Here is a 113,777-nt window from a genome sequence, read left to right as displayed (position 1 = left end):
CGCATCTCGCGGGAGATGTACGCGGGTGGCCCCGCCGAGGGCATCGCCCTGCAGTTCATGGCGCTCGGCGACCATTTCATCGTGGTGCAGCCCTACGAGGTCTGAGCGGCACGAACAGCGGCGCGCTCGCAGCGAGGATGACAGATATCCGACGCGCGATCCTGCCCGCTCGTCCCGCGCCGCACCGCTGGAGGCCGCGGCGCCGGGCTACCGTATGCGCACCCCCGACCACCCGACATCAGGTGATTCCCTATGCAGGAGCTCGTCGGTCGCGACGTCGAACTGGCCGCTGTGGCCGGTTTCCTCGATGGCGCGGCCCGCGTCCTGCTCGTCGAGGGCGAGGCCGGCGTCGGCAAGTCGGCCCTCGTGAACGCCGCGATGGGACCGGCGGCCGCGCGCGGCTGGCGCGTGCGGGTCAGCCGGCCGACCGAGAACGAGGCCCGCTTCGCCTACGCGGGGCTGGCCGACCTGCTCGGTCCCGACACCGACACCGACACCGCGCGCCTGCCGCCGCCGCAACGGCACGCGCTCGCGGTGGCGCTGCGCCGCGCGGACCCGGCCGCCGCTCTCGACCCGCACGCCGTCATGCTGGCGACGATCGGCGTGCTGACCGCCGGCCGCACCCCGGTCCTGCTGGTCGTAGACGACGTGCCGTGGCTCGACACCGCGACGTCGGCCGTGCTGGCGGCCGTCGTCCGCCGGGTGCCGGGTGATCGCGTCCGGTTGCTGCTCGCGCGCCGCACACCCGGCGCGGTGACCGGCACAGCCGCCGAAACCACGCCCCCGCACCCCGATCCGCACCTCGAACCGGAGCCCGACGGAATGCCGTGGCAGCTCGACCGGCACCTGCCATCCGGTGCGTGCCAACGGCTGCGGGTCACCGGCCTCGCCGAGGGCGACCTGCACGAGGTCCTGCGGCGGCGGTTGGGGCGCCGGCTGCCGCGGGCGGTGGTGCGGCGCGTCCACGCGGTCAGTCGCGGAAACCCGTTCTACGCCCTGCATCTGGCCCGCGCGCCGCACGGGGAGGAGTCGCTCACCGCGCTGATCGCCGCGGGCCTCGACGCCGTACCGGCGGCCGACCGCGACGTGCTGCTCCTCGCCGCCGCCCTCGCCGTCCCGCGGCTGGACCGCCTGCGCCGCGCGGTCCCCGGCGCCGACGCCGCGGTGGAGCGGGCCGAGGCGGCCGGGATCCTCACCGTCCACGCCGACGGCCGGTTCGGCTTCGACCACCCGCTCACCGCGTCGATGCTCCACCAGACCGCGACCGCGCCCGACCGGCGCGCGGCCCACCGCCGGCTCGCCGAGGTGGAACCCGAACCGGAGGCCCGGGCCCGGCACCTGGCGTTGGGGACGCTCGGCCCGGACGACCGGGTGGCCGCCCAGCTCGCCGAGGCGGCCCGGGACGCGCGGCTGCGCGGCGCGTCCGACGTCGCCGCCGAGCTGATGTCGATGGCTGTCGACCGCGGCACGCGGCCGTGTCCGGAGTGGACGGTCGCGCTCGGCGAGTACCTGCTCGACGCCGGCGATCCCGACGCCGCCTGCGAGGTGCTCGACCGGGTGCTGCCGACCCTGCCACCCGATGCGCTACGCGCCCGGGCCGGGTACGTGCGGGGAACGGCGTCCTGGTTCACCGGCCGGCCCGACGGCACCGCCCATCTGCGTGACGCCGTGGACGCCGCGGCCGACGACCCGCAGCTGCGCGGGCGGATCCTGTTCCGGCTCGCGATGTTCTCCGACGACGACCTCGTGAGCGCCGCCCGGTACGCCGGTGAGTCGGTGCGCGCGCTGGAGGACGCCGGCGCGACGGACCCCCTCGCCGGTGCGCTGTGTGCCCTGTTCTACAACGAGGTCCTGCTCGGCGGCGAGCCGCGCACCGACCTCCTCGACCGCGCGGTCGCCCTCGAGAGCCCCGACGGCGACCCCGACCACAGCAGCGTGCCCGGCATCTGGTTCCTGGCCCTGGACCGGTGGGCCGAGGCGGAGCAGCGCTTCCGTACGAACCTCGAACGCGACCGGTCCCGCGGCGAGCTGTTCAGCGAACCGGACCTGCTCCTGAAGCTCGCCGAGGTCGCCCTCTGGGCCGACGACTGGGCCGCGGCGCGGGAACGGGCCGACGCCGCGGTGCGCTCGGCCCGCCAGCTCGGCGACGCCGCCGCCGACCCGAGCGTGCGGCACCGGCTGTTCATCGACGCCCACGAGGGCGACGTCGTCGCGGCCGGCACCGCGGCGCGGAAGCGGGCGGAGGAGCTGACCACCGCCGGCGAACCGATGCTGGCCGTGGCGTACCTGGCGGTGGCCGGGTTCGCGGCGGCGTCGGCCGGCGACACCGGCTGCGTGCTCGACGTCACCGCGATGGCGGCGCGGCACCTGGCCGCGATCGGCATCGTGGAGCCGATCGGGAGGCTCGACGCCACGGCCGAGCGGATGGAGGCGCTGGTGCTCGCCGGTCGGCTCGACGAGGCGGAGCGGTTGCTGGGCGAGGTCCGGGTGCGGCTCGACCGCATCCCGCGTCCCTGGCTGGAGGCGGCCTGGCGACGGGCCGCGGCGGAGCTGGCCGCCGCGCGGGGCGACCTCGCCGGAGCCGTCGAGCGGGCCGTCCCACCGCCGGGCGCGCGGACGTTCGACCGCGCGCGCATGCTCCTGACGCGCGGGCGGCTGCTGCGCCGGGCCCGCCGCCCCGGCGCCGCCGGCGAGGCGCTGGCCGAGGCGGCGGAGATCTTCGAGCGGCTCGGCGCCAGGGCCTGGTCGGCGCGGGTGGAGGCCGAACGGTCCCGGCTCGGGCTGCGCCGCGCCGGCGGCGACGGCCTCACGCCGACCGAGCTGCGGATCGCCCGGCTGGCGGCGGCCGGCCGCACCAACCGGGCGGTGGCCGGGGAGCTGACGATCAGCCCGAAGACCGTGGAGGCGCACCTCGCCCGCATCTACCGCAAGCTCGGCATCCGGTCGCGCGCCGAGCTCGGTTCACTGCTCGGTTCCGGCCGCCTACCCGCCGGCGACCCGTAGCGCGTCGGCCACCCGGTTCAGCCCCTCGGCGAACTCGGCGAGGGGCAGGTGTCCGAACCCGATCCGCACCACGTCCTCGCTTTCGCCGAACCAGGACCCGCGCCCCACCCGGGTCTCCCGTTGCGCGAGCGCCGCGTGGAACCGGTCCGGATCAGCGACGCGCAACCGCATCGACGCCAACGCCCCACCGTCCGGGCGCAGGAGGTCGACGGGGTGGTCGGCGGCCCAGCGGGTCAACGTGTCCAGCGCGGTGGTGAGGAACTCGCGGCGGGGCGCGAGGAACTCCTCCTGCCGGCGCAGCACCTCCACGGCGAGCAGTTCGTCGATGGTCGAGCCGCACACCACCGTGTTGAACTTGGCCCGCCGCACCGCCTCGAACAGTTCCGGGTCGGTGCTGGTGAACCAGCCGACGCGCAGCCCGGCCGCGCCGTGCGACTTCGACAGCGACGACGTCGTCACCACCCGCGGGTGCAGCCCCGCCATCGACGCCGGGATCTTCGCGTCGCCGAACACCGTCTGCCGGTAGGTCTCGTCGAGCAGCAGCACCGCGTCGGGCGCGCGCTCGTCGACGAGCGCGAGCAGGTCGCGCACCTCGGTCTCGGTGAAGCGGACCCCCGACGGGTTCTGCGGCGAGGCCAGCGACACCAGGCGCGTGGAAGGGCGCAGGGCGTCGGCCATCGCGGTCAGGTCGAGGCGGTACCCGTCCACAAAGGACAGACCGACGTCGACGACCCGCAGCCCCACCGCGGCCGGAACCGTGCGCGCGGGCGGGAACACCGGCGTGGCCACGACGGCGTCGGATCCGGCGGGCAGGGCGAGCGCGGTGAGGAACATCGCCGACGCGCCGCCGGCCGTGACGAGCACCTGTTCCGGGTCGACGCCGACCTCGGCCGCGACCGCCGCGCGGAGGTCGGGGTCGCCGGTCGACGGCCGGTACCCGCCGTCGAGGGCGGCGAGCCGCTCGGGCACCGGCGCGGTCATCAGGTCGCCGAGGGCCAACGGCGGACCGGTGCTCTCGCCGAGGTCGAACCGCAACGGGACGTCGGTGAGGTCGCTCATCGGAGCCGGCGGGAATCTGGTCACCCTCCGATCCTGTGCCAGCCGGGAGTTGACCGACAGACCCAATGGGGGTTTATTGGTTTGCCAATGGATCCAATTCGAATGGACCGTCTGCTGGCGCTCACCGGTCGCTGGTCGGCCGGCCGCGGCCCGCTGTACCTGCTGCTCGCGGCCCGGCTCCGGCAGCTGATCGAGGCCGGCGAGCTGCCGCACGGCTGCCTGCTGCCACCCGACCGGCGGCTCGCGGCGGCGCTCGCCGTCGGTCGGAGCACGGTGGTCGCGGCGTACGAGGTCCTGCGGCAGGAGGGCCGTCTGGAGCGCGTCCAGGGCAGCGGGACCCGCGTGCGCGCGGAACCGGTCGCGGCAACCTCCGACGCGGGACGCAACCCGCTGTTCGCGCACCTGCTCGACCACCCCGACGACGGGGTGCTGCACCTCACCTGCGCGGCCCCCGACGACCTGCCGCCGGCGTTCGTCGCCGCGCACACGAGGGCCCTGACCGAGCTGTCCGGTGGCCTGGGCATCCACCCCGCCGGCGTGCCCTCGCTGCGCGCGGCGCTCGCCGACCGGTACACCGCCCGCGGCGTTCCCACCACCCCCGACCAGATCCTCGTGACCACCGGCGCCCAGCAGGCGCTCGCGTTGCTGACCCGGCTGCTCGTGGCGCCCGGCGACACCGTGGTCACCGAGACCCCGACGTACCCCGGCGCGATCGAGCTGTTCCGCGACGCCGGCGCGGTGCTGCGCACGGTCCCCGTCACCGGCGACGCCCTCGACGTCGACGCGTTCGTCGCGGCGCTGCGCCGGTACCGGCCGGCCCTCGCGTACCTCACGCCGAGCTTCCACAACCCGACCGGCGCGCTGCTTCCGGGTCTCGCGCGGCAGCGGCTGGCCCGCGTCGCCGCCGATCTGCGGGTGCCGCTGGTCGACGACGAGGTGCTCGTCGACCTCGGCTTCGACGAGCGGCCGGTGCCGGTCGCCGCGCACGCGCCCGACGTGCTGACCGTCGGGTCGCTGAGCAAGCTGGTCTGGGGCGGCCTGCGGGTCGGCTGGGTCCGCGCCGGCGCCGGGACCGTCGGCACATTGGCCCGGCTGCGGGCCATGACCGACCTCGGCGGCAACACGTTGTCGCAACTGGCCGCCGCCCACCTGGTCGCCGACCTCGACGCGCTGCGGCTGCACCGGGTGCGGCTGCTGCGCGAGCGGCACGACCACCTGGTCGCCGCGCTGCGCACGCACCTGCCCGACTGGCGCTTCGCGCCGGCGCTCGGTGGACAGACCCTGTGGGTGGAACTGCCCGGCACCGACGCCTCCGTCTACGCGCAGGCCGCGCTGCGGCTCGGCGTGGCGGTGCTACCCGGTTCGGCGTTCGACCCGGCCGGCGGCGGACGCTCGCATCTGCGCATGCCGTTCGTCGCCGATCCGGCGACACTCACGGAGATGGTGACGCGCCTGGCGGCCGCGTGGGAGCCGTCCCGCGCCGTCGCGGCCGCCGCTGTCGTATGACCTGGATGACGGAGTGACAGGCTGTCGCGGCGCACTGTCGGTGCGTTAAGGTTGCGGCTCCAACGAGGGGAGCTTCGATGGTCGACGCACGGGCGCTGCTGCTGGGCGAGGTACGGGCCGGCAAGGCACTGCAACTGGCCACGCTCGGTCCCGACGGCGCACCCGTGGTGTGCAACCTCTGGTTCGCATCGAGCTTCGAGCCCGACCGGCTCTTCTTCATCTCGCGGCCGTCGCGGGCGCACTGTGAGAACCTGCGTCGGGACCCGCGGGTCGCCGGTGCCGTGCTCGCGATCCAGCTCGACGACCCGGGAAGCACGGCCGCCCGCGGCGTGCAGTTCACCGGGAACGCGGCCGAGCTTCCCACGACGGGCATCGACGAGCAGATCGGCGTCTACGCGGGTCGCTGGCCGGCGACGGCGAACGCGATCGATCCCGGGCGCATGGAGCGCGGCGAGACGCACCACCGCGTCTACCAGATCGACGTCACCGACTGGGTCCTCTACGACGAGGCGAACTTCGGCAAGGACCCCCGGCAGTCCGTTCCCGTGTACGGAAACGGCGCCGGGGGCCCGTTCTGAGCTACCTGCCGTAGCGGCTCTTCAGGTGCCGCCACCAGTCGCGGAACATCCACGTGTCGAACTCGGTGATCTGCGACGCGCTGCCCGCCTTCATGAGGAAGCACTGGCCCGTCGGGGTCCAGTCGTAGAAGTCGTCGAGCCCGAACGTGTGCCCCACCTCGTGCAGGAAGATGTGCATGTTCGACGCGTTGACGTTGGTCACGAAGTACTCGCCGCCCACGCGCTGGCCCCAGTCACCGCCGGCACCGCCACCGAAGCCGGACGTCAGCCACAACGACATGTCGTAGTGGCGTGACGGCCCACCCGGACAGTTGGGGTACTGGCCGTTCTGGTTGAAGAAGCGGCCGCAGGGCTCCGCGCACTGCGGCGCGTTCTCCCGGATGTTGTTCACGTAGATGTCGACCGAGTTGTCCGTCCATTGGAGAGTGTTGCGGTCGCGGACGGCCCAGCCGACGATGGTGACGGGAACCTCGGTGTACGGCCAGTTGTCGTGGCCGACCATCACATCCATCCACTTCTTGAACTGGCGCTTGAGCGCCGCGTGGACGGCGTCGCGTTGGGCGGCGCTCACCGGCGCGCTAGAGTCCCAGCGCACGCAGTAGTTGATGTAGCCGCCGTTGGCGAACACCTGGTCCCAGCCGTAGTTGCGGAACCCGTACAGGTTGCCGTTGTTGTAGGTCTGCTCCTGGTGGCTCCAGACCTCGTTCAGCGGCTGCACCAGGTTCGCCGGCGGGTTCCAGGCGCCGGGGTTACCCGGGTTGCCGGGGTCGGTGCCGATCGCCGACGAGTACGAGCGCAGCTCGAGCAGGCCCACCGAGGCTGCACCTGGGGTAGAACCGCTCTGCATCACCATGCGCAGCCGCGTCGTGCTCACCTGGGTGAAGTTCACCGCGTTGTACCGGTTGACGGCCGTCGGGAAGCCGGTGGCACCGGCCACGTCGGCGTACGCCGACCCGGTCCAGTACTGCAGCCGCCACGACGCCGGCAGCCGCACGCCGCCGTTGTCGTCGAAGAAGTACACGTCGGCCGAGCGCAGGGTCTGCGCCGACGGCCAGGTGAGGAGCACCCACTGCTCGCCGGTGTTGGGCAAGGTGCCCCAGCGCCGGTTGACGGTGTCGTTCGACATGCCCGGGTCGATGCCGTCGTTGACGGCGGCGACCGCCTCCCAGGGGGAGGTGTAGGAGGCCGTCGCGGTGGCGGACCGCGACAGGTTGTCGCTCTGGCCGGGTGCCGCCCGTGCGGCGTTCGCCGGCAGGAGGGTGACCACCGGCACGCCGAACACGAGAACGAGTGGCCCGATCAGGGCTTCATGAACAGGCCGCGACCGCGGGTCATGAGCCACGTTCCGGCGGGGTCGTTGCCGGGACGCGCGAGCAGCCGGTCCATCCAGTAGTCGGTGCCACCGCTCTCCGCGTCGAAGATGGCCTGCATCGTGTTGCCGGTGACCGACGTGACGGGCGGCGCCGGCACGGCCGGGCCGGTGAACGACGGGTACCCGATGGTCTGTGCGGCCCGGGCGGGGAGGGCGGGCACGGTGGACAGTGCGGCGACGAGGACGGTTGTCAACGCGAATGCCAGGTGGCGTCGTGGCATCGCGTCACCTCCATTCAGAGGGGCGGGGTGGTGGGAAGCCAGACCCGCATGGTGGTCGGGCCGCGGCGGGCCCAGCGGTGGTAGGGGATGAGGGGGACCACGCGTGGCGACCGCGGTCCGTCGACGGTGACCTGCTCGCCGTACGGCCAGGGGCGGTCGTCCGGCGGGACGAGCCAGCCCTTCACCGCGCCGTCCTCGGGGGCGACCGAGGTGTCGACGGCGAGCGCGTCGAGGTCGGTGGAGGCCGGGTCGGGACCGGTCTCCAGGTCGATCGACTCCGCGCACATGACGAGCGGACCGGCTTCCACGGCGACGCAGCCGCGCACCGCGTCGATGCGCGGGTCCGGGACCGTCCACCGTGGACGGACCGGCAGGTCGAGGGTCAGGACCTCGCCGGGGGTGAACCGCCGGGCGACGCGCACCAGGCCGGGAGAGACGGGCCGGGTGGCGCCGTTCTCGGTGAGCGTCGCGCCGGCGGCCCGGGCCGGCACGCGCAGCGACAGCTCGCGTTCGGCCGGGACGGTGTCGGTCACCGTGACGGCCACGGCGCCGTCGTCGGGGTAGTAGGTGCGCACCCGCAGCCCGAGACCGCCGGCGGTGACGTCGAGGTCGGCGTACTGGTGCAGCTGCGTCCTCGCGGCAGTCTCGGTGACGAGGTACGTCTCCAGCGCCGCCAGCAGCCGGCCCACGTTGGGCAGTGCCGAACCTCAACTGTGGACGGTCGGGCGGCACGACCGCCGTCGGCGTGCGCTGGTGCAGCGTGTTGGCGTAGAAGAAGCTGCGGCCGTCGTCAGCGACCGCGGTGGCGATCACGTTGTACAGCACGCGTTCCACGATGTCGCCGTAGCGCGTCTCGCCGGTGGCGAGCAGCAGCCGGTGCGCGAGCATCACGGTGGCGACGCCCGCGCAGGTCTTCACATAGGACCGGTCGGCCGGCAGCACGAAGTCGTCGCCGAAGGACTCGTCGAGGTGCCGCGACCCCATGCCGCCGGTCAGGTAGGTGCGGCGCGCGATGGTTCTGTCGAACTGGTCGCGGACGGCGTTGAGCAGATCGCGGTCGCCACTCTCGACCGCGACGTCGACCGCGCCCGCCGCCAGGTACAGCGCGCGCACGGCGTGACCGCGGAACACCTCGGCCCCGCGCACGGGCGCGTCGTCCTGGAAGTAGGCCCAGCCGAACTCGTGCTCGGGCAGGCTGCGGTACCCGCGCCGCCCGACGAAGCGGCGGGCCTGGTCGAGGTAGCGCTCCTCGCCGGTGGCCCGGTACAGCTCAACGAGCCCGGTCTCGATCTCCGGATGGCCGCAGATGCCGGGGTTGGCGCCCTCGGCGAACTCCGCGCAGACCTGGTCGGCGGCGCGCCGGCCGACCTCCACCAGCCCGGTCAGGTAGGCGAGCCGCTCGCCGTGGTCGTTGCGGACGGAGTCCCAGCACATCGCCTCGGCGAGCTTGTAGATCTCGGAGTCGGCGAACTCCCGGCCGCGGCGTCCGGCCGGCGCGGCGGTGAAGTTGCCGGTCCAGCCCTCCTTCTCCTGCCAGGCGAGGCAGTGGGCGAGGGTCTCGGTGCTGTTGACGGACTGCCGCCGTCCCCAGAACCCACCGGTCAGGCGGGCACCGGTCAGGGTGACGGGTCGGAGGGTGCCACTGCTCGGGACCACGGGCCCGACGGAATCGGTCATACGGTGCCTCCGGCGTGCGGTCGGCTCCGGGTCTCCGAAAGGCTCCGAAAACCTTTTCGGAATGCTTGCATCGATGGGCTTCAGTGTCAGCGGCTGCCCGGCGGAGACGGCCGCCGGAATTGTTTGATCGGAAGCCGTGCATGCGCCGCTATGCTGGCAGCCGCTGGTTTGTCGCCCGGAGGGCGACGGGCCGAAACGTTTTCGGGCCGGGGAGCGTGGATGGGTCGGCAGTGGTCCGGGGTGACGTTGTCCGACGTCGCCAAGCGCGCGGGCGTGTCGGTGGCGACGGCGTCCAAGGCGCTCAACGCGCGTGACGAGGTGGCGCCGGCCACGCGGCAGCGGGTGCTGCAGGCCGCCGACGAGCTGTCGTTCCAGCCCAACGTCCTGGCCCGGGGGCTGATCTCCGGCAACACCCGCACGATCGGCCTGCTCACCGACGAGCTGTCGGCGGCCCGGTTCACCATCCCGGTGCTGCTCGGCGCGGAGAACGCGCTGGGCAACGAGCAGATGAGCGTGCTGCTGTGCGACGCCCGCGGCGACGCGATCCGCCGCCGCCACTACATCCGGACCCTGCTGGCCCGGCAGGTCGACGGGTTCATCGTGGTCGGCGACCGCAACGACGTGCGGCCGTCGCTGACCCGCGACATCCCGGTTCCGGTGGTCTACGTCTACTGCGAGTCCGACGACCCCGACGACCTGTCGATCGTCGCCGACGACCTGGGTGGGGCGCGGCTGGCGGCCGAGCACCTGGTGTCACTGGGCCGGCGCCGGATCGCCCACATCACGGGCGACCCGGCCTACCGGGCCGCCCGCGACCGGGCGTCGGCGCTGCGTGACGTGCTCGACGCCGCCGGGCTCGAGCCGGCCGGCGAGCCGCTGTACGGCCAGTGGTCGCAGCGCTGGGGCCGGCACGCGCTCGGCGCCCTGCTCACGGCGCAGCCCGACGTCGACGCGATCTTCTGCGGCAGCGACCAGGTCGCCTACGGCGTGCTCGAAGGGCTGCGCGACTTCGGCCGGGCGGTGCCCGACGACGTGGCCGTGGTCGGCTACGACAACTGGGAGCTGCTGGCCACCGAGTCCCGCCCGCCGCTCACCACGGTCGACGTGAACCTGGAGCAGCTGGGCGCCGCCGCCGTGCGTCACCTCTTCGCCGCCCTCGACGGCCAGGCCGCCACCGGTGTGGTCCGCCACCCCGGCCGGCTGATCGTCCGCGAGTCGACGGGGGTCGCGCGCCGCCGGTAGGCATCGTCGAATCGCATCGAAAAGCATTTCGACGGGACGGGCGTCAGCGCGCCGGGCCGTCCTCGAGCACCCCGACGACCCGGTCGAGCGTGAGCTCGGCGGGGTCGACGTCGGTGAGCCACCAGGTGGCGCCGGCCTCCGCGTACGGCGCCGGATCGGTGCCCGGCGCGATCGCCACGACGAGGTCGAACGGGCGGGTGTCGCCGCCGCGGAGGCCGGCGACGGTGGCCGCGATCTCCGCGACCCGGCCCGGGCTCCCGAGGTTGACCGGGAAGAACCCGTCGTACCGGACGGCCCGCCGGATCGGCCGGGGGTTACCGGGGAAGCCGGCGACCCACACCGGTACGCCGGGCTCCTGCGCCGGCCGGGGCAGGAACCGGACGCCGTCGACCGTGTAGTGGTCGCCGTGGTGGTGCACCGGTTCGCCGGACCACGCGGCGGTCAGGATGCCCAGCGCCTCGTCGAGCATCCGGGCCCGCCGCCGGTCGTCGACCTCCTCGCCGGTCGCGGACAGCTCGGCGCCGAAGCGGTCGCTGCCGAGGCCGGCGCCGAGCACGAGGCGGCCGCCGCTGAGCCGGTCGAGCGTGGCGGTCTCGCGGGCGAGCTTCGCCGGCCGGCGTCGCGCCAGCGGGGTGACCATCGGACCCAGCCGCAGCCGCTCGGTGGCGGTGGCCATCGCGGTCAGCGTGATCCACGGGTCGGCGACCTGCCGCACCGGCGCCCGCCAACGCAGGTGGTCCCAGACGAAGAACCCGTTCCAGCCGGCCTCCTCGGCCCGCGCGGCGAGCCGCGCCAGCAGCGCCGGGTCGGCGAGCTCGTCGAACAGCGGCAGCCACATCGCCGCCTTCACCGGTCGCCACCCGCGGTGTGCCGGACGAGCTCGGGCACGAACACGTCCCACGTCGGTGCCGGGAGGTCGTGTCCGGTGTCCTTCAGGGTCAGCAGCCGGGCGCCCGGGATGGCGTCGCGCAGCGCGATTCCGTGCTCGACCGGGTAGATGGGGTCGAGCTCGCCGTGGACCACCAGCGTCGGCGCCTGGATGTCGCCGAAGCCGCCGTTCACCGGACCGTCGAAGTCCATCGCGAAGTGGTTGGTCAGCGCCGAGGCGAGGTTGGCGGTCCGGGCGACGTCGCGCTCGGCGCGGGCCCGCGTGGCGGCCTCGTCGAAGTGCGGCGAGTCGCCCGCGTACGCCTTCAGCACCGCGACGATGTTCCCGACCACCGCGCGGTCGTCGGTGGGGTCGGGGTCCGCCGGCATCTGCGCGTCACCGAACGGGAGGTCGCCGGTGGTCGCGGCGACGAACGTCAGCGAGGCGACCCGGTCGGGATGGTCGACGCCCGCGATCAGCCCGACCGCGCCGGACATCGACCGGCACACCAGGTGCGCCCTCGCGATCCCGTGGGCGTCGAGGATCCCGACCGCGTCGGCGGCGAAGTCGCCGATCGAGTAGCCGGGCCGGCCGGGCGGGTACCAGGTCGAGCGGCCGGTGTCGCGGTTGTCGTACCGGATCACGAAGCGACCCGCCGCCGCGATCCGCTCGCAGAGCTCCTCCTCCCACCACAGCATCGAGGCGCACGCGCCGTGGACCAGGAGCACCGCCGGATCGTCGGGGGAGCCGAACGTCTGCGTGCAGAGGCGGACGCCGTCGATGTCGAGAACCTGCTCGTCGGAAGCCATGGAACAGACGCTAGATCGCGAACAGCATCACGAAAAGCGATTCTCTGTGCTTGTGTTGATCGTATCTGCCGATAGACTCCGGCCATGACCGACATCGAGCTGCGCCACCTCGCCGCGTTCGCCGCGGTCGCCGACGAGGGCTCGTTCGGACGGGCCGCGCTCCGCCTCGGCTACACCCAGTCGACGATCAGCCAGCAGGTCGCCGCGCTGGAGAAGGCCGTCGGCGGCGCCGTCTTCGACCGGCCCGGTGGGCCGAAACGGGTGCGCATCACGCCCCTCGGCGCGGTGGTGCTCGCGCACGGGCGCGACCTGCTGGCGAAGGCGGCCGGCCTGGCCACCGCCGTCGACCGGTTCCGGGCCGGCGACGGGCGCATCGACCTCGGCACGTTCCAGAGCGTGTCGAACGTGCTCCTCCCGCAGGTCGTGCAGCGGCTGCGCGAGGGCAACCCCGGGTGCGAGATCCGGCTGTTCGAGGAGGAGACCGACCCGCCCCGCCTCGACGACCTCGACCTTGTCTTCTTCGACGGGCGCGTCGACGGCGACGTCACCCACCACAAGCTCCTCGACGACCCGTACCGGCTGGTCGCCCGGCCGGGCACGTTCCCGCCCGGTCCCGTACGCCTGGCCGACCTCGACGGCGCCCCGCTGGTCACCTACCCGCCGCTGTGCGACCAGGCCCGGGTCGAGCGGGAGCTCGCCCGGGCCGGCGTGCGGCCGCGCGTGGTGTTCCGCACCGTCGGCAACGAGGCCATCATGTCGATGGTGCGGGCCGGGATCGGCTGGGCCCTGCTGCCGCGGCTCGCGGTCCACCACGAGACCACGCTGAGCGTGCACCCGCTGGAGCCGGCGCTGGCGCCCCGCGAGATCTTCCTGCTGTGGCAGGCGGGGCGCACCCACTCGCCGCTGGCGGCGCGGGCGATCGACATCGCCGTCGAGGTCGCGCGGGAGCTGGAGGACGCCGCGCGCTGATCAGCCCGGCACCTTGTCGAGGAAGCCGAGCACGGTGGCGATCCGCCCGTCCGGGGCGAACTCCACGACGTCGAACCCGATCGCCAGCGGCTCCCCGCCGGGCTGGCCCAGGTGCCAGGTGAAGCGGGCCTGCTGGTGGTGGGCGTCGGCCGCGCCGCCCGGGGTGAACGTCAGCCCCGGGAACTGCTGCTGAGCCGCGCCGATCAGGCCGTTCAGCCCGTCGTGGCCGGTGACCGCGGCCAGCGGGTCCACGTAGCGCACGTCGGGCGTGCACACCTCCTCGACCACGGCCCGCCTCTTGGCCGCGTCGGTCTCGTTCCACATGTCCAGGTACCGCGTCACGGCGGTCTGTGCGTCAGTCATGCCGGTAACCCTCGCGTCCACCGTGGACGGTGTCGATTACGTGGCGGGTAAAGAGGACCGGTGATGGTGGACGACCACCGCGACCGCGTTGACGGTGACCACCATCGCGATGCCGAGCCACTCGTGGAGCCCGAGCACCTGGCCGAGCAGCACCAGCCCGGCGAGCGCCGCCATCACCGGGTGGACGCTCATCACCACCCCGAACACGTGGGTCGGCACGCGCCGCAGCGCGACGAGGTCGGCGGCGTACGGCACCACCGACGCCAGCACGCCGGCGGCCGCCCCGTACAGCAGCGCGGTTCCGGTGAACCGGCCCTGCGCGACGAGCAGCACCACGACCGGCACCGACAGCAGCGCCGCCACCGTGGTGGCGGCCGCGGTCGCCTGCAGGCCGGGCAGCCGGGCGCCGAGCAGGCGGTTGAGCAGGATGTACGAGGCCCAGCAGCCGGCCGCGAGCAGCGCGCAGCCGATCCCGACGAAGTCGCTGCTCGGGTCCGGCAGCACCAGCACGTACACGCCGAGGCCGGCGCCGGCCGCGCAGGCGAGGTCGACGCGGGTGCGTGACCCGGCCAGGGCCACGGCGAGCGGCCCGAGGAACTCCAGCGTGACGGCGAGGCCGAGGCCGATGCGGTCGACGGCGGTGTAGAGGCTGAGGTTCATCGTCGCGAACACCGCGCCGAGGAGCAGCGTCGGCCACCACTGCGCCCACGTGAACCGGCGGAGGTCGGGACGCACCGCCGGCAGCAGCACCGCGGCCGCGACGAACTGGCGCACCGCCACGACGCCGGCCGGTCCGATGGTGGTGAACGCGTGCGCACCGACGGCGGCGCCGACCTGGTTGCTGGCCGCGCTCGCGGTCACCGTCGCGAGGCCGGCGAGCGACGCCGCGCGCCGGGTCCGCGCGGCGGGTACCGGTGGGGCCGCGGTGAGGGTCATGGTCCGAGTGTCGGCGCCGGTACGGCCGGACCGGAAATACGCGACGCGCAGGACTCATACGCTGGACGCATGGATCTGGAACTGCGCCACCTGCGTACGCTCGTCGCGGTCGTGGACGAGGGGACGTTCACCGACGCGGCCGACCGGCTGCGCGTGTCGCAGGCGACGGTGTCGCGGACCATCGCGACGCTGGAGGCGGCCCTCGGCGTCCGGCTGCTCCAGCGGACCACCCGGCACGTGAGCCTCACCGGCACGGGCGCGCAGGTGCTCGCCCACGCCCGGCGGGTGCTCGATGAGGTGGCGCTGCTGCGACGCATCGCCGACCGCGCCGAGTTGCGGGTCGGGTACGCGTGGGCGGCGCTCGGCCGGCACACCCGCCGGGTGCAGAAGCGGTGGGCCGCCGCGCATCCACGGACGCCGCTGGTGTTCGTCCAGTCGGGCACGCCGACCGCCGGCCTCGCGGAGGGGGCGGCGGACGTCGCCGTGGTACGCCGTCCCCTCGACGACGTCCGCTTCGACACCGCGCTGGTCGGCGCCGAGCGGCGCATGGCCGCGGTGGCGACCGACGGACCGCTCGGCCGACGCCGGACGCTGCGCCTGGCCGACCTGGCCCCGTACACGATCGCGATCGACGAGCGCACCGGAACGACCACGCTGGACCTGTGGCACCCGGGCCCGACGCCGACGACCGTGCGCACCACGCGGGGTGTCGACGAGTGGCTGACGCTGATCGCGGCGGGCCAGGCGGTGGGGGTCACCCCGGAAGCGACCGCCCACCAGAACCCGCGGCCCGGGGTGGCGTACCGCCCGTTACGCGGAGCACCGGCGGTCCCGGTGCGCCTCGCGTGGTGGCGCGACGACGTTCCCCACCACCTGGCCGACCTGCTGACGATGGCCGGCGAGGCCTACCGGTCCGCCAAGGGGGAAAACCGCGTCCTGGGAAGCCGGTAACCATGGTTGACGATGGCACAGTACCGATATATCGTTACTGCCATGAGAGATATCTTCATGGACGCGCATCTGCGCGAAGCGAGGGCGCGGTTCCCGCGCCGCCACCACCACGACGAGTTCCCCGAGCACCCCGGCCACCGGCTGCGGGAGGCCCGCCGGGAGTTGTTCCGCGGCCACCGCGGCCGGGGCCGGGTGCCCCGCGGCGACGTCCGCTCCGCCGTGCTGCTGCTGCTCAACGACGAGCCGATGCACGGGTACCAGCTCATGCAGGCGATCGCCGACCGTACCGGTGGGCGCTGGCAGCCCAGCCCGGGCGCGATCTACCCGACGATCAGCCAGCTCGAGGACGAGGGCCTGCTCACGCTCACCGCGAGCGCCGGGCGCAAGCTCGCGACGCTCACCGACGTCGGCCGCGAGCACGTCGCCGCCAACCCGGGCGACCCGTTCGGACCCTTCGAGGGCGAAGGAGCCGGGATCGACCTGCGCGACGCGCTCGAACAGGTACACGCCGCCGCGCGCCAGGTGGCCCGTACCGGCACGGCGGCCCAGGTCGAGGCCGCGGGCACGCTGCTGGCCGAGACCCGCCGCAAGCTGTACCTGCTCCTCGCCGACGCGGAAGAGAGCTAGACGAGATGCGCCTGCTTCTGGGGTACGACGGGGGACGGCCGCTCCAGGGCGGCCCCCTCCACGTCCAGGACGGGTAGCCACCGCAGCCACGACGGCAGCCACCATGCCGCGCCGCCGAGCAGGCTCAACGCCGCCGGCACCGCGATCATCCGGACCACGACGGCGTCGAACAGGATGCCGACGGCCAGCGCGAACGCGATCGGCTTGATCGTGTCGTTGCCCTCGGGCACGAAGCCCGCGAACACCGAGAACATGATCGTCGCCGCCGCGAGCACCACCGGTGCCGCCTGCTGGAAGCCGGTCACCACCGCCTGTTTCGGCGCGGCGCCGTGCGCGTGCGCCTCGTGCATCCGCGAGACCAGGAACACCTGGTAGTCCATCGCGAGCCCGAACAGGATGCCGATCACGATGATCGGCGCCAGGCTCAGCAGCGGCCCGGTCGTCTCGGCGTTGACCACCGCCTTCAGCCAGCCCCACTGGAACACCGCCGTGGTCGCTCCGAGCGCGGCGCCGATCGTGAGCAGGAAGCCGAGCACGCCCGTCACGGGCACGAGGATCGAGCGGAACACCAGCACCAGCAGGATCAGCGCCAGCCCGACCACCAGCACCAGGTAGCGGGGGAGGGCCCGGTCGAGCGTCTGCGCCACGTCGACGCTCACGGCCGTCTGCCCGGTGACGTAGACGCCGTCGGCCCCCTCGAACGCGTCCCGCAGGCGGTGCACGAGGTCGACGGTCGCCTCGCTGTCGGCGCCCGACGCCGGGATCACGGTCACCAGCGCCGCCGTGCCGTCGCCGTTCGGGCGGGGCTGGGCCACCACCGCGACGTCGTCGAGGTCACGGGCCCGCGCCGCGACGGTCGCGGCCCGTCCGGCCGCGTCGGTGCCGTCGACCAGGATCAACAGGGGACCGGAGAAGCCCGGCCCGAAGTTGTCCGAGATGATCCGCTCGGCCCTGGCCTGGGTGCTGTCCTCGGGGGTCGGCTGGATCAGCGAGGTGCGCATGTCGAGCACCGGGACCGCCACGACGGCCAGCGCCGCCACCGCGCCGAGCAGCGTCACCCAGCGCCAGCGGGTCACGAGGCCGGCCCAGCGGGAGTAGATCCCGCGCTGGGTGTCCTCCTCGGAGAACGCCGCCGGGTTCGCGCGCATGCGGCGCGGCAGTGCGCGGGTCCCGATGAACGCGAGCATCGCCGGCACCAGCGTGACCGCGACGAGCACCGCGACCACGATGGTGGCCGCCGCCGCCAGACCCATCTCGGCCAGGAACGGGATGCCCGCCACCGCGAGCCCGGCGAGCGCGATCACCACGGTGAGCCCGGCCGTGACCACGGCCGACCCCGCGGTGCCGACGGCCATCGCCGCGGCCTCCTCACCCGGCCGGCCGCGGAGCAGTTCGTGCCGGTACCGCGTGACGATGAACAACGCGTAGTCGATGCCGACCGCGAGGCCCAGCATGACCGCGAGGATCGGGGTGGTCGACTGCAGGTCGACGAACCCGGTGAGCGTGGTGATGCCGAGCGCGCCGATCGCGACCCCGGCGAGCGCGGTGAGCAGGTTCATGCCGGCGGCGACCAGGCTGCCGTAGGTGACGGCGAGCACGAGCAGCGCCACCACGACGCCGATGGCCTCGGCGGGACCGCCGATGTCGGCGCCGCTCTCCAGCGAGGCCTCGCCGGTGACCTCGGCACCCGCCTCCCGTACGGTCGCGAGCAGCGCGTCACGCTGCTCGGCCGTGATGTCCGGCGGCTGCACCGCGTAGGTCACCGTGCTGAATGCGGCCCGCTGGTCCCGCGACACCGTGGGCGCGGCCGGGTCGAGCGGGTTCGTCGCCTCCACGACCCCGGGCAGCGCCTTCAGCTTCTCCACCAGCGCCGTGACCCGAGCCGCCTCGTCGGTGATCGTGCGGCCCTCGGGCGCCAGCAGCACCACGCGGGCCGTGGCGCCGCTGCTGCCCGCCCCGAACCGCTCCTCGATCAGGTCCAGGGCCGTGGTCGACTCCTGGCCCGGGATGCTGAAGCTGTTGACGGTCTTACCGGCGAGCGCCACCGCACCGGTGCCGAGACCGACCAGCGCGAGCAGCCAGACCGCCAGCACGATCGCGCGGTGCCGGAACGCGACCCGGCCGAGGCGGTGGAGAACGGTAGCCACGAGCGTTTCCTCTCAGTCCTTCACTGGTGCCGGCGCTCGTCGGGCCGCCGGGATCTGCGGGTGCGGCGCGTGGCCGAGCGTGTCGAAGGCGGCGGCGACCAGGTGTTCCCGCACGTCGTCGTGCGTCGCGCCGCTGTCGCGCAGGGCGATGCCGGCGACGGCCACGGCACCGAGGGCCCCCAGCACCCGGACGTGCCGCTCCGTGGTTCTCTCCGCAGCTCTCTCCGTGGCCCTCTCCCTGGCTCTCTCCAGGCGGGCGTCTCCTCCGAACGCGCCCAGGATGGTGTCGCCGATCTCGCGCAGATCCACCCGGTCGGTCGCGCTGACAACGCTCAGCACCAGCGACGCCGCGCCGGGGTGGCCGAAGGTCAGGTCGACGAGGCCGGTGAGCACCGCCCGGTCACGCTCGGGCCCGACCGGCAGGTCGGCGACGCTGTCGGCGACCTGCCGGCACAGGCGGACGCACCGCTCGACCACGGCCGCCCACAGCGCTTCCTTGCTGGGGAACCGGTGCAGGAGACCGGTCTTGGAGTAGCCGGCGGCGTCGGCGACGCTCTGCAGCGACGTGTCCTTGAAGCCGTGGCGGGCGAAGAGGGCCGACGCCTGTTCGACGATCTCGTCGTCGATCTGCTGCCTGGTGGGCCTGGGCACCGGACCAGTTTAGTCCATGTTGGACCAAGGTGGTCCGTTACCCGTCGAAGCGGACGAACGCGCGCAGGGTTCCCGGGCCGAAGTCGCGGATCTCGGCGTAGCCGAGGCTCTCGTAGAACGCCCGCTGGCCGGGCTCGTCGTCGGTGAGCAGCACCTTCTGGCGCACCGCGGCGTACCGGTCGAGCACCGCGGTGAGGAGGGCCCGTCCGACCCCGGTGCGCTGCTCGTCGGGCCGGACCAGCACGTCCTGCAGGTAGCAGATCGTGGCGTCGTCGGACAGCGCGCGCGCCAGCCCGACGAGGCGCCCCCCGCGCCGGGCCACGACCACGAACGAGGAGCCCGCGACCGCGGCGCGGAGCACGTCGGGTGCCCCGGTGTAGGCGGTCCAGCCGACCGAGGCGTAGAGGTCGGTCAGGTCGTCGAGCGCGATGTCGGTCGCCGGCTCCACGGTGAGGTCGTCCATCGGGCGATCCTAATGATCCATCTACCGCGTGCCGGACCACGACAGGCCCGCGTTGATTGCGGGTGCCGCGCTCACGCGGTCCCATCGGATCGTCGACGTGCGGCGTTCGGCCGGTGTTCGCCCGGCATTCAAAGGGAGTTTTGAGCTTCGACTGTTTTCATCGGGCATGCCCGACGAGCTTGGCCACGCGCTGCGCGCGCCCAGCCGGCTGCACGCGTTCAACCGCTACGAGATCAAGTACCTGCTGCCGGTCACGGCGGTGCCGGACCTGCGCGCGGAGCTGTCCGCGCGCATGGACCACGACGCGCACGGCGCCACCTACGGCGTCTGGAGCGTGTACTACGACACCACCGACCTGCGGTTCTACTGGGAGAAGATCGAGGGGCTCCGCTTCCGTCGCAAGCTGCGCGTGCGCCACTACGGCGACCGGTCGGGCGTCGACGGCGACACCACGGTGTTCGTGGAGATCAAACAGCGGGTCAACCGGGTGACGCAGAAGCGGCGGGTGTCGCTGCCGTACCGGTCCGCGCTCGCGCTGTGCGACCGGCGCGTCCCGGTGGGCCGTTCGGCGTTCCTCGACGAGGTCCTCGGGCTCGTGTCGCGCCTCGACCTGCGTCCGGTCGCGATGACCGGCTACCAGCGCGAGGCGTTCCTCGGCCGCGGTGCCGAGGTGGGCCTGCGGGTGACCGTCGACCGGCGCGTGCGCGGCCGCGACCGCGACTTCCACCTGGGCTCACCGGCGGAGAACCGGCTGATCGTGCCGGCGCGGCTCGCCGTCGTGGAGTTCAAGGCCAACGAGCGGGTGCCGTACTGGCTCACCGACCTCGCGGCGCGGATGAACCTGTCGGTGGTGCGCATGTCGAAGTACTGCCAGAGCGTCGAGGCGTTCGGTCGGGCGCCCCGTTCCGTCTTCCACGTCCCAGGAGTGCTGGATGCCGTTTGAGGTGCAGGATCTGTCCGGGACGTTCAGCGTCGGCGACATCGCCATCTCGTTGACCCTGTCGTTCGCGCTGAGCGTGATGATCGGCTACGTGTACCGGTTCACGCACCGGAACATCTCGTACAGCCAGTCCTACGTGCAGACGCTGGTGATCCTGGGCATGCTCATCGCGCTGATCATGCTCGTGGTCGGTTCGAACATCGCGCGGGCGTTCGCGCTGGTCGGCGCGCTGTCGGTGGTGCGGTTCCGCAACGCCATCAAGGAGACCCGCGACGTCGGGTTCATCTTCCTGGTGATGGGCGTCGGCATGGCCGCGGGCACCCGGTTCTACACGCTGGCGGTGGTGGCGTCGATCGCGATCTGTCTCGTGATCCTCGTGATGTACCGCTTCAACTGGTTCGCGGCGAACGTGCAACGGCAGGTGGTGAAGGTGCAGATTCCCCCGGACGGCGACCACCTCGAACCGGTGCAGGACGTGCTGATCGCGCACACGAGCGAGTTCGAGCTGGTCAGCATGGAGTCGATCCGGGGCGGTGCGTTGACCGAGGTGATGTACACGGTCCGCCTGCGCAAGGGTCACGACGCGGCCGGGTTGGTCGCGGCACTGGGCGAGCGGACGGGCGGCCAGCGGGTCACGGTGCTGACCGGGTACGACCAGACGGACCTGTGATGTCTCTCCGAACGCGGTGGCTGCGTCGTCGTGTGCCGGTGCGGGTGCGCCACTACTGGAAGCTGCTCGCGGTGTGCGCGACGTTCCTGGTGACGTGCGCGGTGGTGTTCAGCAACGTGCGGGTGACCCCGCTGGTCACGTCTCCGGGCCCGACGTCCGGCGACCCGGGCGAGGTGACCTGGAACGTGGGCGGGTCCGCGAGCGACCTCTTCGACCCGACGATGGCGCACAGCGTGTCCCTGCGCTTCCGCGACGACGACTACCAGCGGCTGCTCGACTCCTTCTGGACGGAGGGCGAGAAGGAGTGGCTGGCGGCCGACCTGACGATCGACGGCGTCCCGGTGCCGGACGTGGGAATCCGCCTGAAGGGCAACTCGACACTGGGCGGGCTGACGCGCAACGGTGCGGCGAGGCCGGGCGGCTTCCGGGGAGGGGGCGGGGTGCGGGGTGGCTTCGACCCGGGTGGTGGACAGCCCGGCGCCCCACCTGGTGCCCAGCCTGGTGGTGCCCAGCCTGGTGGTGCCCAGCCTGGTGGCGGCCAGCCCGGTGTTGGCCAGCCCGGTGGCGGGCAGCCTGGCGGGCCCGGGGGTGCTCAACCCGGTGCTCAACCCGGTGGCCAGCCCGGTGGCCCGGCCGGGGGGTTTGCCGGTGGCGGGTTCGGCCGGGTGACGCTGCGGGCCGAGGAGCCGGAGACCCTTCCCTGGCTGATCCGCTTCGACGAGTTCGTCGACGGGCGGCGTTACCAGGGACTGCGCGACCTCGCCGTCCGGGTGGCGGGGATGGGCGGCGCGCCGACCGTGCTCAACGAGGCCCTGTCGCTGGGTGTGCTCGCCGAGGCGGGCGAGGTGACGCAGCGCTACAGCTACACCAGCTTCACGGTCAACGACCGCCCGACGAAGGCGCGCCTGCTCGTGGAGCCGCCCGGAGAGGAGTTCGCCGCCCGGCTCGGCCCTCAGGGCGTCCTCTACAAGAGCCTCTCCACGGGGCAGTTCACCTACCGGGGCGACGACCCGACCAGCTACACCGACGACTTCGACCAGGTCACCATGAAGGGCAGCCGGGACCTCCGGCCACTGATCGACCTGATCCGATGGGTAACCACCAGCACCGACGCCGACTTCGACCGCCATCTCGCCGACCACGTCGACGTCGAATCGTTCGCCCGCTACGTCGCGGTGCAGAACCTGCTGCTCAACTTCGACGACATGGCCGGACCGGGTCGCAACTACTACCTCTGGTACGACCTGCGCGAGCGCCGCTTCACCGTGGTCGGCTGGGACTACAACCTGACCTTCACCGGCAGCACCGACCAGGGCCCGCACGACGCAGCGGCCCGACGGGGCGGGTTCGGCGGCCACCGGCTCAAGGAGCGCTTCCTCGCCAGCGCCGCGTTCCGTCCGGTCTACGAGGCGGCCTACCGCGACCTGTACCGGCGCATCTTCGCCGGCGGCGCGGCCCTACGCACCCTCGACGCGCTCGCGGCGGTACTGCCCACTGTGGACGGTCACGACGCGTCCACCTCCGACACCGACCGCCTACGCGCCCTGGTACGCCAGCGCACCGAGTTCCTGGCAACGGTCCTGTAGCACCGCCTCCTCCCGGGTGCGTTCACTGTGCCTCTCCCGGTTCCAGCCGGGGTGGCACGGGCGAACGGCACGCGGTCGCGTCGGTGACGGGCGCCGCGTCGGCCACGAACCTGTCGAGCGCGGCACCGTGCACCACGCGTGCGGGAAAGATGTCGCGGGCGGCGAGCACCCCGAGGTCGACCGCCGGCAACGACGGACCGGCGAGCAGCACCACGTTGCCGAACCGCCGGCCCCGGAGCACGCCGGGCTCGGCGATCAGCAGCACGTCGGGGAACACGGCGCGCAGCGTCGCCACCTGGTCGCGCACGTAGGTCAGCTGTCCGCCGTCGGACAGGTTGGTCGCGTACCAGCCGCCCGGGCGCAGTACGCGGGCGAATGCCTCGGCGGCCGACACCGGGCTGAGGCTCGCCGGCACGCTCGCCCCGTCGTAGACGTCGGCCACGAGCAGGTCGAACGCGCCGGCCGGCAGGTCGTCGAGCGCGGCGCGGGCGTCGGCGGCGTGTACCCGGATGTCGGCGTCGGCCGGTAACGGCAGCACCCGCCGCACGAGGCCGGTGAGCTGCGCGTCGTGTTCGATCACGACCTGCGTGGAGCCGGGCCGGGTGGCGGCCACGTACCGCGGCAACGTGAAGGCGCCGCCGCCGAGGTGAAGAGCGTCGATGGGACGCGCATGCGGCGCGACGGCGTCGACCACGTCGCCCAGCCGGCGCATGTACTCGAACTCCAGCCGCGTCGGGTCGGCGGTGTCGACGTGGGACTGCTGCGTGCCGTCGATGAACAGCGTCCACCCGGTGGAGTCGTGGGCGTCGGGGATCAGCGCGGCCAGCCCGAACCCGACGCGCTCGGCCCGTCCCCCGGAGTCGGCGCCCTCACCCGTGCCGTCGACGGCCTCCTCCGCCGGGTGCTCGGCGCGGTTCTCGATCACTGCGGTGCCCGACCGCTCAGCGTGCCGCGAGCTCGACGGCGGCGGCGACCATGGCGGCGGTCGCCTCGTCGTCGCGCATCCAGAGGGGCATGGCGCGGACGGGCAACCCCTCGACCGTGGTGCCGGCGTCGACCGTGTCGACGAGCCAGCCGTCCAGCAGTCCACCCGACGACCGTGCCCCGTAGAGACCGCCGACGCCGGCGGCACTGCACGCGACGCCGACCGCGCGCAGGCAGCGGTCGGCCATTCCCAGCACGGGCGCGTCGCCGATGATGCCCGACACGCCGACCACGCGCGCCGGTGACTTGGTGATCGCGTCGCGCACGCCCGGCACCGCCAGGATCGGACCGATGCTGACCACCGGGTTGCTCGGCCCGACGAGGACCAGGTCGGCGTCGGCGATGGCCGCCAGCACACCCGGCGCGGCGGTCGCGGTGGCGGCGCCGTCGAACTCGAAGCGGACCACCTCCGGCACGCCCCGGTGCCGGACCCACCACTCCTGGAAGTGCATCGTGCCCTCGGGCGTGACCACGTGCGTCTCGAAGTGGTCGTCGCTGGCCGGGAGCATCTCGATGCCCGGTCGCCAGCGGCGGCACAGCTCCGCGGTGGCCTCGGACAGAGTGCGCCCCTCGGCCAGCATCCGCGTGCGGACGAGGTGGGTGGCCAGGTCGCGGTCGCCGAGCCCGAACCAGCTGTGCGTACCGCCATAGGCGGCCAGCTCGTCCTTGACCACCCAGCTCTCGCCGGCCCGGCCCCAGCCGCGCTCGCGGTCGTTGCCCCCGCCGAGCGTGTACATGACGGTGTCGAGGTCGGGGCAGATCCGCAGCCCGTGCATGGTGACGTTGTCGCCGACGTTGACGATCGCGGTGACCACGGTCCGCGGCGTCGGGGCCTGTTGGGTGGCGGCCTGTTGGGTGGCGGCCTGTTGTGTGGCGGCCTGGTGTGTGGAGGCCCAGGCCCGGACGCCGGACAGGAACCGGGCACCCCCGACACCACCGGCCAGCACGACTATCCGCATGACGACCATCCTCGCGGATGGATCGGACGATCGGTGGGGAAGAGCGGCGTGGTGCTCGTCTCAAAACTTTTTGAGACCGGAGCCTGCCCTCAATCGAACATGTGTGCGAGGATCCATCCGGGGCGTGTGGCGGGGTGGATCGGGTTCGGGATCGGGTTTGGGATCGGGTTCGGTTTCGGGATCGCGGAGTGGGGCGGCGGCCGGTGTGAACGGGGGCGGCCGCCGGTCCATAATGGACAGACGCCGACAGGTCCGGATCGAATTCGTCCGGGTCGAGATCGTTACCACAAGCCACGAAGGGAATCGAGGGGGATCACCCGTGCGTGACCTTGCGGGCTCGGATTGTAACCGGTTGGCATCATTGTTGATGTCCCGCAACCGGGGGTGGTTCTCCGGGCGTCTGGCGGGTAGATGTGGATACACCGTGACGAGCCGCCCATGCCCCGGGCGCGCTCGTCAACCGTCGTGACACGAGGCGGTGGGCCGGGGGATGCGTAAGCGCAGTCGCAGAAGTCGTGACCGGAACGTCTTCGTCAACCTACTTGCCCTGCTGCTGTGCAGCGGGCTGGCCGGCGTGATCGTCGCCGCGCTGGTGTTTCCCGTCGTGGCGATGGGAGGCCTCACCGCGCGCGGTGGCGCCGACACCTTCGAGGGTCTGCCGACCGACATCAGCGTGCTGCCCTCGCCACAGGTCAGCTACGCGTACGCCAGCGACGGCGTCACGCCGCTGGCCCAGTTCTACGACGAGAACCGGCACGACGTGCCGATCACCGACGTCGCCGACGTGATGCGGCAGGCGGTGGTGGCGGCCGAGGACGCCCGCTTCTTCCAGCACAACGGCGTCGACCTGAAGGGCATCGCGCGCGCGTTCGTGAACAACCAGCGCGGCGGCGACACCCAGGGCGCCTCGACGTTGACGATGCAGCTGGTCCGGCAGATCTTCTCGTACTCGGCGAAGACGCCGCAGGAGGTCATCGCGGCCACGGAGGACACGCCCGAGCGCAAGCTCGCCGAGATCAAGCGGGCGCTGGCCCTGGAGAAGACGCTCACCAAGGAGCAGATCCTCGAGCGGTACATGAACATCGCCGCGTTCGGCAAGGGCGCGTACGGCATCTACGCCGCGGGCATGGTCTACTACGGCAAGAAGCCGGCGGACCTGACGCTCGGTGAGGCGGCTCTGCTCGCCGCGCTGCCGAAGGCGCCAGGCACCTACGACCTCACCACGAAGACGGGCCTGCCGGCGGCGCTCGCCCGGCGCGACAACTACGTGCTGCCGCAGATGGTGGAGCTGGGCTACATCACGCAGTTGCAGGCCGACGAGGCGATCGCCGCGGGTGCGCCGAAGATCGTCGGGCAGCGCACGCCCGAGGGCTGCACCGAGGTGCAGCCGCCGCAGCTGAACGGCGGGTTCTTCTGCGACTACCTGAAGCGCTGGTGGGCCGAGCAGACGGCGTTCGGCGCCGACAGCTACGAGCGGCTGAACCGGCTGCACTCGGCCGGCTACCGCATCGTGACGTCGCTCGACCTGCAGGCGCAGAACGCCGCGATGAACAACATCCGCAAGATCATGGACCGCAAGCGCGACCAGCACCAGGCGATGATGCTCGCCGCGGTGGAGCCGGCGACGGGGCGCGTCCGCGCGCTGGCGGTCAACCGGGTGTTCAGCAACGACCAGCGGGGGAACGGCCCGAACACCAACCCCGAGAAGCGCGGGCTGAAGGGCAACTACCCCAACACGACGGTGCCGCTGCTGAGCGCCGGCGGCGAGGTGCAGGGCTTCCAGGTCGGGTCGGCGATGAAGGTCTTCACGATCGTCGCGGCGCTGGAGCAGGGCCTGCCGCTGTCGACCGCGATCGACACGGTGTCGCCGTACAAGACGTCGTACCCGGTGGCGTGGAACAGCCCGGCGAGGTGCCCCGACGGTCCGTACTACTGTCCGCAGAACTCGGGCAACGCGCAGATGGGCCGGCGCGACATGTGGACCGGTCTCGGCTCCTCGGTGAACACGTACTTCGTGCCGCTGCAGGAGAGGATCGGCACGGAGAAGGTCGTCGAGGTGGCCCAGCGGATGGGCCTGCAGTTCCACAACGACGAAGACCGCAAGCTCGCGGCCGACGCGCACGAGTGGGGCGCGTTCACGCTCGGCGTCACCGACCAGACGCCGCTGGAGATGGCCAACGCGTTCGCCACGCTGGCCGCCGACGGCAAGTACTGCAAACCGATTCCGGTCGTGGAGGTCAAGGACGACAAGGGCAACGTGATCCCGGGTGCCGAGACCCAGTGCAAGCAGGTGATCGACCCCGACGTCGCGCGTGCCGCGATCGACGCCGCCCGCTGCCCGGTGGGCGACCAGTCGCAGTTCGGCAAGTGCAACGGCGCCACGGCCGGCGACAGCCGGAGGATCATCGGCTACCCGATCTTCGGCAAGACCGGCACCACCGACGACGAGCGCTCCGCGACGCTGGTCATCTCGACGAAGCAGCTGAGCATCGCCGGCTTCTACACCGACCCCGACTTCCCCCTGACCCGCGAGCGGTTCAAGCACGCCAACGGCGTCAACCCGGTCGTGCAGGGCGCCCTCCGGGACGCGATGGCGGGCAAGCCACCCCAGGGCTTCGCCCGCCCGAGCAACCGGCTCGCCCTGGGCACCTGACCGGCCGGGTCGGCCCGGTCACCTGACCGGCCGGGTCACCTGAGGGGCCGGCTCGCCCGCGCTCCGCGCAGGACGCCGGGCACGCGGCAGGCCGGCTCGGGCCGGGGCCACCGTCCCGGGCCGGCCACGGCGCGAAGCGGAACGGTCAGCGGCGGGTGTCGAGGCGGCGCATCCGGTCGAGCACCGTGTCCGCCGTCGGCTCGGGAAGGTCGTCGACCAGGGTGCCGTCGGCGAGGAAGACCACGCGGTCGGCGTACGCGGCGGCCGTCGGGTCGTGGGTGACCATCACGACGGTCTGGCCGAACTCGCTCACCGAGCGTCGCAGGAAGCCCAGGACCTCGGCGCTCGAGCGCGAGTCTAGGTTGCCGGTCGGCTCGTCGGCGAACACCACGTCGGGACGCGGCACCAGCGCCCTCGCGCACGCGACCCGCTGCTGCTGACCACCGGACAGCTGTGACGGCCGGTGACCGAGCCGGTCGCGGAGGCCGACGGCGTCGACGACCGTGTCCAACCACGCCGGGTCGGGCCGGCGGCCGGCGATCGACAGGGGCAGCAGGATGTTCTCCCGCGCGGTCAGCGTGGGCAGCAGGTTGAACTGCTGGAACACGAAACCCACCCGCTCGCGGCGCAGCCGGGTCAGGGCGGTGTCGCGCCGGCCGGTCACCTGGGTCCGTCCGATGTGGACACTCCCGCGGGTCACCGTGTCGAGGCCGGCCAGGCAGTGCATCAGGGTCGACTTGCCGGACCCCGACGGTCCCATCACCGCGGTGAACTGACCGCGGGTCAGCGCGACGCTGACGCCGCTGAGGGCGGTGACCTCGGTGGCGCCCGCGCCGTAGACCTTCCACACGTCGTCGGCCCGCGCGGCCGCGTCCTCGTCAATGGCCATCCCGGAAGCGTTGCGCGCGGTGCGGGGACGGGCATTGGCCCGAGGGGGAGGTCCGGGGGTATATCCAGCACTACCGCCGCGCCCGCGGCGGGCCGGTAGCGTCGACGGTCATGCCGGTCCGCACCGCGCTCGACGCGCTCACGTTGCGGCCCACCCGGTTCCTGCGCACCCGGTGGCCCTGGCGGTCGATGCTGTACCTGGTCACCGGCGCGATCCTCGGCAGCCCGCTGATGATCCTGCTCACCGCGTACGACTCGAGCCCGGCGCTGCTGGCCGTCGGACTGGTCGCGGCCGTCGTGATGCCGGTGTGCGGGGTCTGGGTCGCGCGGCTCGAACGGTGGCGGCTGCGGCTGGTGGACGACGACCGGCTGCCGGACCCCCACCGGCCGCTCCACCGGCGGGAGCGGTGGCTACGGGTACGGCTGCGCGAGCAGGCCACCTGGCGCGAGATCGGCTACACGACAGTCTCCGTGCTGGTGCTGGGCTTCCTCGACGGGATCCTCGTGCTGTGCATCGTCTTCTTTCCGCTGGTCTTCCTGTGGACGCCGGCCCACGACCCGATCACGCCGACGATCCCCACCATCACCACGATGGTCCTCGGCGTCGCGCTCATCGGGGTGCTCCCGTTCGTGGTGACCGCGTGGGCCGGCGCCCGCGGCGCGATCGCCCGCGTGCTGCTCGCCCCACGCGGCACCGACCTCGGCGCGCGGTTGGTCGAGGTGACCCGCTCGCGCGCGCGGCTCGTCGACGCGTTCGAGCTGGAGCGCCGGCGCATCGAGCGGGACCTCCACGACGGCGCCCAGCAACGGCTCGTGGCCCTCAACGTGCAGCTCGGCCTGGCCAGGCTGGAGACGCCGACCGACTCCGCGGCCGCCGAGCCGCTGGCCCGGGCACACGAGCTGGCCAAGGAGGCGCTGACCGAGCTGCGCGAGCTGATCCGCGGCGTCCACCCGCAGGTGCTCACCGACCGGGGACTCGGTGCCGCGGTGCACGACGTCGCCGGCCGCTCGCCGGTGCCCGTCGACGTCGACGTGCGGCTGCCCGGCCGGCTGCCGCCGTCGATCGAGGTCGCCGCGTTCTTCGTCGTGGGGGAGGCGCTCACCAACGTGGCCCGGCACAGCGGCGCGAACCGGGCGGCGGTCACCGCGTCGGTCGACGGCGACCGGGTGCTGCTGCGCGTGCGCGACGACGGGGTCGGGGGAGCCGACCCGGCCGGCGGCACCGGCCTCGTCGGGCTGGCCGACCGGGTGGCGGCGGTCGGCGGGACCGTCGCCCTGTCGAGCCCACCGGGCGGCCCGACGGTGCTCCAGGTCGACTTCCCCGGCGCACCGTGACCGTGACCCGCGACGCCACGACGCACGGCGGCGCGACGCTGCGGGTGGTCGTCGCCGAGGACGGGCTGCTCACCCGGGAGGGCATCACCGCGCTGATCCGCCGGTTCGGGCACGAGGTGGTCGCCGCTGTCGGTGACGCCGACACGCTCGTCGACGCCGTCGGCGCGCACCGGCCCGACGTCGTGGTCACCGACGTGCGCATGCCGCCGTCGTTCACCGACGAGGGCCTGCAGGCCGCGTTGCGGCTGCGACGCGACGACCCCGACCTGCCGATCCTGGTGGTCAGCCAGTACGTGGAGCAGACGTACGCGGCCGAACTGCTGGAGTCGGCCCGGCCCGGCACGGCCGGCATCGGCTACCTCCTCAAGGACCGCATCGGCGACATCGTCGAGTTCGTCGAGGCGCTCGGCCGCGTCGCCGCCGGTCACACCGTGGTGGACCCCGAGGTGGTGCGGCAGCTGCTGAGCCGCCGCCGCGACCCGCTGACCCGGCTCTCCCCGCGCGAGCGGGAGGTGCTCGCGCTGATGGCGGAGGGCCGGTCGAACGCCGCGATCGCGCGCGCGTTGTTCGTCAGCGAGGCCGCCGTGGCCAAGCACATCGGCAGCCTCCTGGCCAAGCTCGACATCTATCCGGACGGGGACGATCACCGCCGGGTCCGTGCGGTTCTCGCCTATCTGCGTGGCTGATTCTGTGGGTCTGCACCCGGTTGCGCCCGCTTCGGCGATACCCGCGTGGCTCCGGTTCGTGATCGTCCGGTGTGGGTACCGTGATGGTCATGTCTGGCGGCGCCGAAGTGATGGTGCTCGATGCGGGCGATCCGGTCGCGGTCGCGGCGGTGGACGCGATCCACGCCGGTGACGTCGTGCGGTTGCGGCAACTGCTCGCCGACCACCCGGGACTCGCCACGGCCCGGCTGGGTGACTACGACGGCCGGCCCGACGGCGGCGTGTCCCGCACCCTGCTGCACGTGGTGGCCGACTGGCCCGGCCACTATCCGAACGGCGCGCAGAGCGTCGCGGCCCTGGTCGACGCCGGCGCGGACGTCGACGCCCGGTTCACCGGTCCACATCAGGAGACGCCGCTGCACTGGGCGGCCAGCAACGACGACGTCGCCGTCCTCGACGCGCTGCTCGACGCCGGCGCCGACATCGACGCGCCGGGCGCCGTGATCGGCGGCGGCACGCCGCTGGCCGACGCTCGCGGCTTCGGGCAGTGGCGGGCCGCGCGGCGGCTGGTGGAGCGCGGCGCCCGCGTCACCTGCCAGGACGCGGCGACGCTCGGCATGATCGACCGGCTGAAGGCGTTCTTCGCCGATGCCGGTGCGGAGCCGCCCGAGCCGGCCGAGGTGAACCGGGCGTTCTGGGGTGCCTGCCACGGCGGGCGGCAGGACTGCGCGGCGTACCTGCTCGGCCGGGGCGCCGAGATCAACTGGGTGCCGCCCTGGGAGGACCACACCCCGCTCGACGTGGCCGTCCGCAGCGGCTCCGACGGCGTGGTCGCATGGCTTCGCGACCGCGGCGGCCGGCACTTCGCGGAGTTGAAGGCGGGCTAGCCTGGCCCGGTGCGGTTCGGCGTGCTCGGTCCGCTCGCCGTCTGGACCGACCTCGGCGAGCCCGTCGCCGTACCCGGTCGCAAGGTGCGGGCGCTGCTCGCCGACCTGCTGGTGCACGAGGGCCGCGCGGTGTCCGCCGACCGGCTCGTCGCCGACCTGTGGGCCACCGACGCCGCCCCGGCCGACCCCACCGCCGCGCTGCACGTGCGGGTCTCGCAGCTGCGCCGGGCGCTGGCGCCCGCCGGCGGCAGGGAACTGGTCGTCTCGCAGCCGCCGGGGTACGCCCTGCACGCCGACGCCCGGGTCGACGCCGTCCGGTTCGCCGCGCTGGTCGCCGACGCACAGCGGGCCGGCGACCCGGCGACCCGCGCACGGCTGCTCGGCGAGGCGCTGGGCCTGTGGCGCGGTCCGGCGCTGGCCGACTTCGCCGACGAGGAGTTCGCGCGGCCGGCGGTCGCCCGGTGGGAGGAGCGGAAGGTCGCCGCGGTCGAGGCGTGGGCGCAGGCGCGGCTGGAGCTGGGCGAGCACGCCGCGCTCGCCGGCGACCTGGCCGCGTACGTGGCGGAGCACCCGTTCCGGGAACGGCTGCGGGCCGCCCACCTGCGGGCGCTGTACCGGTCGGGACGGGGCACCGAGGCCCTCGACGGCTTCCACGACCTGCGCACCCGCCTCGCCGACGAGCTCGGGCTCGATCCGGGCCCCGAGCTGGTGGCGCTGCACCGCGCGATGCTGTCGGGCGACCCGGCCGAGGACGCGCCGGCCCCGCACAGGGCGCGGTCGGTGGTCGCGCTTCCGGCGCCGGTCACGCGGCTCATTGGACGCGAGGAGCACGTCGCACGCGTACGCGAGCTGCTCAGTACGAGCCGGCTGGTCACGGTCACGGGGCCGGGCGGGGTGGGCAAGACGAGCGTGGCGCTGGCGGTGGGCTGGTCGGTGGCCGACGCCTACCCCGACGGCGTGTGGCTGGTCGACCTGACCACGTGGGACGGGCGCGGGGACCCCGCCGACCCGGTGCTGTCGGTGCTGTCGGTCCCGGAGGCGCCGGGCGGGGCGCAGCCGCCGGGGGAGCGGCTGGCCGCGGCACTACGGGAACGGCGGACGCTGCTCGTGCTCGACAACTGCGAGCACGTCGTCGAGCCGGTCGCCGCCCTGGTCGGCGGGCTCCTGGCCGCCGCGCCGGGCCTGCGGGTGCTGGCGACCAGCCGGGAGCCGGTGCGGGTCCGCGGGGAGGCGCGGATCGACCTGCCGCCGCTGGAGGTCCCCGACACCGACGACCCCGCGCGGCTGGCCGGGTCGGCCGCGGTGACGCTGTTCCTCGACCGGGCCGACCTGGGCCGTGCCGCCGACCCGGAGACCGTGGCGGGGGTCGCCGAGCTGTGCCGTCGGCTCGACGGGCTTCCGCTGGCCCTGGAACTGGCCGCCACCCGGGTCGCCGGCCTCGGCGTTCCGGAACTGGTGGCCCGGCTGAGCGTCCCGCACGACCGGTTCGGGCTGCTGGCCTCCGGTCCCCGCGACGCTCCCGCCCGGCAACGGACGCTGGCCGCGGTGATCGACTGGAGCTGGCGCCTGCTCTCCGGGCCCGAGCAGACGGCGCTGCGCCGGCTCGCGGTCTTCGCCGGCGGCTGCACGCTGGAGGCCGCCGGGGCGGTGTGCGCCGCCGGCCCCGTGCTCGACGTGCTCACCGGGCTGGTCGACCGGTCGCTGGTGGTGCGCCGCGACGGCCGCTACCGGCTGCTGGAGTCGGTGGCGGCGTTCTGCCTCGACCGGCTGCGCGAGGCCGGCGAGGAGGACGAGGTGAGGCTGCGGCACGCCGACCACGTCCTCGCCCTGGTCGAGCGGGCCGACCCGCACCTGCGCGGCCGCGACCAGCGCACCTGGCTCGACCGCCTGGCGGCGGAGGCGGCCAACGCGCGCGTCGCGGAGGACACCTACCGGCGGCACCGGCTCGGTGACCGGGCGGTACGGCTGGCGACGGCGCTGGTCTGGTACCGGTTCCTGCGCGGGCGGCTCACCGAGGCACGGCTGTCCCTGGAGGCGGCGCTCGAGCTGGCCGACCCGGGAACCGCCGGGCTGGCCCGCGCCTGGCACGCCGGGCTCGCGCTGCGCCAGGGTCTCGCCAAGCCCGACGCCGCCGAGGCAGCGCTCCACGCCGACGACGCGCAGCGCGCCGACGGGGGCCTCGACAGGACCGCCGACCCGGTCGGCCGGGCCCGCGCCGAGTGGTTCGTCGCCGGTGGGCTCGTCGACCTCGGCGACCAGCCCGCCACCGGCGCGCTGCTCACGTCGTCCCTGAACGCCTTTCAGAACGCCGGCGACCGCTGGGGCGAGGCGGCCGTGCTGAGCACTCGGGCCATGCTCGCCCACATGCGCGACGACGCCGACGCGGTCGAGCACGACGCGCGCCGCGCCGCCGACCTGTTCCGCGCGCTGGGCGACGAGTGGGGCGTGCTCCAGGCCACCGACTGGCTGATCGGGCTGGCCGACATGACCGGCGACCCCGCCGAGGCGGCCCGGCTGGCCCGCGTCGGGCTGACATCGGCGCGGGACCTGGGCCTGTCGACCGACGTGGCCGGCCGCCTCGGCTGGCTGGCCTGGACGGCCCTGCAGACCGGCGACCACGCCGCCGCCCGCGAGCACGGCGAGCGCTCCCGGCGACTGTCGGCCGAGCAGGGCCACCGGGCCGGCGAGGTGTTCGCGACGCTCAGTGTGGCGTTCGCCGCCCGCCGCGGCGGCGACCTCGACACGGCCGCCGAGCTGCTCGACCGGCTGCTGGAGTCGGCGGGCGACCAGGGCGGCAGCCCGCCGTACGTGCCGATGGTGCTCACCGAACGGGGGCTGCTGCTGGCTCAGCGCGGCGCCGCCGCACCGGCGCTGCGGGCCCTGCGGGAGGCGTTCGAGCTGTCGAAAGCCCAGGGCTCGTCGCGCGGAATGGCGTGGGCGCTGCACGGGATGGCCGCCGCGGCGCTGGTCGACGGCCGGGCCGACGTGGCGGCCGGCCTGCTCGGCACCGCCGACGCGGTGTGGCGCCACGCAGGGCAGCCGATGCCCGGCTCCGACGCCTCCGAGGTGGCCCGCACCACGGAGGCGGTGCGGGCCGCCGAGCCGAACTTCGCGGTCCTGTTCGCGGAGGGCGCCGGGCGGTCGCCCGAGGAGGCTCAGCGCGGCGTGTAGACGTGCACGACGATCCCGGAGTCGAACCGGTTGACGTCGGCGAGCTTCAGGTGGGTGGTGTCGAAGCCGGCGCCGTCGAACAGGTGCTGGCCGGCGCCGACGATCACCGGGAAGTACCAGAAGTGGAACTCGTCGACCAGGCCGTGCTCGACCAGCGTCCGGTCGAGCTGGCCGGTGCCCCACTTCAGGATGTTGGCGCCCGGCTGCTCCTTGATCTTCGCGACCTCCTCGGCCACGTCGCCGCGCAGGACGGTGCCGCCCCAGGGCGCTTCCGTCAGGGTGCGGGACGCCACGTACTTGGTCATCGCGTTGACCTTGTCGGCGAACGGGTTGGACTGGCCAGCCCAGGCCTCGGCCATCCCCTCGAACGTCACCCGGCCCATGAGCAGGGTGTCGGCATTCTCGACGGTCTTGGCGGCGTAGCCGTTGTGCTGCTCGTCCCAGTACTTGTTGCCCCAGATGTGTGGTTCCGCGCGGGAGGTGGTGGACGGGCGGGTGTCGGAGATGACCCCGTCCAGGGACACGAACGTCGACTCGACAAGTTTTCTCATGCCCCCGACCCTGCCCGGACGCCCTTACGGTTTTCTTCAGATCCGGGTCCTGGATCTTTCGATGGCGTCGCCATAAGGTTAGGCAAGCCTTTCTTGAGACGTGGGGGATGCGAGTGACGAACCGGCTCTCGAGGCAGCTGCGCGCCTCCGGCCGCGACGACCATCGCCGGGCGGAACGGTCGCCGTACCTGGCCGCCCTGGTCGAGGGCTCGCTCGACCGCGACGGGTACGCGGCGATGGTCGCGCAGCACTACTTCATCTACGAGGTGCTCGAACAGGCGGCGGCGGTGATGCGTGCCGACCCGGTGGTCGGTCCGTTCGTCACCGACCGGCTCACCCGGCTGCCGGCGCTCGAACGCGACCTGCGCTTCCTCCTCGGGCCCGGCTGGCGCTCGGCGATCGGGCCGGGCCCGGCGACCGACCGGTACACCGCGCGGATGCGTGAGGTCTGCTTCGACTGGAACGGCGGCTTCCTCGCCCACCACTACACCCGCTACCTCGGCGACCTGTCCGGCGGCCGGTACATCGCGGAGGCCGTGCGGCGGGCGTACACGCTGACCGGCAGCGACGGCACCGAGTTCTACGTGTTCGACGGCATCCCCGACCCGGCCGGGTTCAAGGAGACGTACCGCGCCCTGCTCGACGCCACCGACTGGCCCGACGACGAACGCGACCGCATCATGGCCGAGCTCCGGATCGCCTACCAGCTGAACATCGACGTCCTCGACGACCTCGAGTCCGCAGTGAGGGAACGCGCCGCGTGACCGTCGGAGCGAAGCGGAGACGGTTACGCGGCGGGTTTGTGCGGGATTTCGGGGGCAGAGCGTGACGTTCGGTCCCGAGGTCGTGGCCGCGGTGTGCCGGCACATGAACGACGACCACCCCGACGACAGCCTCCTCATCTGCCGCACGCTCGGCGGCCGCCCCGACGCCACCGCCGCCCGGATGACCGGCCTCGACGCCGTGGGTGCCGACTTCGAGGTGACCGGCGACAGCGGCGTCGGGCACGTGCGCCTGCCCTGGAGCACGACGCTCACCGAGCGCCCCCAGATCCGGCGCGAGGTGGTGCGCATGTACGAGGAGGCCTGCGCGGTGTCGGGTCAGCGGCCCCGCAGCCACTAATGCGGTAGCCGCCTCCGGGCCCGGCTTGTACCGTCCGCGGCATGGACGCCATCCCGGTTCCCGCGGACTTCAGCGGCGTGGTCTCGATCGACAGAGCCGACGACAGCGCCGGCGAGCCGTCGGTGCGGCAGGCCCACGGCCTCGCCAACCGCGCGGCCGGCATCCCGAACCGGGTCGACACCCGCTTCGGTATCGCCAGCGGCTCCAAGGGTTTCGTCGCGGTGGCGGCCGCGAGCCTGGTGGAGTCCGGTGAGCTGCGGCTCGACACCACCGCCCGGTCGGTGCTCGGCGACGACCTGCCGCTGATCGCCGACGACGTCACCGTCGAGCACCTGCTGGCCCACCGGTCGGGCATCGGCGACTACCTCGCCGAGGGCGACGACGACGATCTCACGCAGTACGTGATGAAGCAGCCGGTGCACGTCCTCGACCGCACCGAGGCGTTCCTCGCCGAGCTCGACGGATACCCGACAGTGTTCGCGGCCGGCGAGCGGTTCGCCTACAACAACGGCGGTTTCGTGGTGCTGGCCCTCATCCTCGAGCGGGTGAGCGGCGTACCGTTCCACGACCTGGTCCACGCGCGGGTGTTCGCACCGGCGGGCATGGCCGACACGGCCTACCTCCGCTCCGACGAGCTTCCCCCGAACACGGCCCTCGGCTACCTGCACGCCGACGGGCTGCGCACCAACGTGCTGCACCTGCCGGTGCGGGGCAACGGCGACGGCGGCGCGTACAGCACGGCGGCCGACCTGAGCACGTTCTGGCGGGCGCTGTTCGCCGGCAAGCTGGTGTCGCCGGAGCTCGTGGAGAACCTGGTGCGCCGGCACAGCGACAAGGCGTGGCTCGACATGGCGTACGGGCTCGGCTTCTGGCTGCGGCCCGATGGCAAGGTACAGCTGGAAGGCTCCGACGCCGGTGTGTCGTTCCGCTCGGTGCACGACCGGGAGACGGCCACCACGTGGACGTTCATGTCCAACTGGACCGACGGCGCCTGGCCGGTCGCGCGTCAGGTCATCCCGGTGACGCCCCCACAGTCGGCTTGACCGTCGACAGGTGCGTCGACGCGTCCGGGTCGGCGCGCACGACCACGGTCGAGCCCAGCTCCACGCCGAGTGCCAGGAACGCGTTCCGGGTCGTGGTGACCACCACCGGCGTCCCGTCGACCTCGACCTCCAGCCGCATCTCGAACCCGATGCGCGTGATGCGCGTGACCGTGCCGGTGACGTCGTCGGGCGCCGCCGGACCGGGGTGCAGGTGCAGGTCGTGCGGGCGCACGAGCCGGCCGCCCAGCGTGGTCACCGGGCCGAGGAAGCGCATGACGAAGTCGTTGGCCGGCCGGTCGTAGAGGTCGTCCGGGGTGCCGATCTGCTCGACGCGCCCGTCGTTGATGACGACGATCCCGTCGGAGACCTCCAGCGCCTCCTCCTGGTCGTGGGTCACGAACACCGTGGTGACGTGCACCTCGTCGTGCAGCCTGCGCAGCCAGTCCCGCAGCTCCTTGCGCACCTTGGCGTCGAGCGCGCCGAACGGCTCGTCGAGGAGGAGGACCGTCGGTTGCACAGCGAGAGCGCGCGCCAGCGCCATCCGCTGCCGCTGCCCGCCCGACAGCTGCGACGGCAACCGGTCGGCGAACTGCTCCAGGTGCACCAGCTTCAACAATTCGTCGACGCGCGAGCGGATCTCGTCCCTGGGCCGCTTGCGGATCTCCAGGCCGAACGCGACGTTGCGCCGCACCGACAGGTGCTTGAACGCGGCGTAGTGCTGGAACACGAAGCCGACGTTGCGCTTCTGCGGCGGCAGCTTCGTCGCGTCGACGCCCTCGATCTCCACCGAGCCGCTGTCGGCGGTCTCCAGGCCCGCGATGATGCGCAGCAGCGTCGACTTGCCGCCGCCGGACGGTCCGAGCAACGCGGTCAGCTTGCCCGACGGGATGCTCACCGACACGTCGTCGAGCGCCACGAAGTCGCCGAACCGCTTGTTCACACCAGAGATCTCGATACTCACGGCTTTTCCTTCGGCCTGAGGATGGACACGACGACGATCGCGGCGACGGCGACCAGGGCGAGCAGGAACGCGGTCGCGTAGGCACCGCCGCGGTCGAAGTTGAGGTACTTCTCCTCGACCACGAGCGTGGCGGTGCGGGTCTCGCCGAGCACGTTGCCCGACACCACCTTCACCGCGCCGAACTCCCCCAGCGACCGGGCCAGGCTCAGCACCACGCCGTAGATGACGCCCCACCGGATCGCCGGCAACGTGATGCGCAGGAACGTCTGCGCCGGGCTGGCACCGAGGCTGCGCGCGGCCTGCTCCTGCTCGTCGCCGACCTCTTCGAGCACCGGTACCACCTCCCGGATCACCAGCGGCAGCGCCACGAACGTGGTCGCCATGACCATGCCCGGCGTGGAGAAGATGATCTGCAGACCGGCCGACTCCAGCGGCGGGCCGAACCAGCCGGAGCGTCCGCCGTAGACGAGCACCAGCGCGAGCCCCACGACGATCGGCGACACCGACACCGGCAGGTCGAGCAGCGCGCTCAGCAACCGCTTGCCCCGGAAGTCGTAGCGCACCAGCAGCAGCGAGACGCCGACGCCGAAGACGGTGTTGATCAGCACCGCGCTGAGGGCCACCTGGATGGTCAGGCGGATCGCGTGTGTGGTGTCGGGGTCGCTCAGGATGGCCTGCAGGTCGGTCAGGCCGTCGGCGAAGGCGTTGCGTACCACCAGATACAGCGGCCAGGCGACCAGCAGCACGAGGTACCCGACCACGACCGACCGCCGTACGTACCTACCCACGGCGCACCACCCTCCGCTGGATCACGTCGAGGAGCACGATGACCGCGAACGAGATCGCCAGCAGCACGGTCGCCACGGCGGCGGCGCTCTCGAGGTTGTCGTTCTCGATGCTGCTGAGGATGCGCACCGACGTCACCTCGGTGCGCATCGGCAGGTTGCCCGACAGCAGCACCAGCGAGCCGTACTCGCTGACGCCACGGGCGAACGACAGCGCGGCGCCGGCCGCGATCGCCGGCGTCAGCGACGGCAGGATGATGCGGCGGAACGTGGTGAACCGGCTCGCGCCGAGCGAGGCGGCCGCCTCCTCGACCTCGCGGTCGAGTTCGGACAGCACGGGCTGCACGGTGCGCACGACGAACGGCAGCGTGACGAACAGGAACGCGAGGAACACCGCGACGCGCGTGTTGGCGATGTCGACCCCGAGCGGGCTGTCGGGTCCGTAGAGCGACAGCAGCACCAGACCGGCGACGATCGTGGGGAGCGCGAACGGGATGTCGATGAGGACCTCCAGCGCCCGCTGGCCGAAGAACCGGTCGCGTACGAGGACCCACGCGATGAGCGTACCCATGACGACGTTCACGACCGTCACCAGCAGTGCCGTCCCGACCGTGAGCCGGATCGCGGCGGCGGTCTGTTCGGAGGTCACCGAGTCCCAGAAGGCGGCCCAGCCGCCCTCGCTCGCGGTGACCACGACCGCGAGCAACGGGATGAGAACGAGCAGGCTGAACCAGATCATCGCGATACCGAGGCCGATGGCCGGTCCGCGGGTGAGCCGCCGCCCGCCCCGGAGCGTCCGGCGGGCGACCGCCGGACGCTCCTGGAGAGCGACCGTCACTTCGACTTCCCGGACGCTGCGATGATCTTGACGATGACGCCTTCCTTCTCGTCGAAGAACTTCTTCGACAGCGCCGACCAGCTCTCGAAGTCCTTCTGGACGGTGAGCAGCTTCTCCGGTGTCGGGAAGGGGTTGTTCGGGTCCTTGGCGCCCTTGACTCCCTTGGTGTCGACGCCGTCGACGATCGGGCGGAAGCCCTTGAGCGCGAACTGCCGCTGGCCCTTGTCGCTCAGCACGAAGTCGAGCCACGACTTCGCCTTCGCGTGCGAGTTCTTCGTGATGGCGCCCGGGTTCTCGATGAGGATCGTGGTCTTCGGCACCACCCACTCGAGGTCCTCACCGTTCTGGGTGGCGAGGATGGCCTCGTTCTCGTAGGCGAGCAGCACGTCGCCGGTGCCGCCGAGGAAGCTCGTCGTGGCGTCGCGGCCGCTGCCGGGCAGGGCGACCACGTTGTCGAAGAGCCGGGTGAGGTACTCGGTCGCCTGGGCGTCGGTGCCGCCGTTGGCGGAGATGTGGCCCCAGGCCGCGAGCGCGTTCCACCGGGCGGCACCCGAGGAGGCCGGGTTCGGCGTGACGATCTTCACGTCGGGCCTGATCAGGTCGTCCCAGTCCCTGATGTTCTTCGGGTTCCCCTTGCGGACGGCCAGGACCACGATCGACGACGAGACGATGCCCTTGTTCGGACCGTCGTCCCAGGACGCGTCGACCAGGCCGGCGTCGACGAGCCGGGTGACGTCGCTCGACACGGAGAAGTGCACGTAGTCGGCCTTGAGGCCGGAGACGACCGCGCGGCTCTGGTCGCCGGAGGCGCCGTACGAGGTCTTGAACCGTACGCCCTTGCCGTCGGAGGTCTTGTTCCACTCGGCCTGGATCGCCTTGTTGGCGGCTTCCGGCACCGCGAAGCCGACGATGTTCAGTTCGCCCGCGTCACCCGATCCGCCGTCGCCGCCACCCCCGCAGGCCGCGAGGGCCAGCGCGGCGGCGAGTGTGACAGCGATGGTCGCCCGTCTCATTCTTTCCCTCTATTCCTATCGAAGAGACTATTCCTATGGAACCGGTAGACTTGATGGGCAGCGTAGGTTTATCGGCGACCCTCGGTCAATGGGACGTTCGTCCTACCCCGGTGGTGGCTCGATGAGGTGGGTCAGCGTGACCCGGTCGACCACCTCGGTGATCGCCGTGTCCAGCGACCGCCACATGTCGCTGAGGCCGGGCGTTGCGGGATGGTCGGCGCGCCCGCCGACGGTGGTCAGCGCCCCGTCGGCGATCCGGAGGATGTCGCCGACGCTGATCTGCTCCGCCGGCCGGGCCAGCCCGTGGCCGCCGTTGCTGCCCCGCAGGCTGGTGACGAGGCCGCCGCGGCGCAGGTCGACCAGGATCGTGGTGAGGAACTTGACCGGGATCCGTTGGGCCTTCGCGATCTCGGCCGCCTTCACCAGGCGCGGGTGCGCGTGGGCGATGACCAGCATGGCCCGCACCGCGTAGTCGGTACGGGCGGAGATGTGCACGACGGCGCTACCCCGATCACTCGGTACGGTGGACCATCATTCCTATAGAATAAGTCGAGATAGTAGGTATAACGGGCAGCGCCCGTCAACGGTCGCGGGACACGGTCACCCGCGCGCCGGCGGCCTCCGGCCGGCCGGCGAGCAGGCGCAGTTCCGCCCCGGTGCCGGTGGGCCCGTCGCCGGTGAGCCGGGCGGCCGCGTCGAGGGTCCGGCCGTCGAACACGTCGATGCCGGGGTCGGCGACCGCGGTGCCGCCGCAGCTGCCGCAGGGCCGGTCGAGGTCGGTCACGCGGGCTACCGGGCCGGGCTCACCGGTGCGGTAGCGCCGGGCAGCGGCTCCACGTCGTCGGGACCCACGGGAACCGTCGACCCGCCGGCGACGCGGACCTCGTACCCGGTCGGCGGGCCCGACACGGTCCACCGGACACCGACCACGACGGCGTCGCCGCCGCCGGCGAGCCGCACGCGCGTTCCCGGCGCCGTGCCGTGCTCCGCCGGGGCCAGCACCGCGTCGAGGATCTGCCGCGCGCCCGCGACCGAGTGGCGCAGCACCACCGTGCGGAACTCGCCGTCGAGCGTGCGCGCCGCGTCGCGCAGCCGTCGGTCGGTGCCGGCGACCGCCGCGGCGAGGGCGGCCTCCACGCGGGTCCAGAGGCGCCAGCGGTCGCCGTCGAGGAGGAGCCGCGCGGCGCGGTCGGGCCCGGCGCACGCGACGTCGACGGCGTCCTCCTCGCCGAGCTCGGCGACCCACGCCAGTTCGGCCGGGCTCGGCAGGACATCCGGCGACTCGACCGCGAGCACCGTGTACAGCAGGCCGAGCACGGTCGCCCGGTCGGCGCCGTCGAACACCGTCGCGCGGTCGGCGCCGTCGAACACGGCCGCGCGGTCGGCGCTCTCGACCGCGGCGCGGACCGGCGGGAACCGTTCGGTGAGGTGCCCGGCGCGGCCCAGCGGAAGGTCGGCCGCGCGCCGCGTGTCGGTTACGCGTACAGCGAACCGGCGCCGTTCGCGCGCGGCGGACAGCCACGCGCGGTGGTCGTCGGCCGGGTCCGTGGAAAAGCCGGGTGGACGCGTCCTGAGCAGGCGCGCGGCAACCGAGTAGGAGACGCCCAGCCGGGCGGCGTGTGCCCGGATCGCGCGCCGGCGGGCCCGGTCGGGGACCGGCGAACGGTGCTTGTCACGGGTCATGGCGTCCTCCTCCGGCACATCGTAAGGGGTACTCTGATGGGCAGCCGAGCGCCGGCACGAGCGTAGCGAGGCCCCCCACGCGGGCCACGCCACACGCCAAGAGGCTCAGACTCAGCGCACACACCACGATCCGATGCCGCGCGCCTTCGTTTCCGTCGAAGCGCAGCACGTGCGTCTTTCCGGGCGGGGTGCGTGGGGCCCCGCCGTGTGAGGACGTGAGTGCAGTGTTCGAACGGTTCACCGACCGGGCCCGTCGGGTGGTCGTCCTGGCGCAGGAGGAGGCCCGGATGCTCAACCACGGCTACATCGGCACCGAGCACCTCCTGCTCGGGCTGGCGCACGAGGGCGAGGGGATCGCGGCGAAGGCCCTGGAGAGCCTCGGCGTCACGCTGGAGGACGTACGGCTGCGGGTCGAGCAGATCATCGGCCAGGGGCAGCAGGCGCCCACCGGTCACATTCCCTTTACGCCACGAGCGAAGAAGGTCCTGGAGCTGTCGCTGCGCGAGGCGCTGCAGCTGGGCCACGGCTACATCGGTACCGAGCACCTCCTGCTCGGGCTGGTCCGCGAGGGCGAGGGCACGGCCACGCAGGTGCTGGCGAAGCTCGGCGCCGAGCGGAACAGCGTGCGGGAAACCGTGGTGCGGCTCCTGTCGGGCGCCGAACCGTCCACTGTGGCCGGTGCGCCGGCGACCGGCGCCGCCGTGCCCACGCCGTCACCGACGCTGGACCAGTACGGCCGCAACCTCACGGCGGCCGCGACCGCCGGCGAGCTCGACCCGATGATCGGGCGCGGGCGCGAGATCGAGCGCATGGTGACGATCCTGTCGTGCCGGCGGAAGAACAACCCGGTGCTCGTCGGCGAGCCGGGCGTCGGCAAGACCGCGCTCGTCGAGGGGCTCTGCCACCGCATCGCGGGCGGCGACGTGCCGTCGTCGCTGCTCGGCAAGCAGGTGTACACGGTCGACCTCGGCGCGATGGTGGCCGGTTCCCGCTACCGCGGCGACTTCGAGGAGCGGCTGAAGAAGGTCGTGAAGGAGTGCCGCGCGCGCGGCGACGTCATCCTGTTCATCGACGAGATTCACACGATGATCGGCGCGGGCGCCGCGGAGGGTGCGATCGACGCGGCGTCGATCCTCAAGCCGATGCTCGCGCGCGGCGAGCTGCAGACGATCGGCGCCACCACGCTCGACGAGTACCGGAAGCACTTCGAGAAGGACGCCGCGCTGGCGCGCCGGTTCCAGCCGGTCACCGTCGACGAGCCCACCCACGCGCAGGCGATCGAGATCCTCAAGGGACTGCGCGACAGCTTCGAGTCCTTCCACCGCGTCACCATCACCGACGCGGCGATCGTCGCGGCGGTGACGCTCGCCGACCGCTACGTCACCGACCGGTTCCTGCCCGACAAGGCGATCGACCTGGTCGACGAGGCGGGTGCGCGCACGCGGGTCCGCCGGCTGACCTCACGGCCCGACCTGCGCGAGCTCGACGAGCACATCGCGCGGGTGCGCCGCGACAAGGAGGGCGCGATCGACGCGCAGGACTTCGAGCTGGCGGCGCGGCTGCGCGACGACGAGCGGCGGCTGAAGGACCGCCGGACGGCGCGCGAGAAGGGCCACGACGACCAGGTGTCCGAAGTGGACGACGAGCAGGTGGCCGAGGTGCTGGCGAACTGGACCGGCATCCCGGTCTACAAGCTCACCGAGGAGGAGACCTCCCGGCTGGTGCACATGGAACGGGAGGTGCACCGGCGGATCATCGGCCAGGACGACGCGGTCTCCGCCGTGTCGAAGGCGATCCGGCGCACGCGTGCCGGGCTGAAGGACCCGAAGCGCCCGTCGGGCTCGTTCATCTTCGCCGGCTCCTCGGGCGTCGGGAAGTCGGAGCTGGCGAAGGCGTTGGCCGAGTTCCTGTTCGGCTCCGAAGACTCGTTGATCCAGCTCGACATGTCGGAGTTCCACGACCGGTACACGGTGTCGCGGCTCGTCGGTGCCCCGCCCGGGTACGTCGGCTACGACGAGGGTGGTCAGCTGACGGAGAAGGTGCGCCGGCGTCCGTTCTCGGTGGTGCTCTTCGACGAGATCGAGAAGGCGCACCCGGACGTGTTCAACACGCTGCTGCAGATCCTGGAGGACGGTCGCCTGACCGACGGCCAGGGCCGCGTCGTCGACTTCAAGAACACGGTCATCATCCTCACCACCAACCTCGGCACCCGCGACCTCGCCAAGGGCCTCACGATGGGCTTCCAGGACGCGGGCGCCGACGGCGCGCCGTACGAGGCGATGAAGCGGAAGGTCGACGACGCGCTGAAGCAGAACTTCCGGCCCGAGTTCCTCAACCGGATCGACGACACGATCGTGTTCCGGCAGCTGGAGGAGGACCAGATCCTGGCGATCGTCGACCTGATGGTCGCCCGCGTCGAGGGCCAGCTCCGCAACCGGGACATGGGCCTGGAGCTGACCCCCGCGGCGAAGCTGTTCCTGGCGCGGAAGGGCTACGACCCGGTGCTGGGCGCACGTCCGCTGCGGCGCGCGATCCAGCGCGAGATCGAGGACGCGTTGTCGGAGCGGATCCTCTTCAACGAGGTGCGGCCGGGGCAGCTCGTGGTCGTCGACGCCGACGGTGACGGTCTCGTCTTCCGGTCCGCCGACCGACGGGTCGACGTGACGGCCTGACCGCGGTTCGTGACGGGCGGCGGCACCCGGCCGCCGCCCCACCGGCCCCGCTAGGGTTGCGGCGTCACGGACCAACGGGGAGGTCGAACGGTGTCGATGAGCAAGGGCGCGAACCTGGCGGTCGCCGCCGGTTCGGTACGGGTGGTCGTGGGCTGGCAGGCCGGTGCGGGCGTCCCCGACGCCGACTGCTCCGCGCTGCTGCTGGCCGGCGGCGCGGGTGGCGCCGGCGGCTCCGGTGGCTCCGGCTTCACGGTGCGCGGTGACCACGACTTCGTGTTCTACAACCAGCCGACGCACCCGAGCGGCGCCGTGCGGCACGAGGGCAAGCGGCGCGCCGGTGCGGGCGTCACCGACACGCTGCTGGTGAACCTGTCGGCGGTCGAGCCGGCGGTCGGGAAGGTGGCGATCGTCGCGTCGAGCGACGGTGGAACGTTCGGCCGAGTGCCGGGCCTGCACGTGCGGGTGCTCGACAGCGGCTCCGGCGCCGAGCTGGCCCGGTTCGACAGCGGCGACGCCACCACCGAGACCGCGTTCGTGCTGGGCGAGCTCTACCGCCGCGACGGCGGGTGGAAGTTCCGCGCGGTGGGCCAGGGCTTCGACAACGGCCTCGCCGGCCTGGCCACCACCTTCGGCGTCTCGGTCGACGACGCCCCGCCACCGCCGACGCCTGCCCCGCCGCCTGCCCCGCCCGCCGCGCCGCCATCGCCTGCCCCGCCGCAGCAGCCGCAGCCGCCCGCCCCGCAGCCCGCGCCGCCGGTTGCCCCGCGGGACGCGCCCGCACGCCGGTCCAACGGCTATGTTCCCGGCCCGGGCCAGCCGTTCGCCTACTTCGACACGGCCGGCATGGAGAACGTCGCCGAGCTCACCTGGCGTGACGGCAACGGCGACGTCATGCAGATCGTCCCGGTGACGCAGGTGCCCGACCTGCCGGCACCCCTGCACGACCTCGCCGCGATGGGCCGCGGCCTGGCCCTCACCTACGCCCGGTCGGGCGGAGCGCTCGTCGAGTGCCGACCCGCGCAGCTCGACGGGCTGCCCGCGGTGCGCCAGATCCTCAAGATGAAGTTCCCCGGACAGGCGCACGGCCTCGTGTTCTCCGGGGTCCTGATCGCGCCGAAGGCGACCGGCGCCGTCATCTTCAAGGCGCAGTGCCCCGAGTACGGCACCACGGGCATGCGCGAGTCGATGGTGATGGTCCAGGTCGGTCCGGAGTCGTTCTTCGTTCCGAGCCCGTTCGCGCCCGACGTCGACCTGCAGGCGATGGGCGCACTGCCGTCGAACGTGGCCGACCGGCCCGAGTACGACCAGCGGTTCCCGCAGCATCCGCTGTCGCGGCTGCGGCGCCTGCTCGCGCACATCGAGGCGACGGCCCGCATCAGCGACGCCTTCTGGCACCTGCCGCCGTTCGCGGGACGGTAGCCGCACCGTGACCGCGCGTCAGCCGTTCCCGAGCATCGGCGTGTGATCCAGGTCACGTCCGGCTTGTCCAAAGGCGGTGCGATCCGTAGCCGATGGCCCATTACGGGTCCCGATGCGGTGGACCGGATGGGGATGGGCTGATGCGGAACCTGGGTGTTGGTCGGCGGTTGACCCTGCTCGTCGCGGTCGGGGCGGTGACGCTGGGCGTGGTGGTGCTCGTCGGGATGCTGTCCCAGGGCCGGGTGGCCGACGAGGGCGTGGAGCTCGCCCGGCTCGAGGCCGGCAAGGCCGCCCTCAACCACCTGGACACGCGGGGGAGCGAGCTGAAGGTCGACGCGTACCGCTCCGCCCTCGGCCAGGACGTGACCGCCGACGTCGTCGACGACATCCAGTCCATGAAGGACGCGGTGGCCGGCGTCGACGAGGCGGGCCTGCCCGCCGACCTGGGTGGCAAGTTCGACCAGGTCCGCGACGACGTCGACTCCTTCAACACGTTCATCGACGACTTCGTGAAGGCCGCCGTGGTGAACCCGGCCTCCGTGACCGGCCGCCTGGACGAGATCGCCGAGCGCAACAACGTCGTCGACGACCAGCTCGACGCCCTCCACGAGGAGATCGACGCCGACATCGTCGCGGCCCGCGAGCAGATGGACCGGACCGTCGCCACCGGCGAGCTGACCGCGGTCGGTGTGGGCATCCTCGGCCTGGTGCTGCTGATCGGGTTCGCGATCCCGCTGGTCCGGTCGATCCTGCGCCCGGTGCGCGAGGTGGGCCGGGTGGTCGAGGCGCTCGCGAGCGGCGACCTCACCCAGCGGGCGAAGATCGACAGCAGGGACGAGATCGGGCGGATGGCCACCGGCCTCGACCGGGCGATCGAGAACATCACCTCGTCGATGCGCAGCATCACCGCGCACGCCGAGCAGCTCGCCAGCGCCGCGACCGAGCTGTCGGCGGTCTCCTCCGAGATCGCCTCGACGGCCGACTCGTCGAGCACCCAGACCTCGCAGGCCTCCGCCGAGGCGGCCGAGATCTCCCGCAACGTGGCGACCGTGGCCACCGGCGCCGACGAGATGGGCGTGTCGATCCGCGAGATCTCGACGAACACCAGCCAGGCGGCCGGCGTCGCGTCGTCGGCGGTCCACGAGGCCAGCCAGGCCACCCAGACGGTGGAGAAGCTCGGCCAGTCGAGCGCCGAGATCGGCAACGTCATCAAGCTGATCACCTCGATCGCGGAGCAGACCAACCTCCTGGCGCTGAACGCCACCATCGAGGCCGCGCGCGCCGGCGACGCCGGCAAGGGCTTCGCGGTGGTCGCGTCGGAGGTGAAGGACCTGGCCCAGGAGACGGCCCGGGCCACCGACGACATCGCCGCCCGCGTCGCCGCGATCCAGGACGACACCGAGAGCGCCGTCGGCGCGATCCGCCGGATCAGCGACGTCATCTCCGACATCAACAACTACCAGGCGACGATCGCCGCGGCCGTCGAGGAGCAGACCGCGACGACCGCGGAGATGGGCCGCAGCATCGCCGAGGTCACCGGCGGCAGCTCCCGCATCGCGAGCCACATCGCCGACGTGGCCGACGCGACCGCCATGTCGGTGCAGAGCGTCAGCCAGGCCAAGGACGCCAGCGCCGACGTGGCCCGCACCGCGGAGGAGCTGCGCGGCCTGGTCAAGCAGTTCCGGCTGGTGTAGGTCAGTCCTGCCAGTAGAAGAGCAACGCGCCCACGTCCTCGCCGCGCGCCGACGGGATCAGCCGCCGACGACGTCCACTCAGGACACCCGCCGGTTGCCCGTCACCGCCGGGTGGTCGGGCAGGTCGGCCAGGCGTCCGAGGATCTGGTCGTCGGTCGGGTGGCCGGGCCGGTACCACAGCGCGCCCAGGCCGGCGCCCGCCGCACCGGCGACGTCGGCCCACTCGTTGTCTCCAATGTGGACGATGCCGGCCGGCCCGCACGCGGCGGCCGTGGTGAGCCGGGCGAACAGGCGTGGCGACGGCTTCGCGGAGCCCACCTCGTCGGAGAAGATCTGGTGGTCGACGCGCAGCCCGAGGCGCACCAGCGCCCGGTGCACCTCGCGGCCGGGCACGAACCCGGTGTTGCTGGCCACCGCGAGCCGCAGCCCGGCCGCGCGCAGCCGGGCCAGCGTCGCGAGCAGGTCCGGTTCGGTCGGTGTCGGCGGGTGGCGGCGGAACTCGTCGGCCAGTCGCGCGTCGAGCGCGGCGAGCGCCGCGTCGTCGGGCATCGGGACCCCGAGCGCACCGGCCGCGTGTGCCAGCCGTTCGGCGACGCCGTACTGGTTGCCGGTGCGCAGCGTCTGCTCGTCGAGCGCGTCGTCGGCGTCGTCGAGGGCGGTGCGGGTCGGGTCGGGCGCGGTGCCGAGGGCGGCGGCGACGGTGGCGACGCGGCGGTGCTTGTAGTCGGGGTTGCCGCGCAGCAGCGTGCCCCACACGTCGAAGCTGACCATCCGTAGCCCGTTCATCCGCCGACGCTCCAGCCGTGGGTCGCCGCCCGCGCGTCGAGGTCGTGCCCGTCGGCGTGGTCGACGACGGCCCGGGCCGTGCCGGCGAAGGCGGGTTCGAGGAGGAAGCCCTCGGCGAGGACGGCGGCGTACAGGTGCCACGCCACGCGCTCCGGAACCTCGCGTAGCCACCGCGCGACCGCGTCAGGCTCCTGCCGCAGCACGAACTTGCACATGCGCTGGTTCACCGTGACCGCGCCGCGGCACAGGTCGGCGAGCGCCGCGAGACCGTCGACGGCCGCGTGGTTGAGGTCGTACTCCACCTCGGGCCGCCGTGCGGCGTAGCCCGGTTCGACGGTGGCGATCACCAGGTAGGTGACCGAGCGGGGCGCGTACCGGGCGACCGCGTCGACCGTCACCTCGGCCGACGCGCCGGTGACCCAGAGGTCGTCGACGATCACCACGTCGCGCCCGGCGAACAGGGCGGGGATCCCGCTGATCCGCTCGCGGGACAGCAGTTCCCGGCGTGCGGCCGCGCTCTTCGCGCCGTAGTCCTCGGCCGGCACGGCGCCCCGGTGCAGCTTCGCCCGGACGGCCGGCGCGACACCCTGCCGCGCCCGGTCGTGGTTGACCGCGCGGAGCACGCCGTCGGCGAGGAGGTCGGCACCGATCGGCACGGCGCGGCCCGCCGGCGCGGTGACGGTGAGGGCGTCGGCCGGCAGCCCGGTCGCCAGCTTGGTCGCCAGCTCCGCGAGCATCTCGGCGAACCCGTCGACGTCGGCGCGCGAGCCGTACTTGTACCGGCTGTAGGCGGCGGCGTCCAGCGCCGTGCCGCTCTCACCGACCTCGTAGACGGCGAGCACGTCGGGCCTCATGCGGCCACCAGCGTCTCGTACGCCCTGCGGTACCGGTTCATCACCGCGTAGCCGTTGCACTCCCACGCGGTCACCAGAGCTCTTCTCAGGTCCTCGGGAACGACCCGGAGAAACTCGGCGAACTCGGCCGCCGGCGCGCCGAGGATCAGCTTGCACGCGCGCGAGTTCAGGATGAACCCGTCGCCGTTCGCCAGGCGCGCCAACGCGTCCAGGCTGCCGACCGACGCGGTGTTCATGCGCCGCTCGACCGTCGGGTCGCCGGTGCCGTCGATCACCGCGCAGTACGCGAACGTGGCCGCCGGCACGCCCACCGCCTCCAGCACCGAGGCGAGCCGCCCCTCGTGGAAGCCGGTGACCCGCAGGTCGTCGACGACGAGCACCGCCGCGCCGGCCAGCGGTTCGGGGTCCACCCGGATGACATCGCCCGCGATGAACGCCTCGCGTTCCGCGAGCGTCATCGTGGAGTAGTCACCCTCGATGAGCCGCTCCCGGTAGAACTGCGTCGGGGTGACCGGCGGCAGCCCCGCCTCCGCGCGCGTCCGGTTGAGCCGGTGCCCCACGACGCGGGCGAGCGCCACCGACGCCAACGGCACGAACTTGAAACAGGACGCCGTGAGCACCAGCCGCTCCGCCGTCGCGACGCCCTCGGGCACCCGGTCGGCGAGGTGCCGGCCGAGCCGCCAGGTGGCGTCGGCGGCGCCGTGCTTGAACCTGCTGAAGTCGGTCGGGTCGAGCGCGGGAAGGTCCGGCCGGGACCCGTCCGCGTCGAACACGGCCACGATGTCACGCCGCAACCGCCGTCACCCCCCTCCGTGCCGTCGGCGCCGATGGTACGGGCCGAACCTGCGAGCTACCCGGCAACGGGATCAAGCATGCGCTGTGCGGATGTCCAGGAGGGATCGCGCGTGTTACGGCCGGCCATCCGGACGCGTCCGGGGAGCGCGCGTCGTCCGAGCGCCCCGTCCGGGTCCGTCCGGGGCCTTCCGAGGCGCTCGACGGCGCTCACGCCGGTCCACACGATGGGTCTCGACCTCACGACCAGCCCGACCCTGGAGACGCACCGTGACCCCGAACCAAGCCGTTGTCCTGACCACGGTCGCGGACGAGTGCCACGCCGTTCTCGACCTTCTCGGAGGTCCTCCGCCCGGACTCGTCCGGCGCCGCGAAAAGCGCGAAACCCTTTACGAGACCGGCGTCTTCACCGGCGAGCGCAGCACCTGGCTCGTGCGGGTCGCGGAGACCGGTCCGGGGAACACCACCGCGGCGGTCGCGGTCGAGCGCGCCCGGGCGGTGTTCCGTCCCGACGTGATCCTCCTGGTCGGCGTCGCCGGTGGGCTGCGCGGCGTCGACCGCGGTGACGTCGTGGTCGCCGACCCGGTGTACGAGGCCGGACCGGGCACCCTGACGCGCACCCATCGGCCGTCGGAACGACTGCTGCAGCACGGACGCGGGGTGGCCCGGAACGCTTTGTGGCGCAACCGGATCCAGCCGACGACGTCGGCGCGGGCGGTCGTAGGGCCTGTAGTCGCCGCACACCCGGAAACCCCGTGCGGCGACGCGGTCGCCGTGGAGCCGGAGGGCAGCGGGTTCCTCCACGCCGCGAGCCTCAACCGGTCGGTGGAGGCGCTCGTGGTGCGGGGGATCTGCGACCTCTCCGGAGACCGGTCGTGGCGGCGGGTGGCCGCACGCAGCGCGGCGGCGTTCGCTGTGGCGGTCCTTGACGCCGCGGGACGACCCGGACCGCGCCCCTACTGTGTCGGCCGCGCCCGGGCCATGACCTCCTCGGTGGTCAGCGGGCTCGGCGGGTGATGGCTCAGGCACAGCGGGGTGCGCAGCTTGCGCGGCGCCTCGCCCTCGAGCGCGACGTAGAACTCGCCGGTGCGCAGCCGTGAGATGTCCGGCACGTCGCCGCCCTTGACCCGGGCCATCTCGCGGGCGGCGTCGATCTGCACGTTGGCCTGCAGCGCGCCGAAGAACTGGGTGGTGGCGTTGCCCGGGATCCGGTTGTGCAGGCTCTTGGGCGCCTGGGTCGCGAACACCAGTCCCAGGCCGTACTTGCGGGCCTGCGAGGCGAGCGCGAGCGTGCTCTGGGTGCACGCGGTCATCGCGCCCGACGGGGCCAGCGTCGCGGCCTCGTCCATCACGAACAGGCCGAGCAGCGGACGGTCGCGCGCCGGGTTCTTCCTTATCCAGGCGAACAGCGCCATCTGCAGCTGGTTGACGAAGCTCTGCCGCGCCTCGTCGCCCAGCAGGCCGATCAGGCTGATCACCGAGATCCGGGCCCGCTTCCCCCCCGACGGCGTGAGCAGCATCCCGGGGTCGGCGGGCGTGCCGGTGCCGCCGAACAGCGGGTCGTTGTCCATCGAGGCGGTGAGCGTCTGCGCGAGGTCGGCGGCGATGCGGTCGGCGTCGTTCAGTCCGCTGACGCCGTCGGGCAGGTCGGCCAGCGTGGCGATCAGCCCCTCGACGGAGTGGCCGCCCTGCCGCCCGTAGTGCTCCACGGTGCGCCGGAGCACGGCGAGCCCGAGGTGCGCCTTCTGCGTGCGTCCGACCAACTTGGCGCGCGGTGCGAGCGCCGCGACCGCGGCCTCCACCGCCTCCCCGAACTCGTCCGGATCGTCGCGGACGCTGGTGAAGTCTGGCAGCGGCTGGAAGCTGAGCGGGCGGCCGGTCTCCCGGCGCGGCGTCCACACGATGACCTCGGTGTCGGCCAGATACCGCGCGGCCCGCTCCGCGTCGCCGGCCCGCCACCCCGTCGGTGGTTGCGGCCACGCGTCACCCAGGCGCGCGAGGTCGTTGTTCGGGTCCAGGACGATCGCGGAGACGCCTTGCAGTGCGCACTCCTCCACTAGCCGCCGCAGGAGCACGGTCTTGCCCGAGCCCGACCCGGCGAAGATCGCCACGTGCTTGCGCAACGCCTCCAGCGGCAGCGGCACCGGCTCCCCGTTCTCGGCCCCGTACCCGATGACCAGTTCGGGCGGGGTCTCGATGCGTTCCGCCCGCTCGCGCGGCGGCGGGGCGCTGGTGGGGGTCCAGTCGTCGGCGTCGGCCAGGGCCTCCTTGAAGAGAGAGACCTGCGCGGCGGGGCGGCGCCGCACCAGCCAGGCCTGCACCTCGGTGGGCTTCTCATCGCGCAACCCGTGGAGCGCCGCGAGAATCCTCAGGTCGGCGTCGTCGATGGACAGCGTCAGGCCACCGTCGCGCCGGAGCTCCCGGATCGCCTCCTGCGTCTTCGTCGACGACGACCACGGACGGTTCCGGATCAGGATCAGCCGCCGCTTCGTCACGTCGGCCGTCAACCCCGACGCGGTCCGCGCCCGACGGAGCCGGTTCAGGGCGCCGACGCCGTGGTGGGTGTCGCTGATCGCGCGGAAGCACCAGTGCACCTGGTCCTCGGCCCGGTCGTCGTCCGGATCTCCCGGTCGCCCGTCGAGCGCGCGGCGGAGGCGGGCGTGCAGGTCGGGCCTGGCGCTCGGGGGCGGGTCGAGGGCGAACCCGCGGCCGTGGTCGCCGCGTTCGATGATCCACGCCGTGAGCCCGGCCGAGAGCAGGGCCGGGAACGTCGCGTCCTCGGTGTCGTGTTCGAGCGGCGAGGTGACGTCGGCGTCGCGCTTGAGGTCCTCGAACCGCGCGTCGATGCGGGCCAGCACGTCCTCCGACACGACCGGCGCGGTCCTCTCGGCCGGCCGGGGCCGCTCGTCGGCGGCCCGCCCGCCGAGATGGTGGAGCTCGCGCACCACGTCGTCGAGCAGGCACGCCCGCACATGGCTGTCGATCTCCTGGAGCAGCCGCCGCGGTGTGTAGTCGACGGCCTCCAGGAACACCGAGTCGCGCACCGGCCAGGTCGGGTATCTCGGCGTGAACCCCACGGACCGGTAGCGGGCACCGAGCCGCTTCTCGACGAGCTGCCGGGCCATCGCGGGTGTGGCGATTCCCTGCAACGAGGGGGAGCGACGGAACCGGTCGGGGACCGAGATGATGGTGTTCTTCGCCAGCTGTGACCAGGTGGTGGCCAAGGTGGCCACCACGGTGAGGGTCCGGCGGGTGTGGTCCCGCAGGTTCATCAGCCCGTTGGCGACGGTCGAGAGCACCATGCCCTGCCGAAGCGCGGCGGTCCCTTCCAACCGGGCCAGGTCCTCGGCGAACGCCGACTGGGCGACCAGGGTGTCGAGCTGGTCGAACGCGACGACCGACGGGCCGGTGAGGCTCAACAGATACGAGATCTGGCGGACCAGTTCCTGCGGCGTGTACTGCCGACGGCCGATGCCCCACCGTTGCCGTTCCCCCGGGACCACCTCCTCGGCGCCGAGAAAGTAGCCGTCGGCCACGTCCTGGTGCTCCTCGTTGTCGGAGGCCCGCAACGCCAGCGCCCGCGCGGTGTCCCGACACTGCCGCGCCACGTAGGGATCGAACCGGGTGAGACCGTCGATGAACTGCCCCAGGGCATCCGGACCCAGGTCGGTCTCGCCCATCACGGCGCGTCGGGCGCCCCGCGGCGCGCCGATGTTCGCCGAGAGCCGGCGCAGCAGTAGCTTCAGCTGCGTCTCGCTTCCGGGCACCTGGCGGGCGAGGCCGTCGAGCATGTGCATCAGCACGGTGTCCCAGAAGCGTTCCCCGTCGACCAGGCTGATCAGGAAGAAGTATCCATCGCGCTCCTGGATCTGCTCGCGTACCCACCCGAGCAGGTGGGTCTTGCCCGAACCGTTCCGGCCCTCCAGGACGAGACCGATCGGGCTGGGACCGGGGCTGGCCGACGCCTCCCCGATCCCCGCCCGCACGTCCTGAACCGTCGCGGGATGCAGCCCGTCAACGTGGAACTGCGACGGCCGCCACACGTCGTCGGGCACCTGGGCCCAGTTGAACCGGAGTGCCGCGAGCGCGGCGCGTTCCTCTTCGGTCATGGCATTCCGATCGCCAGCTTGTGTCGGTCCTCGCCGCCGATCCTCAGTGCGGCACTCCGGTCGGCCGGCGTGATCTTCTGCCCGTTCACCTCCGGCTCGAGGCGGACGTCGGGCTCCTTGTGCAGCGCCGACAGCGCGCGGTCGAGGTCGTCGCGGGACACGTCCGCCAGTGCCGTGCGGAGGTCGGCGAGCCGCACCCACTCACCGGTGCCGGCGAGGCCCGGGTAGGCGGCTCGGACCCGGTCGTGCAACGGGCGGTCGTCAGGGGCCGCGGGTGGTGCCTCGCGGAAAAGGTCGTGCAGCATGGGCAGCACCCGGGCGAGCGGGTCGAACTTCGTACTCTTGATCTCCAGCTTGCCGTCGAGCAGCTTCTCGCCCTGCCGGGTGATGCGGTGCCGGTACGAGCGTCCCCGCGGTGTCTGCGACTCGACGAGCCCGGAGTTGTTCAGAGTGATGTAGTCCGGGCTGACCAGCCTGATGCCGAAGCGCCGCTCCATCTCCTTGTTGTCGATCTCGCCACCCGCCAGCTTCAGCAGGAACAGGTACGCGTAGTCCTTGGGGCTCAGGTCGGTCATCAAGGGTCCCTTCACACAGGTGGGGTGCGGCGGTTGGGGGTTCCGTCGGCGTTGAGGCCGAAGGCGCGGAGGTCGGCCAGCCACTGCGGGTTGGTGCTCTCCTCCGCGGTGAGGAGGGCGAGAATCTGGTCGGCCGCGCCGTTCGTTCCGGCCTCCAGCTCCGCCCAGAGCTCGTCCTCGGCGCGCAGTTCGAAAAGCCGCCGGCACAGTTGCCGGGCCGCCTCCGCGCTGCCGGCCTCGGCGGCTTCGCGGAGTGCGGCCAGTTCCTCCGGCTGGCCGCTGCGCGCCGCGTCCAGGTCCCGCAGCGCCTCGGCCGCGAACCGGTCGCCGGCGTCGGCGCGTTCATGCAGTTCACGAACGTGGCCGCGCTCCAGGAGGAGTTCGGAGAGCTGTTCGGCCGCCACCGAGTCGCCGGCGTCGGCGCGCCTGCGCAGGTCCGCGCGGGTACCGCCGTCGACGAGAAGCTCGGCCACCCGCGCCGAGTCCCCGGCCGGCCGGATCGCCTCGACGAGCTCCCACAGCTCCTGCACCTGTGTCAGGCGTCGCCCGATGGCGACGTTGCGGGGGTCGGTCGCCAGCGTCCGCTGCAGAACGTCGATGGCCGCGTCGAACCGGTTCTGGCGGATCAGCAGGTCGGCCAGCTGGATGGCGGCCGCGCCGTCGCCGAACTCGGTGACCAGTCGTTCCAGTGCAGGCTCGGCGTAGCGGTACCGCAGCCGGGTGAGCGCGCTCTCGGCCAACCGGCGAAGGTCGTCCGACCGGTCGACGCGGGTGACGAGCGCCTGCCAGGCGGAGTCGGGTACCACCTCGGTGCGGCGGGCCAGCCGCAGGTGCTGGGCGAGGTAGTCGGCGATCGTGTAGCCGGCCAGCACACCGGGTCTCCTCGATCGTGGCGTCAACGCCGACACGTTGCCGTTGCGCGGGACGGTGACGTGCGGGAACGCCTGCTCCCACCATCCGGTGGGCGAGGTGACCTGTTCCCGGGGTGGGAGGTAGCCGAACATCGCCTCGACCAGCAGGTTCTCGCTGAGCGGCGACTGCACGCCGAGGCGGTGCGCGTCGGCGGCCGCGGCCATGATCGCCTTGGCGTAGGGGTTCGGTGGCTGCTCCCAGCAGAGCACGAGGTCGGGTCCGCCCGCCAGGGCCTGGGTGAGGCCGCTGTCCCGGGTGTGCAGGGCGATCCGGATCCGGCTGTCGCGGGCGGCGATCTCCTGCGCGTCCTTCAGCTCCTGACGGCTGAAGCTGTCGCCGACGCTGATCTTCGTGGCGCTCCTCAGCAGCCGGCGGATGTCGTCGGTCGCCGCGTTGCCGCCGGGCTGCCGGTCGACGGCCCGCGCGGCGTACTGGTCGGGCCACAGGGTTCCCACGACGACGTTGCCGTTGCGGATCAACGCCCGGACGCATTCGGCCGACAGCGGCGGGTGGCTGTCGAGGTACAGCTGCAGCTCGTCGAGCCAGAAGACGGTCTGGCGCGGTGGGTGGTTCTTGATGGTCAGCAGGTGCGCGGCGTCCTCGGGCTGGACGAGCGACCACGAACCCCACAACAGGTACACGGCCTCGTACAACGCGCGGGTCTTCCCCGAGGACGAACCTCCGATGAGGACGACGAAGCAGCCCCGGTCGGGTCCGGTCATGGTCATGCTCAACGCGTTGCGGAGCTCGAAGTCGAAGTCGCGTGGCACGTAGGTGGGGAGCTCGTCGGTGGTGTCCGGTGTCGTGATCGCGCTGTGGATCCCGAGTTGCTGGGGTGGCACCTCGTCGAAGCGGATCCGCTCTGTCGGGCGGTTGAGCCGGTCCCACGTGAACAGCCACGGTTGCTGGGCGACCTCGGACAGTCCCAACGCCGACAGCAGGCTCACAACGGTTCTGCGCGTGAGCTGGGTCTGTCCCAGAAGGGCATTGTTCAGCGTCGAGGTCTTCAGCTCACGGAGGTCGGGCTGGCCCGGCCCGCCCCAGCCCCGGGTGGTGCGTTCGATCTCCGCGTACGACACCCCGATCCGCTCGCGTAACGCACCGAGTGCGGCCGCGAGGTCCGTCATGGTGTGTATCCGTGACAGGTCGGTGTCGGGGGTGGACGTCAGCGCCTTCACCCCCTACCCGTCGGTCCGTCGCGGAGCGGCCCGGTGCGTGGGCGGCAGGCCCATCGACCGCTCTCCACCTGACGGACAGCCCGGTGCGCGGCTGCCGTTCGCGGTCGCCAGGCGGAGCTAGAGACCGGACGATACCCAGCGCCCCGGACCATCACCAGCGCCGTCGATCTCCACGGAACGTTGCTGGTGGTTTCGCGGAAGGTTGCCCCCGGACGCGTCACAGGGCACGTACGTCGGTACGTGCCCTGTGGGTGTGGGGATCAGGCGAGCGGCTGGACGACCTCCGTCTCCCAGGTCGCGGGGTCGGGGTGTTCGCCCGGGTCGGTCACGTAGATCTCGCGCGGTGGGCCGCTGGCCGACCGGCCCTCGCGCTCCAGCCACGCCTCCAGTTCCCGGTACGTCTCCGGCAGCGTGTCGTACGGTCCACGATGGACGGTCACCGCCGCGGGGCCGGCCGGGATCGTCAACGCCTCGATGCCGCCCTCCGGAGACGCCGGTGGGGGCGCCACCAACGGCACGCCGGCCTCCAGGACGAGCGATCCCATGCCGACCTCCGGGTAGCGCGTGAACGGCGGCCCGGCCATCGCCAGCCCGTGCCGCTGCGCGTATCCGAACACCGTGGGCAGGAACTCCGACAGCGTCGCGGCTATCTCGTCGCGGCTGATCCGGCGTCTCATGATGAGCGCGTACATCTCGGGCTGGTCCTTCACGACGATGTCCACGGGCATCGACGGGCTCCTCTCGGTGGTGGTCATGCGGTAGAGGCCGATGCACGGCGCCACCGTGGTCACGGTCGCGGCGTGGGTCGCGGCCGCCGCCGGTCCCGAAGCGGTGGGACCGGTGTGCAGCCCGCGGACGCGGTAGGTCCGTGGGGTGACGCCGAAGTAGCGGGCGAACGCGCGGGTGAAGACCTCGTGGCTGCCGAAGCCGTGGTCGAACGCGATCTCGGCCACCGGCCTGCGGGTGGTCAGCAGGTCGGCGGCGGCACGGGCGAGGCGCACGCGGGCCGTGTACGTCTTCGGGGTCTCGCCGGTCACCCGGCGGAACGCGCGGTGCAGGGGGAACGGCGAGCGGTGGGCGAGCGCGGCCAGCGCCGCCAGCGACACGTCGCCGCTGCGGCGGTCGTTGACCGCCGCCAGCAGGCGCAGGATGTCGGAGGCGGGGGCCACACGGGGAACCTAGCGGGGCCGCGGGTCGCGTGCTTGATGAATCTTGCCCGCTCCCGCCTGCGGATCTGCACAAATCTGGCGGAACGTGACTGGATCCGACCGCCCATCACTGGCATGCTCAGGGACCGGGGGTGATCCCGGAGGTGCCGGTGGGTCGAACACCACGGCCGTCCGCCGCTGGCGACGGTCCGGCGGCTGCGCGCATCCAGGTGGGCGCGCGCCTCCGTGTGCTGCGTGAACAGCGGGGGGTCACCCGGGCGCGGGCGGCAGACCTGATCCGCGCGTCCGAGTCCAAGATCAGCAGGATGGAGCTGGGCCGGGTCGGCTTCAAGGAGCGCGACCTGCTCGACCTGCTGACGCTGTACGGCGTGCACGACGAGGTCGAGCGGGCGGTGCTGGTCGACCGGCTCCGCGAGGCGAACTCGCCCGTCTGGTGGCAGGCGCACGCCGACGTGGTGCCCGGCTGGTTCCAGCGCTACCTGAACCTGGAGCCCACCGCCGCGCTGATCCGGGCGTTCGAGGTGCAGTTCGTGCCGGGGCTGCTGCAGACCGAGGACTACGCCCGCGCGGTCGTGCGCCTCGGGCACCCGTTCGCCTCCGCCGAGGAGGTGGAGAAGCGGGTGCGGCTGCGGCTCGACCGGCAGCAGATCCTGCACCGGCCCGACCCGCCGCGGCTGTGGGCGGTGGTCGACGAGGCGGTGCTGCGCCGGGCCGTCGGCGGTGGCGCGGTGATGCGTGACCAGCTGGAGGCGCTGATCGTCGCGGTCACGAAGCTGCGTCACGTGCGGCTGCAGGTGCTGCCGCTGGCGAGCGGCGGGCACGCGGCCGCCGGCGGCTCGTTCACGATCCTGCGTTTCCCGCACCACAGCATGCCCGACGTGGTCTACATCGAGCAGCTCACCAGCTCGATCTACCTGGAGCGCCCCGACGACGTCGACCGGTACTTCGACGCGGTGAGCCAGCTGTTCATGGAGGCCGCGCCGATCACCGGAACCCTGGCGATCCTCGAGCGCATCATCGACGAGCTCCGGAGCTAGTGCGCTACCGTCCCGGTCATGCGCGTGTGTGTAACCGGCGCGGCCGGCATGACGGGAAGCGTCACCGTGAACCATCTGCTCGACCACGGGTACGAGGTGGTCGGCACCGATGTCGTCGCCCATCCGGGCACCCTGCCGGCGCCGTGGTCACGGCCCGACTTCACCTACCTGCGGGCCGATCTCACCGACTTCGGCGACACCGTGGACCTGCTCGGCGGCTGCGACGCGGTGGTGCACCTGGCGAACGTGCCGGCGCCGGGGCTGGTGCCGCCGGCGCGGACGTTCGCCGCCAACACGGCGATGAACTCCAACGTGTTCCTGGCCGCGGCCCAGCTGAAGCTGCGGCGGGTCGTGTGGTCGTCGAGCGAGACGACGCTCGGGCTCGACTTCGCGGTCCCGCCGCGGTTCGCCCCGCTGACCGAGGAGCACTACCCGTACCCGACCACCACGTACGCACTGTCCAAAGTGGTCGGTGAGACCACCGCGACGCACGTGGCGGAATGGACCGGTATCCCGTTCGTGGCGCTGCGCTTCTCCAACGTGATCCCGCCGGACCGGTACGCGGCCTTCCCGACCTTCTGGGACGACCCTGCCAAGCGCCGCTTCAACCTGTGGAGCTACGTCGACGTGCGCGACTGCGCCCTGTCCTGCCGGCTGGGCCTGGAGGCCGACGTGGAGGGCGCCGGCAGCTACCTCATCGCGGCCGCCGACACGGTGATGACCACCCCGTCGGCACGGCTGATGGAGGAGACGTTCCCGGGCGTCCCGCTGACGAAGGACCTCGGCGAGTTCGAGACGTTGCAGAGCATCGACAAGGCCCGCGCGGCGCTCGGGTACGAGCCGGCGTACCGCTGGCGCGACCACGTCAGCGCGTGAGGTGGAACGTGCGGCGGTAGGCCTCCGGCGGCAGGCCGAGCACGCGGTTGACGTGGCGGCGCAGCGTCGTCGCCGTGCCCATCCCGGTGCGGGCGGCGATCTGTTCGACGCTCGCGTCGGTGGTCTCCAGCAGTTCCTGGGCGCGGTGCACCCGCTGCGCCAGCAGCCATCGCAGCGGGCTGGTGCCGGCGACGGCGGCGAAGTGCCGGGCGAGCGTGCGGGTGCTGAGGTTGGCGCGCCGGGCCAGGTCGGTGACGGTCAACGGCTGGTCTAGCCGCTCGCCGGCCCACGCCATCAGGTCGGCGAGCACGTGGTCGTCGGTGGCGGGCACCGGCGCGGGCACGAACTGGGCCTGCCCGCCGCTGCGGTGCGGCGGCACGACGAGGGTGCGCGCGATCGCGTTGGCCACGGCCGCACCGTGGTCGACGCGGACGACGTGCAGGCACAGGTCGATCCCCGCGGCCTTGCCGGCCGAGGTGAGCACCGTGCCGTCGTCGACGTAGAGCACGTCGGGACGTACACGCACGCGCGGGTGCCGCTCGGCCAGCAGGTCGGTGTGCGCCCAGTGGGTGGTGGCCGGGCGGTCGTCGAGCAGCCCGGCCGCGGCGAGCACGAACGCGCCGGTGCACAGCGACACGATGCGGGCTCCGGCGGCGTGCGCGGCGCGCAGCGCCGCGATCAGCGCACCCGGTGGCTCCTCCTCGAGGTCGCGCCACGCGGGCACGACCACCGTGGACGCGGTGGCGAGCCGGTCGAGCCCGTGCTCGGGCCGGGCCCGGAGCCAGCCGCCGACGCCGGCGGTGCGCGGCCCGCAGACCTCCAGGGTGTACCACGGCGACGCGAGCCCGCGGTCGACCCCGAAGATCTCGTGGGCGCCGGCGAGCTCGAACAGCGGCGTGCCGTCGGTGACGGCCAGCGCCACCCGGTGCGGTTTCCTGGGCATGTCGCAAACTGTACGCGTGGTGTCGTTCCGGCCACTTGTCCCGCGCCCTCGTGGGGCCGAGGCTGGTCCGCGTGACGATCTCTGTCTTCGGCGCCTCCGGTCACACCGGACAGTTCGTGGTCGCGGAACTGCGCCGCCGCGCGGTCCCCTCGATCCTGTCCGGACGCGACCCCGACCGGCTCGCGCGGCTGTACCCCGACGATGACCGCCGACCCGCGTCGGTCGACGATCCCGCGTCCCTCGACGCGGCTCTCGCCGGCGCGGACGCGGTGGTCAACTGCGCCGGTCCGTTCGCCGACACGCACGCGCCGGTGCTGGATGCCGCGCTGCGCAACGGGATCCCGTACCTCGACGTCACCGCCGAGCTGGAGGTGGTGGCCGAGATCCTGGCCCGGTACGACGGCCCGGCGCGCGCCGCCGGGGTCACCGTGGTGCCGGCGATGGCGTTCTTCGGCGCGGTCGGCGACCTGCTCGCCACCGCGGCGACGGCGGGCTGGCCGGCCGCCGACCGCATCGACCTCGCCTACGCGCTCAGCGACTGGCGGCCCACCGACGGCACCCGCGCCACCGGACGCGTGTCCGCGGGCCGCCGCGACGGCCGCCGGCTGCGCTACGCGGACGGCCGGTTGGGGTTCGGTACCGGTGCGGCGCCGACGGGCGAGTGGGCGTTCCCGGGGCCCGTCGGCACGCTGCCGGTGGTCGGCGAGTTCGCGACGGCCGACAGCGTCACCATCCCGCACCATCTGTCCACGAAGGACATCGGCAGCTGGATGCACACCCGGGCCGCCGAGGACCTCCGCTCGCCCGACCCGACCCCGCCGACGGCGGTCGACTCCGAAGGCCGGTCGGCGCAGACGTTCCTCGTCGAGGTCGTCGCGCGGCGGGGTGACGAGGAGCGGCGGGCCGCGGTGAGCGGGCGCGACATCTACGCCGTCACCGCGCCGCTGGTCGTGGAGGCGGCCCTGCGGGTGGTGAAGGACCCGGTGCCCGGCGCGCACACCGCCGGCGCGTTGTTCGACCCCGGTGACTTCCTCGGCGCGACCCTGACGGGGTCGGGCTAGCCGTACCGCCACGACGCCGGGCAGCGGGAGTGAGTCCGGCCCGCGCGACCGGGACGCTGGTCACCGTGGATACGACAGTCGCTCTCCGCTCGGTGCGGAAGATCTACGGGACCCGCGCGGCGGCCGTCACGGCCCTCGACGGCGTGACGCTCGACTTCGCCGCCGGCACGTTCACGGCCGTGATGGGCCCGTCCGGTTCCGGCAAGTCGACGCTGCTGCAGTGCGCGGCCGGGCTCGACCGGCCGACGTCGGGGGAGGTGTTCGTCGCCGGTGAGGACCTGAGCCGGCTCAGCGAGACGAAGCTGACGATCCTGCGCCGCGACCGGATCGGGTTCGTCTTCCAGTCGTTCAACCTGCTGCCGTCGCTCACGGCCGAGCTGAACGTGGCGCTGCCGCTGCGGTTGGCCGGCCGGCGCCCGTCGCGCCGCGACGTGCGGGCGGTGCTCGAGGCGGTCGGGCTCGGCGACCGGGGCCGGCACCGGCCGGCGGAGCTGTCCGGCGGCCAGCAGCAGCGGGTGGCGATCGCGCGGGCGCTGGTGACCCGTCCGGCGGTGCTGTTCGCCGATGAGCCGACCGGCGCGCTCGACTCGACCACCGGCCGCGAGGTGCTGACGATGCTGCGCGGGCTGGTCGACCACAATGGACAGACGATCGTGATGGTGACCCACGACCCGGTCGCCGCGTCCTACGCCGACCGCGTCGTCTTCCTCGCCGACGGCCGCGTGGCCGGCGAGCTCGTCGGACCCACCCCGGAGTCGGTCGCCGCCCGGATGACCCACCTGGAGGTGGCGCGATGATCGCCGGAGCGAAGCGTAGGCGGTCATCGCGCGGTCTTCATCTTCAGGTTGGAGGAGTACAGTGATCGGCCTTGCCTGGCACACGATCCGGGCCCGCCGCAGCAGCCTCGTCGGGTCGTTCGTCGCGCTCGCGCTCGGCGTGGGCCTGCTCGCCGGGATGGCCCTCACGCTCGCCAGCACGATCGGCGCCGGCGACCGCGGCCCGACCTGGTACGTCACGCCGCAGGTCGTGGTGTCCGGGGTGGACACCGTCAGCGTCACCACGGGCTCGGGCGAGGACCGTGAGACCGAGTCACTGCGGACCGACCAGCGCCTGCTCCCCGCCGACCTCGTCGCGAAGCTGTCCACAGTGGACGCCGCCGTCGTCGTGGACCACGCCGTGCCCGCCGCCGCGGCCGGCGCTCCCGGCGACACCCTGCACCCGTGGTCGGCCTCGACCCTGCACCCGTTCGGCTGGGTCGCCGGCGGCCCGCCCACCGCCGCCGGCGACATCGTGCTCACCGCGCCCACCCGGCACCGCCCCGGCGACGAGGTGACCGTCCACAGTGTCCGCGGCGCGCAGCGGTTCACGGTCAGCGGTGTGCTCGACGGCGCGCCGCCCGCGCTCTACACCACCGACGCCGTCGCCGCAGACCTCGCCGGCGGCACGGCCCGCGCGGTCGCGTTCGCGGCGCCGGACGGCGGGTCCGGGTCCGCGCTGGCCCGGCGGGTCCGGGAGGCGGTGGCCGGCGACACTGACCCGGCCCGGAAGGTGCGCGTGCTCACCGGGAACGACCGGCGGCGGGCCGAACCCGACCCCGACGGCGACAAGCGTGAGGTGGCGATCTCCCTGCTCGCCACGACGTGCGGGCTCGCCGGGTTCGTGTCGGTATTCGTGGTCGCCGGCACGTTCAGCTACGCCGTCGCCGCGCGCCGCCGCGAGTTCGGTCTGCTGCGCACGGCCGGTGCCACCCCGCGGCAGGTGCGCCGGCTGGTGCTGGGGGAGGCGCTCGCGGTCGGGGTGCTGGCCTCGGCGGCGGGCGGCGCTCTCGGGACCGCGATAGCCCCACCGTTCGCGGCGTGGCTGGCCCGCAGCGGCTTCGCGCCCGACGACTTCACCGCGCACTTCATCTTCTGGCCGGTGGCCGCGGCGTTCGGCACCGGCCTGCTGGTGGCGCTGACCGGTGCGTGGCTCGCGGCCCGGCGGGCCGGGCGGGTGCGGCCGGTGGAGGCGCTGCGCGAGGCGGCGGTCGACGGCCGCGCGATGCCGGTGGTCCGCTGGGTCGTCGGGCTGGCGTGCGTCGCCGCCGCGGTGCCGATGATCGCGGTGTTCTCGAGCATCCGGTCGGCCGACGCCACCGCGCTGGTGATGCTCGTGGCGATGCTGCTGATCGTCGCCTGCGCGATGTTCGCCCCGCTGGTGATCCCGCCCCTGGTGTGGCTGCTGACCGCACCGCTGGCCGCCGCCCGCGGCGCGACCGGCATGCTGGCCCGCAACGGTGCCCGCACCGCGGTACGGCGCACCGCCGCCACGGCGGCGCCGATCCTCGTCACCGTCGGGATCGCCGCCGCGACGTTGATCTCGCTCGGAACGCTGTTCAGCGCGGTCGAGAGCGCCACGCGCGACCGGATCACGGCCGACGCGGTCGCCGTGCCCGCCGGCAGCCCCGGCATCGCCGACGCGACGGTCGAGGCGCTGCGGGCGGGCCCGGGCGTCACGGCCGCGGTGCCGGCCACCGACACCCGGGTGTTCGTCCGCGACGGCGACAGCCCCGCGGACTGGCTGGGCCGCTACATCCACGGTCCCGACGCGGCGCGGGTGCTCAACGTCCCGCTCGACGCCGGGTCGCTCGCCGACCTCACCGGCACCGGCACGGTCGCGGTGCCGGCCGGCCGGTGGAAGCTCGGCGAGACGGCGAGCCTGTGGCTCGGCGACGCGACCCCGGTGACGCTGCGGGTGGTCGCGGTCCTGACCCCGCAGGTCGACCTGACCGACACCGTCCTCCTGCCGTGGGACCTGCGGGCCGGGCACGCCCGGCCGCTGGCCGACGTGGTCTACCTCCGCGGCGACCCGCCGTCCACTGTGGACGGTGTGGCGGTCGTCCCGGTGGGCGACTTCGTCTCGGTGGCCGACCGGGAGCAGCGCGACACCAACCGGCTCGCCGCGATCGCGGTGCTCGGGATGGCCCTGGTGTACACCGGGATCGCGATCGCCAACACGCTCGTGATGGCCACCGCCGACCGGTCGCGGGAGCTCGCGACGCTGCGGCTCAGCGGAGCCACGCCGCGGCAGCTGGTCCGCATGGTCGGCGTGGAGGCGGTGCTGGTGACCTGCGTCGGCGTACTCCTCGCCGGCGTGGTGACGGCGGTGGTCGTGGCGGGCATGCGGTCGGCCCTCGACGGGCTGGCGCCCTCGGTGCCGATCGACGCGCCCTGGCGCGTTCTGGGTGGGATCACCGCGGCCTGCCTGGTGACGGCCGTGGCGGCGAGCGTGGTCCCGGCGGCGCTGCTCCTGCGCCGCCGCCCGGTGGAGCTGGCCGGGATCCGCGAATAGGCTGCACTTTCCCGCAATCCGCTGTCGATGACTTGCCGTCTCCCGCGCCGGGTGCTGGGCTCGGTGCGGGAGACGATCGAGGGAACGGCATGTCACACATGGAGTTGACCGCGCGCGAGCGGGCGATCCTCCGGCTGCTCGGCGAGGGCCACACCGACGGGGTCGTGGCCGAGCGGTTGGGGATCAGCCTCCGCACGATCGCGTACACGATGCGGTCGCTGATGGACCGGCTCGGCGTGGAGAACCGGTTCCAGCTGGGCCTGGTCCTCGGTGCGGCCGAGGCGGGCGAGCCCGCCGGGTCGGAGCCACCGGAGTAGGGTCGGCGCATGACGCTCGACGACCGTCTGTCCACACTGGACGAGCTGTGGGCGGTCTGGGCCGCGCACGGCACGTCGATGACCGACGAACAGTGGAGCCGGCCCACGCGGCTCGGCGACTGGGACGTGCTCAGCCTCTTCGCCCACCACGGCGCCTGGCCCTTCATGCTGGGCGGCCTGCTCACGCGGGTCCAGGAGCGGGAGCCGACACATGCGACGGCGGCCGCGCTCCTGCGCGACTTCAACGCCCCCGACGGCGTGGCCAACACGCGGCGGCGCGATGCCGCCGAGAGCGCTCCCGCCGACGCCGAGCGGTACGGGCGGGCCGCGATCGTGGAGCAGTTCACCACCGCCGGCCCCCGTGCGCTGGAGGCCGCCCGCGCGTTGGGACCGGTGGTCGTCGACTACTTCGGCCACGCGGCGCTGCGCCTGGAGGAGGCGATCAGCATCGGCATCATGGAAGCGACCGTGCACCTGCTCGACCTGCGGCGGGCGCTCGGGCAGGAGCCCGACGTGCCGGCGGCGGGCCTCGCGCACACGGCGGCGCTGCTGGCGCAGATGGCCCCGCCGGTCGACCTCATCGAGGCGGCCACAGGCCGGAGCCGCGTGGACGTGTTCCCCGTGCTGACCTGAGGCGATGCCTGTCCCGGGGTGGGTGCCGTCCCGGGCGGGGACGACCGGGCGGTGGCCGCCGGGGGGAGGTCGCCACCGCCCGGGGTCACGACCCGCTGTCGTGCCGAGCAGTCCGGCGGTGGCCACCCCCCATGTGTGACCACCGCCACCCCCGTCGGCCCCACGGTACGGGGACGCGCCGGCCGGCCCGCTACCACGCTCAACCGGCGGTAGTGGGTGGCATCGACGCAGGTCGTATGGGGTAGGTGGCGGGAACGGGCGCCGTTCTGCCGCTTCCGACCGGCAGAATGGGACCGTCGGACAGTTCGATAGTTGGATGCGTCGATGAAGGGGCGGGCCGAGCAGGTGAGCGACACCGGGGCAGCCATCCGGCGCCGCCGGTTGGCGGCCGGGCTGACCCAGCAGGAGCTGGCGGACGCCAGCGGCGTCAGCGTCCGCACGGTGCGCGACATCGAGCAGGGCCGGGTCGACCGGCCCCGCGCCGCGTCGGTGCGGCGGCTGGTCGAGGCGCTCGTCCCCGGCCCCGGGTCGGCGGGCGTGAGCGTCGACGTGCTGGGCCCGCTGTCGGTCACCCGCGACGGCCGCCCGGTGGAGCTGCGCGGCACGCTCACCCGCGGCCTGCTCGGACTGCTGGCGCTGCAGGCCGGCGAGACGGTCGCGACGGCGTCGATCGTGGCCGCGCTGTGGGGCGAACGGCCACCGCGCACCTGTCGCACCCAGATCCACCGCGCGGTGAACCAGATCCGCGACGCGCTCGAGCCCGACCGCCAGCCGCGTGAGCCCGGCGACCTGATCCGGTTGGAGCCCGGCGGGTACGTGCTCGCGCTCGACGCGGAGCGCGTCGACGCGTCGCGGTTCCGGTCCCTTGTGGAACGCGCGAGGGACGGCGGTGTCGACGCGCTCGCGCTGCTCGACGAGGCGTTGCGGTGCTGGCGCGGCCCCGTGCTCGCCGACGCGCCGGCCACGCTGCACGCCCAGCCGGTGGTCGCCGCGGTGGAGCGGCAACGGCTGTCGGCGGTGCTGGCACTCGCCGACCTGGCCCTCGACGCGGGGCGGCCCGACGTCGCCGCGGCGCACGTGCGCGACCTGGCCGCCGTGGAGCCGTTGCACGAGGGCCTGCACGCGCGGCAGATGCTGCTGCTCGCGGCCGGCGGCGAGCAGGCCGCCGCGCTGCGGTTGTACACCGAGCTGCGCGACCGGCTGGTCGGGGAGCTGGGTGTGGAGCCGGGCCCCGAGCTGCGCGCCGCGCAGCTGCGCGTCCTGCGTTCCGACGCCGCACCGGCGGCCGCCGGGTCGGCGGTGCCGGTGCTGCCGTCGACGGCGGAACCCGTGCGCCCGGTGCCGGGCCAGCTTCCGGCGGGCGTCCGCGCGTTCGCGGGCCGGCAGCGCCAGCTCGCCGCGCTCGACGCCCACCTCGCCGCCGCGGCACCCGACCGGCCGCCCGCGCCGGTCGTCGTCGTCGGACCGGCGGGCGTCGGGAAGTCCGCGCTCGCCACGCACTGGGCGCACCGCGTACGCGGCCGGTTCCCCGACGGTCAGCTGCACATCGACCTCCAGGGGTTCCACCCGAGCGGCGCCGCGCTCGACCCCGGCGCCGTGCTGCGCGGGTTCCTGCAGGCGCTCGGCGTGCCGCCGCACCGGGTCCCACCGGACCTGTCGGGCCAGGTCGGGCTCTACCGCACCGTGACCGCCGGCCGGCGCCTGCTCGTGGTGCTCGACAACGCGCGCGACGCCGACCACGTGCGGACCCTGCTGCCGGCCGAGCCGGGCTGCCTCGCGGTGGTCACCAGCCGGTCGCCGATGCTCGGCCTGGTCGCGAGCGACGAGGCGCATCTCGTGGAGCTGGACCCGTTGCCCGCCGGTGAGGCGACCGACCTGCTCGCCGGCCGGCTCGGTCGCGACCGGTTGGCCGCCGAGCCGTCGGCCGCCGCCGACATCGTGCGGCGGTGCGGCGGGCTGCCGGTCGCGCTCGCGGTCGCCGCCGCCCGCGCCGCCGGGCAGCCGGCCCTTCCGCTCGCCGCGCTCGCCGACGAGCTGCGCCGCGAACGCGACTCGCTGCAACCGTTCGACCTGGGCGACACGACCACCGACGTGCGCGCGGTGTTCTCGTGGTCGTACCGCACACTCGGGCCCGCCGCCGCGCGCACGTTCCGGCACCTCGGGCTGCATCCCGGTCCGAGCGTCGGCGCGGCCGCCGTCGCGAGCATGGTCGGCGCGGCGCCCGCCGAGGTCGGCGCCGCGCTCACCGAACTCGTCGGCGCCCATCTGGTGACCCGCGTGCGCGCCGGCCGGTACGGCCTGCACGACCTGTTCCGCGCGTACGCGGCGGAGGTCGGCCGGCGCACCGACAGCGCGGCGGGCACCGCGGCCGCGCGGCGGCGCCTGTACGACCACCACCTGGCGACCGCGTACCGCGCGGCCCTGCGGCTGAACCCGCACCGCCGCCCGTTCCCGTCGGTCGACCCCGGGCCGTCCGTCGTTCCCGAGAGCGTCGACGGCTACGCCGACGCGGTCGCCTGGTTCACCGCCGAACTGCCGACGGTGCTCACGCTCGTCGACGAGGCGGTGGCGGCGGGCCTACCGGTGCACGGGTGGCGGCTCGGGTGGACCGTGCTCACGTTCCTGCGCCGCGACGGCCGCTGGCACGACCTGGCCCGGGTCACCACCGCGGCCCTCGCCTGTGCCGAGGACGCCGACGACGTGCTGGGCCGGGCGCACGCCGAGCGTGGCCGGGCCCTCGCCTGGGCGGGCATGGGCGGCGGCGCGCACCCGGCCGCCGACGCGCACGCGGCGCTGGAGCGCGCGCTGACGCACTTCACCACGGCCGGAGACCGGGTCGGGCAGGGCGAGACGCACCTCGACCTCGCGTCGGCGCTGCAGCACCTCGGCGAGCGGGCGACCGCGCTGGCGCACGCCGAACGCGCGCTGGAGCTGTTCCGGGCGGCCGGCTACGAGTACGGCGAGGCGAACGCCCGCAACTCGATCGGCTGGCACCACGCCGACCTCGGCCGGTACGACCTCGCGCTCGCCCACTGCCTGGCGGCGCTGTCGCGGCTGGAGGAGCTGGGCGACCGCTACGGCCAGGCGGCGACGTCGCACAGCGTCGGCTACGCCTACCAGCGGCTGGGCCGGCACACCGAGGCGATCGTCCACTACCGGCGTGCGGCGCGGCTGTCGGAGGAGGCCGGCGACCGCTACCACCGGGCGATGACCCTGGCGAACCTCGGCGAGACCTACCAGGCGACCGGTGACCGGGACGCGGCGCGGGCGGCGTACGCCGAGGCGCTGCGGGTGCTGACCGACCTCGACCATCCCGACGCGGAACCCGTGCGGAAAGCGCTTGCCGCGCTCTGACCGTTCGACGCTCTGCCGATTCGACAACGGGTTCGACAATCGATCGATGGGTGTGAGTGTTACGGTGCGGGAGATCGGGCCTCCCCGCTCATCCACCGTCCGAGGTAGGTCATGAAGAGACGTCTCAGGATCCTCGCCGTTGCCGTGCTCGCCGTCGTGGCGTCGGTGGCGGTCTACGTGCAGCCGGCGTCTGCCGCCGTCGGCCTGCACATCAGCGGCCGCACCATCGTCGAGGCCAACGGCCAGAACTTCGTCATGCGCGGGATCAACCACCCGCACGTCTGGTACACCGGCCAGACCCGCGCGTTCGCCGACATCAAGGCGACCGGCGCCAACACCGTGCGCGTGGTGCTCGGCACCGGCAAGCGGTGGGGCCCGTCGAACGACGTGCCGCAGGTCATCCAGCTGTGCAAGCAGAACCGGCTGATCTGCGTGCTCGAGGTGCACGACACCACCGGGTACGGCGAGGAGGGCGCCGCCGCGAGCCTCGACGAGGCCGCCAACTACTGGATCAGCCAGAAGGCGAACCTGGTCGGCCAGGAGAACTACGTCGTCATCAACATCGGCAACGAGCCGATCGGCAACACCAACGCGGGCCAGTGGACCGCCGCGACCGTGGCCGCGATCCAGAAGCTGCGCAGCAACGGTTTCCAGCACCTGCTGATGGTCGACGCGCCGAACTGGGGCCAGGACTGGCAGTACACGATGCGCGACAACGCGCAGACGGTCCTCGACGCCGACACCCTGAGGAACACGGTGCTGTCGATCCACATGTACGCGGTCTTCAACACCGCCGCGAGCATCACCGCCTACCTCGACACCTTCCAGCGCAACAACTGGCCGCTGGTGATCGGCGAGTTCGGGTGGCAGTTCAACTCGGGCGAGGTCGACCACAACACGATCCTGGCCGAGGCGCAGGCCCGCGGCATCGGGTACCTCGGCTGGTCGTGGAGCGGCAACACCGACCCGATCCTCGACATGGTGCTGAACTTCGACCCGGCCCAGATCACCACGTGGGGAACCCGGATCATCAACGGCGCCAACGGGATCCGGGCCACGTCCCGGGAGGCGTCGGTGTTCGGCGGCGGTCCCGGCAACCCGCCGTCGTCGTCCCAGCCGTCGCAGCAGCCGTCGTCGCAGCCGCCGTCGAGCCAGCCGCCCTCGCGGGGCTGCAGCGCGACGTACTCGGTCACCGGCCAGTGGCCGGGCGGGTTCCAGGGCGAGGTCCGGGTCACCGCGGGCAGCGCGGCGATCACCGGCTGGACGGTCACCTGGACGTTCGCCAACGGGCAGCGGGTCAACAGCCACTGGAGCGCCACGATCACCAGCAGCGGTGCCGCCGTCACCGCCCGGAACGTGGGCTACAACGGCAGCGTCGGCGCCGGCGTGAGCACGACGTTCGGGTTCCTCGGTTCCTGGACCGGCACGAACAGCGTTCCGACGCTGTCCTGCACCGCGACCTGACGGTCAGCTTCCGGCGGGGACGGGCGCGCCGGCCCGTCCCCGCCGGATCACGTGTGCCAGGCGCGCCGCCACGACCGTCACCGCCGCGAGCGCGGTGACCAGGAGCAGCAGCATGAACGCCGGGTACAGGTAGACGGTCTGCGTCCAGGAGACGTCGCGGCCGCGGTAGAGGAAGCCCGCGACTCGGTGCATCGTCACGAACACCGCGAGCGGGGCGAGGTACGGCAGCAGCCGCATGACCGTCCACACGGGACGGTGACGCCACCTGCCGGCGCGCCGCACCCCGCGCACGGCGAGCGGGACGGGGACGGCGAGCAGCGCCAGCAGCACCACGTCGATCCACGTCGCCGACGTGTCCGGCGGCGCCGGCCGCCGGCCCTCGACGAGGTCGACCAGGGCGTCGCCGAGCACGCCGGCGTCGGCGTAGCCGGTCCGCGCGTTGACCATCACCGCCACGCCGTACCCGCTGTCGGGCAGCAGGGCCTGGTAGGCCGTGAACGTGAGCATCGTGCCGTCGTGGCTGACGATCGGGGCGCCGCCCCTCGTGGTACCGACGAACCAGCCCAGCCCGTAGTCGCCGGCCGACCGGCGGTGCGTCCCGGCGAGCCCGGCCGCCGACAGCACCGGCGCACCGTCGCCGTTCTGCGTGACCAGCCAGCGCGCCATGTCCCGCGCCGTGCTGAGAACGCCGCCCGAGCCGGCGCCGAACGCGGGCGGCTCCGGCAGCGCCAGCGGGAACCCGGCGACCAGGATGTGCCCGCGGGCGTCCGGCGGAAGTTCGTCGGCGGTGGAGGCGGTGCGGCTGTCGGTCATGCCGAGCGGTTCGAACACGTGCCGGCGCAGGTACACGTCGAACGGTTCGCCGCCGACCACCTCGACCAGCCGGGCGGCGACCTGGAAGTTGGGGTTGTGGTACTCGAACCGCTCGCCGGGGTCGGCGGCGAGCCGGGCCGTGCGCATCGCCGCCACCGCCTCCCGCAGGGTGCGGACCCGGGGACCGCTGAACGAGCGGAACGTCGTGTCGGACATTCCGGAGCTCTGGTCGAGCAGGTGCCGCACGGTGATCCGGGCCGCCCGGTCGTCGGCCATCGTGAACTCGGGCAGATAGGTGCGCACCGGCTCGTCGAGCCGCACCCGGCCGGCGTCGACGAGCTGCATCACGGCCAGCGCGGTCATCGACTTGCTCACCGACGCGACCGCCAGCACGGTCCGGTCTGTCACGGCGTCGCCGCGCGCCGTGCGTCCGTACCCCGCCGTACGGACGACGGTGCGGCCGTGCGTGACGGCCACCGCGGCACCGGGCACGCCGGTGGCGTCGAGGTACTCGCGCACCACGGCGTCGATGGAGGCGGCGGTGTCCACTGTGGCGGGTGCGTACACGGGTGTCGTGGCGAGCACCGCGGTGGTGAGGAGTCGGATCAGCACCCTGCCGACGGTGCCGCGCCGACCCCGGGCGTCACATCGGACCGGGGTCCGATCCGTCGGGTGCATCGGACCCCGGTCCGATGGCCCGCCCCGCCCGCGCCGTTACCGTGGATCCCGTGCCGCCGCCCCCGATCGCCCGTCGCGCGCTCGCCGCGGCCCAGCCGCTCGCGCTCGCCGCGGTCGACGTGCTCGTGGCGGCGGCGGTCGTGGCCGCCGCGGTGCTGATGCGTCCACCGGGAGCGGGGGTCGCGGTGTGGGTCCCGGCCGCGCTGGTCGGCACGCCGCTCGCGGTGCGGCGGCGGTGGCCGGTGCCGGTGCTCGGCGCGGTGCTCGCCGCGGGCGCGGTCGGGCTGTTCGGCGGTGTCCGTCCGGAGCCCGTCGTGTACGCGGTGGCGTACGCGCTGTACCCGGTCGCGCTCCGGTCGGCCCGGGCGGGCGCCTGGGCGCTGGCCGTGGCCGTCGCCGGGGTGGTGGGTCCGGGGCTGGTCGACGCGGCGGTGGCCGACCTGCCCGTCCACCCCGTCGACGACCCGCACAGCGAGTCGTTCTCGGCGACACCGGCGTCGGCGACCGCGTTCTGCGTCGTCGTGCTCGGCGGATCGTGGGCCCTGGCACGGGTCCTGGCCGCCCGGCGCCGGCACGCCGACCAGTTCGCCCGCTCGCTCACGGCGCGGGCGGTGGCCGAGGAGCGGCTGCGCATCGCCCGCGACGTGCACGACGTGGTCGGCCACAACCTGAGCCTGATCGCCACGAGGGCCGCCGTGGCCACCCATCTCGGCACCGGACGCGACGACGCGTTGCGGACCATCGAGGAGGTGAGCCGGACGGCGCTCGCCGACGTCCGCCTCGTGCTCGACGGGGTCCGTGACGACGACCCGCCCTCCATCACGAACCTCGACCGGCTCGTCGAGCAGACCCGCGCCGCCGGTGTCGAGGTCACCGTCGAGCGCGGGGACCTGTCCGCGGTGCCGGCCGCGGTCGTCGCGTCGGCCTACCGCATCGTGCAGGAGGCGCTGACCAACGTGCGTCGGCACGCACCCTCCAGCCGGTGCCGGGTCACCGTCGCCGTGGCCGGCGGCGCGCTGGCGGTCGCCGTCGTCGACGACGGCGCCGGGTGCGCGCCGCGGCCCGCCGGTCGACCCGGGCACGGCCTGCTCGGCATGCGCGAACGGGTCGCGCTGCACGGCGGCACGCTGTCCGCCGGTCCGCTCGCCGACGGCGGCTTCGCCGTCCGCGCCACGCTCCCGGTCCCGGCATGATCCGGGTTCTCCTCGCCGACGACGAGCCCCGCTACCGCGGGACGGTACGTACGCTGGTCGATGGCACGCCGGGTCTCGTCGTGGTCGGTGAGGCGGCGACGGGACGCGCGGCGGTGGCGGAAGCCGCGCGGCAGCGGCCCGACGTCGTGCTGATGGACGTGCGCATGCCCGACCTCGACGGCATCGGGGCCACCGCGCTCATCACCGCCGGGGCGAACGCCCCGCGCGTCCTGGTGCTGACCACGTTCGACCTCGACGACCTCGTCTACCGCGCCCTGCACGCCGGCGCGAGCGGCTTCCTCCTGAAGGACACCACCCCGCCGCGCCTGGTCGACGCCATCCACACGGTCGCCGCCGGCGAGGCGCTGCTGGCACCGACCGTCACCCGCCGCCTCATCGACGCGTTCACGGGCCGCGCCCGGCGCGTCCTTCCCGACCTGACGGCCCGCGAGACCGAGGTCCTCACGCTCGTCACGCGCGGCCTGTCGAACGCGGAGATCGAGGCGGCGCTGCACATCAGCCGCGGCACCCTGAAGACCCACGTCGGCCGCCTACTGTCCAAACTGGACGCCCGCGACCGCGCGCAGCTGGTGATCGCCGGATACGAGGCGGGCCTGGGTCAGCCGAGAACCGGGTAGATGGCCGATCCCGCGTTGGGGGTGCCCGGCCACGGGCCGATCGCCATCGACGCGTTGACCACCGAGGGCGACGTGCCCGGGTTCGCCTCCCGGTCGGCGCCGGTCCGCGCGTCGAGCACCACCGGTTTCGGGCCGTCGACCCAGCCGTAGACGGCCCCGTGCCACGCACCGGTGGGGTGGAGCAGCAGCCGCTGGCCGCCATCGACGATCGACCACAGCTCGGCACCGCTGGTCGCGTCGATTCCCATGATCCAGTCGGTGCCGTCGCAGACGACGACCGACCGCTCGTCGTACACGCAGCGGCCGGTGACGAGGAGACCGCGCTCACCGGACTTCTGCGACCGGCTCCGCACGACCTTCCCGGAGGCGATGTCGACGACATCGAGGTAGTCCTGGTTCCCGCCGAGGGCGCCGCCGACGATCGCCAGCGTCGGCCCGGCCGGGTGGACGTCGCGCAGCGAGTCCGTCGGGCGGGCCGAGGCCCACTTCTGCCGACCGGTACGCACGTCGAGCCCGAGCACCTGGACCGGTGGCGACTGCCCGGTGCCCGGCCGGCGACCGACGACCACACCACCGGCCACGGCCCGCGACTCGAACCCGGTCTGGTGCCACAGGACCTTGCGGGTCGCCAGGTCGACCGCGTAGGTGTCGCCGCGCATCCGCGTCCGGTTGTTCTCCTCGAGCCGGATCACGGCCACGCCGTCGTCGACGCCGGCGATCCGCACCTCGGCGACGTTGTTCCCGGTGGGCGCCGTCCATCCGTCGAGCGGGATCTCGAAGCGCCAGTCGACCTCACCGTTGTTCGGGTCGATCGACGTCACCTCGAGCATGGGCCGGCCCGGGGTGGTGCCCTGCGCCGGCGCCTCGGCGAGGAACGGCATGAGCACGGTCGCCCGCCCGTTCACGGTCGTGAGCGTGGGAAGCGCGAGGACCTCGCCCTTGGGCAGCGGGTGGGTCGGCTTGACCGACTGCCGGACCGTGGCGGTGCGGGTGTCGACCAGCCGGATCTCGTCGCCCGTTCCGGCCGAGAGAACGGCACTGCCGTGTACGGGCACGACCGCGGTGAGCCCGTGCAGCAGCACCTCCTCGGCGTCGGTGCTGATCTCGAGCTCCTTGTAGGGCTTGTCGGGGAAGCGCGTGGGCGGGTCGGCCGTCTTCACGTCGACCGGCGGCGTCGCCGACGGACCGGCGATCCCCTCGATGGGTTCGAACGGCTCGGTACACCCGGTGAGTGCCACCAGGAGCAGCACGGTCCCCACGATCCGACGCATCGACAGCCCCCCGTCGTCAGGCATCCAGCGACGCCAATCGAGGAGACTACCCGGCCGGGTCCACCCGGACGACCGTGCCCGGTGCGAGCGCACCGCCGATGACCTCGATCGACGCGGTTCCGTCGGTCCGCACGGTCACCGCGCCCCACGCGGTGCCGGCCACGAACGGGAACCGTCCGGGGCGCCGGCCCACGCGCAGCACGCCGGCCGGCGCGTCGTAACGCACGCCGGTCCACGTGTCGAGCAGCGACCAGCCGGCCATCGCGCGCACGTAGTGGTCGCCGCACTCGATCTCGTTGAACGGGTTGCGCCGCGTGCCGTCGTGCCGCTCGCGGATCGCGTCGACGACGCGCGTCGCCTCGTCGACGAGCCCTTCCGCGAGGCAGTGCGCGGCGACCTGGTACTCCACGCCGGTCCACACCTCGTCGCAGTAGCGCAGGGGAACGGCCGGCCGGCCACCGTCGGGCCAGGTGCACACGACCAGCCCGGTCTCGTCGCCGTCGGCGAAGACGCGGTACCCGTGGTCGGTGAACCCGGTGCGCAGGTTGTGCCGCACGATCGCGCGCAGGGCCGAGCGGACCCGGTCGGCCGGCAGCAGGTGCCCGAGGCCGAGCTGGTGCGCCCACCACTGGCCGAGCAGCTGGTCGCTGAGGCACCCCTGGCCGAAGTCGTACTCCTCGCCGGTCACCGGCTGCGTGTAGTACTCGCCGTTCCACAGCAGCGTGTCGTAGGCCTTCGAGGCGAGCAGGAACCGGTCCCCGTAGGACGATGGCTCGTCCACGAGGGACGCCATCCGGCCCATCGCGCGCAGCGCGGCCAGCCACAGCCCGCCGACGAACATGTTAGGCCCGTGGAGGCTGATGTCGTAGGTCACCGGCTGGTCGCCGCGCAGCACGCCGTCGCCGCTGCCGTCCCAGGTGGACGACACGTGGTCCATCAACCGGACCAGCGACGGCCACACCGACCGCAGCCACGGCAGGCCCGCGCCGTCGAGCACCGACCGGTACGTCTTGAGCACCGCGCCGAGCATGCCGTCGAGGGCCGGCCGCACCGGCCCGCCGATCGGTACCCCGTGCAGCTGCGGGAGGTAGCGCGGCAGCACCACCCGGTGCGGGAGGTAGCCCTCCGGCGCCTGCACGGCGAACTCGGTCTCGCGCATGTCGCGGCCGAGGTCGGGGAACAGCCGGGCCAGCGCCTGCTCGTAGTTGAAGACGTGGTTGCAGTTGAGCGGGCACGAGCCGCCGGCGTCGCCGTTCCAGTTGCGGGTCGACGCGCCGAGGGCGCCCTCGAAGCCGTACACGTGACCGTCGGCGGTGCGGAACAGGGTGGGGGAGCGCACCAGGCTGCCCTGCGCCGACACCACGTCCTTGAGCGCCGGCGGCAGGTCGCTCGACGAGACCAGCGTTGCCCAGTCGCGCGAGCCGGTGTCGAGCCGCTCGCGGTCGGTGAGGTAGGCGTCGAGCACGTCGACCGCGCCGCCGAACCTCGTGGCGTAGTGGTTGCCGACCCGGAACCTGCTGCGGCCGTAGGGATGCGCCGGCCCGAACCGGTCGAAGTCGGCGTAGCGGTTGGGGAACCACCACGCGTGCACGACGTCCACCGTGGTGGTCTGGCCGGGCCGGAGCGCGAACGCGACCGCCAGTGCCGCGTTCCACGTGTGCCCGGCGGGGCTGGGTCCGCTCGGTACCCGCATCGGCGAGACGCCGTCGGCCACCGCCGCGCGCAGGGCCGCGTCACCGAAGTCGCCCAGCTGCGTCGGGGTCACCAGGCGGGCGGTCTCGACGAACCGCAGCATCGACGCGGCATCGGCGGCGCGCGGCAGCACAGCGGCGGGCGCGTCGGTCCACAGGAGAAGCTCGCCGTGCGCCGCGTCGTCGTCGGCCAGCGTGGGGTTGTCCATCAGCACGCCGGTCTGCCCGGGCCGGCGCAGCACGCGGTTGACGTTGCCGCCGTAGCCCGCGCCGCGCGTGCCGGACAGCGGGGTGACCCCGTCCCAGCCGGCCGCGTTCTGCAGCGTCGACAGCAGGAAGCCGTGACGGAAGAGGCTGCCGGTGTTGGTGATGGTGAAGCGGTAGCGCACGAGCGGCAGCGAGCTCGCGTCGGAGTCGAGCGGTACGAACGGCGTGCAGGCCTCCAGCGACACCGCCACCGGCAGCGCGTCGTCGAGGTAGTCCACGGAGGCGAACGGGTACGCCGCGCGGAACTCGGTGCCGGCGACGGTCGGCCAGGGCGGCAGGTCGCCCGCGTCGGGCACGTCGGCGTCGCTCACGTTGGGCGCCGGGCGAACGTGTCGGGCGATCGGCGACGCGCGCAGCAGCCGCACGACGTCGTCCGGCGGCTCCAGCGAGGAGACCCGGATCGCGAAGAAGCTGTCGGGCAGGTGCGCGCCGTGGTTCGGGACCCCGGACAGCTGCCACTGGCGCAGCGCCCCGTCGCCGCACAGGGCGACGTGGCCGGTGCCGAAGCCGCCCAGCGGGAACGCGACCGCGCGCCGGGCGTCGCCGGTGAACCGACGCATGGTCGCCTCCTTGCACGAAATGAGACAGCGGGACAGGGGCGGTGCCGCAAGGAGGTTCCGGCGGTGAAATCGATTTCTCATATCGATTTCGCAAAGCTAGAGGAGCCGCGCCACGGGTGTCAAGCGGCAACTACAGTGGGGCCCCATGGCCACGATCTACGAGGTGGCGGCGCTTGCCGGGGTGTCGCCCGCGACGGTGTCGCGGGTGTTGAACGGGCAGACCGTCTCGCCGGAGAAGCAGCGCCTCGTCCGCGACGCGGCCGCGCAGCTCAGCTTCACGCCCAACAAGACCGCCCGCCGGCTGCGCAAGCGCAGTTCGGAGATCATCACGCTGCTGGTCCCGGACATCGAGAACCCGTTCTACACCGCCCTCGCGCGCGGCGTGGAGGACCGGGCGTGGGAGGCCGGCTACTCGGTGATGCTCTGCAACACCGACGACGACCCGGCGAAGGAGCGGCGGTACCTGCAGGTCGCGGCGTCGGAGGAGGTCGCGGGCGTCATCCTGTCGCCGGCGTCCGACGAGGCCGATCTGGGATCGATCGCCTCCCTCGGTCGGCCCGTCGTGGCCGTCGACCGGACGACCCCGTACCCGGTCGACGCGGTGAAGATCGACAACCGGGCGGCCGGGATCGCGGCCACCGTGGCGCTGTTCGACGCCGGGTACCGCCGGGTGGCCTGCATCGCCGGTCCGGCCGGCATCGAGGACACCGAGGACCGCTTCCTGGGCTGGCGCCAGGTGGTCACGGCCCGCGGCGCCGGTCCGGCCGAGCACTACCTCCAGCACGCGAACTTCCGGGTGGACGGGGGACAGCAGGCGATGTCCGCGCTGCTCGCCCTGCCCGAGCCGCCCGACGCGGTGGTCACCACGAACAACCTCATGGCGGTCGGCGCGCTGCACGCGTTGCAGGGCGCCGGGATCACGTCCGAGCGCTTCGGCCTGGCGGTCCTCGGCGAGCTTCCCTACCTGGTCGTGCCCCCCGCGAACGTCATACAGGTCCGGCTGCCGGCCCGCCATCTCGGGCTCACCGCGGCCACGATGCTGCTCGACCGCATCGGCGGCGACACCCAGCCGGCCCGCACGGTGATCCTGCGGGCGGAAGTCGCCACCGCCGGCGTGTAATCGATATCCCCGCGCAGCGTCCCAGGTGGTGACGTATGCGCGCGATCTCGCAACACGACCTTGACGAAATCGATTTCTTGGGTTTGGCTGTGCCCACCCACCACACCCGCTTCCCACGGAGAGGGACACCCGGATCATGAAATTCCCGTTCCGCAGGGTCGCGATGTTCGCGACCGCCGCGCTGACGGCGACCACCCTTGCGGCCTGCTCCGGCGACGACTCCGGCTCGGGCGACGACAAGTCGCTCGACATCGTCTACTGGAACTACGGCCCCGCCGCCGAGACCGGAAACAAGGCCACCGCCGACGCCTTCGCGGCGAAGAACCCCGGCGTCACGGTCACGCTCACCCCGGTGACGGGGGAGAACTGGGGCACCTACTACGCCAACGTCGCCACGCTCATCGCGTCGGGCAAGCGTCCCGACCTGATGGTGATCTCGGGCGAGGGCGCGCAGTTCGTGCACTCGAACAACCTCGTGCGCCCGATCAACGAGTACCTCGACAAGGACGACGAGGCGAAGACCCTCGTCGACGACATCGCACCCGGCCTCATCGACGGCTTCAAGGTCAAGGGCGACATCGTCACCCTGACGTGGGGCTGGAACGACATGGTCGTCTACTACAACACCGACGTGTTCAAGAAGGCCGGGATCGAGCCGCCGAAGGCCGACTGGACCTGGGACCAGTTCAAGGAGACCGCGAAGAAGCTGTCCGTCGACACCAACGGCGACGGCCGCAACGACCAGTACGGCTTCACCTGGGCCAGCAACGAGATCTTCCCGGGCATCATGCCGTGGGTGGCCAACGCCAACGGCAACCTCACCAGCGACGACGTCTGCAAGGCGACGGCCGACTCGGCGCCGGTGAACAAGGCCGTCACGTTCCTGCGCGGGCTCATCACCGAGAACATCGCACCCGCGCCGATGCCGATGAGCGACGTGTTCACCCGGTTCCAGAACGGACAGGTCGCGATGTTCGGCGCCGGCCGCTGGCCGATCGGCACGTTCCTGCCGGCCGGGTTCAAGGCGTTCGACATCCAGCTGTACCCGAAGGGTGATACGTACAAGACGGTGTTCGGCGGCGCCGGGTACCCGATCCTCAAGTCGTCGAAGAACCCCGACCTGGCGTGGGAGTTCCAGAAGTTCACCGTGAGCACCGAGATCCAGAAGCAGTACGTGGGAACACCGGACAAGCCCGGTGACTCCATCCCGTCGCGCCGCTCGGTGGCGAAGACCATCACCGAGGTGGGCGTGCTGCCGGCGAACTCGAGCCTCTACTACGACAGCATCGACAAGCACCCGACCCTGGTGCCGTACCCCGCCCCGGCGAAGTACAGCACGTTCGAGGCGACCGTGCTGCGGCACCTGCAGCTCATCTTCGGCGGCGAGGCGACCGTCGACGCCGGGCTCAAGAACATGCAGGGCGAACTGAGCAGCATCGTCTCCTGCTGAGGACTCTCATGACACTGCAAACCACGGAGCCCGGGGTCGCCACGGCGGCTGATCCCGGGCCTCCGGGCCCACGCCGCGGGCGCCGTGGCGACGGCCTGGCCGCGCTCGGCTTCCTGTCGCCGTCGATCGTCACGTTCCTCGTGTTCGTGCTCGCGCCGACCCTGGGCGTGCTGTACCTCAGCTTCTACGACTGGAACCTGCTGAGCGACGGCACCTACGTCGGCTTCGACAACTTCGAGCGGCTCGCGGAGGACGAGCGGCTGCTCAAGGTCTACGGGTCGACCACGTACATGGCGCTGGTGATCCTGGCCATCAACGTGGTGCTCGGCCTGTTGCTGGCGGTGCTGCTGGAGACCCGGATGCCGCGCTGGCTGCGCGCGACGTTCCGGCTGTCGTTCCTGTTCCCGTTCGTGGTGTCGGCCTCGGCGGTGGCGCTGATCTGGCGGTTCCTGCTCAACAAGGACCTCGGCCTGGTGAACTGGGCGCTGGGAACCGTGGGGGTCGACCGCGTCGACTGGCTCGGCTCGTCGACGTGGGCGCCGATCTCGGTGATCATCGTGAACTCGTGGAAGACGATCGGGTTCTCGATCCTCGTCTACATCGCCGGCCTGCAGGCGATACCCGGCGAACTGCGCGAGGCGTCCATCATGGACGGTGCCAATGCGTGGACCCGGTTCTGGCGCATCACGTTCCCGCTCCTGTCGCCGACCATCTTCTTCCTCGTGGTCATCAACACGATCAACTCGTTCCAGATCTTCGCCGAGCCAAGGGTGCTGACCCAGGGCGGGCCGGGCGACTCGAGCCGCACGATCGTCGAGTACCTGTACGACCGCGCCTTCGGCGACTTCGACCTCGGCTACGCCTCGGCAATCGGCATCACGTTCATGCTCGTGCTGATCGTGCTCACCGCCATCCAGTTCCGCCTGTCGCGCAGATGGACGTTCTACGAATGAAACGGATCCCCACGTTCGTCATCCTGGCGGTCGCCGCGTTCGCGATCGCCGCGCCGTTCCTCTGGATCTTCCGGGGCGCGCTGTCGGCGTCGGACGCCGAGCTGTACCGGCTCCCGCCGACGTTCACCGCCGGCAACCTCACCGCCGGGAACTTCGGCAAGGTGACCGACCAGGTGCCGTACTTCCGGTTCTTCGCCAACTCCATCATCGTGTCGACCACCGTCACCGTCGCGCAGATCGTCACGTGCGCCACGGCCGGATACGCGTTCGCCCGCCTGAAGTTCCGGGGTAAGGGAGTGCTGTTCGCGGTCGTCATCGGGTCGCTGATGATCCCGATCCAGGTGACGATCGTGCCGCTGTTCCTGGTGATGTCGAAGCTCAGCCTCACCAACACGCTGTGGTCGCTGATCCTGCCGGGCATCTTCAGCGCGTTCGGCATCTTCCTGCTGCGCCAGCACTTCCTCACGCTGCCCGCACAGCTGGAGGAGGCGGCGCGCATCGACGGCGCCGGTCACTTCCGCACGTTCACCCGGATCATCCTGCCGTTGAGCGGACCGTCGGTCGCGACGCTCGGCATCCTGTGCTTCACCTACTGGTGGAACGACCTCCTGCTGCCGTTGGTGATGATCAACGACACCGGGAAGCAGACGCTGCCGGTGGGCCTGGTCCTGCTGGCCGGCCGCTTCTCCACCGGCTCGCTGGGCACGATCGCGGCCGGCATCACGATGGCGATCGTGCCGGTGCTCGTCGTGTTCCTCATGGCGCAGCGGTACATCGTCCAGTCGATCGCGTCGAGCGGACTGAAACTGTGAACTCTCTCCCGTGGTTGGCCCGGCGCGGCGCCGAGCTGTGCTGGCACGAGCTGCCGCGCACGCTCGCGGCGGGGCTGCTCGTCGCGCTCTCCGCGCTGCCGCTCGCCGTGGCCGCCTCCGCCGGCGCGCCGGCGTGGATGGTCGCGCTCACGCTGGTCCCGTTGGCCCTTGCCCTGACCGGGCTCGCGCGGTTCGCGGCGGTCGTGGCCCGCGGTGACGCGGCCCGGCTGTCGCTGCTGTGGCGGGTGGACCCGGTGCTGGCGGCCGTGACCGCGGCCGGCGTGGCACTGTGCGCCGCACTGTTCACTGTGGACGGTCTGCGGTACGCGGGCGCCGTCGGCGCGGCGGCGCTGCTGTTCGTGCTGCCGTCGGCGTTCGCGTACGGCGCGGTGCGCGACCGGACGGGGCTGGAAGCGTTGCGGGGCGGGCTGATCCTCGCCGCGGTGCGCCCCGCGTGGGCGCTGACGCTGGCCGCCCTCGGATGCCTCGGCGGCTTCGCGGTGGCGGCGTCCGGTGGCGTACTGCTGCCGGTGGTTCCCGCGCTGCTGCTGACGATCGCCGCCACGCAGACCGCGGAGCTCCTCGACCGGGTCGACGAGATGCAGAACAGTTCGTGACAGAGGTACCCACGCAGGCGGTGACCATCTACGAGGTCGCGGCCCGGGCCGGCGTCTCTCCCGCGACCGTGAGCCGGGTCCTCAACGGGGCGCGCGTCTCGGCGGAGTCGACGAGGCTCGTGCGGACGGCCGCCGCCGAGCTGGGCTTCACGCCGAACCGCACGGCCCGGCGACTGCGCGGCCGCACCTCGGCGGTGATCGCGTTGCTGATCCCCGACATCGAGAACCCGTTCTTCACCGCCCTCGCCCGCGGGGTCGAGGACCGCGCCCGCGCCGCCGGCTACTCGGTGGTGCTGTGCAACACCGACGAGGACCCCGCCCGCGAGTCGACGTACCTGGCGATCGCGCTCGCCGAGCACATGGCCGGCGTGATCCTCGCGCCGGCCGGCGACGTCAGCGACATCGGGGCGCTCGTCGCCAGCCGCCGGCCGGTCGTCGCGGTCGACCGCGGGCTGGCGCGGCTCGACATCGACGCGGTGACCGTCGACAACCGGGCCGGCGGACGCACCGCGGCCGAGCTGCTGCTGGCGGCCGGGCACACGCGGGTCGCGTGCATCACCGGTCCGCGCGGCGTCGAGACGGCGCAGCAGCGGCTGGAGGGCTGGCGCAAGGCCACCGGCGCCGCCGACGATCTGGTCCGGTACGCCGACTACCGCGTGTCCGGCGGTCGCGCGGCGATGGCCGACCTGCTGGGCCTGGCCGAACCGCCGGACGCCGCGGTCGTGACCAACAACCTGATGGCCGCCGGAGCCCTGGAGGCGTTGCACGAGGCCGGGTTGCGGACACCGGACTTCGGGCTCGCGGTGCTCGGCGACCTGCCGTTCGGGTCGTTCGGGCAGCGCGGCGTGCAGGTGGTGGACCTGCCGGCCCGCGAGCTCGGCGCGGCCGCCGCCGGTCTGCTGCTCGCGCGGCTGGACGGCGACGACGGTCCGGCCCGCACGGTGGTCCTGCACACGGGAACTCTGCGCCCGGGAACTCTGCACCCGGGAGCTGGGAGGATGGCGCGGTGACCGCGTTTGTCGGGGTCGACATCGGCACGTCCAGCGGCAAGGGCGTGCTCGTCGACGGCGACGGGCGGCTGCTCGCCACCGCCGTCCGCGAGCACGAGGTGCGACGGCCCTACCCCGGACACGTCGAGATGGACGGCGAGCTGTGGTGGACGGAGTTCCGCGACCTCGCCGCGGAGCTGACGGCGGCCCGGCCCGACGTGCCGGTCACCGCGGTCGGCGTCAGCGGGATGGGACCCTGCGTGCTGCTCACCGACGGGCACGGAACCCCGCTGCGGCCGGCGATCCTGTACGGCGTCGACACCCGCGCGACCGCCGAGATCGACGCGCTCACCGCGGAGCTCGGCGGCGCCGACGCGATCCTGGAGGCGTGCGGCTCGGTGCTGTCGACCCAGGCGGTCGGACCGAAGCTGCGCTGGGTCGCGGCGCACGAGCCGCACGTGTGGGCGCGGGCACGCCGGCTCTTCATGCCCGCGTCGTGGTTGGCGTACAAGCTGACCGGACGGTACACAGTGGACCGCCACTCGGCCAGCCAGTGCACGCCGATGTTCGACCGGCACACCGGCGGCTGGCACGCCGACTGGGCGCCGCTCCTCGCGGAGAGGCTCGAACTGCCCGACCTGTTCTGGTCCGACGAGATCGTGGGCGTCGTGCGGGAGCCGGTCGCCGGGATCCCCGCGGGCGTCCCGGTGGTCGCCGGGACCATCGACGCGTGGGCCGAGGCCGTCAGCGCCGACGCGCAGAACCCCGGCGACCTGATGCTCATGTACGGCACCACGATGTTCCTGATCGCCACCGGTCGGGAGGCGTCGACGTGCCCGTCGATGTGGGGGACGGTCGGCGCGTTCCGCGGCTCCACCAACCTCGCCGGCGGCATGGCCACGTCCGGCGCGCTCACCGGCTGGCTGCGCGGCCTCACCGGCGCCGGCTACGCCGACCTGCTCGCGGAGGCGCGGGCGTCCGGTCCGGGCGCGCGCGGGCTGCTGATGCTGCCGTACTTCGCCGGCGAACGGACCCCGGTCCTGGACCCGGACGCCCGCGGCATGGTCGCCGGCCTCACGGTCGGCCACACGCGCGGAGACCTGTACCGGGCCGCGCTGGAGGCGACCGCGCTGGGCGTGCGGCACAACGTCGAGGTGCTGCGCGCCGCCGGCGCAGGGGTCGACCGCGTGGTGGCCGTCGGCGGTGGCACCCGCGGCGGCCTGTGGACCCGCATCGTCAGCGACGTCACCGGGCTCGCGCAGGCGGTGCCGACCGTGACGATCGGCGCGAGCTACGGCGCGGCGTACCTGGCCGCCCGCGCCACCACCGGCGCCGACATCGCCGCCTGGAACCCGCCGGCGCACACCGTCGAGCCCGATCCGGCGAACCGTGCCGGCTACGACGAGCTGTACGCCCTCTACCGCGACCTGTACCCCGCCACGAGAACCACCGCCCACGCGCTGGCGGCCCGTCAGCGGGCCGCCGCCGACCTGTAGGAGACACCCGTGACCTACGCGTTCCCCGCGCCCACCGAGCGCCCCGCCGCCGAGCCGAACACCGCCTACCTCATCGCGAGCGGCGACCTCCGCCCGAGCGCCAACATCGCCGGCTGGCCCACCCAGGAGCGGATGGAGGCGGCCGTCACGGCCGTCTTCGCCGACCTCGGGTGGACCGTGAGGCGCGCCCACGACGTCGACCCCGGTGCGGGGCACGGGTTCATCTCCAGCCAGCGCATGGGCATCGAGGTGTTCAAGCGGATCCCGCCCGAGGCCCCGCTGATCGTGGCGGAGGCCGTGTGGCAGTACTCCCACCACGTCCTCGCGGGGCTGCGCACGCACCGCGGGCCGATCCTCACGGTCGCGAACTTCGCCGGTGACTGGCCGGGCCTCGTGGGGCTGCTCGGGCTCAACGCGGGAATGGCGAAGATGGGCGTGCCGTACTCGACGATCTGGAGTGTCGACTTCACCGACGACTGGTTCCGCGACGGCATCCGCAGCTGGGTCGAGACCGGACGCATCGAGCACGACCAGTCGCACGTCCGCGACGTGCCGGCGGTGACGGACGGACCGGAGCGCGACCTCGGCGTGGCGCTGGCCCGGCAGCTGCGCGACGACAAGGCCATCATCGGCGTCTTCGACGAGGGCTGCATGGGCATGTACAACGCCATCATCGACGACGAGCTGCTGAACCCGACCGGCATCTACAAGGAGCGGCTGTCGCAGAGCGCGCTGTGGGCCGAGATGCAGCGCGTGCCCGACGCCGAGGCCGACGCGGTCGGGGAGTGGCTGCGCGCCAAGGGGATGACGTTCCGGCTCGGCACCGACGAGGCGACCGAGCTCACCGAGGCGCAGCTGCGGTGGCAGTACAAGATGTACATCGCCGCGCTGCGGATCAGTGACGACTTCGGGCTCGACGCCGTGGGGATCCAGTACCAGCAGGGCCTGAAGGACCTGTCGCCCGCGTCGGACCTCGCCGAGGGTCTCCTCAACAACGCCGACCGCCCGCCGGTGACCTCGCGCGACGGTTCCCGCGTGCTGTGGGACGGCGTGCCGCTGCCGCACTTCAACGAGGTCGACGAGGGCGTGGCGGTCGACTCCCTGGTGACCAACCGCATCTGGACCGCGATGGGCCTCGACCCGGCCACCACGCTGCACGACGTGCGGTGGGGCGAGGAGTACGACGGCCGGTTCGTGTGGGTGTGGGAGATCTCCGGGTCGGTGCCACCGTCGCACCTGGACGGCGGCTACGCCGGCGCGGTCGGCTGGCGGCAGGACCCGGTGTACTTCCCGCTCGGCGGGTCGACGATCAAGGGCGTCTGCCGGCCCGGCGCGGTGGTGTGGAGCCGCGTCTTCGTGCAGGGCGGGGCGCTGCACGTCGACCTGGGCCGGGCGACGGCCGTCGAGCTGCCCGCGGAGGAGACCGAGCGCCGCTCGAAGGCCACCACGCCCGCGTGGCCGATCATGCACGCGGTGCTGCACGGGGTCGACCGCGACCAGTTCATGGCCAGGCACAGGGCCAACCACCTCAACGTCGCCTACGCCCCCGACGACGAGACCGCCGACCGGGCCCTGGCCGTCAAGGCCGCGCTGTTCGCGGAGCTCGGCGTGCACGTGCACCATTGCGGAGTCTGACCGGCCCACCGGGCCCGGTGACGGCGTCGAGCAGCGGACCGTCGTGGGCCCTTCCCGCCCGCCGGGGCGGACTCAGCGGACGAGGCCGGCCCGGTGGGCGAGGATCGCGGCCTGCACGCGGTTGGTCAGCTGGAGCTTGGCCAGCAGCCGGCTCACGTGGCTCTTCACGGTGGCCTCGCTGAGGTGCAGGCGCCGGCCGATCTCGTTGTTCTGCAGGCCCTCGCCGACGGCGGCCAGCACCTCGCGCTCCTTGTCGGTGAGGACCCCGATGCGGCGCAGCGCCTCGCCGCGGTGCGGGTCCGTGGGCTCGGCGAACCGGTGCAGCAGGCGCCGGGTCACGCGCGGGGAGAGCATGGCGTCGCCGGCCGCGGCGCTGCGTACGGCGCCGACCATCTGGTCGGCGGTGGCGTCCTTGAGCAGGAAGCCGACCGCGCCGTGGCGCAGCGCCGTCTCGACGTACTCGTCGAGCTCGAACGTGGTCAGCACCACGACCTTGGGCGGGTCGGGGAAGCGGGCGAGCGCGGCCGTGGCGGCGAGGCCGTCGGACCGGGGCATCCGGATGTCCATCAGCACGACGTCGGGTGCGGTGTCGCGCGCCTGCCGCACCGCGCCGTGGCCGTCGTCGGCCTCGCCGACGACCTCGATGTCGTCGTAGGCCGACATGATCGTCCGCAGCATGGCGCGCACCATCCACTCGTCGTCGACGATGAGGAGCCGGATCATGCCGGCATCCGGGCGACGACCTCGAAGCCGCCGTCGGGCAGGCGCGCGGTGCGCAGCGTCCCACCGATGAGCCGGACCCGCTCGCCGGCCCCGAGCAACCCGTGACCGCCACCCGCCGCCCCTGGGGTCTCCCGTGCGGCGCCCGGCCCGTTGCGGACCACGACCGTGAGGTCGGCGCGGTCACGGCCCACCCGCACCGTCGTGCGCGCGGTGGGCGCGTGCTTGTGGACGTTCGTGAGCGCCTCCTGCACGACCCGGTACGTCGCGTGCTCCACGAGCGGCGACACCGGCTCACCGTCCACAATGGACAGCTCGACGGCGAGCCCCAGCGCGCGCGACCCGTCGACCAGCTCGCCCAGGTCGGCGATTCCCGGCTGCGGCCGCAGCGGCACCGCTCCGCCGTCGCGGAGCACGCCCACCAGGGTGCGCAGCTCGGCCAGCGCGGTGCGTCCGATGGTCTGGATCTGGCCGCCGATCCGTACGGCGTCGCCTCCCCGCGCGGCCTCCAGCGCCGTCGCGTGCAGGACCATCAGCGAGACCCGGTGCGTGACGACGTCGTGCATGTCGCGGGCGATCTGCGCGCGCTCCTCGGCACGCGCCCGGTCGAGGCGCAGCCGTTCCTCGTGGAGGTTGCGGCGCGCCCGCTCCTCGAGGGTGGCGACCAGTTCGCGCCGCGACGCCAGGTACATCCCGGCGAGCACCGGCACGACACACATGACCAGCCCGATGGGGAGCGTGGCGTCGGCGCCGTACGCCAACCACATCGGGGTCGACACGGCCGCGACCATCACGGCGGTGAGCGCCGCCCGCAGCCGGGCCGGGCCGACGTACGCGCCGACGGCGTACTGCGCCACGGGGATCGCGGGCCACGCGCCGGCGACGAGCCACCCCAGCACGGCACCGGCGTACACCAGCGCGGGACGGGTGCGCCGCACGAGAACGGCCAGCGCTGTCGCGGTCCCCACAACGGCGGTGACCACGATCGGCGCCCGCCGGTCGACGACCGGTGACCCCTCGAACAGCCCGGACTGCAGCGCCGGCAGCACCCCGGCGAGCAGACAGGGCACGGCGAGCGCGCCGTCGACCAGCCGGGCCCTGACCATGTGGCGAGTCTAGGCGCGTTCCCCGTGTCTGCCCTCCGCCGATGGACTCAGCCGAAGGTCGTAGCCGGCCGCGCGACGGGAGACCTTGGATGGACCGCCGGTGGTTCCTCCGCCGGATGCGCGGCGCCGGCCGCCGACCCTAGCGTCGACGCGTGACCCCTCGCCGACTCCTGTGGACTTTCGTCGCCTTTGCCGCTGTCGCCACCGGCGTGCTCCTCGTCGCCGGCGGACCGGCGTTCTTCCGCGTCCTGGGCGTCGTCGGGTACGCGGTGGGCGCCGTCCTGTCGGCGGTCGCCGCCCGCCGGTGGGACGGGCGCGGCCGCCGGATCGCGATCGTCACGCACCTGGCGCTCGCGCCGCTGCAGTTCGTGTTCAGCGTCGGCAGCTCGGTGACGCTCGTCGGCATCGTGGTCTCGCTGCTGATCCTGGCGCGCGCCCGGCCGCGGTTCCCCCGCATGGCGCCGCGGACGCGCCGCGTGTGGCTCGTGCTGCACGTCGGTGTCAGCGTCGGGTGGCTCGGGGTGGCGCTCACGATGACGGTGCTGGCCCTGATCGGCCAGCTGGCCGACTCGCACGCGATGCGCCACGGCGCCTACGAGGTGCTGCACGTCGTCGACCTGGCGGCGGCGATCCCGTCGATGGCGCTGTCGATCGTCACCGGGCTCGTGGTGTCGCTCGGCTCGAAGTGGGGCCTGGTGCGGTACCGGTGGGTGCTCACCAAGTTCGTCATCTCCCTGAGCATCCCGATCGTCGCCGGCACGGTCGAGAACGCGCTCGCGGACGAGCTGGCCGCCCGCACGGCCGACCCGGCCGCGGTCCCCGGCGGCACGGCGGCGGCGTTGACGGCGTGCCTGGCCGCGTTCACGGTCGCGTTGTGGGTCGCGACGGTCCTGTCGGTCGTGAAGCCGTGGGGACGCACGCGATGGGGGAACCGGGCGCTCGCCGCGCAGGCCCGGCCGGCTAGCGCTCCCGGAGCTGTCGGCGCAGGATCTTCCCCGAGGCAGCCTTCGGTACCGCGTCGATGAACTCGACCTGCCGCACCTTCTTGTACGGCGCGACCTGCCCGGCCACGTACTCCATCACGCTCTCCGGGCTCACCTCCGCGCCCGGCATCGGCACCACGAACGCCTTCGGGACCTCGTTGTTCTCCTCGTCGTACACGCCGATCACGGCGGCGTCGGCGATCGCGGGATGGTTCAGCAGCACGGCTTCCAGCTCCGCCGGCGCCACCTGGTAGCCCTTGTACTTGATGAGCTCCTTGACGCGGTCGACGATGAACCAGTTGCCGTCCTCGTCGACGCGGGCGATGTCGCCGGTGTGCAGCCAGCCGTCGGCGTCGACCATCGCGTCGGTGTCCTCGGGCCGGCCGAAGTAGCCCTTCATCACCTGGGGTCCGCTGATCCACAGCTCGCCGGGCTCGCCGGTGGCCACGTCGGCGCCGGTCGCCGGGTCCACCAGCCGGGCCTTCGTCGAGGGGAACAGATGACCCACGCAGGCGACCGGCTCGTCGAGGTTGCCGTCGACGTGGATGTGCGTGCCGGGCGACAGCTCGGTCATCCCGTACGCCTGCCCGATCTCGACACCGAGCCGGTCGGCGACCGCCTTCTGCAGCCCCGCGTCGAGCGGCGCGGCGGCGCAGATGATGCGCCTGAGGTTCGACAGGTCGAGCTTCGCCACCGCCGGGTGCTTCGCGAGCACGAGCATCACCGGCGGCGCGATGTAGGCGTGGGTGATCCGGTCGCGTTCGAGGCTCGTCAGGAACGCGTCGAGGTCGAACCGCGGGTGCACGTACACCGTCGCGCCGCGCATCAGCGCGTTGTTGAGCAGCACCGCCATCCCGTAGATGTGGAAGAACGGCAGGATCGCGATGATCCGGTCGCCCTCCTCCACCCGGTGGAGGTCGGTGAGCTGTTCCAGGTTCGTGGAGATGTTCCGGTGCGTGAGCATCACGCCCTTCGGCGTGCCGGTGGTGCCGCTCGAGTACGGCAGCACCGCGACGTCGGTCGCGGGGTCGAGGTCGGAGGGCGGCACCTCTCCATCGCGCAGAAGGCTCAGGATGGACCGGTGACCGGCGGCCTCGTCGCACACGAGCACCTCGATCGCGCTGCCCGTGCGGTCCCGCACGATCTCGACAGCGCCGTTCGCGGCCGCGAGCAACGGCGACACCGTCACCAGGATCCGGGCGCCCGAGTCGAGGAGCTGCTTGGCGATCTCCGGTGCGGTGGCGAGCGGCGACAGGGTGGTCACGGTGCCGCCGGCGGTGGTCGTCGCGTAGAAGACCACAGGGAAGAGAACCGTGTTCGGCGAGTGCAGCGCCACCACGTCCCCCTTGCCGATGCCCTCGGCGGCGAGCCCCGCCGCGAGCCGCTGGACCAGCACGGCCAGCTCGCCGTACGTGATCGTGCGCCCGCTGACCGTGTCGACCAGGGCCGGCGCCGACCCCCGACGGGCCGCCTGGCCCAGCACCCGCGCGTGGATGGCCTCGTCGACCACCGCCACGTCCGGGTACCTGCTGCTGTAGACCACCGGTCCTCCGTTGGCATCGTCGGTACTTCGGTGCCGGTCAGCATGATCGGCCGGGCTGCGGGGGTCAAGCGGTCGGCGGGTGGTAAACCGGTCGTGCGTGCGGCCCGACCGGGCGCACGCTGTTCCGATGCTGTTGACTGTCGCCGGCTCGATGTGCTCCGGGAAGAGCACCGCCGGCCGGGCCTGCGCCGACCTGCCCCACCTCGCCGTGCACGACTTCGACGAGATCGGTGTGCCCGACGGCGCCGACCTGCGCTGGCGCCAGCGCTCCATGGAGCAGTGGCTGCGCCGGGTGCTGGAGTACCAGTCCGCCGGGGTCGACGTGCTCCTGCTGGGGCAGTCGCCGCTGGGCGAGGTGCTCGCCACCCCGTCGGCGGTCCACCTCGACGGGCTGGCCGCCGCGCTGGTCGACGTGGCCGACGGCGAACGGCTCCGCCGCCTGGAGGCCCGCGACCCCGGCCGCTGGGACGACGCCGCCAGGCGGGCCTGCGTCGGCTGGGCCCACTGGCACCGCGGCCACGCCGCCGACCCCCGTCACCGCCAGGAGGTCATCACGACCGACGCCTGGCCCGGGATGGTGTGGAACCGGTGGACCGCCTGGACCGCCGACGATCCACGGTGGACGGTCACCGTCCTCGACACCACCGACCGCTCGGCGGCCGGATCCGCCGCCGACCTCCGCGCGTGGGTGGTGGCCGCCCGCGCCCACCGGACGGCGTGCTAGACAGGGCGGATGCGGCGGCACGTGGGTCTACAGCTCGGTGGCCCGGTCGCCGAGGCGCTCGACCGGCTGCGGTCGCGATGGGACCCGGTCATGGCGCGGCTCGCGCCGCCGCACGTCACCGTCGTCTATCCCGAGGAGACCGTCGACGCGGGGCTCCTGCTCGACCGGCTCGCCGAGGCGGCCGCCGAGACGCCTCCGATCCGGTTGCGGATCGGGGACGTCGCATGTGACGACGACGGCCGGGGCGGGGTCTACGCCGCCGTCGCCGACCCGACCGGCGGGCTGACCGCGCTGCGCGACCGGCTGCTGCTTCCACCGCAGCGGTTCAGCGGCTACCCGTTCCACACGACCATCGCGCACCCGCGCACCGCCGACGCCCCCGAGGGCTGCTGGGCGGCCCTGCGCGGCCGGACGCTGGACCTGTCCTGCGTGGTCGACGAGGCACAGTGGACGGTCACCGACGACTCCGGCCGGACCGTGCTCGCCACGTTCCCGTTCGAGGGCCGGCCGTCGGGGCGGGTGGCCGTGGCGACCGGGATCCTGGTCGCCGACGGCCGCGTCCTGCTCGGCCTGCGGAGCAGGGACCGGGCCAACTACCCGGGGCGGTGGGACCTGCCCGGCGGCCACGTCGAGCCCGGCGAATCGCCCCGCGACGCGGCGCGCCGGGAGCTGCGCGAGGAGATCGGCGTCGACGCCGACCTCGCCGGGCCGTGGCACCGGATCGTCGACGACACGATCGGGATCGAGATGTCGCTCTGGATCGTCCGGAGCTGGCGGGGCGAGCCGGTGAACCTGGTGCCCCACGAGCACGAGCGGATCGCCTGGTGGGCGGCCGGCGACCTGCCCGTGCTCGACCTCACCCACCCCGCCTACGTCGACCTGCTCACGCGGGCTCTGAAGGGCGTGGCCGCTCAGGGGTCCGCGAACACGGGCCTTGAGCGGCCACGCCCGTGACACCCGGACGCGGCCGCCGTCAGGGCCTCACCTTGTAGAGGACGGCCTGGATCTCGGGCTGGTCGATGTTCGTCTTGTCGTACCAGAAGTAGCCCGTGTCGACGGTCTTCGGCAGCGACTTCCCGTCGATCGCGTCGACGACCACGACACCGGTCTTCCCGCTCTCCTGGATGCCCTTGACCACGCCGATCGCGGAGCCTTCGTTGGCGCCGTAGATGCCCTTCACGTCGGGGTTGGCGCGCAGGATCGACTTGGTGATGTCGGCCGACTTCGATCGTCATCAGGGACCTGGTGAAGGGGTTCCGCACCCGCAACGGCTTCACGACGGTCGTCGACGGCATGAACCTGGAGGTGGCCGACGACGAGTTCGTCTCGCTCGTCGGCCCGTCCGGGTGCGGCGAGTCGACGGTGCTGAACATGCTCAGCGGCCTCGACCGCGACTTCACGGGTACCGCGGAGATCCGTACCACGTCCAAGGGTCTGCCGTTCAGCTACGTGTCCCAGGAGCCGCGGCTGCTGCCCTGGAAGACGGTGAAGCAGAACGTCGAGTTCTCCCTCAAGGCGAGCGGCGTGCCGAGGGCCGAGTGGGGTGACCGGGTCATGCCGCTGCTGACGCGGGTGGGCCTCAGCGGGTTCGAGAACCACCACCCGCACCAGATCTCCGGCGGCATGCAGCAGCGCACCGCGCTCGCCCGGGCGTTCGTGCTGCACGCGCCGGTGCTGCTGATGGACGAGCCGTTCAGCGGCCTCGACGAGTTCACCGCCCGGAGCCTGCGCCAGCTCCTGCTCGAACTGCGGCAGCAGGAGACCAGCACCGCGTTCGTGTTCGTCACGCACACCGTGTTCGAGGCGGCCGTGCTCTCCGACCGGGTGGCGCTCATGTCGAACCGCCCGTCCACCGTGCACCGGATCATCGACGTCGACGTGCCGCTGCCGCGCAGCTACGACGACCCGCGGCTGTTCGACGTCAGCCGCGAGCTGACGCACGAGATCCTGGCGTCCATGAAGGACACCCAGGGGCTGTCGGTCGACGAGGCGGTCGCGCGCTGATGGCCACCCTCACCCCGCGGCTGCCGGTGGCGTTCGCCGCCGGTGCCGTGCTGCGCACCCCGGCCCGCACGCTCACCGAGGCCGAGTTCTCGGCCATCATCAACGCGTCGTGGGAGAACGGCCCGCTGCACACCGACGCGGAGTACACGCGCGGCACGGTGTTCGGGCGTCCCATCCTCGGCGGGCCGTGCCTGGTCGCGGTCACCGCCGGGCTCACCTCGACCACGATGTACGCCGCCTGGAACGCCGCCGGGCTCGACTGCCACGCAGCGCTCGGCATCGACGAGGTCCGGTACGACAGGCCGGTGTTCGCCGGCGACACGATCCGGATCGAGATCGAGGTCGCCGAGTTCCACGAGACCCCGAAGGGCACGGCCTGGTTCGGCAGGGTCCACGACACCGTGCTGAACCAGCGCGACGAGACCGTGCTGCGCATGAAGCGCAGTTATCTGCTGCGGCCGCTTCCGGTTGCGCCGTGAGCGCCATGTCGACGGTCTGGACGGCGGTGCAGCAGCAGCGGTCGGCGGCCGAGGCGTTCGGCCTGGCCATGCCCGCCCGGTCCGACGCCTCCGCCGACGCGCGCGGCGGCGCCATGGGCGAGTTCATCCACTGAGGACGGTGCCGATGGACTACGGGATCTTCAGCCACATCGAGCGGATCGGCGAGACGGCCGAGCTGCTGCGGTCGGCCGAGGCCGACGGGATCGCCAGCGTCTGGCTGACCCAGGGCTTCGGGCACGACACGCTCACCGTGATCGGCGCGCTGGCCCACCAGACGGGCCGCGTGCGCATCGGCACGGCGGTGGTGCCGGCGTACCCGCGTCACCCGATGGCGCTGGCGCAGCAGGCGTTGACGACCAACGAGCTCGCGGGCGGCCGGCTCGTGCTCGGCATCGGACCGTCGCACCCGCAGGTGGTCGGGCCGTGCCGGGGCATGTCCTACGAGCGGCCGGGCCGCCGCCCGTCATGGTCTCCGCGCTCGGGCCGGCGATGCTCGCGGCGGCGGGCGCACACGCGTCCGGAACCATCACCTGGATGGTCGGGCCGCGCACGATCCGCGAGCTCACGGTCCCCACGATCGCCGCGGCGGCCGAGGCCGCGCGGCGACCGGCGCCCGAGATCGTGGTGACGGCCGCGGTCTGCGTGACCGACGACGTGACCCGCGCCCGCGCGGACATCGACAGGGTCCTGTCCTGGTACGACGACAAGCCCGCCTACATCGCCGCGATCCGGCGCGAAGGGCTGGAACTGGCCAACGAGCTGGCCATCGTCGGCGACGCCGACCTGGTGCGGGAGGAGATCGCCCGCTTCGCGGCCGCGGGTGCCACGACCTTCGCCGCACAGTTCTACGGCAACTCCGACGAACGGGCGGCAACCCGGGAGTTGATCGGCGCACTCGCTACCGAGAGTGCGGCCGGTTCGACGGATGCCCTACGGTGGGTGTTCGCAACGGAAGGCGCCGGCCAAGAAGGAGCTCCGACGTGACAATGGCCAAGGAACTGGGTGTCACCCGCGTGCGTCCGGCCTACCAGCAGGTGGCCGACCAGCTCCGGGACCGGATCCTGGACGGTTCGCTCACCTCCGGTGACCGGTTGCCCACGGAGATCGAGCTCTCCGAGATCTTCGGGGTGAGCCGGAGCACCGTGCGGGAGGCGTTGCGCGTGCTCGCGTCGAAGGACCTCATCCGGACCACGCGCGGCACCACCGGTGGCACCTTCGTGGCCCGGGTGCAGTTCAACCAGGTCAGCGACTACCTGGAGATGAGCCTCGGGCTCATGTCCGGCGCACAGGACATCACCGTCGACGACCTCCTCGAGGCCCGCGAGTGCCTGGAGGTGCCGGCGGCCGGGTTCGCCGCGCTGCGTCGCGAGGAGCACCACATCGAGCTGATGCGGCAGGCGGTCGAGCGGGAGAAGCTGGCCCGGTTGCGGGGCACCAAGTTCCAGGAGCACCGGACGTTCCACGGCGTCCTCGTCGACGCGACCGGCAACCAGCTGCTGGGCGTCATGTCCGAGCCGCTGTTCCGGGTGCTGCAGGCGCGTACCGCCGAGCACAACATGCCGGCCGAATACTGGTCCCAGATCGACGTCGAGCACACGGAGATCACGTCGTTCGTCGAGGCCGGCTCCGTCGAGGGCGCGCAGGCCGCGATGCGGTCGCACCTGACGACCGTGCGGCGGGCGTACGAACGGATCTGACCCACCGGCTCCACCAGGCCGCCGCACCGCGCTCGTCAGGACCCGCGGACGGCTAAATGACGGCACCCCGGAAACGGCCGGGAACCCTTGCACCGCAAGACTTCCGCTCCGGCGGGGTTCCTTGACGGCCGAAATGTCAGACAAATATCATCGCAGCAGGTCGCGAGGCTTACGAAGGGACAGACTGATGGGGCTCAAGCAGGGCTGGACCGGCCGGTTCTTCGAGGACTTCGAGATCGGCGACGTCTACCGGCACCCGCTCGGGCGCACCATCTCCGAGGCCGACAACACCTGGTTCACGCTGCTGACGATGAACACGAGCCAGATGCACTTCAACGCCGAGTACGCCGCCCGGTCGGAGTTCGGCAAGCCGCTGGTCGTCTCGACGCTCACGCTCGCGATCGCCGTCGGCCAGAGCGTCACCGACCTCACCCAGAACGCCTTCGCGAACCTCGGCTGGGACGACATCAAGCTGCCGCACCCGGTGTTCGCCGGCGACACGCTGTACAGCGAGTCGCTCGTGCTGGAGAAGCGGGAGTCGGGCAAGCGCCCGCACGCGGGCATCGTGACCGTGCGCACCCGCACGCTGAACCAGGACGGCAGGGAGGTCTGCTCGTTCAAGCGGACCTTCTACGTCTACAAGACCGGCGCCAAGCAGCTCGAGGGCATCTTCCCCGAAGGCCCGACGCCGATGTCGCTCGAAAGCGAGAGCGAGTGAACCTCCGTACGACCTACCAGCCCTGGGGCGAGACGCTCGCGGAGCTGGCCGACGCCGGCCGGCGGGCCGAGGAGGCCGGAGCGGAGACGCTGTGGGTCTCCGAGCTGCACCGCAGCGCGACCGGCACCGCCGCGGCGCTCGCCACCGCGACGACCACCGCGCGCGTCGGCACCTCGATCGTGCTGGCGTTCACGCGCAGCCCGATGATCACCGCGCTGGAGGCGCTGGACCTCGACGAGCTGTCCGGCGGCCGGTTCGTGCTCGGCGATCGGCGGGCTGCGCTCCGGCACCGTGAACGCGGCCGTGGAGGTGGCCCGCGGGCTCGGCGGGCCGCCGGAGGCGACGCTGTTCGGTTTCTCCGAGCGCGTCGGTGCCCCGGCGGCGGCGCTGGCGACCGGCGCGCTCACGCACGCCCTGGACTTCGACGACGCCCACGCCGGTGGCCTGGTGCACGCCACCGCCGTGGTGCTGCCCGCCGTCTTCTCGGTGGGGCAGCAGGTCGGCGCGTCAGGTCGCGACGTGCTGACGGCCGTGGTCGGAACGCCCGCACCGCCGTGGCACACGGCACCGGCGGCATCCTCTCGACACACGCCACCGTCGTGCTGGGGGTGGGTCGATGACGGTTCCCGAGCCCGACGACGTGACGCGGGAGTGGTGGGACGCGACCCGCGAGCACCGGCACACCCTGCAGACCTGCGGATCGTGCGGGCACGTACAGCACCCGCCGGAGGCGTTGTGCGTCCACTGTGGATCGATGGGCTCTATGTGGGGAGGCTCTTCATGGATTTCGCTTTCACCGACGACCAGAAGGAGTTCCGGTCGCTGCTCCGGTCCTTTGTGGACCGTGAGATCATCCCCGTCGCGCGGGAGTGGGAGAAGGAGGGCCGGTACCCGACCGAGATCGTCGCCGGCATGGCCGACATGGGCCTGTTCGGCATGACGATCCCCGAGGAGTACGGCGGCCTCGACCTCGACCCGGTGTCGTTCGCGCTCGTGTTCGAGGAGATCTCGCGCGGCTGGATGGGCGTCGCCGGCATCCTCGGCAGCCACTCGCTGGCCTGCCGGATGATCGCGATGCACGGCACCGGGCAGCAGAAGAACGACTACCTGCCCGACCTCGCCACCGGCCGGCGCCGCACCGGGATCGGCCTCACCGAGCCCGAGGCCGGCACCGACCTGCAGGGCATCCGCACCACCGCGAAGCTCGACGGCGACCACTACGTGGTCAACGGCACCAAGATGTGGATCACCAACGCCCGGTACGCGGACCCGTTGCCGGTGCTGGTGAAGACCGATCCCACCGCGTCACCGCGGCACAAGGGCATGAGCATCCTGCTGATCGAGCAGTCGCTCGACGGGTTCACGGTCTCCCGCGACATTCCGAAGCTCGGCTACAAGGGCACCGAGTCGTGCGAGATCGTGCTCGACAACGTGCGCGTGCCCCGCGACCGGCTGCTCGGCGGCGTCGAGGGCATCGGGCTCAAGCAGGCGCTGTCGGCGCTGGAGTGGGGACGGGTCAACATCGCCGCCCGCTCGGTCGGCATCGCGCAGCGGGCCCACGAGCTCGCGCTCGGGTACGCCAAGCAGCGCAAGGCGTTCGGCCAGCCGATCGCCGAGTTCCAGGCGATCCAGCTCAAGCTCGCGACGCTCGCCACCAACCTGCAGGCGGCGCGCCTGATGGCGTACTGGTCGGCCGACGCCGTCAAGCGTGGCCGCGCCGACGCGCAGACCGGCATGGCGAAGATCTTCTGCTCGGAGGTCGCCCTGGAGGCGGCGATCGACGCGATGAAGGTGCACGGCGGCTACGGCTACTCCACCGAGTTCGAGGTCGAGCGGCTGTACCGCGACTCCGTGCTGATGAGCATCGGCGAGGGCACCAACGACATCCTGCGCACCGTCGTGGCCAAGGCGTTGGTCAAGGGCGAGGTGACCGTGTGAGCGTGCCGCCGCGGTCGTACCTGTACGTGCCAGGCGACCGGCCGGCGATGCTCGCGAAGGCGGCCGCCCGTGGCGCGGAGGCGCTGATCGTCGACCTGGAGGACGCGGTACCGCTCGCCGACAAGGCGTCGGCCCGCGCGACCGTCGCCGCGTGGCTGCGGGACGAACCGCGGCCGCGTTCGTCGTCGCGGGTGTGCGGAACACGGACTGGTGGCCGCGGCCGGTCCGGGGGAGAACCGGGTCAGTCGTCGTCGGCGGGCGGGGGGATCATCGCCACGGTCCAGGCCACCTGCACGCTCAGCAGCACCAGGAGGCTGAACAGGATGGCCTCGGTCTGCAACCCGGTCAGCTGGTCCGAGACCACCTCGTGGATGCCGGGAACGGCCGCGACGAGCGTCACCGCGAGATAGAGGGGGAAACCGACGGCGAGCATGAAGACGGCCGCGCCCCGCGACGACGCCTTCTTCAGCACCGGCACCACCATGAGCACCCCGGCCGCACCGGCCACGCCGGCGAGCGTGAACGTGATCCGCCAGATCGCCGTGACCGTCGGCGCCACCTGCGAGACGAGCGACGCGGTGCCGGGCACCATGAACTGCAGCGCCACCACGTAGGCCATCCGCCGCGCGGCGCGGTCGCGCAGGTCGACCCGGTCCTGGACAGCGACCCACCACAGGCCGAGCAGCGTGAAGTTCACACCGGCGACGACGGCGTAGAACGCGGCGATGTCCATGTCTGTCCCATCTCGACGCGACCGCACCCCTAGAAGGCGCGGCCAGGACCACTGTGATGCGGGGCGCATTCTGCCACCCCTTGTCACAGGGCGGCACGGTGTGGCGTCCTTTACGCATGACAGATCGGCATCGGGTGGTCATCGTGGGGTCCGGCTTCGGCGGGTTGTTCGCGGCGAAGGCGCTGCGCGGGGCCAAGGCCGACGTGACGCTCATCAGCGGTACGACCTACCACCTGTTCGAGCCCCTGCTGTACCAGGTGGCGTCCGGGATCCTCTCCGAGGGCGAGGTGGCGCCGCCGATCCGCGAGATCCTCAAGAACCGGCGCGACATCGACGTGCGGCTCGGCTGGGTCACCGACGTCGACGTGGCGGGGAAGATGGTGGTGGTCAACTACCCCGACGGGCGCGACCGTTCGGTGCCGTACGACTCACTCATCGTGGCCGCCGGCGCACAGAACTCGTACTTCGGCAACGAGCAGTTCGCGGTGCACGCGCCGTCCCTGAAGAACATCGACGACGCGCTCGAACTGCGGAGCCGGATCTTCCACGCGTTCGAGATGGCCGACCTCGAGGAGGACCCGGAGGCGCGCCGGCGGTGGCTCACGTTCGTGCTCATCGGCGCCGGACCCACCGGGGTGGAGATGGCGGGCCAGATCGCCGAGCTGGCGCACCGGGCGCTGCGGGGCCAGTACCGCAACGCCGACCTCCGCGAGGCCCAGATCATCCTCATCGACGCCGTCGACCGGGTGCTGCCGGCGTTCGCGCCGTCGCTGTCGGAGAAGGCGAAGAAGAAGCTCACGAAGCTGGGCGTCGACGTGCGGCTGAACACCCGCGTGGTCGACGTCGACGCCACCGGGGTCGAGGTGAAGACCGCCGACGGCGGTCAGCGCATCGAGGCGAACACGAAGATCTGGGCGGCGGGGGTCGCGGCGCCGTCGCTGTCGACCCGGATCGCCGAGGCCACCGGCGCGGAGACCGACCGGGCCGGCCGCATCCTCGTCGAGCCCGACCTCACCGTGCCGGGGCATCCGGAGATCTTCGTCGTCGGTGACATGGCCGGCTCCGACCTGCCCGGTGTGGCCCAGGTCGCCATGCAGGGCGGGCGCTACGCGGCGAAGACGGTCAAGAAGCGGTTGGCCGGAAAGACCGACATCAAGCCCTTCAAGTACTTCGACAAGGGCAACATGGCGACGATCAGCCGGTTCTCGGCCGTCGCGGACCTCGGGAAGCTGCACTTCGGCGGGTTCCTGGGGTGGCTGCTGTGGCTGGTGATCCACCTCTTCTACCTGATCGGGTTCAAGAACAAGATCACCACGTTGCTGCACTGGATGGTCAGCTTCCTCGGCCGCGGCCGGTCCGAGCGCATCACGACCGTCCAGCAGATGAACGCCCGCAACGCGCTGAACACCCTCGGCAAACGCTGACCGGCGGCGCGGGGGGACGCTAGGCGCGCGGCCGGACGATCAGCACCTCGCAGTCGGCCCGCCGGACCACCTCGGTCGCGACGGTGCCGAGGAGCCGCTCGGCGATCCCGGTGTCGCGCAGCGCCCCCACCACGAGCAGGTCCGCCGACCGTTCCCGGGCGGTGGCGAGCAACGCGGTGGCCGGGTCGCCGTCGACCAGCAGGGCCGCCGCGACCGTCGCGCCCGCCTGCCCGGCGAGTGAGACGGCCGTGTCGAGCGCGGTGCCGGCCGCCGCGCGCCCGGTGACCAGGCCGACCCGCGTGTCGCCGCCGAGCGTGGCGACGTTGCGCGCCTCGTCGCGGCGCGACAGGTCGCCGTAGGCGCACACGATGACGAGGTCGGCCTCGTTGTGGGCGGCCAGCGAGGCGGCCCGCCAGACGGTCGGCGTGGCCAGCGCCGACCCGTCGGTGCCGACGACGATCGTGCGGTAGTCGGGTTTCGGAGTCATGTCTGCCACCCCAGATCAGTGCGCGCCGGCGGGCATCTGCAGGACGTCGTCGACGTCACGGACGATGGGCGGTTCCTTGATCCAGAACATCGCCGCGGCGGCGACGGCCAGCAGGACGCCGGCGAACGTGATGACGTTGGTCGGGTCGTCGCCGAGGACGTGCTCGAGGATCCAGCCGAACGTGACCGTCTGCACCAGCATGGGCAGCACGATCATCATGTTGATGATCCCCATGTAGACGCCGTACCGCGTCGACGGGATCATGCGCACCACCATGATGTAGGGCACGCCCATGATCGACGCCCAGGCGATACCGAGGCCGATGATCGGAAGGAACAGCAGGTACCGGTTGTCGAGCTGGGCGAAGATCAGGAGACCCACGGCGGCGCACATCAGGGCGAAGATGTGCACCCACTTGGCGCCGCGGCGGCGGGCCAGCGCGACGAGCGGGAACGCCACGAGGAACGTCACGATGTTGTACCAGCCGTTCACCAGGCCCGTCCACGAGACCGCGTCGGCGTACTCGGGGTCGTCGGCGGTGGCGCCGTAGACCGACTGCGCGATCGACAGCGACGCGAACTGCCAGTAGCAGACCATCGCGTACCACTGGAAGAGGTACACCAGGGCCAGCTTGCGAAGCTCGGTGGGCATCTCGACGATCGCGTCCCAGATCTCGCGCACCGCCGGGACGAACCCGCCGCGCTTGGCGCGCATCCGGACCAGTTCCTCCTCCGACGGCGGGATCTCCGACGTGCTCAGCACCGACACGAGCACCGTCGCGATCGAGCACACCGAGCCGAGGATGAACGAACCGACCACCCAGTAAGGGATGCCGGCGTCGGTGGCGCCGCTGATGAGGTTCTGGAAGAAGAACAGGGACAGGTTGGCGAGCGTGATGCCGAACCCGGTGAAGAAGCTCTGCGCCAGGAAGCCCTTGGCCAGCTGCGACGGCGGCAGCTTGTCGGCGATGAACGCCCGGTACGGCTCCATCGCCGTGTTGTTGCTGGCGTCGAGCAGCCACAGCAGCAGCACGGCCATCCAGATCGCGGCGACGAACGGGAACAGGAACAGGCAGATGCTGCACCCGATCGCACCGATGAGGAAGTACGGCTTGCGCCGGCCCCAGCGCGGGCTCCAGGTGCGGTCGGACATCGCGCCGATCAACGGCTGGATGAGCAGACCCGTCACCGGGCCGGCGAGGTTGAGCAGCGGCAGGTCGTGCGGGTTCGCGCCGAGGAAGTTGTAGATCGGGTTCACCGCGGTCTGCTGCATGCCGAAGCTGTACTGGATGCCGAAGAAACCGAGGTTCATCAACAGGATCTGCCGCATGTTCATCAGCGGCTTCTCGCGCACGATCGTCACGTGCTTCGTGGGGGACTGCGTGGCGGTCATGCCGGGTCCCCGGCCAGGTACGTGTCGAGCCGGTCGAGCTCGCGCTCCCAGCCCCGGCCGTGGTAGCCGGCCACCTCCATGTCGTACGGCCCCTGCACGATGCGCACCAGCGTGCCGTCGCGCCCGGTCTTCGTGAACTCGACCCGCAGCTCCAGCGGCGTATCGGGGTCGATGCCGGGATCTCCGGTGATCCGTTGCCGCGCGACGAAGACGTCGGGCTCGAAGTACTCGGTGAACACGGCGTCGGTGGTCACCCGGGTGGTGGGGTCGTTGTCGCGCACCTTGACGTGGTGGTGCCGCCCGCCCAGCCGCAGGTCCGACGTCACCGTCTCGGTCTCGACGTGCCAGCCCGGGCTGCCCCGCCACCGTGCCATCTCGGCCGGCTCGGTCCAGGCGCGGAACACGAGGGGACGCGGGTAGTCGAACTGCCGCTCGACCACCACCATCACATTCGCTGTCATCGATGTCTCCAGCCCTGTGGACGCGCGGCCGGCGCGGTGGGCGGATGGTGCGCGGGACCCGGCAGCGGGCGGAGCTCGGAGCGGGCCGGTGATGCGGTCGCCCTGTCGGAGCTCCGCGGGCGCCGCGGCCACCGGATCGGTGACCCCTGAATCGAGTTAGATAACAGGTTCTACCCGTGCGCCCAGGGTGTCAAGCAGTTGCGTCGATGTATCGTCGCAGGCTAGATCGCCTGTGGCGGAAGGAGATCGCATGCCGGAACGCCCGGCCCGGCTCGTCGACGTCGCCGCCCGCGCGGGCGTCTCCCGCACGACGGCGTCGTTCGTCCTGTCCGGGCGCACCGACATGGGCATCGCCGCGGCCACGGCCGAGCGGGTGCGGCGCGCCGCGCGCGAGCTGGACTACCGGCCCAACCTGATGTCGCACGGGCTGCGCACCCGGCAGACCCGCACCATCGCGCTGGTGTCCGACACCGTCGTGTCCGAGCCCTACGCCGGCCAGCTCGTGTACGGCGCGCTGGCGGCCGCGGCGGCCCGCGGCCACCGCCTGTTCATCGGCGAGACAGGCGACGACCCCGCCCTGCGCGCCGCCACCGTCGACGACTTCCTCGACCGCCAGGTCGACGGGATCGTGCTGGCCGCGTTGTCGACCGGCGTCATCTCCGTGCCGAGGGCCGCGCACGGCCGTCCACTGGTCCTTCTCAACGGGACGGCCGCGCGGCGCCGCGTGTGCGCCGTGCTGCCCGACGAGCGCGGCGCCGGACGCACGGCCGCGCGGGCACTGCTGGACCACGGCCACCGCGACGGCGTGTACCTCGTCGGCGAGCGGGCGCCGTGGCTGTTCGCGGGCCGCGAGCGGCTCGCCGGGATCGTCGAGACCCTTGCGGGGGAAGGGATCGGGCTCGCCGGCACCGTCGACTGCTACTGGTGGCCGGAGCCGGCGTACGAGGCGACCGCGCGTCTGCTCCGCGACGGGGTCCGGCCCCGGGCGGTGATCTGTCTCAACGACCGGATCGCATTCGGCGTCTACCAGGCGCTGCAGGAGGCCGGACTCGTCGTGCCCGACGACGTCTCGGTGGTCTCGTTCGACGACTCCGACCTCGCCCGGTGGTTGCGCCCTGGGCTGACCAGCATCGCCCTTCCGCACGCGGAGATGGGACGCCGCGCGGTCGAACTGCTCCTCGACGGCGCCCCGCCCACCGTGGAGCGGATCCCGATGCCGCTGGCCGCCCGCTCCTCGGTGGCGCGGGCGTAAGGCGCTTGCCGGTCGCGGTGGCGTTCGTCATCATCGGTCGATGGGTGTCGTGGGGGACGGAGACGGTACCGGGGTGAGCCGCCGGTGCTGATCGCCAGCCTGACCCAGCGGCCGGAACCGATCGACGACGGCTGCGCGTTCCTCCGTCGGGCGTTGGCCGACGATGGCGTCCATCTCGATGACGACGGTTACGTCCGCACCGACGGCGCATTCGGGAACTGGACGTGGTTCACCGTCGAGGAGGCCCGGGAGAGCTTTCGGGGCTCCCCGTGGTTGGACGTCGACCACGACTGTCCGCTCATCGGGCCGACGCTCGGTTACCTGCTCATCCGGAGCATCTACGGCGATGCCGAGGACTGGGCCGACACGGCGACCGCGCTCGTCGTCGCGGGACGCGGCGTCGTCGCCTCGACCGTCACCGGCGGGTACCACGTCGCGGTGAGCAGGCGGCGGCTCCCGCTGACATCCGTCCTGGGCAGGTACGTGCTGGACAACGGCGCCGCGTGGCTGGAACGGAGCTGGGGCCCGTATCACGAAGCCGTGTCCGCCGAGTTCACGCGCGCGTTGACCGCGGCCGGCCTCGACGGGAGCGGGCCGATCGGCTGGTACGAAGGTGCGGACAACCCGTGGCACTGGCAGACGCCCGACGGCGTACCCGGGGCCGACGGGGACGACCGGCACCGGCTGCGGCAGGTCGAGGTCGACCTGTGGCTGTACGACCTCGACGCCGGGTCCGTCGTGGTCCCGGAACCCGAGGCGGTGCCGGAGCCCGAGGCGGCGCCGGAACCGGCCCCGGAACCGGCTCCCGTTCCGGCCGCCGGGTCGACCGTGCGGCGGCCGGGCACCGACGACGGGGAGCGGCCGAGCCTGTCCGACGCGCTGCGGGCGGTCGCCACCCCGGACCTCTACCGTCGGGCCCGGGAGTCGCCGCGTCCCGACCGACTGTGGCCGACGCGCCCGGTCGATCCGGTCACCCGCGTCGTCGACGAGTTCTTCCGGTTGTGGCGGTCGGAGCCCGGCGAGGATCCCGTTACGTCGGCCTGGACCGCCGACGACGTGGAACGGGCCGAAGCGGCGTGGGGGACGGGTACCGACGTGGCGCGGCACGATCTGGCGGTGCTCAACCACCTCGTCGCCCTGGACGACGCCCGCGACGGAAGGATCTCGATGCCCCGGTGGCGTCGGGCACACGAGCACTGGTTGGCGGTCTGGCGATCGGACTCGTTCTGGCGCCTGTTCGATGCCCGGGTGCGCCGGCTCGGCGGCCACGTGCCGACGGACGACCGGCTCGGCTCGCACCCGGCACGCGAGTTCCGCGCGCACCTGCCGACGGTTCTCGCGACGGTGAGCGCCGCCGTCGCGGTGCGGTGGGCCGAGCGCGGCGCGTCCGACGACGTGGTGCTGGAGCACTGGAGGCTCGTCGGATACGACGGCTTCCCCGACCCGGTCCGGGCCGACGCGCGCCGGGCGGCCACCTACTCGATCGTCGACCGGATCAGGTCACACGTCGACGATCCGGGCCCGCTGCGGCGCGGGCGGGCGGAGGCCATCTTGAGCGCCGGGCTCATGCCAGCGGACGCCGCCCGGACCCTGCACGCCCTGACCGCCCCGCCGCTGCGCACCCTCACGGTGGCCGGTGTGCACGGTCTCGACACCCTGTACGACGCGCTGGCGGTGCGGCTGTTGCGGTACGCGGAGAGCGATGGCTGCCCGGTGGACGACGGCCTGGCGATCGGGCTGACGGCAGCGCAGACCGCACGCGGCGACGACATCAGGCGCCGCGTCACCGCGACGATCGACCGCCTGATCGCCCTGAAGCAGCGCGGCCAGAGCCGGGTCGGGGGGTTCACCGCCGTCGCGCCGCAGCGGCCCGACCCGCCGCCGGGGTTCGGTTTCCGGCCGTGACCGCACCGGCCCCCGGCGGACAGCTCACGCGCGGCGGCCGACCGCCTCACCGACCGCCTCACCGACCGGTTCCGCCGCCGGCGGTGCCGGCGTGCGCAGCACAGCCACCGCCACCACCGCCAGCACCAGGAACACCCCCGCGCCGACCCAGCCGACCCCGTGCAGCGCGCCGGTGAACGCGTCGCGGGCCGTGTCGAGCAGGGCGGCGCCCGTCTCGCCGGGAAGGCGGGAGGCGGTCGCGGCGGCCGCGGTGACGCTGTCGTGCGCCGCGGCGGCCGCGTCGGTCGGCACGCCGGACGGCACCGAGTCCTCGAAGCGGCCGCGGTAGATCACCGTCGCCAGGCTGCCCAGCGTCGCGATGCCCGTCGCGATGCCGAACTCGGCGCTGGTCTCCGACACCGACGCGGCGGAGCCGGCCTTCTCCGGCGGCGCCGCGCCGAGCATGACGCCCATCGTGATGCCCATCGGCAGCGAGATGCCGAAGGAGGCGACCACCAGGCCGGTGACCACGTACGGCACCCCGCCATCGGCCGGCACCACCGTGTGGACCAGCAGCCCCGCGCCGGCCAGCGCCAGTCCGAGGGCGATCACGTCGGCCGACCGGAACCTGCGTCCCAGCACGGGCGCGACCACCGAACCGACGACCATCGCGACGTTCTGCGGAACCAGCAGCAGCCCGGCCTGCAACGGCGTGCGCCCCTCGACCACCTGGAGGAACATGCTCGACACCAGGCTCACCCCGGCCATCACCACGCCACCGAACAGCATCACCGACAGGGCGCTGGTGAACGTGCGGTTGGTGAACAGGCTCAGGTCGAGGAGCGGGTCGGCTGAAACAGCTGATCTGTCGCCGAGGGAGGCGACGAGGGACCGCTGGCGGCGCACGAACAGCCACCCGACCACCAGACCGGCGGTGAGCACGGCCACCGGGGTCGGGCTCACGCCGTCCCGTGCGATCGTCTTCAGGCCGTAGATGGCCGGGAGGATCGCGCCGAGCGAGAGCCCGACGGACGCCGGATCGAGGCGGCCGGCGGCGGTGTCGCGGAACTCCGGCAGCAGGAACGGCGCGGTCGCGAGGAGCAGGACCATCACGGGGACGCCGAGCAGGAACGCCGAGCCCCACCAGAAGTGCTCCAGGAGCAGGCCACCCACGAGGGGACCGAGCGTCATGCCGCCCATGAAGCAGGCGAACCAGACGCCGATGGCCGTGGCCATCTCCTTCGGGTCGGGGAACATGTTGCGGATCAACGCCATCGTCGACGGCATCAGCGTCGCGCCGGCCACCCCGAGCGCGGCGCGTGAGGCGATGAGCATCGCCGGGCTCGTGGCGAACGCCGCCACGAGCGACGCGACGGCGAACGCGACCGCGCCGATCAGCAGCAGCCGGCGCCGGCCGATGCGGTCGCCGAGCGTTCCCATCGTGACGAGGAAGCCGGCGAGCAGGAACGAGTAGATGTCGAGGATCCACAGCTGCTCGGTGCTGGTGGCGCCCAGGTCGGCGCTCAACTGCGGCAGCGCCAGGTAGAGCACGCTCACGTCGAGCGACAGCAGCAGCGTGGGAAGCGCGAGAACGGCGAGTCCGACCCACCTCTGATGTGTGTTCACGTACTCCCGACGAACGGGTCGGGCCGGATACGACAGCGCCCGCCGGAATTATCCGAGGATCGCGTCGAGGCCGCGGTCGAAGAGCTCGTCGTCGCTCCACCCACCGTGGGTCGCGCTGGTCGCGGTCGCTCGCCACGTGCTCTCCGTGAGGGCGGACCCGATGACGAAGTTCGCCAGCAACCGGGTGACCACGGCCAGCCGCACGCCGTCGTGGCCGCCGCGCCCCAGGGCGGCCTCGAGGAACGCGGTGCGGGCAACGACGTTGGGACCGAGCATCGGCCGGCCGATCAGGCCGGGCGCCCACGTGTGCCGCAGCATCGCCGCCCGCCAGCCGCCGACCAGGGTGCGGACGTCGTGCCGCCAGTCGTCGGTGGCCGGCGGAACGGGTACGTCGCCGAAGATGTGGTCGACGGCGAGGTCGAGGACGTCCTCCTTGGTGTCGACGTGCCAGTAGAGCGCGGTGGGCGTCACGGCCAGCCGTTCGGCCAGGCGGCGCATGGTGAGGCCCTCGACGTTGCCGACGGGGACCCGGTGCGGCTTATGTACGACGTGGAGGTCCATCCGGAGACGCGCTAGGCGCCGCCGGGGCGGTGGGCCAGCGCGGCCACCCGTTCGGCGCCCAGAGATCAGCCTACGGAGAGTAGCCGGGTGCGGACCTCGTCGGCCTTCGGGTGGCCGAGGCGCGTGAACGTCTCCAGCGCGCGGCCCCAGTGGCGGGCGGCCCCGGCGTCGTCGCCGGCGACCTGCCGGGCCTCGCCGAGGTTGAGGAGCACCTCGGCCTCCGTGGCGGCGTCGCCGAGCTCGCCGAACAGGTCGACCGCCTCCTCGTAGCACAGCCGCGCCTCCTCGTGGTCGCCGCGGAGGCGGTGCACGTAGCCGAGGCTGTCCAGCGTCGACGCCTCGCCGTGCCGGTCGGCGACCTTGCGCAGCAGCTCCAGCGCCTGCTCGATCTGCTCCAGCGCGCGTTCGTGGTCGCCCAGTCCGGCGCGCACCCAGCCGGCGCCGTTGAGGGCCCGGGCCCACCAGAGGCGGTCGCCGGCGGCCTCGAAGAGCTCCACCGACCGGTCGACGTGGGTCAGGGCCTCCCGGTGGCGGTGCTGGGAGATCAGCAGGAACCCGATGTTGTGGTGGGCGCGGCCCTGGCCCACTCCGTCGCCGATCGACCGGTACAGGTCGAGCGACTGGTCGAGGTGGTGCCGGGCGTCGTCGGGCCGGCCCAGCTGGCTGTAGGTGCGGCCGATCTCGCGGTGCGCCTGCGCCCGACCGGGCACGTCGCCCAGCCGCAGCAGCGCGTCCATCGCGACGGTCTGGGTCGCGACGAGGTCGTGCCACTGGGCGCGCCAGTCGAACCACGTGGTCAGCGTCCAGGCGAGCGCCCAGACGTGCCGGTCGAGGCCGTGCTCGGCCGCCGTGCCGATCGCGGCCGCCAGCGCCGCGTGCTCGGCGGCGAACCAGGCCATCGCCGCGTCGTGGTCCTCGTGCGTGGTGACCGTCGTCCCGGCGGCCGGGTCGTCGAGCGCGATCGGCGACCGGCCGGTGTCCTGCTGCAGCGCGGCGGCGTGTGCGGTGTGCAGGTAGTGGTCGAGCATCCGGACGATGGCCGACCGGCGGGCGTCGTCGGACTCGTGCGTGCGGACCAGTTCGCCCGCGTACGCGCGCAGCAGGTCGTGCAGCCGGTACCGGCCCCGGCCCGGCTCGGTGAGCAGGTTCGCCCGCACCAGGTGCCCCAGCAGCACACGGGCGTCGCCGACGGACACCCCCGCGAGGCTGGCCGCCGCCGGTGCCGCGAGGTCGGGTCCGCCGTGCAGGCCCAGCAGCCGGAACAGTCGCGCCGCGCCGGGGTCCAGCTCGCAGTAGGACCACGAGAAGACGACGCGCGCGTTCGTGGTCGGGTCGCCCCCGTCGAACGCGTCGAGCCCACCGGCGGTCTCCCGGAGCTGGGCCGCCTGGTCGGCGAGCGGGCTCCGCGGCCGGGTGGTGGCGTGCGCGGCGGCGATGCCCAGCGCGAGCGGCAGCCGGGCGCACCGGGCGATGATCTCGTCGACGGCGGCGGGCTCGGCGGCCACCCGGTCGGCGCCGAGCCGGCCGGCCAGCAGGTCGCGCGCCTCGTCGTCGCTCAGCAGGTCGAGCGGCAGCGGGTGGGCGCCCTCGGCGGCGACCAGCGGCGTGAGCCGGTCGCGGCTGGTGACGATCACCAGGCAGCCGGGCGTTCCGGGCAGCAGCGGACGGACCTGCCCCGCGTCGCGGGCGTTGTCGAGCACGATGAGGACCCGGCGACCGGCCAACGTGCTGCGGTACAACGCGATCTGGGCGTCGAGGCCGGGCGGCACCCGGTCGACCCCGAGCGCGTCGAGGAACCCGCGTACCGCCTCGGCCGGTTCCATCGCGGCGCAACCGGGGTCGAAGCCGCGCAGGTTCACGTAGAGCTGGCCGTCGGGGAAGTGGTCGGCGATGCGGTGCGCCCAGTGCACGGCGAGGCTGGTCTTGCCGACGCCGGGCGCGCCCGACACGGCGGAGATGACCACAGTGGACGGTGCCGCCCCCGGTGCGGTGCCGTGCAGCAGCGCGTCGAGGCGGTCGAGCTCCTCCGCGCGGCCGGCGAACCCGCGCACCGCCATCGGCAGCTGCGCCGGTCCCGTGGTCGTCCTGGCAACCGGGACCGCGGCCGCGACCGGCGCGACGGCCGCGCCGCGCTCGACGACCTCGCCCACGAACTGGTAGCCGCGACCGTGCACGGTGCGGATGAGCCGCTGCCCGCGGCCGTCGTCGCCGATCGCCCGGCGGGCGGACTTGATGCGGCTGGTGAGCGCCGACTCGGACACGAACCGGTTGCCCCAGACCGCGTCGAGCAGCTCCTCCTTCGACACGACCCGGTGCCGTTCCCGCAGCAGCATCGCGAGAACGCTGAAGACCTGTGGCTCGACCGGTTCGCTGCGTCCGGCGCACCGCAGTTCATAGCGGTCGAGGTCGAGCACGCCACCCGCGAACTCGAAGATCATTGGATCCAGACTACCGACGGCGGGGTCGCGCGCCCCGGATCGGTCGGAGATTGGACACGTCCCCTACGTCGGGTTGAACTCCCACTCCACCTGCTGCACGAGGCCGAGCGCACTGAACGTCACCGTGAAGCCCTCCTCCACGTCGTCCGGGTCGCGCTCGCGCAGGTCGCGCACGAGACGCTCCATTGTGGACGTCGGTCCGCGCGGGTCGTTCGGCACGCGGATCGCGCGGCCGTCCGCCGACGCCGCGACCTCCACGAACGGCCCGGTGCCGGGAATGGTCTCCCAGCTCTCGCCGAGGTGGTTCTTGGTGGCGGGGCGGACCGTGAGCAACACCGTGTCGCCGCGGACCTGGCCGGAGCTGATCTCCATGAACTGCCGGGAGTCGGCCCACTGCTGCCCCGGCGACGCGTCCGGATCGGCCGGGCCGGACGACGACTGCGACGCCGGCGGACCCGACGCTCCCGCCGACGGCGTGGTCGACGTCGTCGACGGGCTGCCCGCACCGGTGTCCCCGCCGGTACCGGTGTCCCCGCCGGGTTCCCCGCGGTCCAGCAACCGGGGGACGAACAGCGCGGCGGCCGCGGCGAGCAGGAGCACCAGCGCACCGGTCACCGCGAGCCACCGCCGGCCCCTACGCCCCCGGGCCGGTGGCGCGGTCACCGGCGGCGCCTCCGGACGCGGCGCCGCCACCACGGATGCCGGCGGCGGTGCCGGGGCCGTGCCGACGAGGCTGCCCCGCGCGACCGCGAGCTCCGGCTGGTCGATCACCCGGGGCGCGACCCCCAGCGCCCGGTGCAGCAGCGTCGCGACGAGCGGTGACCGGCTCGCACCGCCCACCAGGAACACGTCGTCCACAGTGGACACACCGGCGCGCGCGAGCACCCCGACGGTGACGTCCACCGTCCGGTCGAGCACCGGACGCGCGAGCGCGTCGAACTGCTCCCGGCCGAGCGGCGCGTCGCGATCGAGCAGCGGCAGGTGGATGTACGTGCTACTGGCGCGTGACAGCATCTCCCGTCCCGTGCGCACCTGCTCCCACAGGGCGCGCGCGGCCCGCGCGTCGGCGGGGGAGGCCGGCGCGGTGAGCCGGGCCCAGGCGTCGGGATCGCCGGGCGCGTACGCGGCGCCGAGGTGGTCGACGACCGCCGCGTCGAGGTCGAGGCCGCCGCCGTCGTCGAGGCCGTCGGCGGTGACGACCTCGATGCCGGACGCGGTGCGGCGCACCACCGACACGTCGAACGTGCCCGCGCCGATGTCGTAGACGACGGCGCAGCCGCCGACGGGAAGGTGCGCCCCCGCGCCGGTGACGAAGTGCTGGGCGGCCGCGACCGGTTCGGGAACCAGCCGCGCCGCGCCGAGCCCGGCGATCCGGGCCGCCTCGCGGAGCACCTCCTGCCGCGGTGCCGCCCACGCGACCGGGTAGGTGAGCGTCACCTCGAGGTGGCCGTCACCGGCGACCGTGCGTGCCTCGTCGGCGACGCGGCGCAGCACCGCCGCGACGAGGTGGGTGACCGGTACCTCGGCGTGGCCGAGCAGCACCACGCCGTCGTCGATGCGCCGCTTCGGATAGGGCTCGTAACCCTCCGGCGTGGTGGCGGCCGCGTGGACCGCGTCGCGGCCCGTCAGCAGACCGCCGGACCGGTCGACGCACACCGCCGAGGGCAGCACCGGCGCCCCGTCGAACAGGAGCGGGCGCCCGTCGAGCACGGCGACCGTGTTCGACGTGCCGAAGTCCACCCCGAGCCGGACCCGTGGAACCGTCATCCGCCCCACCATAGACAACGGTCACCAGGCTGGCACTGCGACAGCGTCCGGGTCCACAGTGGACGTTCCGGCATAAGTCCTTGTCCGGCCCGCGCGGTGACCGGTAGCGTCCGTGCGGTCACCAGGGAAGGAAGGTGCTCGATGTCCCGGATGCTCACCGTCGTGCCCGCACCGGTCTCCGCGCAGCCGCGGCCCGACGCCGACTTCGAGGTCGACGCGTCGACAGCCATCGTCGCCGTCGACGGGGCCGGCCCGGTCGCGGAGTACCTCGCCGGCATCCTGCGG

102 protein-coding genes and 3 pseudogenes (2 of these 105 running past the window's edge) are annotated in these 113,777 nt (G+C 73.0%); 59 read left to right on the top strand and 46 right to left on the bottom strand.

Annotation, left to right across the window (positions count from 1 at the left end; translation table 11 throughout):
* Nucleotides 1–105, top strand: the final stretch of a protein-coding gene (locus Voc01_RS10090) for a TerD family protein (RefSeq protein WP_203927046.1). 1,248 nt of this gene lie to the left of the window's left edge; 105 of the gene's 1,353 nt are visible here — the last part of the coding sequence; its start codon lies beyond the left edge, outside the window; it ends in the stop codon at nt 103–105.
* Nucleotides 106–252: 147 nt separating this feature from the next.
* Entirely contained in the window at nt 253–3,003 is a 2,751-nt protein-coding gene (locus tag Voc01_RS10085) for an AAA family ATPase (RefSeq protein ID WP_203927045.1), read from the top strand.
* On the opposite strand, the gene Voc01_RS10080 is transcribed toward Voc01_RS10085, so the two are convergent.
* Entirely contained in the window at nt 2,983–4,086 is a 1,104-nt protein-coding gene (locus Voc01_RS10080) for a pyridoxal phosphate-dependent aminotransferase (protein ID WP_239160084.1), read from the bottom strand. The two genes, Voc01_RS10085 and Voc01_RS10080, sit on opposite strands and share 21 nt — an antisense overlap.
* A gap of 78 nt (nt 4,087–4,164) precedes the next feature.
* On the opposite strand from Voc01_RS10080, the gene Voc01_RS10075 reads away from it, so the two are divergent.
* Nucleotides 4,165–5,568 carry an aminotransferase-like domain-containing protein gene (locus Voc01_RS10075; RefSeq protein WP_239160083.1) on the top strand — a complete coding sequence of 468 codons (1,404 nt, stop codon included), beginning with the start codon at nt 4,165–4,167 and terminating at the stop codon, nt 5,566–5,568.
* Between the two features lie 77 nt (nt 5,569–5,645).
* A complete protein-coding gene (locus Voc01_RS10070; RefSeq protein ID WP_203927043.1) occupies nt 5,646–6,146 on the top strand; it encodes a pyridoxamine 5'-phosphate oxidase family protein in 501 nt (166 codons plus the stop codon).
* A 1-nt stretch (nt 6,147) separates the two neighbouring features.
* Here the strand turns inward: Voc01_RS10070 and Voc01_RS52970 are convergent, their stop codons facing one another.
* The 4 genes and pseudogenes from Voc01_RS52970 to Voc01_RS54030 form a co-directional block, all read right to left on the bottom strand.
* A complete protein-coding gene (locus tag Voc01_RS52970; RefSeq protein ID WP_239160082.1) occupies nt 6,148–7,419 on the bottom strand; it encodes a hypothetical protein in 1,272 nt (423 codons plus the stop codon).
* 26 nt (nt 7,420–7,445) lie between these two features.
* A complete protein-coding gene (locus Voc01_RS10060; protein ID WP_203927042.1) occupies nt 7,446–7,739 on the bottom strand; it encodes a hypothetical protein in 294 nt (97 codons plus the stop codon).
* Nucleotides 7,740–7,753: 14 nt separating this feature from the next.
* Nucleotides 7,754–8,428: a glycoside hydrolase family 127 protein gene (locus tag Voc01_RS54035; RefSeq protein ID WP_275423704.1), complete on the bottom strand. Its 675-nt coding sequence runs from the start codon at nt 8,426–8,428 to the stop codon at nt 7,754–7,756.
* Between the two features lie 121 nt (nt 8,429–8,549).
* A pseudogene (locus tag Voc01_RS54030) lies at nt 8,550–9,173 on the bottom strand (beta-L-arabinofuranosidase domain-containing protein); the annotation flags it as partial.
* Nucleotides 9,174–9,635: 462 nt separating this feature from the next.
* Here Voc01_RS54030 and Voc01_RS10050 point away from each other — a divergent pair.
* The gene (locus Voc01_RS10050) at nt 9,636–10,658 is read left to right on the top strand and encodes a LacI family DNA-binding transcriptional regulator (protein ID WP_203927041.1); all 1,023 of its coding nucleotides are present in this window, start codon (nt 9,636–9,638) and stop codon (nt 10,656–10,658) included.
* Nucleotides 10,659–10,701: 43 nt separating this feature from the next.
* Here the strand turns inward: Voc01_RS10050 and Voc01_RS10045 are convergent, their stop codons facing one another.
* Nucleotides 10,702–11,508 carry an LLM class flavin-dependent oxidoreductase gene (locus Voc01_RS10045; RefSeq protein WP_203927040.1) on the bottom strand — a complete coding sequence of 269 codons (807 nt, stop codon included), beginning with the start codon at nt 11,506–11,508 and terminating at the stop codon, nt 10,702–10,704.
* Nucleotides 11,505–12,335, bottom strand: a complete 831-nt coding sequence (locus Voc01_RS10040) for an alpha/beta fold hydrolase (protein WP_203927039.1) — start codon at nt 12,333–12,335, stop codon at nt 11,505–11,507. The genes Voc01_RS10045 and Voc01_RS10040 overlap by 4 nt, the downstream gene beginning before the upstream one ends.
* An 84-nt stretch (nt 12,336–12,419) precedes the next feature.
* On the opposite strand from Voc01_RS10040, the gene Voc01_RS10035 reads away from it, so the two are divergent.
* Nucleotides 12,420–13,304 (top strand): LysR family transcriptional regulator, encoded by an 885-nt coding sequence (locus Voc01_RS10035; RefSeq protein WP_203927038.1) that lies wholly within the window; start codon nt 12,420–12,422, stop codon nt 13,302–13,304.
* Here Voc01_RS10035 and Voc01_RS10030 read toward each other — a convergent pair whose 3' ends face one another.
* Together Voc01_RS10030 and Voc01_RS10025 are read right to left on the bottom strand one after the other, a co-directional pair.
* Entirely contained in the window at nt 13,305–13,667 is a 363-nt protein-coding gene (locus tag Voc01_RS10030) for a nuclear transport factor 2 family protein (protein ID WP_203927037.1), read from the bottom strand.
* A 36-nt stretch (nt 13,668–13,703) separates the two neighbouring features.
* Nucleotides 13,704–14,603 carry an EamA family transporter gene (locus Voc01_RS10025; protein WP_203927036.1) on the bottom strand — a complete coding sequence of 300 codons (900 nt, stop codon included), beginning with the start codon at nt 14,601–14,603 and terminating at the stop codon, nt 13,704–13,706.
* A gap of 69 nt (nt 14,604–14,672) precedes the next feature.
* On the opposite strand from Voc01_RS10025, the gene Voc01_RS10020 reads away from it, so the two are divergent.
* Nucleotides 14,673–15,554, top strand: coding sequence for a LysR family transcriptional regulator (locus tag Voc01_RS10020; RefSeq protein ID WP_203927035.1), 882 nt, complete (start codon nt 14,673–14,675; stop codon nt 15,552–15,554).
* A gap of 42 nt (nt 15,555–15,596) precedes the next feature.
* The gene (locus tag Voc01_RS10015; RefSeq protein WP_203927034.1) at nt 15,597–16,181 is read left to right on the top strand and encodes a PadR family transcriptional regulator; all 585 of its coding nucleotides are present in this window, start codon (nt 15,597–15,599) and stop codon (nt 16,179–16,181) included.
* Here the strand turns inward: Voc01_RS10015 and Voc01_RS10010 are convergent.
* From Voc01_RS10010 to Voc01_RS10000, 3 genes are read right to left on the bottom strand one after another with little or no spacing between them, the layout of a single operon-like run.
* The gene (locus Voc01_RS10010) at nt 16,178–18,328 is read right to left on the bottom strand and encodes an MMPL family transporter (RefSeq protein ID WP_203927033.1); all 2,151 of its coding nucleotides are present in this window, start codon (nt 18,326–18,328) and stop codon (nt 16,178–16,180) included. The two genes, Voc01_RS10015 and Voc01_RS10010, sit on opposite strands and share 4 nt — an antisense overlap.
* Before the next feature lie 12 nt (nt 18,329–18,340).
* Nucleotides 18,341–18,979 carry a TetR/AcrR family transcriptional regulator gene (locus Voc01_RS10005; protein ID WP_203927032.1) on the bottom strand — a complete coding sequence of 213 codons (639 nt, stop codon included), beginning with the start codon at nt 18,977–18,979 and terminating at the stop codon, nt 18,341–18,343.
* Between the two features lie 37 nt (nt 18,980–19,016).
* Complete coding sequence (locus Voc01_RS10000) at nt 19,017–19,442, bottom strand: GNAT family N-acetyltransferase (RefSeq protein WP_203927031.1); 426 nt, start codon at nt 19,440–19,442, stop codon at nt 19,017–19,019.
* A gap of 166 nt (nt 19,443–19,608) precedes the next feature.
* On the opposite strand from Voc01_RS10000, the gene Voc01_RS09995 reads away from it, so the two are divergent.
* Genes Voc01_RS09995 through Voc01_RS09985 form a run of 3 tightly spaced genes read left to right on the top strand, consistent with a single transcriptional unit; the run spans nt 19,609 to nt 22,638 of the window.
* Nucleotides 19,609–20,385 (top strand): polyphosphate polymerase domain-containing protein, encoded by a 777-nt coding sequence (locus tag Voc01_RS09995; RefSeq protein ID WP_203927030.1) that lies wholly within the window; start codon nt 19,609–19,611, stop codon nt 20,383–20,385.
* A complete protein-coding gene (locus tag Voc01_RS09990) occupies nt 20,375–21,052 on the top strand; it encodes a DUF4956 domain-containing protein (protein ID WP_203927029.1) in 678 nt (225 codons plus the stop codon). Before Voc01_RS09995 ends, Voc01_RS09990 begins: the two co-directional genes overlap by 11 nt.
* A complete protein-coding gene (locus tag Voc01_RS09985) occupies nt 21,052–22,638 on the top strand; it encodes a CotH kinase family protein (protein WP_203927028.1) in 1,587 nt (528 codons plus the stop codon). Before Voc01_RS09990 ends, Voc01_RS09985 begins: the two co-directional genes overlap by 1 nt.
* A 22-nt stretch (nt 22,639–22,660) precedes the next feature.
* Here the strand turns inward: Voc01_RS09985 and Voc01_RS09980 are convergent, their stop codons facing one another.
* Both Voc01_RS09980 and cofD read right to left on the bottom strand, forming a co-directional pair.
* Nucleotides 22,661–23,464 carry a spermidine synthase gene (locus Voc01_RS09980; protein ID WP_373873803.1) on the bottom strand — a complete coding sequence of 268 codons (804 nt, stop codon included), beginning with the start codon at nt 23,462–23,464 and terminating at the stop codon, nt 22,661–22,663.
* 115 nt (nt 23,465–23,579) lie between these two features.
* Nucleotides 23,580–24,581 (bottom strand): 2-phospho-L-lactate transferase, encoded by a 1,002-nt coding sequence (cofD, locus tag Voc01_RS09975; protein WP_203927027.1) that lies wholly within the window; start codon nt 24,579–24,581, stop codon nt 23,580–23,582.
* 490 nt (nt 24,582–25,071) lie between these two features.
* On the opposite strand from cofD, the gene Voc01_RS09970 reads away from it, so the two are divergent.
* Complete coding sequence (locus Voc01_RS09970; RefSeq protein ID WP_203927026.1) at nt 25,072–27,234, top strand: transglycosylase domain-containing protein; 2,163 nt, start codon at nt 25,072–25,074, stop codon at nt 27,232–27,234.
* A 145-nt stretch (nt 27,235–27,379) separates the two neighbouring features.
* Here the strand turns inward: Voc01_RS09970 and Voc01_RS09965 are convergent, their stop codons facing one another.
* Nucleotides 27,380–28,123, bottom strand: coding sequence for an ABC transporter ATP-binding protein (locus Voc01_RS09965; RefSeq protein WP_203927025.1), 744 nt, complete (start codon nt 28,121–28,123; stop codon nt 27,380–27,382).
* 110 nt (nt 28,124–28,233) lie between these two features.
* Between Voc01_RS09965 and Voc01_RS09960 the strand changes: the two genes are divergently transcribed.
* From Voc01_RS09960 to Voc01_RS09945, 4 genes are all read left to right on the top strand, one after another.
* Nucleotides 28,234–29,457, top strand: a complete 1,224-nt coding sequence (locus Voc01_RS09960) for a sensor histidine kinase (RefSeq protein WP_203927024.1) — start codon at nt 28,234–28,236, stop codon at nt 29,455–29,457.
* Between the two features lie 38 nt (nt 29,458–29,495).
* On the top strand, nt 29,496–30,143 hold the full coding sequence (locus tag Voc01_RS09955) for a response regulator transcription factor (RefSeq protein WP_203927091.1): 648 nt from the start codon (nt 29,496–29,498) through the stop codon (nt 30,141–30,143).
* An 89-nt stretch (nt 30,144–30,232) separates the two neighbouring features.
* Nucleotides 30,233–31,009, top strand: a complete 777-nt coding sequence (locus tag Voc01_RS09950) for an ankyrin repeat domain-containing protein (protein ID WP_203927023.1) — start codon at nt 30,233–30,235, stop codon at nt 31,007–31,009.
* 9 nt (nt 31,010–31,018) lie between these two features.
* Nucleotides 31,019–34,180, top strand: a complete 3,162-nt coding sequence (locus Voc01_RS09945; RefSeq protein ID WP_203927022.1) for an AfsR/SARP family transcriptional regulator — start codon at nt 31,019–31,021, stop codon at nt 34,178–34,180.
* Here the strand turns inward: Voc01_RS09945 and Voc01_RS09940 are convergent.
* Nucleotides 34,165–34,731, bottom strand: a complete 567-nt coding sequence (locus Voc01_RS09940) for a dihydrofolate reductase family protein (RefSeq protein ID WP_203927021.1) — start codon at nt 34,729–34,731, stop codon at nt 34,165–34,167. The genes Voc01_RS09945 and Voc01_RS09940 overlap by 16 nt on opposite strands.
* 113 nt (nt 34,732–34,844) lie before the next feature.
* On the opposite strand from Voc01_RS09940, the gene Voc01_RS09935 reads away from it, so the two are divergent.
* The 3 genes from Voc01_RS09935 to Voc01_RS09925 all read left to right on the top strand — a co-directional run bounded on the left by Voc01_RS09935 (nt 34,845) and on the right by Voc01_RS09925 (nt 36,896).
* Nucleotides 34,845–35,495 (top strand): biliverdin-producing heme oxygenase, encoded by a 651-nt coding sequence (locus tag Voc01_RS09935; protein WP_239160080.1) that lies wholly within the window; start codon nt 34,845–34,847, stop codon nt 35,493–35,495.
* 61 nt (nt 35,496–35,556) lie between these two features.
* Entirely contained in the window at nt 35,557–35,853 is a 297-nt protein-coding gene (locus tag Voc01_RS09930; protein WP_203927019.1) for a DUF2470 domain-containing protein, read from the top strand.
* A 41-nt stretch (nt 35,854–35,894) separates the two neighbouring features.
* On the top strand, nt 35,895–36,896 hold the full coding sequence (locus Voc01_RS09925; protein WP_203927018.1) for a serine hydrolase domain-containing protein: 1,002 nt from the start codon (nt 35,895–35,897) through the stop codon (nt 36,894–36,896).
* Here the strand turns inward: Voc01_RS09925 and Voc01_RS09920 are convergent.
* The 7 genes from Voc01_RS09920 to Voc01_RS09890 form a co-directional block, all read right to left on the bottom strand.
* Entirely contained in the window at nt 36,865–37,857 is a 993-nt protein-coding gene (locus tag Voc01_RS09920; RefSeq protein WP_203927017.1) for a sulfate/molybdate ABC transporter ATP-binding protein, read from the bottom strand. The two genes, Voc01_RS09925 and Voc01_RS09920, sit on opposite strands and share 32 nt — an antisense overlap.
* Nucleotides 37,854–38,645, bottom strand: coding sequence for a sulfate ABC transporter permease (locus Voc01_RS09915; protein ID WP_203927016.1), 792 nt, complete (start codon nt 38,643–38,645; stop codon nt 37,854–37,856). The genes Voc01_RS09920 and Voc01_RS09915 overlap by 4 nt, the downstream gene beginning before the upstream one ends.
* Nucleotides 38,638–39,480, bottom strand: a complete 843-nt coding sequence (gene cysT / locus Voc01_RS09910) for a sulfate ABC transporter permease subunit CysT (RefSeq protein ID WP_203927015.1) — start codon at nt 39,478–39,480, stop codon at nt 38,638–38,640. The genes Voc01_RS09915 and cysT overlap by 8 nt, the downstream gene beginning before the upstream one ends.
* Complete coding sequence (locus tag Voc01_RS09905) at nt 39,477–40,493, bottom strand: sulfate ABC transporter substrate-binding protein (RefSeq protein WP_203927014.1); 1,017 nt, start codon at nt 40,491–40,493, stop codon at nt 39,477–39,479. The genes cysT and Voc01_RS09905 overlap by 4 nt, the downstream gene beginning before the upstream one ends.
* 102 nt (nt 40,494–40,595) lie before the next feature.
* Entirely contained in the window at nt 40,596–40,988 is a 393-nt protein-coding gene (locus tag Voc01_RS09900) for an RrF2 family transcriptional regulator (protein ID WP_203927013.1), read from the bottom strand.
* Between the two features lie 85 nt (nt 40,989–41,073).
* Complete coding sequence (locus Voc01_RS09895) at nt 41,074–41,277, bottom strand: hypothetical protein (protein WP_203927012.1); 204 nt, start codon at nt 41,275–41,277, stop codon at nt 41,074–41,076.
* Between the two features lie 5 nt (nt 41,278–41,282).
* The gene (locus tag Voc01_RS09890) at nt 41,283–42,176 is read right to left on the bottom strand and encodes a hypothetical protein (protein WP_203927011.1); all 894 of its coding nucleotides are present in this window, start codon (nt 42,174–42,176) and stop codon (nt 41,283–41,285) included.
* Between the two features lie 224 nt (nt 42,177–42,400).
* On the opposite strand from Voc01_RS09890, the gene Voc01_RS09885 reads away from it, so the two are divergent.
* The 3 genes from Voc01_RS09885 (at nt 42,401) to Voc01_RS09875 (ending at nt 47,961) form a co-directional block, all read left to right on the top strand.
* Complete coding sequence (locus tag Voc01_RS09885; protein ID WP_203927090.1) at nt 42,401–44,848, top strand: ATP-dependent Clp protease ATP-binding subunit; 2,448 nt, start codon at nt 42,401–42,403, stop codon at nt 44,846–44,848.
* A 96-nt stretch (nt 44,849–44,944) separates the two neighbouring features.
* Entirely contained in the window at nt 44,945–46,267 is a 1,323-nt protein-coding gene (locus tag Voc01_RS09880) for a TerD family protein (protein ID WP_203927089.1), read from the top strand.
* Nucleotides 46,268–46,407: 140 nt separating this feature from the next.
* Nucleotides 46,408–47,961: a methyl-accepting chemotaxis protein gene (locus Voc01_RS09875; RefSeq protein WP_203927010.1), complete on the top strand. Its 1,554-nt coding sequence runs from the start codon at nt 46,408–46,410 to the stop codon at nt 47,959–47,961.
* Between the two features lie 78 nt (nt 47,962–48,039).
* Here the strand turns inward: Voc01_RS09875 and Voc01_RS09870 are convergent, their stop codons facing one another.
* Genes Voc01_RS09870 through Voc01_RS09860 form a run of 3 tightly spaced genes read right to left on the bottom strand, consistent with a single transcriptional unit; the run spans nt 48,040 to nt 50,395 of the window.
* Nucleotides 48,040–48,747: an HAD family hydrolase gene (locus Voc01_RS09870; RefSeq protein WP_203927009.1), complete on the bottom strand. Its 708-nt coding sequence runs from the start codon at nt 48,745–48,747 to the stop codon at nt 48,040–48,042.
* Nucleotides 48,744–49,601 (bottom strand): phosphoribosyltransferase family protein, encoded by an 858-nt coding sequence (locus tag Voc01_RS09865; protein WP_203927008.1) that lies wholly within the window; start codon nt 49,599–49,601, stop codon nt 48,744–48,746. The genes Voc01_RS09870 and Voc01_RS09865 overlap by 4 nt, the downstream gene beginning before the upstream one ends.
* Nucleotides 49,598–50,395 (bottom strand): phosphoribosyltransferase family protein, encoded by a 798-nt coding sequence (locus Voc01_RS09860; protein ID WP_203927007.1) that lies wholly within the window; start codon nt 50,393–50,395, stop codon nt 49,598–49,600. Before Voc01_RS09860 ends, Voc01_RS09865 begins: the two co-directional genes overlap by 4 nt.
* Nucleotides 50,396–50,663: 268 nt before the next feature.
* Here Voc01_RS09860 and Voc01_RS09855 point away from each other — a divergent pair, with 268 nt between their 5' ends.
* Nucleotides 50,664–51,410, top strand: coding sequence for a phosphorylase family protein (locus Voc01_RS09855; RefSeq protein ID WP_203927006.1), 747 nt, complete (start codon nt 50,664–50,666; stop codon nt 51,408–51,410).
* Here the strand turns inward: Voc01_RS09855 and Voc01_RS09850 are convergent.
* The 4 genes from Voc01_RS09850 to Voc01_RS09835 all read right to left on the bottom strand — a co-directional run bounded on the left by Voc01_RS09850 (nt 51,350) and on the right by Voc01_RS09835 (nt 58,336).
* On the bottom strand, nt 51,350–54,502 hold the full coding sequence (locus Voc01_RS09850) for a helicase HerA domain-containing protein (protein WP_203927005.1): 3,153 nt from the start codon (nt 54,500–54,502) through the stop codon (nt 51,350–51,352). The two genes, Voc01_RS09855 and Voc01_RS09850, sit on opposite strands and share 61 nt — an antisense overlap.
* Nucleotides 54,499–55,077 (bottom strand): hypothetical protein, encoded by a 579-nt coding sequence (locus tag Voc01_RS09845; protein WP_203927004.1) that lies wholly within the window; start codon nt 55,075–55,077, stop codon nt 54,499–54,501. Before Voc01_RS09845 ends, Voc01_RS09850 begins: the two co-directional genes overlap by 4 nt.
* Before the next feature lie 11 nt (nt 55,078–55,088).
* Nucleotides 55,089–57,116: a tetratricopeptide repeat protein gene (locus tag Voc01_RS09840; RefSeq protein ID WP_203927003.1), complete on the bottom strand. Its 2,028-nt coding sequence runs from the start codon at nt 57,114–57,116 to the stop codon at nt 55,089–55,091.
* Between the two features lie 311 nt (nt 57,117–57,427).
* The gene (locus tag Voc01_RS09835; RefSeq protein ID WP_203927002.1) at nt 57,428–58,336 is read right to left on the bottom strand and encodes a helix-turn-helix domain-containing protein; all 909 of its coding nucleotides are present in this window, start codon (nt 58,334–58,336) and stop codon (nt 57,428–57,430) included.
* A gap of 149 nt (nt 58,337–58,485) precedes the next feature.
* On the opposite strand from Voc01_RS09835, the gene Voc01_RS09830 reads away from it, so the two are divergent.
* Together Voc01_RS09830 and Voc01_RS09825 are read left to right on the top strand one after the other, a co-directional pair.
* Nucleotides 58,486–59,373 carry a Sco1979 family transcriptional regulator gene (locus Voc01_RS09830; protein WP_239160090.1) on the top strand — a complete coding sequence of 296 codons (888 nt, stop codon included), beginning with the start codon at nt 58,486–58,488 and terminating at the stop codon, nt 59,371–59,373.
* Nucleotides 59,374–59,391: 18 nt separating this feature from the next.
* Nucleotides 59,392–60,249, top strand: a complete 858-nt coding sequence (locus Voc01_RS09825) for an NAD-dependent epimerase/dehydratase family protein (protein ID WP_203927001.1) — start codon at nt 59,392–59,394, stop codon at nt 60,247–60,249.
* Here the strand turns inward: Voc01_RS09825 and Voc01_RS09820 are convergent.
* On the bottom strand, nt 60,239–61,192 hold the full coding sequence (locus tag Voc01_RS09820) for a helix-turn-helix domain-containing protein (protein ID WP_203927000.1): 954 nt from the start codon (nt 61,190–61,192) through the stop codon (nt 60,239–60,241). The genes Voc01_RS09825 and Voc01_RS09820 overlap by 11 nt on opposite strands.
* A 71-nt stretch (nt 61,193–61,263) precedes the next feature.
* Here Voc01_RS09820 and Voc01_RS09815 point away from each other — a divergent pair, with 71 nt between their 5' ends.
* The 7 genes from Voc01_RS09815 (at nt 61,264) to Voc01_RS09785 (ending at nt 71,351) form a co-directional block, all read left to right on the top strand.
* A complete protein-coding gene (locus Voc01_RS09815; protein WP_203926999.1) occupies nt 61,264–62,253 on the top strand; it encodes a saccharopine dehydrogenase NADP-binding domain-containing protein in 990 nt (329 codons plus the stop codon).
* A gap of 56 nt (nt 62,254–62,309) precedes the next feature.
* A complete protein-coding gene (locus Voc01_RS09810; RefSeq protein WP_203927087.1) occupies nt 62,310–63,050 on the top strand; it encodes an ABC transporter ATP-binding protein in 741 nt (246 codons plus the stop codon).
* A 61-nt stretch (nt 63,051–63,111) separates the two neighbouring features.
* Nucleotides 63,112–65,583: an ABC transporter permease gene (locus Voc01_RS09805; RefSeq protein ID WP_203926998.1), complete on the top strand. Its 2,472-nt coding sequence runs from the start codon at nt 63,112–63,114 to the stop codon at nt 65,581–65,583.
* A gap of 98 nt (nt 65,584–65,681) precedes the next feature.
* Nucleotides 65,682–65,900 carry a helix-turn-helix domain-containing protein gene (locus Voc01_RS09800; RefSeq protein WP_203926997.1) on the top strand — a complete coding sequence of 73 codons (219 nt, stop codon included), beginning with the start codon at nt 65,682–65,684 and terminating at the stop codon, nt 65,898–65,900.
* Between the two features lie 9 nt (nt 65,901–65,909).
* Nucleotides 65,910–66,533 carry a maleylpyruvate isomerase family mycothiol-dependent enzyme gene (locus tag Voc01_RS09795; RefSeq protein ID WP_203926996.1) on the top strand — a complete coding sequence of 208 codons (624 nt, stop codon included), beginning with the start codon at nt 65,910–65,912 and terminating at the stop codon, nt 66,531–66,533.
* Between the two features lie 312 nt (nt 66,534–66,845).
* Nucleotides 66,846–69,887: a BTAD domain-containing putative transcriptional regulator gene (locus tag Voc01_RS09790; protein WP_203926995.1), complete on the top strand. Its 3,042-nt coding sequence runs from the start codon at nt 66,846–66,848 to the stop codon at nt 69,885–69,887.
* A 111-nt stretch (nt 69,888–69,998) separates the two neighbouring features.
* On the top strand, nt 69,999–71,351 hold the full coding sequence (locus tag Voc01_RS09785; protein ID WP_203926994.1) for a cellulase family glycosylhydrolase: 1,353 nt from the start codon (nt 69,999–70,001) through the stop codon (nt 71,349–71,351).
* A 3-nt stretch (nt 71,352–71,354) separates the two neighbouring features.
* On the opposite strand, the gene Voc01_RS09780 is transcribed toward Voc01_RS09785, so the two are convergent.
* Nucleotides 71,355–72,776 carry a serine hydrolase domain-containing protein gene (locus tag Voc01_RS09780; protein ID WP_203926993.1) on the bottom strand — a complete coding sequence of 474 codons (1,422 nt, stop codon included), beginning with the start codon at nt 72,774–72,776 and terminating at the stop codon, nt 71,355–71,357.
* Nucleotides 72,777–72,892: 116 nt separating this feature from the next.
* Between Voc01_RS09780 and Voc01_RS09775 the strand changes: the two genes are divergently transcribed.
* Complete coding sequence (locus Voc01_RS09775) at nt 72,893–74,035, top strand: sensor histidine kinase (protein WP_203926992.1); 1,143 nt, start codon at nt 72,893–72,895, stop codon at nt 74,033–74,035.
* Nucleotides 74,032–74,673 (top strand): response regulator, encoded by a 642-nt coding sequence (locus Voc01_RS09770; RefSeq protein ID WP_203926991.1) that lies wholly within the window; start codon nt 74,032–74,034, stop codon nt 74,671–74,673. The genes Voc01_RS09775 and Voc01_RS09770 overlap by 4 nt, the downstream gene beginning before the upstream one ends.
* Here the strand turns inward: Voc01_RS09770 and Voc01_RS09765 are convergent.
* Both Voc01_RS09765 and Voc01_RS09760 read right to left on the bottom strand, forming a co-directional pair.
* The gene (locus tag Voc01_RS09765) at nt 74,655–75,968 is read right to left on the bottom strand and encodes an outer membrane protein assembly factor BamB family protein (protein WP_203926990.1); all 1,314 of its coding nucleotides are present in this window, start codon (nt 75,966–75,968) and stop codon (nt 74,655–74,657) included. The two genes, Voc01_RS09770 and Voc01_RS09765, sit on opposite strands and share 19 nt — an antisense overlap.
* A 22-nt stretch (nt 75,969–75,990) precedes the next feature.
* Entirely contained in the window at nt 75,991–78,462 is a 2,472-nt protein-coding gene (locus Voc01_RS09760; RefSeq protein WP_203926989.1) for a GH116 family glycosyl hydrolase, read from the bottom strand.
* A 145-nt stretch (nt 78,463–78,607) separates the two neighbouring features.
* Between Voc01_RS09760 and Voc01_RS09755 the strand changes: the two genes are divergently transcribed.
* From Voc01_RS09755 to Voc01_RS09725, 8 genes are all read left to right on the top strand, one after another.
* Nucleotides 78,608–79,582, top strand: coding sequence for a LacI family DNA-binding transcriptional regulator (locus Voc01_RS09755; protein ID WP_203926988.1), 975 nt, complete (start codon nt 78,608–78,610; stop codon nt 79,580–79,582).
* Between the two features lie 136 nt (nt 79,583–79,718).
* A complete protein-coding gene (locus Voc01_RS09750) occupies nt 79,719–81,032 on the top strand; it encodes an ABC transporter substrate-binding protein (RefSeq protein ID WP_203926987.1) in 1,314 nt (437 codons plus the stop codon).
* Between the two features lie 8 nt (nt 81,033–81,040).
* The gene (locus Voc01_RS09745) at nt 81,041–81,985 is read left to right on the top strand and encodes a carbohydrate ABC transporter permease (RefSeq protein ID WP_203926986.1); all 945 of its coding nucleotides are present in this window, start codon (nt 81,041–81,043) and stop codon (nt 81,983–81,985) included.
* Nucleotides 81,982–82,797, top strand: a complete 816-nt coding sequence (locus tag Voc01_RS09740; RefSeq protein ID WP_203926985.1) for a carbohydrate ABC transporter permease — start codon at nt 81,982–81,984, stop codon at nt 82,795–82,797. Before Voc01_RS09745 ends, Voc01_RS09740 begins: the two co-directional genes overlap by 4 nt.
* Entirely contained in the window at nt 82,794–83,414 is a 621-nt protein-coding gene (locus tag Voc01_RS52965) for a hypothetical protein (protein ID WP_239160079.1), read from the top strand. The genes Voc01_RS09740 and Voc01_RS52965 overlap by 4 nt, the downstream gene beginning before the upstream one ends.
* Nucleotides 83,411–84,424 (top strand): LacI family DNA-binding transcriptional regulator, encoded by a 1,014-nt coding sequence (locus tag Voc01_RS09735; protein ID WP_239160078.1) that lies wholly within the window; start codon nt 83,411–83,413, stop codon nt 84,422–84,424. Before Voc01_RS52965 ends, Voc01_RS09735 begins: the two co-directional genes overlap by 4 nt.
* Complete coding sequence (locus Voc01_RS09730) at nt 84,421–85,899, top strand: FGGY-family carbohydrate kinase (RefSeq protein WP_203926983.1); 1,479 nt, start codon at nt 84,421–84,423, stop codon at nt 85,897–85,899. The genes Voc01_RS09735 and Voc01_RS09730 overlap by 4 nt, the downstream gene beginning before the upstream one ends.
* Before the next feature lie 9 nt (nt 85,900–85,908).
* Nucleotides 85,909–87,534, top strand: coding sequence for a fucose isomerase (locus Voc01_RS09725; protein WP_203926982.1), 1,626 nt, complete (start codon nt 85,909–85,911; stop codon nt 87,532–87,534).
* 72 nt (nt 87,535–87,606) lie between these two features.
* Here Voc01_RS09725 and Voc01_RS09720 read toward each other — a convergent pair whose 3' ends face one another.
* Nucleotides 87,607–88,257: a response regulator gene (locus tag Voc01_RS09720; RefSeq protein WP_203926981.1), complete on the bottom strand. Its 651-nt coding sequence runs from the start codon at nt 88,255–88,257 to the stop codon at nt 87,607–87,609.
* Complete coding sequence (locus Voc01_RS09715) at nt 88,254–89,360, bottom strand: sensor histidine kinase (RefSeq protein WP_203926980.1); 1,107 nt, start codon at nt 89,358–89,360, stop codon at nt 88,254–88,256. Before Voc01_RS09715 ends, Voc01_RS09720 begins: the two co-directional genes overlap by 4 nt.
* A 152-nt stretch (nt 89,361–89,512) precedes the next feature.
* Here Voc01_RS09715 and Voc01_RS09710 point away from each other — a divergent pair, with 152 nt between their 5' ends.
* Nucleotides 89,513–90,385: a hypothetical protein gene (locus tag Voc01_RS09710; protein ID WP_203926979.1), complete on the top strand. Its 873-nt coding sequence runs from the start codon at nt 89,513–89,515 to the stop codon at nt 90,383–90,385.
* Here Voc01_RS09710 and Voc01_RS09705 read toward each other — a convergent pair.
* Nucleotides 90,321–91,886 (bottom strand): AMP-binding protein, encoded by a 1,566-nt coding sequence (locus Voc01_RS09705; protein WP_203926978.1) that lies wholly within the window; start codon nt 91,884–91,886, stop codon nt 90,321–90,323. The two genes, Voc01_RS09710 and Voc01_RS09705, sit on opposite strands and share 65 nt — an antisense overlap.
* Nucleotides 91,887–92,013: 127 nt before the next feature.
* Between Voc01_RS09705 and Voc01_RS09700 the strand changes: the two genes are divergently transcribed.
* Nucleotides 92,014–92,610 (top strand): nucleoside/nucleotide kinase family protein, encoded by a 597-nt coding sequence (locus Voc01_RS09700; protein WP_203926977.1) that lies wholly within the window; start codon nt 92,014–92,016, stop codon nt 92,608–92,610.
* A 9-nt stretch (nt 92,611–92,619) separates the two neighbouring features.
* Nucleotides 92,620–93,564 (top strand): NUDIX domain-containing protein, encoded by a 945-nt coding sequence (locus tag Voc01_RS54025; protein ID WP_203926976.1) that lies wholly within the window; start codon nt 92,620–92,622, stop codon nt 93,562–93,564.
* 19 nt (nt 93,565–93,583) lie between these two features.
* Here Voc01_RS54025 and Voc01_RS09690 read toward each other — a convergent pair whose 3' ends face one another.
* Nucleotides 93,584–93,790 (bottom strand): hypothetical protein, encoded by a 207-nt coding sequence (locus tag Voc01_RS09690; protein WP_203926975.1) that lies wholly within the window; start codon nt 93,788–93,790, stop codon nt 93,584–93,586.
* A 65-nt stretch (nt 93,791–93,855) separates the two neighbouring features.
* On the opposite strand from Voc01_RS09690, the gene Voc01_RS09685 reads away from it, so the two are divergent.
* The 10 genes and pseudogenes from Voc01_RS09685 to Voc01_RS54020 all read left to right on the top strand — a co-directional run.
* Nucleotides 93,856–94,614, top strand: a complete 759-nt coding sequence (locus Voc01_RS09685) for an ABC transporter ATP-binding protein (RefSeq protein ID WP_203926974.1) — start codon at nt 93,856–93,858, stop codon at nt 94,612–94,614.
* On the top strand, nt 94,614–95,093 hold the full coding sequence (locus Voc01_RS09680) for a MaoC/PaaZ C-terminal domain-containing protein (RefSeq protein WP_203926973.1): 480 nt from the start codon (nt 94,614–94,616) through the stop codon (nt 95,091–95,093). Before Voc01_RS09685 ends, Voc01_RS09680 begins: the two co-directional genes overlap by 1 nt.
* Nucleotides 95,090–95,227, top strand: coding sequence for a hypothetical protein (locus Voc01_RS09675; RefSeq protein WP_203926972.1), 138 nt, complete (start codon nt 95,090–95,092; stop codon nt 95,225–95,227). The genes Voc01_RS09680 and Voc01_RS09675 overlap by 4 nt, the downstream gene beginning before the upstream one ends.
* Before the next feature lie 11 nt (nt 95,228–95,238).
* A complete protein-coding gene (locus Voc01_RS54610; RefSeq protein ID WP_373873802.1) occupies nt 95,239–95,742 on the top strand; it encodes an LLM class flavin-dependent oxidoreductase in 504 nt (167 codons plus the stop codon).
* A complete protein-coding gene (locus tag Voc01_RS09665) occupies nt 95,649–96,098 on the top strand; it encodes an LLM class oxidoreductase (protein WP_373873801.1) in 450 nt (149 codons plus the stop codon). The genes Voc01_RS54610 and Voc01_RS09665 overlap by 94 nt, the downstream gene beginning before the upstream one ends.
* Before the next feature lie 2 nt (nt 96,099–96,100).
* A complete protein-coding gene (locus tag Voc01_RS09660; RefSeq protein WP_239160088.1) occupies nt 96,101–96,811 on the top strand; it encodes a FadR/GntR family transcriptional regulator in 711 nt (236 codons plus the stop codon).
* A gap of 187 nt (nt 96,812–96,998) precedes the next feature.
* Nucleotides 96,999–97,529, top strand: coding sequence for a MaoC family dehydratase (locus tag Voc01_RS09655; RefSeq protein ID WP_203926968.1), 531 nt, complete (start codon nt 96,999–97,001; stop codon nt 97,527–97,529).
* Nucleotides 97,526–97,834 (top strand): annotated as a pseudogene (locus Voc01_RS52950) (LLM class flavin-dependent oxidoreductase); the annotation flags it as partial. The gene Voc01_RS09655 and the pseudogene Voc01_RS52950, both read left to right, overlap by 4 nt.
* Nucleotides 97,821–99,467 (top strand): acyl-CoA dehydrogenase family protein, encoded by a 1,647-nt coding sequence (locus Voc01_RS09645; RefSeq protein ID WP_307781566.1) that lies wholly within the window; start codon nt 97,821–97,823, stop codon nt 99,465–99,467. The pseudogene Voc01_RS52950 and the gene Voc01_RS09645, both read left to right, overlap by 14 nt.
* Nucleotides 99,464–99,616, top strand: a pseudogene (locus Voc01_RS54020) (aldolase/citrate lyase family protein); the annotation flags it as partial. The gene Voc01_RS09645 and the pseudogene Voc01_RS54020, both read left to right, overlap by 4 nt.
* 92 nt (nt 99,617–99,708) lie before the next feature.
* Here the strand turns inward: Voc01_RS54020 and Voc01_RS09635 are convergent.
* Nucleotides 99,709–100,200 (bottom strand): hypothetical protein, encoded by a 492-nt coding sequence (locus Voc01_RS09635; protein ID WP_203926965.1) that lies wholly within the window; start codon nt 100,198–100,200, stop codon nt 99,709–99,711.
* A 116-nt stretch (nt 100,201–100,316) separates the two neighbouring features.
* Here Voc01_RS09635 and Voc01_RS09630 point away from each other — a divergent pair, with 116 nt between their 5' ends.
* Nucleotides 100,317–101,624 carry an NAD(P)/FAD-dependent oxidoreductase gene (locus Voc01_RS09630; protein WP_203926964.1) on the top strand — a complete coding sequence of 436 codons (1,308 nt, stop codon included), beginning with the start codon at nt 100,317–100,319 and terminating at the stop codon, nt 101,622–101,624.
* A 19-nt stretch (nt 101,625–101,643) separates the two neighbouring features.
* Here the strand turns inward: Voc01_RS09630 and Voc01_RS09625 are convergent, their stop codons facing one another.
* From Voc01_RS09625 to Voc01_RS09615, 3 genes are read right to left on the bottom strand one after another with little or no spacing between them, the layout of a single operon-like run.
* On the bottom strand, nt 101,644–102,111 hold the full coding sequence (locus Voc01_RS09625) for a universal stress protein (protein ID WP_203926963.1): 468 nt from the start codon (nt 102,109–102,111) through the stop codon (nt 101,644–101,646).
* Nucleotides 102,112–102,126: 15 nt separating this feature from the next.
* On the bottom strand, nt 102,127–103,503 hold the full coding sequence (locus Voc01_RS09620) for an MFS transporter (protein WP_203926962.1): 1,377 nt from the start codon (nt 103,501–103,503) through the stop codon (nt 102,127–102,129).
* On the bottom strand, nt 103,500–103,964 hold the full coding sequence (locus tag Voc01_RS09615; RefSeq protein ID WP_203926961.1) for an SRPBCC family protein: 465 nt from the start codon (nt 103,962–103,964) through the stop codon (nt 103,500–103,502). Before Voc01_RS09615 ends, Voc01_RS09620 begins: the two co-directional genes overlap by 4 nt.
* Nucleotides 103,965–104,214: 250 nt before the next feature.
* On the opposite strand from Voc01_RS09615, the gene Voc01_RS09610 reads away from it, so the two are divergent.
* Together Voc01_RS09610 and Voc01_RS09605 are read left to right on the top strand one after the other, a co-directional pair.
* A complete protein-coding gene (locus Voc01_RS09610) occupies nt 104,215–105,216 on the top strand; it encodes a LacI family DNA-binding transcriptional regulator (RefSeq protein ID WP_203926960.1) in 1,002 nt (333 codons plus the stop codon).
* A gap of 84 nt (nt 105,217–105,300) precedes the next feature.
* A complete protein-coding gene (locus tag Voc01_RS09605; RefSeq protein WP_203926959.1) occupies nt 105,301–107,121 on the top strand; it encodes a hypothetical protein in 1,821 nt (606 codons plus the stop codon).
* 24 nt (nt 107,122–107,145) lie between these two features.
* On the opposite strand, the gene Voc01_RS09600 is transcribed toward Voc01_RS09605, so the two are convergent.
* From Voc01_RS09600 to Voc01_RS09585, 4 genes are all read right to left on the bottom strand, one after another.
* A complete protein-coding gene (locus Voc01_RS09600; RefSeq protein WP_203926958.1) occupies nt 107,146–108,726 on the bottom strand; it encodes an MFS transporter in 1,581 nt (526 codons plus the stop codon).
* A 48-nt stretch (nt 108,727–108,774) separates the two neighbouring features.
* Nucleotides 108,775–109,287 (bottom strand): TetR/AcrR family transcriptional regulator, encoded by a 513-nt coding sequence (locus Voc01_RS09595; RefSeq protein WP_203926957.1) that lies wholly within the window; start codon nt 109,285–109,287, stop codon nt 108,775–108,777.
* Nucleotides 109,288–109,352: 65 nt separating this feature from the next.
* Complete coding sequence (locus Voc01_RS09590; RefSeq protein ID WP_203926956.1) at nt 109,353–111,725, bottom strand: ATP-binding protein; 2,373 nt, start codon at nt 111,723–111,725, stop codon at nt 109,353–109,355.
* Between the two features lie 63 nt (nt 111,726–111,788).
* Nucleotides 111,789–113,492, bottom strand: coding sequence for an Hsp70 family protein (locus tag Voc01_RS09585; RefSeq protein ID WP_203926955.1), 1,704 nt, complete (start codon nt 113,490–113,492; stop codon nt 111,789–111,791).
* Between the two features lie 141 nt (nt 113,493–113,633).
* On the opposite strand from Voc01_RS09585, the gene Voc01_RS09580 reads away from it, so the two are divergent.
* Nucleotides 113,634–113,777 carry the beginning of a beta-N-acetylhexosaminidase gene (locus Voc01_RS09580; RefSeq protein ID WP_203926954.1) on the top strand. 1,350 nt of this gene lie beyond the right edge of the window, so 144 of the gene's 1,494 nt are visible here — the first part of the coding sequence; the start codon lies at nt 113,634–113,636; its stop codon lies off the right edge, out of view.

Source organism: Virgisporangium ochraceum, from assembly GCF_016863655.1.
Lineage (GTDB): Bacteria > Actinomycetota > Actinomycetes > Mycobacteriales > Micromonosporaceae > Virgisporangium > Virgisporangium ochraceum.
The sequence above is the reverse complement of the archived record's forward strand: the minus strand, read 5'-3'. Positions and strand labels throughout refer to the sequence as shown.

What these genes read in the sequence shown, in the direction of transcription:
- Voc01_RS10085 (WP_203927045.1), top strand. Translation starts at nt 253, where the DNA reads ATGCAGGAGCTCGTCGGTCGCGACGTCGAACTGGCCGCTGTGGCCGGT.
- Voc01_RS10075 (WP_239160083.1), top strand. Translation starts at nt 4,165, where the DNA reads ATGGACCGTCTGCTGGCGCTCACCGGTCGCTGGTCGGCCGGCCGCGGC.
- Voc01_RS10070 (WP_203927043.1), top strand. Translation starts at nt 5,646, where the DNA reads ATGGTCGACGCACGGGCGCTGCTGCTGGGCGAGGTACGGGCCGGCAAG.
- Voc01_RS10060 (WP_203927042.1), bottom strand. Translation starts at nt 7,739, where the DNA reads ATGCCACGACGCCACCTGGCATTCGCGTTGACAACCGTCCTCGTCGCC.
- Voc01_RS10050 (WP_203927041.1), top strand. Translation starts at nt 9,636, where the DNA reads ATGGGTCGGCAGTGGTCCGGGGTGACGTTGTCCGACGTCGCCAAGCGC.
- Voc01_RS10040 (WP_203927039.1), bottom strand. Translation starts at nt 12,335, where the DNA reads ATGGCTTCCGACGAGCAGGTTCTCGACATCGACGGCGTCCGCCTCTGC.
- Voc01_RS10035 (WP_203927038.1), top strand. Translation starts at nt 12,420, where the DNA reads ATGACCGACATCGAGCTGCGCCACCTCGCCGCGTTCGCCGCGGTCGCC.
- Voc01_RS10030 (WP_203927037.1), bottom strand. Translation starts at nt 13,667, where the DNA reads ATGACTGACGCACAGACCGCCGTGACGCGGTACCTGGACATGTGGAAC.
- Voc01_RS10025 (WP_203927036.1), bottom strand. Translation starts at nt 14,603, where the DNA reads ATGACCCTCACCGCGGCCCCACCGGTACCCGCCGCGCGGACCCGGCGC.
- Voc01_RS10020 (WP_203927035.1), top strand. Translation starts at nt 14,673, where the DNA reads ATGGATCTGGAACTGCGCCACCTGCGTACGCTCGTCGCGGTCGTGGAC.
- Voc01_RS10015 (WP_203927034.1), top strand. Translation starts at nt 15,597, where the DNA reads ATGAGAGATATCTTCATGGACGCGCATCTGCGCGAAGCGAGGGCGCGG.
- Voc01_RS10000 (WP_203927031.1), bottom strand. Translation starts at nt 19,442, where the DNA reads ATGGACGACCTCACCGTGGAGCCGGCGACCGACATCGCGCTCGACGAC.
- Voc01_RS09995 (WP_203927030.1), top strand. Translation starts at nt 19,609, where the DNA reads ATGCCCGACGAGCTTGGCCACGCGCTGCGCGCGCCCAGCCGGCTGCAC.
- Voc01_RS09990 (WP_203927029.1), top strand. Translation starts at nt 20,375, where the DNA reads ATGCCGTTTGAGGTGCAGGATCTGTCCGGGACGTTCAGCGTCGGCGAC.
- Voc01_RS09985 (WP_203927028.1), top strand. Translation starts at nt 21,052, where the DNA reads ATGTCTCTCCGAACGCGGTGGCTGCGTCGTCGTGTGCCGGTGCGGGTG.
- cofD (WP_203927027.1), bottom strand. Translation starts at nt 24,581, where the DNA reads ATGCGGATAGTCGTGCTGGCCGGTGGTGTCGGGGGTGCCCGGTTCCTG.
- Voc01_RS09970 (WP_203927026.1), top strand. Translation starts at nt 25,072, where the DNA reads ATGCGTAAGCGCAGTCGCAGAAGTCGTGACCGGAACGTCTTCGTCAAC.
- Voc01_RS09965 (WP_203927025.1), bottom strand. Translation starts at nt 28,123, where the DNA reads ATGGCCATTGACGAGGACGCGGCCGCGCGGGCCGACGACGTGTGGAAG.
- Voc01_RS09960 (WP_203927024.1), top strand. Translation starts at nt 28,234, where the DNA reads ATGCCGGTCCGCACCGCGCTCGACGCGCTCACGTTGCGGCCCACCCGG.
- Voc01_RS09950 (WP_203927023.1), top strand. Translation starts at nt 30,233, where the DNA reads ATGTCTGGCGGCGCCGAAGTGATGGTGCTCGATGCGGGCGATCCGGTC.
- Voc01_RS09940 (WP_203927021.1), bottom strand. Translation starts at nt 34,731, where the DNA reads ATGAGAAAACTTGTCGAGTCGACGTTCGTGTCCCTGGACGGGGTCATC.
- Voc01_RS09925 (WP_203927018.1), top strand. Translation starts at nt 35,895, where the DNA reads ATGGACGCCATCCCGGTTCCCGCGGACTTCAGCGGCGTGGTCTCGATC.
- Voc01_RS09905 (WP_203927014.1), bottom strand. Translation starts at nt 40,493, where the DNA reads ATGAGACGGGCGACCATCGCTGTCACACTCGCCGCCGCGCTGGCCCTC.
- Voc01_RS09890 (WP_203927011.1), bottom strand. Translation starts at nt 42,176, where the DNA reads ATGACCCGTGACAAGCACCGTTCGCCGGTCCCCGACCGGGCCCGCCGG.
- Voc01_RS09880 (WP_203927089.1), top strand. Translation starts at nt 44,945, where the DNA reads ATGAGCAAGGGCGCGAACCTGGCGGTCGCCGCCGGTTCGGTACGGGTG.
- Voc01_RS09875 (WP_203927010.1), top strand. Translation starts at nt 46,408, where the DNA reads ATGCGGAACCTGGGTGTTGGTCGGCGGTTGACCCTGCTCGTCGCGGTC.
- Voc01_RS09870 (WP_203927009.1), bottom strand. Translation starts at nt 48,747, where the DNA reads ATGAACGGGCTACGGATGGTCAGCTTCGACGTGTGGGGCACGCTGCTG.
- Voc01_RS09865 (WP_203927008.1), bottom strand. Translation starts at nt 49,601, where the DNA reads ATGAGGCCCGACGTGCTCGCCGTCTACGAGGTCGGTGAGAGCGGCACG.
- Voc01_RS09850 (WP_203927005.1), bottom strand. Translation starts at nt 54,502, where the DNA reads ATGACCGAAGAGGAACGCGCCGCGCTCGCGGCACTCCGGTTCAACTGG.
- Voc01_RS09845 (WP_203927004.1), bottom strand. Translation starts at nt 55,077, where the DNA reads ATGACCGACCTGAGCCCCAAGGACTACGCGTACCTGTTCCTGCTGAAG.
- Voc01_RS09840 (WP_203927003.1), bottom strand. Translation starts at nt 57,116, where the DNA reads ATGACGGACCTCGCGGCCGCACTCGGTGCGTTACGCGAGCGGATCGGG.
- Voc01_RS09825 (WP_203927001.1), top strand. Translation starts at nt 59,392, where the DNA reads ATGCGCGTGTGTGTAACCGGCGCGGCCGGCATGACGGGAAGCGTCACC.
- Voc01_RS09820 (WP_203927000.1), bottom strand. Translation starts at nt 61,192, where the DNA reads ATGCCCAGGAAACCGCACCGGGTGGCGCTGGCCGTCACCGACGGCACG.
- Voc01_RS09800 (WP_203926997.1), top strand. Translation starts at nt 65,682, where the DNA reads ATGGAGTTGACCGCGCGCGAGCGGGCGATCCTCCGGCTGCTCGGCGAG.
- Voc01_RS09795 (WP_203926996.1), top strand. Translation starts at nt 65,910, where the DNA reads ATGACGCTCGACGACCGTCTGTCCACACTGGACGAGCTGTGGGCGGTC.
- Voc01_RS09785 (WP_203926994.1), top strand. Translation starts at nt 69,999, where the DNA reads ATGAAGAGACGTCTCAGGATCCTCGCCGTTGCCGTGCTCGCCGTCGTG.
- Voc01_RS09770 (WP_203926991.1), top strand. Translation starts at nt 74,032, where the DNA reads ATGATCCGGGTTCTCCTCGCCGACGACGAGCCCCGCTACCGCGGGACG.
- Voc01_RS09765 (WP_203926990.1), bottom strand. Translation starts at nt 75,968, where the DNA reads ATGCCTGACGACGGGGGGCTGTCGATGCGTCGGATCGTGGGGACCGTG.
- Voc01_RS09760 (WP_203926989.1), bottom strand. Translation starts at nt 78,462, where the DNA reads ATGCGTCGGTTCACCGGCGACGCCCGGCGCGCGGTCGCGTTCCCGCTG.
- Voc01_RS09755 (WP_203926988.1), top strand. Translation starts at nt 78,608, where the DNA reads ATGGCCACGATCTACGAGGTGGCGGCGCTTGCCGGGGTGTCGCCCGCG.
- Voc01_RS09750 (WP_203926987.1), top strand. Translation starts at nt 79,719, where the DNA reads ATGAAATTCCCGTTCCGCAGGGTCGCGATGTTCGCGACCGCCGCGCTG.
- Voc01_RS09745 (WP_203926986.1), top strand. Translation starts at nt 81,041, where the DNA reads ATGACACTGCAAACCACGGAGCCCGGGGTCGCCACGGCGGCTGATCCC.
- Voc01_RS09740 (WP_203926985.1), top strand. Translation starts at nt 81,982, where the DNA reads ATGAAACGGATCCCCACGTTCGTCATCCTGGCGGTCGCCGCGTTCGCG.
- Voc01_RS09720 (WP_203926981.1), bottom strand. Translation starts at nt 88,257, where the DNA reads ATGATCCGGCTCCTCATCGTCGACGACGAGTGGATGGTGCGCGCCATG.
- Voc01_RS09715 (WP_203926980.1), bottom strand. Translation starts at nt 89,360, where the DNA reads ATGGTCAGGGCCCGGCTGGTCGACGGCGCGCTCGCCGTGCCCTGTCTG.
- Voc01_RS09700 (WP_203926977.1), top strand. Translation starts at nt 92,014, where the DNA reads ATGCTGTTGACTGTCGCCGGCTCGATGTGCTCCGGGAAGAGCACCGCC.
- Voc01_RS54025 (WP_203926976.1), top strand. Translation starts at nt 92,620, where the DNA reads ATGCGGCGGCACGTGGGTCTACAGCTCGGTGGCCCGGTCGCCGAGGCG.
- Voc01_RS09680 (WP_203926973.1), top strand. Translation starts at nt 94,614, where the DNA reads ATGGCCACCCTCACCCCGCGGCTGCCGGTGGCGTTCGCCGCCGGTGCC.
- Voc01_RS54610 (WP_373873802.1), top strand. Translation starts at nt 95,239, where the DNA reads ATGGACTACGGGATCTTCAGCCACATCGAGCGGATCGGCGAGACGGCC.
- Voc01_RS09665 (WP_373873801.1), top strand. Translation starts at nt 95,649, where the DNA reads ATGGTCGGGCCGCGCACGATCCGCGAGCTCACGGTCCCCACGATCGCC.
- Voc01_RS09660 (WP_239160088.1), top strand. Translation starts at nt 96,101, where the DNA reads ATGGCCAAGGAACTGGGTGTCACCCGCGTGCGTCCGGCCTACCAGCAG.
- Voc01_RS09655 (WP_203926968.1), top strand. Translation starts at nt 96,999, where the DNA reads ATGGGGCTCAAGCAGGGCTGGACCGGCCGGTTCTTCGAGGACTTCGAG.
- Voc01_RS09635 (WP_203926965.1), bottom strand. Translation starts at nt 100,200, where the DNA reads ATGGACATCGCCGCGTTCTACGCCGTCGTCGCCGGTGTGAACTTCACG.
- Voc01_RS09630 (WP_203926964.1), top strand. Translation starts at nt 100,317, where the DNA reads ATGACAGATCGGCATCGGGTGGTCATCGTGGGGTCCGGCTTCGGCGGG.
- Voc01_RS09625 (WP_203926963.1), bottom strand. Translation starts at nt 102,111, where the DNA reads ATGACTCCGAAACCCGACTACCGCACGATCGTCGTCGGCACCGACGGG.
- Voc01_RS09620 (WP_203926962.1), bottom strand. Translation starts at nt 103,503, where the DNA reads ATGACCGCCACGCAGTCCCCCACGAAGCACGTGACGATCGTGCGCGAG.
- Voc01_RS09615 (WP_203926961.1), bottom strand. Translation starts at nt 103,964, where the DNA reads ATGACAGCGAATGTGATGGTGGTGGTCGAGCGGCAGTTCGACTACCCG.
- Voc01_RS09610 (WP_203926960.1), top strand. Translation starts at nt 104,215, where the DNA reads ATGCCGGAACGCCCGGCCCGGCTCGTCGACGTCGCCGCCCGCGCGGGC.
- Voc01_RS09595 (WP_203926957.1), bottom strand. Translation starts at nt 109,287, where the DNA reads ATGGACCTCCACGTCGTACATAAGCCGCACCGGGTCCCCGTCGGCAAC.
- Voc01_RS09590 (WP_203926956.1), bottom strand. Translation starts at nt 111,725, where the DNA reads ATGATCTTCGAGTTCGCGGGTGGCGTGCTCGACCTCGACCGCTATGAA.
- Voc01_RS09585 (WP_203926955.1), bottom strand. Translation starts at nt 113,492, where the DNA reads ATGACGGTTCCACGGGTCCGGCTCGGGGTGGACTTCGGCACGTCGAAC.